This window comes from Bacillus sp. UNC437CL72CviS29 (assembly GCF_000482345.1).
GTDB classification, from domain to species: Bacteria; Bacillota; Bacilli; order Bacillales; family Bacillaceae_G; genus Bacillus_A; species Bacillus_A arachidis.
The window spans coordinates 1-91,401 of sequence record NZ_AXVB01000017.1 but is presented as its reverse complement, the minus strand read 5'-3'; the positions used below and the strand labels follow the sequence as shown (position 1 = coordinate 91,401).

At 35.5% G+C, this 91,401-nt stretch carries 82 protein-coding genes, 1 rRNA gene and 3 pseudogenes; 26 read left to right on the top strand and 60 right to left on the bottom strand.

The window, feature by feature from the left end; genetic code table 11:
* A 16S ribosomal RNA gene (locus M014_RS0115415) occupies positions 1-152 on the bottom strand; the annotation flags it as partial.
* Positions 153-495: 343 nt separating this feature from the next.
* Between M014_RS0115415 and M014_RS0115410 the strand changes: the two genes are divergently transcribed.
* On the top strand, positions 496-852 hold the full coding sequence (locus M014_RS0115410) for a YgzB family protein (protein ID WP_026592541.1): 357 nt from the start codon (positions 496-498) through the stop codon (positions 850-852).
* A gap of 62 nt (positions 853-914) precedes the next feature.
* Here the strand turns inward: M014_RS0115410 and perR are convergent, their stop codons facing one another.
* The 6 genes from perR to M014_RS0115380 form a co-directional block, all read right to left on the bottom strand.
* Positions 915-1,343: a peroxide-responsive transcriptional repressor PerR gene (gene perR, locus M014_RS0115405; protein ID WP_170833688.1), complete on the bottom strand. Its 429-nt coding sequence runs from the start codon at positions 1,341-1,343 to the stop codon at positions 915-917.
* Positions 1,344-1,659: 316 nt separating this feature from the next.
* On the bottom strand, positions 1,660-2,115 hold the full coding sequence (gene bcp / locus M014_RS0115400) for a thioredoxin-dependent thiol peroxidase (protein WP_026592539.1): 456 nt from the start codon (positions 2,113-2,115) through the stop codon (positions 1,660-1,662).
* Between the two features lie 45 nt (positions 2,116-2,160).
* Positions 2,161-2,565, bottom strand: a complete 405-nt coding sequence (locus M014_RS0115395) for a potassium channel family protein (protein WP_026592538.1) — start codon at positions 2,563-2,565, stop codon at positions 2,161-2,163.
* 70 nt (positions 2,566-2,635) lie between these two features.
* Complete coding sequence (locus M014_RS0115390) at positions 2,636-3,421, bottom strand: ABC transporter permease (RefSeq protein ID WP_026592537.1); 786 nt, start codon at positions 3,419-3,421, stop codon at positions 2,636-2,638.
* Between the two features lie 4 nt (positions 3,422-3,425).
* Complete coding sequence (locus M014_RS0115385) at positions 3,426-4,217, bottom strand: ABC transporter permease (RefSeq protein WP_026592536.1); 792 nt, start codon at positions 4,215-4,217, stop codon at positions 3,426-3,428.
* Positions 4,210-5,223, bottom strand: coding sequence for an ABC transporter ATP-binding protein (locus M014_RS0115380; protein ID WP_026592535.1), 1,014 nt, complete (start codon positions 5,221-5,223; stop codon positions 4,210-4,212). Before M014_RS0115380 ends, M014_RS0115385 begins: the two co-directional genes overlap by 8 nt.
* 127 nt (positions 5,224-5,350) lie before the next feature.
* Between M014_RS0115380 and hemL the strand changes: the two genes are divergently transcribed.
* The 3 genes from hemL to M014_RS0115365 all read left to right on the top strand — a co-directional run bounded on the left by hemL (position 5,351) and on the right by M014_RS0115365 (position 12,671).
* Positions 5,351-6,646 carry a glutamate-1-semialdehyde-2,1-aminomutase gene (hemL, locus tag M014_RS0115375; RefSeq protein WP_026592534.1) on the top strand — a complete coding sequence of 432 codons (1,296 nt, stop codon included), beginning with the start codon at positions 5,351-5,353 and terminating at the stop codon, positions 6,644-6,646.
* Positions 6,647-6,849: 203 nt separating this feature from the next.
* Positions 6,850-11,283, top strand: a complete 4,434-nt coding sequence (locus tag M014_RS0115370) for a glutamate synthase-related protein (RefSeq protein ID WP_026592533.1) — start codon at positions 6,850-6,852, stop codon at positions 11,281-11,283.
* Between the two features lie 299 nt (positions 11,284-11,582).
* Positions 11,583-12,671, top strand: a complete 1,089-nt coding sequence (locus M014_RS0115365) for an aromatic acid exporter family protein (RefSeq protein ID WP_026592532.1) — start codon at positions 11,583-11,585, stop codon at positions 12,669-12,671.
* A gap of 13 nt (positions 12,672-12,684) precedes the next feature.
* Here the strand turns inward: M014_RS0115365 and M014_RS0115360 are convergent, their stop codons facing one another.
* The 4 genes from M014_RS0115360 to M014_RS27055 all read right to left on the bottom strand — a co-directional run bounded on the left by M014_RS0115360 (position 12,685) and on the right by M014_RS27055 (position 16,212).
* The gene (locus M014_RS0115360) at positions 12,685-14,445 is read right to left on the bottom strand and encodes an ABC transporter ATP-binding protein (protein ID WP_026592531.1); all 1,761 of its coding nucleotides are present in this window, start codon (positions 14,443-14,445) and stop codon (positions 12,685-12,687) included.
* A gap of 53 nt (positions 14,446-14,498) precedes the next feature.
* Entirely contained in the window at positions 14,499-15,029 is a 531-nt protein-coding gene (gene ntdP / locus M014_RS0115355; RefSeq protein ID WP_026592530.1) for a nucleoside tri-diphosphate phosphatase, read from the bottom strand.
* Positions 15,030-15,290: 261 nt separating this feature from the next.
* Positions 15,291-15,545 carry a YgaB family protein gene (locus tag M014_RS0115350; protein WP_026592529.1) on the bottom strand — a complete coding sequence of 85 codons (255 nt, stop codon included), beginning with the start codon at positions 15,543-15,545 and terminating at the stop codon, positions 15,291-15,293.
* Between the two features lie 262 nt (positions 15,546-15,807).
* Complete coding sequence (locus M014_RS27055; protein ID WP_081811053.1) at positions 15,808-16,212, bottom strand: gamma-type small acid-soluble spore protein; 405 nt, start codon at positions 16,210-16,212, stop codon at positions 15,808-15,810.
* A gap of 123 nt (positions 16,213-16,335) precedes the next feature.
* Here M014_RS27055 and M014_RS0115340 point away from each other — a divergent pair, with 123 nt between their 5' ends.
* The gene (locus tag M014_RS0115340; protein WP_026592528.1) at positions 16,336-16,560 is read left to right on the top strand and encodes a hypothetical protein; all 225 of its coding nucleotides are present in this window, start codon (positions 16,336-16,338) and stop codon (positions 16,558-16,560) included.
* Positions 16,561-16,572: 12 nt separating this feature from the next.
* Here M014_RS0115340 and M014_RS0115335 read toward each other — a convergent pair whose 3' ends face one another.
* Both M014_RS0115335 and mutY read right to left on the bottom strand, forming a co-directional pair.
* Complete coding sequence (locus M014_RS0115335; protein WP_026592527.1) at positions 16,573-21,876, bottom strand: lamin tail domain-containing protein; 5,304 nt, start codon at positions 21,874-21,876, stop codon at positions 16,573-16,575.
* A 115-nt stretch (positions 21,877-21,991) separates the two neighbouring features.
* A complete protein-coding gene (gene mutY, locus M014_RS0115330; RefSeq protein WP_026592526.1) occupies positions 21,992-23,086 on the bottom strand; it encodes an A/G-specific adenine glycosylase in 1,095 nt (364 codons plus the stop codon).
* Between the two features lie 150 nt (positions 23,087-23,236).
* On the opposite strand from mutY, the gene M014_RS0115325 reads away from it, so the two are divergent.
* Positions 23,237-24,217, top strand: a complete 981-nt coding sequence (locus tag M014_RS0115325) for a metal-dependent hydrolase (protein WP_026592525.1) — start codon at positions 23,237-23,239, stop codon at positions 24,215-24,217.
* A 28-nt stretch (positions 24,218-24,245) separates the two neighbouring features.
* Here M014_RS0115325 and M014_RS0115320 read toward each other — a convergent pair whose 3' ends face one another.
* Positions 24,246-24,512: a YfhJ family protein gene (locus M014_RS0115320; protein ID WP_026592524.1), complete on the bottom strand. Its 267-nt coding sequence runs from the start codon at positions 24,510-24,512 to the stop codon at positions 24,246-24,248.
* Between the two features lie 209 nt (positions 24,513-24,721).
* Between M014_RS0115320 and M014_RS0115315 the strand changes: the two genes are divergently transcribed.
* Positions 24,722-24,880, top strand: coding sequence for a small, acid-soluble spore protein K (locus M014_RS0115315; RefSeq protein WP_018767248.1), 159 nt, complete (start codon positions 24,722-24,724; stop codon positions 24,878-24,880).
* A 58-nt stretch (positions 24,881-24,938) separates the two neighbouring features.
* Entirely contained in the window at positions 24,939-25,091 is a 153-nt protein-coding gene (locus tag M014_RS28465; protein WP_000122139.1) for a YpzG family protein, read from the top strand.
* Positions 25,092-25,153: 62 nt separating this feature from the next.
* Here M014_RS28465 and M014_RS0115305 read toward each other — a convergent pair whose 3' ends face one another.
* Together M014_RS0115305 and recX are read right to left on the bottom strand one after the other, a co-directional pair.
* Positions 25,154-25,471 carry a YfhH family protein gene (locus M014_RS0115305; RefSeq protein WP_026592523.1) on the bottom strand — a complete coding sequence of 106 codons (318 nt, stop codon included), beginning with the start codon at positions 25,469-25,471 and terminating at the stop codon, positions 25,154-25,156.
* 9 nt (positions 25,472-25,480) lie between these two features.
* Positions 25,481-26,293: a recombination regulator RecX gene (recX, locus tag M014_RS0115300; RefSeq protein ID WP_026592522.1), complete on the bottom strand. Its 813-nt coding sequence runs from the start codon at positions 26,291-26,293 to the stop codon at positions 25,481-25,483.
* A gap of 82 nt (positions 26,294-26,375) precedes the next feature.
* On the opposite strand from recX, the gene M014_RS0115295 reads away from it, so the two are divergent.
* From M014_RS0115295 to M014_RS28460, 4 genes are all read left to right on the top strand, one after another.
* Positions 26,376-27,287, top strand: coding sequence for a TIGR01777 family oxidoreductase (locus M014_RS0115295; protein WP_026592521.1), 912 nt, complete (start codon positions 26,376-26,378; stop codon positions 27,285-27,287).
* A 79-nt stretch (positions 27,288-27,366) separates the two neighbouring features.
* A complete protein-coding gene (locus M014_RS0115290; protein ID WP_026592520.1) occupies positions 27,367-28,497 on the top strand; it encodes an amidohydrolase in 1,131 nt (376 codons plus the stop codon).
* A gap of 240 nt (positions 28,498-28,737) precedes the next feature.
* Positions 28,738-29,295 carry a GNAT family N-acetyltransferase gene (locus M014_RS0115285; protein ID WP_026592519.1) on the top strand — a complete coding sequence of 186 codons (558 nt, stop codon included), beginning with the start codon at positions 28,738-28,740 and terminating at the stop codon, positions 29,293-29,295.
* 101 nt (positions 29,296-29,396) lie between these two features.
* The gene (locus tag M014_RS28460) at positions 29,397-29,516 is read left to right on the top strand and encodes a YfhE family protein (protein WP_003194890.1); all 120 of its coding nucleotides are present in this window, start codon (positions 29,397-29,399) and stop codon (positions 29,514-29,516) included.
* A gap of 566 nt (positions 29,517-30,082) precedes the next feature.
* Here the strand turns inward: M014_RS28460 and M014_RS0115275 are convergent.
* The 11 genes from M014_RS0115275 to nagE form a co-directional block, all read right to left on the bottom strand.
* On the bottom strand, positions 30,083-31,249 hold the full coding sequence (locus M014_RS0115275) for a diglucosyl diacylglycerol synthase (protein ID WP_026592518.1): 1,167 nt from the start codon (positions 31,247-31,249) through the stop codon (positions 30,083-30,085).
* 411 nt (positions 31,250-31,660) lie between these two features.
* Positions 31,661-32,392, bottom strand: coding sequence for a pyruvate formate-lyase-activating protein (pflA, locus tag M014_RS0115270; RefSeq protein ID WP_026592517.1), 732 nt, complete (start codon positions 32,390-32,392; stop codon positions 31,661-31,663).
* A 66-nt stretch (positions 32,393-32,458) separates the two neighbouring features.
* Complete coding sequence (pflB, locus tag M014_RS0115265; protein ID WP_026592516.1) at positions 32,459-34,708, bottom strand: formate C-acetyltransferase; 2,250 nt, start codon at positions 34,706-34,708, stop codon at positions 32,459-32,461.
* 447 nt (positions 34,709-35,155) lie between these two features.
* Complete coding sequence (locus M014_RS0115255) at positions 35,156-36,700, bottom strand: glycosyltransferase family 2 protein (protein ID WP_026592515.1); 1,545 nt, start codon at positions 36,698-36,700, stop codon at positions 35,156-35,158.
* Positions 36,693-37,658 (bottom strand): NAD-dependent epimerase/dehydratase family protein, encoded by a 966-nt coding sequence (locus tag M014_RS0115250; RefSeq protein WP_026592514.1) that lies wholly within the window; start codon positions 37,656-37,658, stop codon positions 36,693-36,695. Before M014_RS0115250 ends, M014_RS0115255 begins: the two co-directional genes overlap by 8 nt.
* Positions 37,655-38,899, bottom strand: a complete 1,245-nt coding sequence (locus tag M014_RS0115245) for a nucleotide sugar dehydrogenase (RefSeq protein WP_026592513.1) — start codon at positions 38,897-38,899, stop codon at positions 37,655-37,657. Before M014_RS0115245 ends, M014_RS0115250 begins: the two co-directional genes overlap by 4 nt.
* Complete coding sequence (locus M014_RS0115240; protein ID WP_026592512.1) at positions 38,892-40,436, bottom strand: glycosyltransferase family 2 protein; 1,545 nt, start codon at positions 40,434-40,436, stop codon at positions 38,892-38,894. Before M014_RS0115240 ends, M014_RS0115245 begins: the two co-directional genes overlap by 8 nt.
* A gap of 12 nt (positions 40,437-40,448) precedes the next feature.
* Complete coding sequence (locus tag M014_RS0115235; RefSeq protein ID WP_026592511.1) at positions 40,449-40,643, bottom strand: hypothetical protein; 195 nt, start codon at positions 40,641-40,643, stop codon at positions 40,449-40,451.
* 16 nt (positions 40,644-40,659) lie between these two features.
* Complete coding sequence (locus tag M014_RS0115230; protein ID WP_026592510.1) at positions 40,660-41,061, bottom strand: hypothetical protein; 402 nt, start codon at positions 41,059-41,061, stop codon at positions 40,660-40,662.
* Positions 41,062-41,256: 195 nt separating this feature from the next.
* The gene (locus tag M014_RS0115225) at positions 41,257-42,492 is read right to left on the bottom strand and encodes a serine hydrolase domain-containing protein (RefSeq protein WP_026592509.1); all 1,236 of its coding nucleotides are present in this window, start codon (positions 42,490-42,492) and stop codon (positions 41,257-41,259) included.
* A gap of 257 nt (positions 42,493-42,749) precedes the next feature.
* Positions 42,750-44,243 carry an N-acetylglucosamine-specific PTS transporter subunit IIBC gene (nagE, locus tag M014_RS0115220; RefSeq protein ID WP_026592508.1) on the bottom strand — a complete coding sequence of 498 codons (1,494 nt, stop codon included), beginning with the start codon at positions 44,241-44,243 and terminating at the stop codon, positions 42,750-42,752.
* A gap of 464 nt (positions 44,244-44,707) precedes the next feature.
* Here nagE and glsA point away from each other — a divergent pair, with 464 nt between their 5' ends.
* Together glsA and M014_RS0115210 are read left to right on the top strand one after the other, a co-directional pair.
* Entirely contained in the window at positions 44,708-45,637 is a 930-nt protein-coding gene (gene glsA, locus M014_RS0115215) for a glutaminase A (protein WP_026592507.1), read from the top strand.
* Between the two features lie 115 nt (positions 45,638-45,752).
* A complete protein-coding gene (locus tag M014_RS0115210) occupies positions 45,753-46,094 on the top strand; it encodes a DUF3969 family protein (RefSeq protein WP_026592506.1) in 342 nt (113 codons plus the stop codon).
* Positions 46,095-46,114: 20 nt separating this feature from the next.
* Here M014_RS0115210 and M014_RS29690 read toward each other — a convergent pair whose 3' ends face one another.
* Positions 46,115-46,273 (bottom strand): hypothetical protein, encoded by a 159-nt coding sequence (locus M014_RS29690; protein ID WP_000532411.1) that lies wholly within the window; start codon positions 46,271-46,273, stop codon positions 46,115-46,117.
* Between the two features lie 117 nt (positions 46,274-46,390).
* Positions 46,391-46,803 (bottom strand): annotated as a pseudogene (locus M014_RS27050) (manganese efflux pump); the annotation flags it as partial.
* Between the two features lie 79 nt (positions 46,804-46,882).
* Between M014_RS27050 and M014_RS30145 the strand changes: the two are divergent.
* A pseudogene (locus M014_RS30145) lies at positions 46,883-46,960 on the top strand (DNA-binding protein); the annotation flags it as partial.
* Between the two features lie 326 nt (positions 46,961-47,286).
* A complete protein-coding gene (locus M014_RS29685; RefSeq protein WP_026592505.1) occupies positions 47,287-47,490 on the top strand; it encodes a hypothetical protein in 204 nt (67 codons plus the stop codon).
* Between the two features lie 287 nt (positions 47,491-47,777).
* Here the strand turns inward: M014_RS29685 and M014_RS0115185 are convergent, their stop codons facing one another.
* Together M014_RS0115185 and M014_RS0115180 are read right to left on the bottom strand one after the other, a co-directional pair.
* Complete coding sequence (locus M014_RS0115185; RefSeq protein WP_026592504.1) at positions 47,778-49,199, bottom strand: amino acid permease; 1,422 nt, start codon at positions 49,197-49,199, stop codon at positions 47,778-47,780.
* 432 nt (positions 49,200-49,631) lie between these two features.
* Positions 49,632-49,886 (bottom strand): biotin/lipoyl-containing protein, encoded by a 255-nt coding sequence (locus M014_RS0115180; RefSeq protein ID WP_026592503.1) that lies wholly within the window; start codon positions 49,884-49,886, stop codon positions 49,632-49,634.
* 286 nt (positions 49,887-50,172) lie between these two features.
* On the opposite strand from M014_RS0115180, the gene M014_RS0115175 reads away from it, so the two are divergent.
* Entirely contained in the window at positions 50,173-51,579 is a 1,407-nt protein-coding gene (locus tag M014_RS0115175; protein ID WP_026592502.1) for a sigma-54 interaction domain-containing protein, read from the top strand.
* Positions 51,580-51,742: 163 nt separating this feature from the next.
* Here the strand turns inward: M014_RS0115175 and truA are convergent, their stop codons facing one another.
* Positions 51,743-52,480, bottom strand: a complete 738-nt coding sequence (gene truA / locus M014_RS0115170) for a tRNA pseudouridine(38-40) synthase TruA (RefSeq protein WP_026592501.1) — start codon at positions 52,478-52,480, stop codon at positions 51,743-51,745.
* A 508-nt stretch (positions 52,481-52,988) separates the two neighbouring features.
* On the opposite strand from truA, the gene M014_RS0115160 reads away from it, so the two are divergent.
* Positions 52,989-54,437 carry a L,D-transpeptidase family protein gene (locus tag M014_RS0115160; protein ID WP_026592500.1) on the top strand — a complete coding sequence of 483 codons (1,449 nt, stop codon included), beginning with the start codon at positions 52,989-52,991 and terminating at the stop codon, positions 54,435-54,437.
* A gap of 98 nt (positions 54,438-54,535) precedes the next feature.
* Here M014_RS0115160 and M014_RS0115155 read toward each other — a convergent pair whose 3' ends face one another.
* The 9 genes from M014_RS0115155 to M014_RS0115115 form a co-directional block, all read right to left on the bottom strand.
* Positions 54,536-56,017, bottom strand: a complete 1,482-nt coding sequence (locus M014_RS0115155) for a WD40/YVTN/BNR-like repeat-containing protein (protein ID WP_035415158.1) — start codon at positions 56,015-56,017, stop codon at positions 54,536-54,538.
* Between the two features lie 322 nt (positions 56,018-56,339).
* Positions 56,340-57,725, bottom strand: a complete 1,386-nt coding sequence (rlmD, locus tag M014_RS0115150) for a 23S rRNA (uracil(1939)-C(5))-methyltransferase RlmD (RefSeq protein WP_026592498.1) — start codon at positions 57,723-57,725, stop codon at positions 56,340-56,342.
* Positions 57,726-57,735: 10 nt separating this feature from the next.
* Positions 57,736-58,599: a DNA-3-methyladenine glycosylase family protein gene (locus M014_RS0115145; protein WP_026592497.1), complete on the bottom strand. Its 864-nt coding sequence runs from the start codon at positions 58,597-58,599 to the stop codon at positions 57,736-57,738.
* A gap of 59 nt (positions 58,600-58,658) precedes the next feature.
* Positions 58,659-59,441, bottom strand: coding sequence for a delta-lactam-biosynthetic de-N-acetylase (gene pdaA / locus M014_RS0115140; RefSeq protein WP_026592496.1), 783 nt, complete (start codon positions 59,439-59,441; stop codon positions 58,659-58,661).
* A 130-nt stretch (positions 59,442-59,571) separates the two neighbouring features.
* Positions 59,572-61,095, bottom strand: coding sequence for a class I fumarate hydratase (gene fumA / locus M014_RS0115135; protein WP_035415155.1), 1,524 nt, complete (start codon positions 61,093-61,095; stop codon positions 59,572-59,574).
* 110 nt (positions 61,096-61,205) lie between these two features.
* Positions 61,206-62,462, bottom strand: coding sequence for an ATP-binding protein (locus tag M014_RS0115130; protein WP_026592494.1), 1,257 nt, complete (start codon positions 62,460-62,462; stop codon positions 61,206-61,208).
* Between the two features lie 14 nt (positions 62,463-62,476).
* The gene (locus M014_RS0115125; protein ID WP_026592493.1) at positions 62,477-63,358 is read right to left on the bottom strand and encodes a tetratricopeptide repeat protein; all 882 of its coding nucleotides are present in this window, start codon (positions 63,356-63,358) and stop codon (positions 62,477-62,479) included.
* Positions 63,339-63,791, bottom strand: a complete 453-nt coding sequence (locus tag M014_RS0115120) for a hypothetical protein (protein ID WP_026592492.1) — start codon at positions 63,789-63,791, stop codon at positions 63,339-63,341. Before M014_RS0115120 ends, M014_RS0115125 begins: the two co-directional genes overlap by 20 nt.
* A 187-nt stretch (positions 63,792-63,978) precedes the next feature.
* Complete coding sequence (locus M014_RS0115115; protein ID WP_026592491.1) at positions 63,979-64,161, bottom strand: SE1561 family protein; 183 nt, start codon at positions 64,159-64,161, stop codon at positions 63,979-63,981.
* A 237-nt stretch (positions 64,162-64,398) separates the two neighbouring features.
* Between M014_RS0115115 and yfkAB the strand changes: the two genes are divergently transcribed.
* The gene (gene yfkAB / locus M014_RS0115110; protein WP_026592490.1) at positions 64,399-65,526 is read left to right on the top strand and encodes a radical SAM/CxCxxxxC motif protein YfkAB; all 1,128 of its coding nucleotides are present in this window, start codon (positions 64,399-64,401) and stop codon (positions 65,524-65,526) included.
* A 37-nt stretch (positions 65,527-65,563) separates the two neighbouring features.
* On the opposite strand, the gene M014_RS0115105 is transcribed toward yfkAB, so the two are convergent.
* Both M014_RS0115105 and cax read right to left on the bottom strand, forming a co-directional pair.
* Positions 65,564-66,361 carry a YfkD famly protein gene (locus M014_RS0115105; RefSeq protein WP_026592489.1) on the bottom strand — a complete coding sequence of 266 codons (798 nt, stop codon included), beginning with the start codon at positions 66,359-66,361 and terminating at the stop codon, positions 65,564-65,566.
* Between the two features lie 97 nt (positions 66,362-66,458).
* The gene (cax, locus tag M014_RS0115100) at positions 66,459-67,514 is read right to left on the bottom strand and encodes a calcium/proton exchanger (RefSeq protein ID WP_026592488.1); all 1,056 of its coding nucleotides are present in this window, start codon (positions 67,512-67,514) and stop codon (positions 66,459-66,461) included.
* Positions 67,515-67,701: 187 nt separating this feature from the next.
* Between cax and M014_RS0115095 the strand changes: the two genes are divergently transcribed.
* The 3 genes and pseudogenes from M014_RS0115095 to M014_RS27045 all read left to right on the top strand — a co-directional run bounded on the left by M014_RS0115095 (position 67,702) and on the right by M014_RS27045 (position 68,753).
* Entirely contained in the window at positions 67,702-68,118 is a 417-nt protein-coding gene (locus M014_RS0115095; RefSeq protein WP_026592487.1) for a pyridoxamine 5'-phosphate oxidase family protein, read from the top strand.
* 154 nt (positions 68,119-68,272) lie between these two features.
* A complete protein-coding gene (locus M014_RS0115090) occupies positions 68,273-68,419 on the top strand; it encodes a BH0509 family protein (protein WP_026592486.1) in 147 nt (48 codons plus the stop codon).
* Between the two features lie 3 nt (positions 68,420-68,422).
* A pseudogene (locus tag M014_RS27045) lies at positions 68,423-68,753 on the top strand (EamA family transporter).
* Between the two features lie 7 nt (positions 68,754-68,760).
* On the opposite strand, the gene M014_RS0115080 reads toward M014_RS27045, so the two are convergent.
* Both M014_RS0115080 and M014_RS29680 read right to left on the bottom strand, forming a co-directional pair.
* Positions 68,761-69,357 carry a DedA family protein gene (locus M014_RS0115080; RefSeq protein ID WP_026592485.1) on the bottom strand — a complete coding sequence of 199 codons (597 nt, stop codon included), beginning with the start codon at positions 69,355-69,357 and terminating at the stop codon, positions 68,761-68,763.
* A 149-nt stretch (positions 69,358-69,506) separates the two neighbouring features.
* Positions 69,507-69,773, bottom strand: a complete 267-nt coding sequence (locus M014_RS29680; protein ID WP_026592484.1) for a hypothetical protein — start codon at positions 69,771-69,773, stop codon at positions 69,507-69,509.
* Positions 69,774-69,912: 139 nt separating this feature from the next.
* Between M014_RS29680 and M014_RS0115070 the strand changes: the two genes are divergently transcribed.
* Positions 69,913-72,711 carry a GTP-binding protein gene (locus M014_RS0115070; protein ID WP_026592483.1) on the top strand — a complete coding sequence of 933 codons (2,799 nt, stop codon included), beginning with the start codon at positions 69,913-69,915 and terminating at the stop codon, positions 72,709-72,711.
* 48 nt (positions 72,712-72,759) lie between these two features.
* Here the strand turns inward: M014_RS0115070 and M014_RS27040 are convergent, their stop codons facing one another.
* The 4 genes from M014_RS27040 to M014_RS0115050 all read right to left on the bottom strand — a co-directional run bounded on the left by M014_RS27040 (position 72,760) and on the right by M014_RS0115050 (position 75,700).
* Positions 72,760-73,221 carry a hypothetical protein gene (locus M014_RS27040; RefSeq protein WP_051588586.1) on the bottom strand — a complete coding sequence of 154 codons (462 nt, stop codon included), beginning with the start codon at positions 73,219-73,221 and terminating at the stop codon, positions 72,760-72,762.
* Positions 73,222-73,235: 14 nt separating this feature from the next.
* Positions 73,236-73,769, bottom strand: a complete 534-nt coding sequence (gene lepB / locus M014_RS0115060; RefSeq protein ID WP_026592482.1) for a signal peptidase I — start codon at positions 73,767-73,769, stop codon at positions 73,236-73,238.
* A gap of 170 nt (positions 73,770-73,939) precedes the next feature.
* Positions 73,940-74,620, bottom strand: a complete 681-nt coding sequence (locus M014_RS0115055) for a lysoplasmalogenase (protein WP_026592481.1) — start codon at positions 74,618-74,620, stop codon at positions 73,940-73,942.
* Between the two features lie 129 nt (positions 74,621-74,749).
* Entirely contained in the window at positions 74,750-75,700 is a 951-nt protein-coding gene (locus M014_RS0115050; RefSeq protein WP_026592480.1) for a DMT family transporter, read from the bottom strand.
* Between the two features lie 274 nt (positions 75,701-75,974).
* On the opposite strand from M014_RS0115050, the gene M014_RS0115045 reads away from it, so the two are divergent.
* The gene (locus M014_RS0115045; protein WP_026592479.1) at positions 75,975-77,900 is read left to right on the top strand and encodes a heavy metal translocating P-type ATPase; all 1,926 of its coding nucleotides are present in this window, start codon (positions 75,975-75,977) and stop codon (positions 77,898-77,900) included.
* 208 nt (positions 77,901-78,108) lie between these two features.
* Here M014_RS0115045 and M014_RS0115035 read toward each other — a convergent pair whose 3' ends face one another.
* Genes M014_RS0115035 through M014_RS0115025 form a run of 3 tightly spaced genes read right to left on the bottom strand, consistent with a single transcriptional unit; the run spans position 78,109 to position 79,961 of the window.
* Positions 78,109-78,978 carry a YihY/virulence factor BrkB family protein gene (locus tag M014_RS0115035; protein WP_026592478.1) on the bottom strand — a complete coding sequence of 290 codons (870 nt, stop codon included), beginning with the start codon at positions 78,976-78,978 and terminating at the stop codon, positions 78,109-78,111.
* Between the two features lie 6 nt (positions 78,979-78,984).
* Positions 78,985-79,443, bottom strand: a complete 459-nt coding sequence (locus tag M014_RS0115030; RefSeq protein ID WP_026592477.1) for a DUF4075 domain-containing protein — start codon at positions 79,441-79,443, stop codon at positions 78,985-78,987.
* A 53-nt stretch (positions 79,444-79,496) separates the two neighbouring features.
* Positions 79,497-79,961, bottom strand: coding sequence for a low molecular weight protein-tyrosine-phosphatase (locus tag M014_RS0115025; RefSeq protein WP_026592476.1), 465 nt, complete (start codon positions 79,959-79,961; stop codon positions 79,497-79,499).
* Between the two features lie 170 nt (positions 79,962-80,131).
* Between M014_RS0115025 and M014_RS0115020 the strand changes: the two genes are divergently transcribed.
* Positions 80,132-80,356, top strand: coding sequence for a DUF1128 domain-containing protein (locus M014_RS0115020; protein ID WP_026592475.1), 225 nt, complete (start codon positions 80,132-80,134; stop codon positions 80,354-80,356).
* 177 nt (positions 80,357-80,533) lie between these two features.
* Positions 80,534-83,200 (top strand): cation-translocating P-type ATPase, encoded by a 2,667-nt coding sequence (locus M014_RS0115015; protein ID WP_026592474.1) that lies wholly within the window; start codon positions 80,534-80,536, stop codon positions 83,198-83,200.
* A gap of 33 nt (positions 83,201-83,233) precedes the next feature.
* Here the strand turns inward: M014_RS0115015 and M014_RS0115010 are convergent, their stop codons facing one another.
* The 8 genes from M014_RS0115010 to M014_RS0114975 form a co-directional block, all read right to left on the bottom strand.
* A complete protein-coding gene (locus M014_RS0115010; RefSeq protein WP_026592473.1) occupies positions 83,234-84,316 on the bottom strand; it encodes a toxic anion resistance protein in 1,083 nt (360 codons plus the stop codon).
* 18 nt (positions 84,317-84,334) lie between these two features.
* The gene (locus tag M014_RS0115005; RefSeq protein WP_026592472.1) at positions 84,335-85,966 is read right to left on the bottom strand and encodes a YceG family protein; all 1,632 of its coding nucleotides are present in this window, start codon (positions 85,964-85,966) and stop codon (positions 84,335-84,337) included.
* Positions 85,967-86,082: 116 nt separating this feature from the next.
* Positions 86,083-86,871, bottom strand: coding sequence for a TerC family protein (locus M014_RS0115000; protein ID WP_026592471.1), 789 nt, complete (start codon positions 86,869-86,871; stop codon positions 86,083-86,085).
* Positions 86,872-86,943: 72 nt separating this feature from the next.
* A complete protein-coding gene (locus M014_RS0114995) occupies positions 86,944-87,522 on the bottom strand; it encodes a TerD family protein (protein WP_026592470.1) in 579 nt (192 codons plus the stop codon).
* Positions 87,523-87,601: 79 nt separating this feature from the next.
* Positions 87,602-88,186, bottom strand: coding sequence for a TerD family protein (locus M014_RS0114990; protein ID WP_026592469.1), 585 nt, complete (start codon positions 88,184-88,186; stop codon positions 87,602-87,604).
* A 23-nt stretch (positions 88,187-88,209) separates the two neighbouring features.
* Complete coding sequence (locus M014_RS0114985) at positions 88,210-88,806, bottom strand: TerD family protein (RefSeq protein ID WP_026592468.1); 597 nt, start codon at positions 88,804-88,806, stop codon at positions 88,210-88,212.
* A 128-nt stretch (positions 88,807-88,934) separates the two neighbouring features.
* A complete protein-coding gene (locus M014_RS0114980) occupies positions 88,935-89,813 on the bottom strand; it encodes an ROK family protein (protein WP_026592467.1) in 879 nt (292 codons plus the stop codon).
* A gap of 70 nt (positions 89,814-89,883) precedes the next feature.
* On the bottom strand, positions 89,884-91,401 hold a 1,518-nt coding region (locus tag M014_RS0114975; RefSeq protein ID WP_231503949.1), incomplete at its 5' end, for an N-acetylglucosaminidase.

Sequence of the window (91,401 nt, the reverse complement as noted above, 5' to 3'; positions counted from 1 at the left end):
GTTATCCCAGTCTTATAGGCAGGTTACCCACGTGTTACTCACCCGTCCGCCGCTAACTTCATAAGAGCAAGCTCTTAATCCATTCGCTCGACTTGCATGTATTAGGCACGCCGCCAGCGTTCATCCTGAGCCAGGATCAAACTCTCCAATAAAGTTAGTTTGTCTAGCATCTAAAATAAAAATTGACGTTTCACGTTGTTTGTTTCGTTCAGTTTTCAAAGAACTCGTTTGTCGCTCATTTGCGACTTCCTCATGTTAACATCTTTGTATTTCGATGTCAACTAAGTTTTTCAATTTCTTTTTCGCTTCCTGCTGTTTCGCATCAGCGACGGTTATTAATATATCATGCAGGTTATATACGGTCAATACTTTTTATAAAAAAATTTCACATCCCGCTTATCTCTTTTCCTTTTCATCTTTTTACTGACCGCCACTTCTTTTAAACGAAAAATTCAAAATTGTATGTTATATTATTGCTATAGGAGCGTGATGGGAATGGGGATTAAATATTCGAACAAGATCAATAAAATTCGGACTTTCGCATTAAGTTTAGTATTTATTGGACTCTTCATTGCATACTTAGGTGTATTTTTCCGGGAAAATATTATTATTATGACCATTCTTATGATGGTTGGCTTTTTCGCAGTTATCGCTAGCACCGTCGTTTACTTTTGGATTGGTATGTTATCTACAAAAACTGTGCAAATCATGTGCCCAAGTTGTAACAAACCTACAAAAATGCTCGGACGAGTAGATGCATGTATGCACTGCAATCAACCCTTAACGCTTGATCGTACTCTAGAAGGAAAAGAGTTTGATGAGAAGTACAATAAAAAGAACTACAAGGCATAAAATGGGTGCATATAATGAAAAAAGAGGCCGACGTAACCGTCAGTCTCTTTTTTCATTATATATTACGCCTTATGACACTCTGGACATACGCCATAAATCTCTAGACGATGACTATTAATAACGAAGCCTGTTGCTTGTGCAGCTTCATCTTCAAGTTTTTCCAAACCTCCATAAGGAAAATCAACAATCTTACCACACTTTTCACAAATCACATGGTAATGCTGACTTGTAACATAATCAAATCTACTTGAAGCGTCTCCATAAGTTAGTTCCTTTACAAGCCCTACCTCTTTAAATACACGTAAATTATTATAGACAGTTGCAACACTCATATTCGGAAACTTACCTTCTAGCGCTTTATAAATTTCATCCGCTGTTGGGTGCGTCATAGATTCCACAAGGTACTCTAAAATAGCATGACGCTGTGGAGTAATGCGTACACCCGTATTTTTCAGCATTTCTAGCGCTTCTTTTAATTCTTCTTTGACCACCGTCATGCACCCCGATTCTATACGGATTATTATTTTATAATTCTTATAAAGAGTGTACTCCTTTTCTTGTCAATCGTCAATATTTCAACTGTAACTATGTGGTTTATTTTTCACCTAACCTTATTTTTATGTATGTTTGTCCATCCTTTATACATTCACATAGAAAAAAGTGCGAAATAATCGCACTTGGAATACTATCTTCTGAGGAGGTATGCCCTACTCTTTTAATGTATGAGGCATTAGCAAAAGTGTATAGACACATGCCTCACAACACTTACACCATAATAATTTTTTCAGTTCCTTCTTATACAAAACCTTAATTTAAATAAGAAAGGATGTCCTCAATATGCCCTTTCACTTTTACTTTGCGCCACTCTTTTACAAGTTCACCATTTTTATTGATAAGAAACGTAGATCTTTCGATTCCCATGTACTCTTTTCCAAAATTCTTTTTCAGCTTCCATACAGCATATAACTCTGCCACTTTATGATCTTCATCCACTAAAAGTAAGAATGGCAAATCATGTTTTTCAATAAATTTCAAATGTCTATTTGCTGGGTCTGGACTTACCCCCAGTATAATTGTATCTTTTTCTTGAAACAACCCGTATGCGTCACGGAAATCGCATGCCTCTGTTGTACATCCTGGTGTCATATCTTTCGGATAAAAATATAATACTACATTTTTGCCGTGAAAATCAGATAGTTTAATCTGTTCTCCATTACTTCCTTCTAGTGTAAAATCCGGTGCCATTTCTCCTACTGCGACCATCTTTATCACTCCTTGTCTTTTCCTTCTACTATAACAAATGTTATCTTATTTTTCATTGTCGATCACGGTTCGAACTACGAATGCAAACGGCAAAGTATATCCAATCAGCGCTTCAACAATTGCAATCCAGCGCCCAATTCCAATAGGGGTTACATCACCATATCCAACTGATAATAAAGTAACCGCACTAAAATATAAGCATACTTCTACCAGCTGGAAAGAATGAACATTTAAACTTTTCCCGTCTTCTCTTAAGACGGAAAATCCACTTTCCTCTAATACAACATAACTTAATCCAAATGCGATAAGTACTGTTGTATAAATTAGAAATAATACAGTCAGATTATACAAAGAAAAGAAACGCTTCGAATCTGGGTATGAGCTCCATAATATTTGAATACTTCTTAACACAGCCATTGCTGCAATGAATAAAATAAGTCCCCATAACATGTCCTCCACCTCATCTTATATGTATGAGGACAATACATAATTTATCCCATGGAAACCGATAATCCTCTATTTAGTTCCCGGCACCACGGTATCTTTTCACACCTTGATTCCAAAGTGTGATTGCAATCGCAAAACAAATCACACCAACAAATGGTGTCGCAAACGCATAACTATTCCATTCTGTCTTTCTAAGAAAATACGCCGCTGGATACACACCCACAAATGCAAATGGCAATACAAACGTTAACACAAATCGAATCACACGATTATAAATATTTACAGGATATCGCCCATAATTCCCAATGTTATACATAAGCGGCATAATAGAGCTTTTCGCATCTGACCAAAAGCCAATACTTGCAAGCGTTACAAATATCCCACCATACACAAGAGCACCTCCTGTTACCATGAACAAGAACAAAAAGTAATCATACCAATAAAAGGATAAATGCAGCTCTACTGCCGCATATCCCATTACAATGATCCCAGTAACTGCACCAATTAAAGACTCCAGTTCCATTCGCTCTAATATAATTTGGAATAAACTATGAATCGGTCTTGTTAAAACACGATCCATTTCTCCCTTAATAATGTAACGATCATTAAAATCCCATATATTAAAGAAAGCAGAAAAGATAGCAAACGGTACTAAGAAAAAGCCATAAATAAAGATAACTTCTTCTCGGTTCCATCCTTTTAACGCTTGTGTATGTCCGAAAACAACAAGAATAAAAATTAAATTAACAGCTTGTAATAGTAAATCAGATAATAATCCAACAATAAAATCACCACGATACTCGAGTTTCGTTTTTATATATTGGCTTGCATATTGCAAAAACAGTTTTATATACAGCATCCCATCATCCCCCTTGTACAATTAGGCGTTTTCTCGCCGTTTTCCACATCAGCACAATTGGAACAATAAGTACAACTGCCCAAATCATTTGAAATAATAAAGCCTGATACAACTTACTTCCCTGTATTCCCTCAGAGAAAATCATACTCGGAATATAACTGATTGCTTGAAATGGTAAAAATACCATTGCTTTTTGTGCCCATAAAGGATAAAAGCTAATGGGTAGTAATAAACCTGAAAATAAATCGATAACCACACGTTTTGCATACATAATCCCACTATTATTAAATAAGAAAAAAGTAAGCATGCCTGTCATTAAATTAATTTGCGTATTAATAATAAAGCTGAATATTAACGATAGGAAAAACCACAGCCAGGTTTGAAAATTCGTTGTAATTTGCAATGAGAATAACAGTGTAACAATAATCATGCCGGGAATAGAAAAGAAGGCAAAACGGAAGATTCCCTCTCCAAGACCTTGCATAACTTTCATTCCTAAATAATTGTATGGACGAATTAATTCAACAGCTACACGTCCCTCTTGAATTTCCATCGCAATTTCTCTGTCAATGTTATTAAAGTAAAAAGCTCGAGCCATCCATGCAATAGCAATATAGGTTGTCATCTGAGAAATTGATAAGCTTTCAATATTCTCTTTCCCACTGTAGATGGCTTGCCATAAAAAATAATATGCTCCGATATTAATTGTATAAATTAAAATTCCACTATAGTAATTCGTTCGGTAAGCAAGCATCATTAAAAAACGAATCCGAATCATTTCAATATACTTACCCATGAATCATACCCTCTTCATAAATATTACGGATAATTTCTTCTGTCGACACTTCATTAATTTTCAAATCTTTAATTTGAAAAGCTTGGACCACTTTGGAAATGAGCATAGAAATTACAACTTCTTCATTCGGTATTTTCGCAATCCATGTATATTCTTCTTTCCCCTGCGACCAAACTACATGATCATCAGGCATTAGCGCTGATAATTGTTGATATGAAACAGGTGCAGTAAATTGAAAATGTATCTCTTTTTCTGCTCCCCACTGCGAACGAAGTTTTTCTAATGATCCATCATACATAATGCTTCCTTCATCCAGCATAATCACACGTTCACATAAAGCTTCAATGTCAGTAATATCATGCGTCGTTAATAAAATTGTTGTTTTATAACGTTCATTCATTTCCTTTAAAAACTCACGGATTTTTAACTTTACAAGAACATCTAGTCCAATGGTTGGCTCGTCTAAAAATAAAAGCGGTGGATTATGAATTAATGCCGCTGCTAATTCACAACGCATTCTTTGACCAAGCGATAACTTTCTTACTGGCTTATCTAACAAAGGCCCAATATCCAACGTTTCAATAACGTGCTCCATATGTTCATTATATTGCGCGTCCGATACACCATACACTTTCTTTAATAAACGAAATGATTCTTGTACTGCAATATCCCACCAAAGTTGCGAACGTTGACCAAATACAACACCAATTGTTCTTACAAATTCTTCTCGCTGTTTATGTGGGTTCATACCATTTACTATAATCTGACCAGACGTCGGTGTTAAAATTCCAGTTAACATTTTAATAGTGGTAGATTTACCCGCGCCATTCTCACCGATATAACCAACCATTTCTCCTTGTTTTACAGTAAAGGAAACATCATTAACTGCTGGTACGATTTTATAATTACGATTTAATAAATCGCGAAATGCACCTTTTAAACCAGAACGACTTGAATACGCTGTAAATTCTTTGCGTAACCCTTGTACTTCAATTACCGATTTCATAATCGGCCCCCCTTCCTCGATACCACAACGAATAGTTTACCCAACTCCCATTCCTACCACAAACAATACGTCTTTTTGAAAAACATGTTAGAATAATACATAGATTTTTGTAAGGAGATGAATTGTAGTGAATTTCACAAAATCAGAAGCATTACATAAAGAAGCGTTAGAACATATCGTTGGTGGTGTTAACAGTCCTTCTCGTTCTTTTAAAGCAGTTGGTGGTGGGGCACCTGTTGCAATGGAACGCGGAAAGGGTGCTTATTTTTGGGATGTAGATGGTAACAAATATATCGATTATTTAGCAGCATACGGTCCGATCATTACAGGTCACGCTCATCCTCACGTAACAGAAGCAATCAAAATCGCAGCTGAAAATGGTGTATTATACGGAACACCAACAGCTCTAGAAGTAAAATTTGCGAAAATGTTAAAAGAAGCAATGCCAGCTTTAGATAAAGTTCGTTTCGTAAACTCTGGTACGGAATCTGTTATGACAACAATTCGCGTAGCTCGTGCTTATACAGGTCGTACAAAAATTATGAAATTTGCTGGTTGCTACCACGGTCATTCAGACTTAGTTCTTGTAGCAGCTGGTTCTGGCCCTTCTACTCTTGGTACTCCTGATTCTGCTGGTGTACCACAAAGCATTGCACAGGAAGTTATTACCGTTCCATTTAATAACGTGGAAACATTAAAAGAGGCACTAGATAAATGGGGACATGAAGTAGCAGCTATTCTTGTAGAACCAATCGTTGGGAATTTCGGAATTGTAGAGCCTAAACCTGGCTTCCTAGAAAAAGTAAATGAGCTTGTCCACGAAGCTGGCGCACTTGTTATTTATGATGAAGTAATCACAGCTTTCCGCTTTATGTACGGCGGTGCCCAAGATTTACTTGGCGTAACACCGGATTTAACAGCACTTGGTAAAGTAATCGGCGGCGGTCTTCCAATTGGCGCATATGGTGGTAAGAAGGAAATTATGGAACAAGTTGCACCGCTCGGTCCTGCTTACCAAGCTGGTACAATGGCTGGAAATCCAGCTTCTATGGCGGCTGGTATCGCATGCCTAGAAGTACTAAAACAAGAAGGTGTATACGAAAAACTAGATGAGCTTGGAGCAATGCTTGAAAAAGGTATTTTAGAACAAGCTACAAAACATAATATCGATATTACAGTAAACCGTCTAAAAGGCGCATTAACTGTTTACTTCACAACAGATACAATTGAAGACTATGATGCTGCTCAAAATACAGATGGAGAAATGTTCGGCAAATTCTTCAAACTTATGCTTAATGAAGGAATTAACTTAGCTCCATCTAAATATGAAGCATGGTTCTTAACAACAGAACATACAAAAGAGGATATCGAATATACAGTCGAAGCTGTCGGCAAGGCATTTGCTGCCTTAGCAAACGCATAAAAAATACACATTCAAAAGAAAAAAATAGAGGATGCCCTCTATTTTTTTCTTTTTTCTATTTCATAAATCGCACATCAATAGTATAATTATTCATAATTATCTGTTTTATTTCGAATTTTATATTCATTTGTTGCCTATAAGGCAATATATGCCTTTTAAAAATCAGATTATTCACAACTTCACAACAGAGGGGGGATTGACGGATGCCTAACAATACAAAATGGTCACCGTCTTTATTTCGAGATTACGTAAATGCAGAACACGATGCGTGTGGAATCGTTTCCGTTATGGAAAAACATAATGTGCCAACAAAAGAAAACATCGATCTGTGTATACAATCACTTGTAAAAATGAATCATCGCGCTGGCTTTATTAATGGTGAAGGCGATGGTATTGGCGTTCATATCGACCTACCGAAAGCCCTTTGGAAAGAAAAATTAAAAAATAGCGGATATAATCCAGCGATTGTGGATCATCCCCACTTTATCGTTGGACATTTTTTTCTAAACAAAAAAGAAGATCCTACACTCTTAAAAAACAGTATTCATAATAAATTAAACAAGAAAAATCTCACTGTTATTTTCGAAAGTGATGATGTGATAAACTCTGATGCCCTTGGTCCTCTTGGTAAACAAGAAGAGCCTTTATTTTGGCAAATTGCCATTCTTTCAGAAACACCAACTGAAGACATCAATCAAGTACTATTCGCTTTAACGATCGATATAGAGAAAAATACAGCAATTCATGTTGCATCGTTAAGTCACGACCATGTTGTGTATAAAGTTCTTGGTGCTGGCGATACACTTGTTGCCTATTATGACGATTTGCAACATCCACTTATTGCATCAACGATGACCCTTGGACATAATCGCTATTCTACAAATACATTATCTAATTTTTTTCGCGTACAACCATTTAGCATCCTTGGGCATAATGGTGAAATTAATACAATTTCCAAGTTACGTGATCAAGCCGAAATGATTGATGTACCACTTACTGCTGGAGGCAGTGATTCTCAAGATTTAAACCGCACCTTAGAAACTCTTCTCGTTCGCTACAACTACAGTCTATTTGAAGCAATGGATATATTATTTCCACCAATTATTAATGAGATTAAATTATACGAGCCACATATGCAAGATTTATATACGTATATTCGTGAAGCATGGGGACATTTCGCCCAAGGACCAGCCGGCATTATTTCACGTTATAAAGATGAAGCCGTTTTTAGTGTAGATTCACTTGGTTTAAGACCTGTTTGGAAAGTTGAAACAGAAAGTTCCTATGTCTTTTCTTCCGAACCAGGTGTTGTATCACCATCTGAATACGTAGCAGAACCAAAGTCACTTGCCCCTGGAGAAAAAGTAGGTTTAAAGTGGAACCCCCAAGGTGACCTTGTTCTCTACGAATATGAAACATATCAAGAAGAAGTATATAAACGAATGAAACAACACATTCATTTTTCAGATTATCATTTCAACTTATCTACTCCAGCTGTGGAAAAAATTGAAGGGTTATCTAACCTTTCTCAAGTTGAAACAGAGCAATATGTAGCTTTCGGATGGGATCGTGAACATATCCAACTTCTTGAGCAAATGGCAACAAAAGGCGTTGAACCAATTCGTTCACTCGGACATGATGCCCCTCTAGCTGCACTTGATCCAGACAGACGAAACATCGCTGATTTTATAAAAGAGAGTGTTGCTGTTGTTACAAACCCAGCGATCGACCGTGACAGGGAGGTTGAACACTTCTCTACACGTACAGTACTGGGGAAGCGGCCTAGCTTATTTAGCGGTGGACACCAAACCTTTGTTACTGAACTTTTGTCACCAATTATAATAGAAGGCGCTTTAGCACAATCTGTATCAGAAGATTTAGAAATCACCTCATATGAACAACTGATACATCTATTTGCAACTCATAGCACAGTCTACAAGTTATCCGTTACCTTTCCAGCATCGGAAACTTTACATGATGCATTAAATCGAATTAGCGCCGAAGCTACAGCTGCTATCAAAAAAGGAGCTTCACTATTATTACTTGATGATGCAAAAGCTCATCAAAATGAACAATTATGGATTGATCCACATTTAGTTACAGCTAAAGTACACCAAGAACTTACTGAACATAAATTACGACGCAAATGCTCCATTGTTGTAAGATCCGGTGCTCTTCGTTCTTTACATGACATTGTTACACTATATGGATTAGGTGCTGATGTTATTAATCCATATTTAATGTTTGCAACCGTAAACGATGGGACAACGATACCAATTTCTAATTTATATAAAGCGCTAAACAAAGGACTTGAAAAAGTGATTTCAACTATCGGCATTCATGAACTGCGCGGTTATGGCCGTCTCTTCTCTTCAATTGGTTTACACGAAGAAATTGCAAACATACTGCAGATTACAAACTTTTTAGGATCACGTACTGTAGCGTTTTCACTTGAATCTTTAGCAGAAGATGCGAAAGTCCGGGCACTTGATTATAACAATCCAAAAGTTAGAATGCGAAAAACATTTCATGTATTCCCTCGCATTTGGAAAGCAATTGGTGATGTCGCAAAAGGGAATGCTTACGATAATTATCGTGAGAAATTAGCGGAAGTAGAAGATAAGAACCCAATTGCAATTCGCCATCTTATCCAAATGAAAGCAGCAGAGCAACCAGTGTCAACTGAGCACGTTTCAATTAGCGTAAAAAATCATGACTTACCATTCATTATTAGTTCCATGTCATTTGGCTCTCAAAATGAAATTGCATTCCGCGCCTATGCAGAAGCAGCAGACCGTCTCAATATGATTAGTTTAAACGGTGAAGGCGGCGAAATTAAAGATATGATTGGTAAATATCCACATACACGTGGTCAACAAATTGCGTCAGGACGTTTTGGTGTGAATGCCGAACTGTTAAACTCATCAAATTTAATTGAGATTAAGATTGGGCAAGGAGCAAAACCTGGTGAAGGTGGACATTTGCCGGGTTCAAAAGTAACTTCCAAAATTGCAGAAGCACGTAACGCAACAATTGGCTCAGACTTAATTTCTCCGTCCAATAATCATGATATTTACTCAATTGAAGACTTGGCGCAAATTATTACGGAAATTAAGACAGCCAATCAACTTGCAAAAGTCGCTGTCAAAGTTCCAGTTGTCCCTAACATTGGAACAATCGCTGTAGGAATCGCAAAGGCTGGTGCTGATTTTATTAATATTAGCGGATTTGATGGCGGCACGGGTGCTGCACGTATTCATGCCCTTCAGCATGTAGGCCTTCCAGTTGAAATTGGAGTAAAAGCTGCTCATAACGCTCTATTAGAAGCAAATATGAGACAGAACGTAGAAATTTGGGCAGATGGTGGTATTCGGAGTGTAAACGATGCACTAAAAGTTATGCTTCTTGGTGCAAACCGTATTGGCTTCGGTACTTTATCCATGATTGCAATTGGCTGTACAACGTGCCGGGGCTGTCACTTAGATACTTGTCATGTTGGTATTGCAACACAAATTGAATCAGAAGCACAAGCAAAAGAACATGGACTACGCCGTTTTGTTCCACGTCAATTGGAAAAAGCTGTAGAAGGTTTATTACACCTATTTACTACTTTCGGAACAGAACTTAAACGTTTAACAAGTGAGCTCGGCTATACGAACTTACAAGAAATTGTTGGTCGTTCTGATTTACTAGAACAAACGCGAGGAATAGAACTATTAGACTTACAACATTTATTACAAACATTGGAAAGTACGTCTCACACGATAACAGACAGAGTACAGCAACAAGATTATGTAACAACTGACTCTTTCCAATCAAAAGAGCTAGTTGGTGTTGGGGTAGATCAACGCGTAATGGGTGGTCTGGAATCATGCTACCGCGTTCGAAGTAAATTATATGACAATCATACGCTTGAACCAATTACATTAAAATATACAAATGGCTCTGTTCCTGGAAACGGGTTAGGTGCCTACAATAGTGAAAACTTATTTATCCATGTAAATGGCGGGGCGCAAGATGGCATCGGAAAAACATCATTCGGTGGCGGCATTTATATTACAAAAGCAAAAGGAAAAGATGGAGCATATTATAACGGTTCTGTCGGAAAAGGATTTGGATACGGTGCACAAAAAGGAACTTTATATGTGCAAGGTAACGCCGATGCACGTGCTGGCATCCGCTTATCTGGAGCGGATATGATTATCGGTGGGAGAATCACAAAACCAATTCGAGAAAAAGAACATGGGAATCTTGGCGTTCATGCAAATATTAAAGGCTTCGCTTTTGAATATATGACAAATGGTCGCGCTCTCGTTCTTGGCGATCCTGGTCCATGGATTTGTGCAGGCATGACCGGTGGTGTCGTTTATTTACGCCATCAGCCTAAACTCGGTTTAACAGAATCTGCTTTGCGAAGAAGAATCGCAAAAGGAGCAAACGTAACATTACGTCCACTTAGCAAAAATGGAGAAACAGACATTACAGAATTATTATTAGACTACATTCGCGTATTAAATGAGCATGAACAATATGAAGAAGTTGCTCTCTTAACACCGTTATTAGATAACATTCAGCTTCACTTTTATGAAATCATTCCGAAAAAAGAACAAGCAGATCCATCTATTTCAACTGAATGATACAATTTCAATTACATTCGTTTAAAACCGATGAGGTGAGTATTCCGTAGTAATCTATAATCATTTAAAAGCCTGCTAAATTTCAGCGGGCTTTTTTCACTAAAGTGCAGATTCAAAAGGAAGGATACATAACTTACCCTACTAGCGAAGCAACGAAGAAATGCGAAGGCTATTTTTACTCAGATTTTTGAATATGACTAAAATATCACTAAAATATCACTTGCTAACATATTGTAATGAATGTATAGTATCATGTTGTACATTCATTATGACAAGAGAGAAAGGATATTAAGTAGGGTATGAAACTTGGTGCTCGCATTTTAAAAACGGGTATTGCCATTACATTAGCTTTATTTGCTTGTACTTTGCTCCAACTACCGAGTCCCGTATTCGCGGGAATTTCAGCAATTTTTGCTGTTCAACCATCTGTATACCGTTCGTATTTGACAGCACTGGAACAAATTCAAGCAAACGTAATTGGTGCAGTATTCGCTATCGGATTTGCATTTGCTTTTGGACACAATCCTTTTATCATTGGATTAACTTGTATATTAGTTATTGCGATTACACTACAATTACGTTTAGAAAATACAATATCCATTGCTTTAGTAACGGTTATTGCTATTATGGAATATCAAGGAGCAAACTTCTTTGATTTCGCCTTGCTTCGCTTTGCAACTATTATGGTCGGGATTATTGCAGCTTCACTTGTAAACTTAATCTTTATGCCACCAAAATACGAAACAAAACTATATCATCGCATCGTTGATGATACAGAAGAAATTGTAAAATGGATTCGTATGAATAGCAGGCAAGCTTCTGATTTTACAACACTAAAAACAGATATTGATCGTATGAAAGAAAAAATGATTAAATTAAATCATTACTACTTGCTTTACAAAGAAGAAAGAAGCTATACGAAAAAAGTACAATTTGCAAAAATTCGTAAGCTCGTTTTATTTAGACAAATGCTAGCAACAACCAGCCGTGCATTAAGTACACTAAAAGCATTACATCGCACGGAAAATGAATTGAGGTATATGCCTGAGTCATTTCAGGAATCCATTCAAAATGAATTAGATTCATTAACACACTATCATGAACAAGTTTTGTTAAAATTTATCGGTAAAGCAAAAAAACAACAGTCTGTTGAAATGCTTGATGAAGTAGAAACTGGTAAGCAAGAATTAATTGATATATTTATGGACTATCAAAATAAGGATGATGAAGAATCGTATAAAATATGGTTACATCTCTTCCCTCTTATTTCTTCCATTATCAATTACAGTGAAGAAGTTGAGCATCTTGATTTACTTGTAGATAGTTTTTATACGTATCACAAACCAGAGAATGAACTACAAATCGATGAAAAAAAAGATGATGAATAAAGAAACAGCCCATTTATTTCGAATGGGCTGTTTCTTCTATATGTTGAATTTGATATAAATTATAATAAAATCCTCGTTTTTGCATTAATTGTTCATGAGAACCTTTTTCTTTTATTTCACCATCTTCGATATATATAATTGTATCCACATGTGTAATGGTAGCTAACCTATGAGCAATAATAATTGTTGTACGATCCGCAGCTAATATTTGAAGCGCCTCTTGAATATACCTTTCATTCTCTAAGTCTAAAGCCGAAGTTGCTTCGTCTAATATAAGTAAAGAAGGATTCTTTAAAAACACACGCGCTATCGCTACACGCTGCCTTTGCCCACCAGACAATTTTACGCCTCTCTCTCCAACAACTGTATCGTAGCCGTCTGGTAATTTCATAATGAAATTGTGAATCTGTGCTGCTTTTGCAGCCGCAATGACTTCCTCTTTCGTTGCTTTTGGATTTCCATATAAAATATTAGATTGAATCGTATCACTAAATAACAAATTATCTTGTAAGACAATACCAATATGACTACGTAAATTTCTTACATTATAATCTTTCACATTCACACCATCTACATAAATTGCACCACTAGAAACATCATAAAATCTTGGAATTAAGCTAGCTAGGGATGACTTTCCACCTCCACTCGCTCCAACAAGAGCGATTTTTTCTCCAGGACGAATTGAGAAAGAAAGATGGTGTAGTACATCTTTTTCATCAGTATTATACCGAAACGAAACTTGATCAAATACAATTTCACCAAAAAGCTTTTTTTGTTCAAGCGCATTTGGCGTATTTACAATATCATACTTTTCGTCTAAAAGTTCAAATACCCGATCCATTGATGCAAATGATTGTGTGAGTGTTGTAGAAGAGTTAACAAGGCGGCGTAACGGACTATATAAGCTATCCATATAGCCAATAAAAGCAACCATCGTTCCAAGTGTTAAGGAACCTTGAATCACTTCATACGCCGCAAACGCAATAACAAGTAATGGTCCCAAATCCGTTAACGTATTCACCGCAGAAAATGTTCGCGCTGTCCAGCTTGTATGTGTTAATGCTTTAGTTAAAAAATCATTATTTTTCTTATCAAACTGTCCCTTTTCATACTCTTCTAACGCAAAACTACGCGTCACTTGCATCCCTTGAATACGCTCATGTAAGTAACCTTGCATCGTTGCCAATGCTTGTGAGCGCTCCCTCGTCAATTTACGAAGACGCCCAAAAAAACATTTCACCGCAACTGCATAAATTGGCAAAATTAACAATGCAACGAGCGTTAATTTTATATTCATAGAAAACATAACTACGATTGCAATAAAAATCGTAGCTGTATCAAGCCAGACGTTCATAAGCCCTGTAATAACAAAATCCTTCGTTTGCTCTACATCATGGATCACACGCGAAATAATTTCACCTGTTTTTGTATTTGAATAGTAACGTAAACTCAACTTTTGCAGATGCCCAAAAATATGTTTTCGTAAGTCATAAAGTACCGTATTACCAATACGTTGCGCAAAGTATTGACGATAATATTCAACAGGTGGTCTCAGTACACCAAAAATGAAAAAGGCAATCCCGATTGCCGTTATCAATTGGGATGTTTTTTCACTAAGTGATCCACCACCTTGAATGACATCATCAATAATATACTTTAATAACCACGGCATAATAAGCGGAATACCAAACTTAATGAGTCCAATAATAATTGTAATCGTAATAAGCCACCGATATGGTTTTACAAATTGTAAATATCTTTTTATTCCCTGCATGTAATCCCCCCTCAATAGGACAAACCTGCCGGGAAAATCCCTGCAGGTTTGTTCTAATCTCTATACATTAAATACCGCTCATACCACATGTCTACAAAATCTGGCGCAAAAGGTCCTTTTCTTTGATGAATCCACTGCGTTAAATACTCTACGTTTCTCTTTAGAATTGTATCAATGACTGGAGGATAGTTCATAATCTGACTATGTTTTTCATACTCATCTTCATCTAAAAGTGTATATGTCATATCTGGATACACCTTAATATCCAAATCATAATCAATATACTTTAATGCTTCAGAATCATATGCAAATGGAGAACTTAAATTACAATAGTAGTATACTCCCTCTTCTCTTAACATACCGATTACATTAAACCAATAATTTGAATGAAAATAACAGATTGCAGGTTCACGCGTAATCCATGTCCGACCATCTGATTCGGTTACTACAGTCCGATCATTTGCACCAATTACAAGACTTTGTGTACCTTTTAAAATTGTAGTCTCTTCCCACATTCTATGAATGGAGCCATTATGTTTATAACTATGTATTTGTACTTTTTCTCCTTCTTTGGGAAATCCCATACGTGCTCCCTTCTTTCACTGTGAACGCTCTTCTAAAGTTGTCTTAACTCGTATCGTTCCTATTAAAAACGTATTGAGCCGAATTCACTTTTTTTCTATTATAACTTTTTTGTCAAAATTTTAAAACTAAACCGATACAATCCAACTTTCGTAAGCGCCAATGAATTGCTCTTCATTGGCAAATCAGGATGTACCAAAAAGCCCTTTTTCATGAATTTAAAAAGGACTTCTCCATCTAAAATATTAGAACACGTCACTTCTTTAGTTAGAAATTATTTTTTCAGCTTCAAAAGAATGAATCACTTCATTTGTTTGTCGCTCAAATTTTTCATGCAAAAGCTTCAAAGCTTCTTCCGTTTTGTGTATTTCTTGACGAATAAAATGTAAATCTTTTTTATCATACGTATCCTGCTCATTTGTTTCGATCTGTTGGTACTTCTCTAAATGCGCTTGTAATTTCAATAACTCATCCATTGTCTGTAACTGCTCTCCTACTAACTTATCAAATGAATTCATTATTTCCCCCCTGTTTCAAATAAATTCTCACTATCTATTAATACGGGATACATCTCTATTAACTATTTTCTAATTTCCCAACTCCTTCTCCTTTGACTACATTTGTTGACTTATTAGAAGTTATGTCGCCTCTCTCAACAAAATTCTCAAAGCAATCGATTTGAATAGTATGAGACCTTCACTAGTAACAAAACTTTGTCTTTCGTCACTACACTGCAAATAAAGAAAACACTTCTCTTGAATCGAGAAGTGTTTTTCTTTGTTATTGATTCGTGCTAGAAGATTGTGATTTTTTCGCTGCTGATTTTGCGTTTTGTTGTTTTACTGCTTGTACATCCGTATCAGTAGCAAACTCTGTACCGTAGCTAGCATTTGCACTTTGAACGCCAGCACTAGAAGCCTGTGCTTTTTTTGCTTCTGATTGCGCATTTTGTTGCTTTACTGCTTGTACGTTTGTCTCAGTTGCAAACTCTGTACCATAGCTAGCATTTGCACTTTGAACGCCAGCACTAGAAGCCTGTGCTTTTTTTGCTTCTGATTGCGCATTTTGTTGCTTTACTGCTTGTACGTTTGTCTCAGTTGCAAACTCTGTACCATAGCTAGCATTTGTACTTTGAATACTAGCACCAGAAGTTGCTTTGTTATAACCTTGTTGTTTTTTACTCATCTTTCTCACCTCCACAATCAATAATGTAACCAACCCTTCTAAAAGATATCCGTAAAATTATTTTTTTATTGGCGCATATATCTTCCTTGGCTCATTCAAACTACATATGATGGAGGTGTACACATGTACGTTGGACGCGATATGACGGAACTATCTATGATTTCGAAAGAAGAATGGAAACAAGATGAATTGGCTTATTTTCACCATTCCTTGCAACAAATCATGCCTTATTTAAATGTAGAAGGCCAAACGATTTATAAAGAAATCATAAAAGAAATTGAATCACGAGGCGGTCTTCAAAAAAACGAGGCGGATTGGACACACGGTACAAAAATTTCTTATGATTAAAAAACGTGTTCCCTAACTCGGGAACACGCTCCATCTCCACCCCTTTTTACCTGTTGTAAAAGACCAAACGGGTGAAGTTACTCGACCGCCATATCGATCTTCAGCTTTTATATACCAGTGATACGTCGTATTTTCCTTTAAGTTCTCCCATTTTACTTTTGCGTTGCGCCAATTTGCCACAAAATCATCTTTACCAATTACTTCATTCGTGTACACGTTTACTTCTACATAGTCTGTTGCAACTTGTTTTATCGCAGGTTTTAAATCAACGTCTAATTCAAATTCATCTTTTCCTGGATACTCTTCTGGTTTATAAAAATTATATTCATTTAAATATGGAGAATACGTTTTGACATACATTTTGTTCGCAGTTGTATCAAATTGTAAAAGTCGCATATATCCTTGTCCACCCTCTGGTCCTCCTTGATAATCCGCCAGCATTTGATATACTTTACGATCTGCGATGCCGTCTCCATTATCATCAATTTCATCAACTAGTGTCTCACTATCATGATAATGTCCACTTAACACAGCTAACACATTTTTATTTGGTTTAACTACCTCATTATAAATTTCATCGCCGATTGGACTACGATTACCTGATACAAGTAAATATTCATGGAATGATAAAATCGCTTTTCGATTCGGATATTTCTGTAACACTTCCTTCATCCATTGAATATCTTCATCTGTGACGCCCCATCCCATATACAGCATAATAAAGTCGTTTCCCTTTGCTGAAATCAAATCATAGTGTCCACGGTTATTCTTATAACTTTCACCGTAAAATGACTTATCTTTAAAACGCCAGTCTCCAAAATATTTCGAGTATGCTGTATAGTCTTCGTCTTTATGATTTACATCATGATTTCCAGCCAACACACCATATGGTACTTTCGCATTCTCAAGCACTTTCATATATTCATCTGCACGCTGCCATTGAAATTCTTGATATGATTTATCAACAAGGTCTCCCGTATGGAATACATATTTAATATTTAATGGATCTTTTTGTGCAGCAATCCAGTCAACCTGACTTTTGTAAATATAGGGATAACTTTCAGAGTAATACTGTGTATCCGACATCCAGACAAATGTGTAATCAAACTTGTTTGGCGAACTTGGGATTTGGTCTTGCACAATTACACTTACTTTTTTATCTTTTACATATTCTTTCGCTATTACAGCACCTTTTAATTCAAAGTCCTTATCCTCAGCAATTTTCGATGTAAGTTCTGTCCACTTATTTGTCATGTAGTTCCAAGCATACATCGTAACTTTTCTTCCTTCTAGAGAATGTCCATACCATTTTACTTCTACCGTATCATCATTTTTCACATCATCTGCAACAGTTACGTCAAAGCGATGATATGGAAATTTCTCTGTTGATTCCGTTGTATAATATTCCCCATCTTTTTTACTAACTTTACTTAACTTCTCTTGATCGAAACTTTTCTCACCATTTACAGCAAAAGCTTGTGGTGGTTCTTGTTCTATCGAATTTTCGGTAATTTTCATATGTTCCGTATCATTCGGCTTATACGCATATCCCTTATAAAATGTTGCTTTCATTGCATCGTTTGTTGGATCGGTTACTTTTGCTTCAAGTGTCGGACTCGTACTCACATTTTCCTCTCCGTCTTTAGGTGCAATCGGAGTAGGGTCGGTTGGATTTTCTGCCCAAGTTTCAAACATAACTGTTTTTTCTTGACGATTTCCCACTTGATCCTCCGCCTCCATATGTAGCTCATGCTTTCCTGCTGCTAATTTCCCAGAGGACGTTTCATATGGAGTTTCAATCTCTTTCCCATCTAAAATTACTTTTTTACTCTTTATTCCTGCTATATCATCTGTAACTGTTACATCAATTGGAATTTTCCCTTTATATTTCTTATTCTGTATTGTAGTAGAAATCTGTGGCGGTGTATTATCAACTTTTACATTCGCAACAGTTTCTTTATTCACACCATCTTGCACTGCAATTCGATGTTTCCCGTCCTTCACTTGCTTTGTATCCCATAAGTACGCATTCGAAATAAATTTTTCTTCTGGAACTTTGAATTCAAACGTAAATACTGGTGTTGATGTATCTCCATCACCAACTGATAACTCCTGAGTTGGATTTGCAAAGTTCGGATCATATAAAGTCGTTCCATCTGCTAATACAAGGCGAACATTTTTTAAATAAAAATCATCTTTGTTCTCTTGAACTCGATCATCAAATGGAGACGTTTTTGTGCCAGAGCGAATATCAATTTTGAACGGTTCATTATATTTAATTTTTGATTGATCAATTTTTACAGTTAATGTGACATAATCACTATACGTATCGTCAAATACACGCAATACGTCCTTCCCAATCGTAACCGCGTTTTTAAAATACAAATCAGTTTGCTTTACATCGAAAGCAAAATAGGCAGGCTTCTCTAAAGCGCGATATGTATTCGTCTCTACTTTCTGTCCATCCACCAAAAGAGAAAGTTGTTCAGATCCAACCGACGATGAAGTTCCTTTTAATAAGACTTGCTTTGCAACTACCTCATCATCTTTTACATTAAGACGAAGAGGGCCTTTATCTTTCTCACCATCTATTTGCACTGAGTACATATCACTTTTTACCACATTTAAGCCATCAGAGGCTTCCAAGTAATATGTTATTTTCTCTTTTCCAATTAGTTCAGGTGAGTAAACGGTATAATGATATTGTTTATCTACATGATTCTCTACTAAATTTTCTACTTTATATTCTGCATTAGAATTCATTTTGTAATATAGTTTCACACTTTTTACTTGTTCGTTATCAAGAACAGAAAAACTCAATTTATGATCTTGAAATTCAGAAATTAGCCCTTCTGCCGGTTTATGTGAAATTGTCGGCGGAATTGCATCTGCCTTCAAAGCAACCCGCTCAGTCGGTACTTGCCCTTCGAATACAGTTCCAGGAGATGCATTATGCTCTGCACTACTAGTCTTTTGCATAATTTGTGAGCCATCTTGAGGATAGCGATATAAAATCCCCTTATTCGCTTTCACATCAGCTTGGTTTGCTTGATCATTGTAATAAGCAGCTGCTATTTCTTTCCCCGTCTTTGTTGCAACGACAATGCCACGGGCACTTCCATTCGCCATTCCATTTGAATATACTCTAACAATATTTTTATTTTCTACTAAGTTCGCTCCAAATTGTTTATTAAAATCGGCTACATTCTTCTCATTATTTTCACCATTTATAACCCAAAATACGAGAGACTGCCCCGATGGAATTACAACATCATCGGGAGTGGATCCCCAAATAAGATCCCCCTCTGGTCCTTCAGATGGATAACGATATCGAATTGTATAATCCTTAAAATTAAGATCCTGCTCGCTATTGTTATACACTTCAATAAATTCATATCCATCTGCTTTCCCAACATTCGTCGTGTCTGGCGTCACTTCGGTAATCAAAAATGGCGATGCGCTTTGCGGATCTATTTTTTTATGTTCTACTTTTGTTTCATAGGATTTTTCAATTGTTTCTTGATTCCCTTGCACGACAATTTTATAGAATAATGAGTTCCCCCATAGCTCTTTTTGAGGAATTGTCACCTTATAAATATCACTATTTCCTTCTTTGTTCATCTGCAATTTTTTGTGTGTTAATTTGCCATCTTGAGTATACAAAACAGCTACATTTTCCCCACCTTTAATCGTTGCAGTAATAGTTAAATCTTCCGCCTCTGTATGAGTAGGTGATGCCGTATGCTCAATCGTAACGCCAACTTGATCTGTTTGTTTTACTGGCTCTAACGGTACTTGAAATGGTATTTGCACACCAGGTGTTCCTTTTTCAAACAAACCTACTTTTTGCATTCCAACACTTTCGGGCTTGTATGTATAAGTAACACTCTGCCCAACCTTTACATCCGATTTCTCATATGTTGCAGATGATAAAACTGTTCCATACTGATCAGCCAATTGAATGGTTCTTCCAGCGCTATTAGACATTCCGTCTGATTCAATTTGAAGCACTTGTTCTTCCGTTATATTTCCACCGTATGCTTGAATAAAATCTTGTTTTGATAACTCTACATTTCCTTCATTTTTAATCCAAAACACTTTCGTTTCTTTTGATGGGATTGTCGCATTTTCTGTAAAATGCCAATCTTCACTTCCTGCTTCTGAGTACTTATAAATAAGTTTATAGTCTTTCAGTTGCATTGCCTCACTTGAATTATTGTATATCTCTATAAATTCATATCCATCTTTCCCATTCACATTTATCGTATCTGGCATGAGCTCAGTAATCATAACTGTCCCATTTTTGGTGTAATCTTCAGTTTGATGTTCAATAGTACTCTTAAATTGTTCTTTTTCTGGAAATGTGATCATTTTCCCATCCTGTTCAATCTCAAACCAATATGTAAACGTATCAGACCAAACATCTAGATTTGGAACAACAGTAGAATACAAATTATTCTCACCTTTGTTCATTTCCAGTTTTTTCATTAACAAACCGTTAGCACTACGATATACTAGGTTTACTTTTGTCGCATCGTATACACTTGCTAACTGAAGTTCAATCGGTAAATCTTCATGTGCATTAATTTTCGTTTTAGGTACATGCGCTGTTTCTTGTAACAGCTTTTCTTTTTGTGTGGGTTGCTTTTCTATCGTTTCTTTAGAGTTAGGTTCTGTAGGTGCAGCTTTCGGTGGTACTGGCTCTAGTTGTTTTGGATCTGACTGAACTGCCTTTTTTTGTGGAGATTCTGTAGATGCTGGTTCTTTTCCCTGCGATTGGAATGTAGTATAAGTTCCTGGCGATGGTATTTCATTTTTTATTTCTTTCTTTGTTTCATTCCAAAAAGAATGAATGGATATATCCTTATTCTCTTTTCTTGTCTCAATGACATCTACCGTTTTATTTTTCTCATTCGTTACTTCAATTCTAATTTGTTCATCACTTAAATCCTCAGTAGCAAACAAAACTTGATCTTCTTTTATTTCTGTCTTATAACGCTCATTAATCTTATTAACTGTATTATTTCCAAATAAGATTAACTTCGTTTCTTTTGGTTGTACAGATTGCTTTTCATTTTCATCTTTAAATTTTAGCACTTTTCCATTGACCTTCAGTTGAACATTCCTCATGTCCATAACTTTCTCTGATGAGTTATACAATTCGATATAGCGTAGATCATCTGTATAATGCACTTCTGAAATGAGAACTTGCTGATTTTGTTCCTTCTCCTCAGCAAAAGTGATATAGCCTGACCCAGCTACTGTTTGAAGCAAAAAGGTCGCTATAACTGCTGAACTGATTACTTTTTTTAGCATTTCCTATCCCCCTTTAAATTTTTTCATTACAACTTCCATTGTATTTGTCATTTGTTAAGGGGATATGAAATATTTGTAAGTAATTGTTATGTTTATGTCGAAAAAACTTCAACCATTAAGGTTGAAGTTTTTCCACACATTCTTCATAAATCGTACGATGCGATTTAGAAAAAGGTAATTTCTCAAATTCTTCTTTAGATACAACTTTTAATGTATCTGTTTCTTTAATAGTACTTGTTACTTTTCCATAAAATACAAATACATCCCATGTACGATGTGTGAACGTATGTTGGACATTCATTGCATATTCATCAATGGAAATAGATAAGGCAAATTGTTCCCTCATGTAATCAATGAGTTGTTGTTTTTGATTCCGAATCCCGCCATTGATTTCAACATTCGGAAATTCCCACATGTTCGCAAGTAATCCTGTACTTGGTCTTTTGTTAATTACATAATTTCCATCCTCTGTTTGCAATACCCCCGCAACAAGTGGTACCATTTTAGGAGCTTTCGCCTTACTTTTGACTGGCAACTCTTTCTGTACACCTTCTGCATAACCACGACAGTGTTCCCGAACTGGACAAAGTAAACAAGCTGGATTTTTTGGAATACAAATGAGCGCACCTAACTCCATTAATCCTTGATTAAAATAGGATGGATTTTCCTTCGAAATAATTTCACGTACAATTTCTTCAAATACTTTTCGTGTCTTAGGTTTCGCAATATCATCCCAAACCGATAATATACGGGATAAAACGCGCATTACATTCCCATCTACAGCTGGCTCTGGTATACCGTATGCAATACTTAAAATCGCACCTTTTGTGTATGGACCAACGCCTTTTAATTTTTCAATTTTCTTTACATCACTTGGTACTTTCCCGCCATATACTTCCTTTACTTCCTTAACTGCTGCATGTAAATTGCGAGCCCTAGAATAATAACCGAGGCCTTCCCATGCTTTTAATACCTTTTCATCCTCTGCCGATGCCAATGCTTCTAATGTCGGGAACTTTCTCATAAAATTTGCGTAATATGGTTTTACAGCTTCTACTCTTGTTTGTTGCAGCATAATCTCAGAAACCCAAACACGATACGGATCTTTATTTTTACGCCACGGTAAGTCACGCTGTTCTTTCTCAAACCAACTAATTAAATCATGTTGAAACTTCTCTATGTTAAAATCATCTAATATTTCAAGTGTCAAACTTGATCCCCCTCATTTTTTTGCATATACGTACTATTATAAAGATTTTAGGAAAAAATTTAAGTAAGATGATATAGGAAATTGAAGGCAAATGCCTTGAGATATCGAATAAAAAGAGTTACATTAATAAAAAAACGGAGGTGTGTTTTCATGGACACAGCCACTCACCTTGTTATGGGCGTCACATTAGGTGGTTTAGCAACGTTAGATCCGGCCATTAGCCAGAGTGATTTCGGACCACAAGCTGTTATGCTTGCAACGATTGCCGGTTCCAATATTCCTGATATTGATACCGTCTTAAAATTACGTAATAACGCAAAATATATACGAAACCATCGTGGAATTACTCATTCCATTCCTGCTGTTATTATTTGGTCTTTCCTTATAAGTGGAATTGCCTTTGCCTTCTTTACAGAAGCTCCATATATCCATCTACTACTTTGGTCATTTATTGCCGTCTTTCTTCATGTGTTTGTTGATATTTTTAATGCTTATGGTACACAAGCATTACGACCTTTCACAAAAAAGTGGGTTGCATTAGGTGTAATTAATACATTCGATGCCGTAATCTTCTTTATCCACATACTCGCTATCGCCTGCATGCTCGTCGGCTCACATAAAGGATATACTGCTTTAGCTGCATATGTTTTAATGTTTGTCTACTATATTGGTCGGATTGTAATGAGACAAAATATCAAAAGTGTCGTTTACAAACGATTTGAAAATGTAGAGGAAGTCATCATTTCTCCTTCCTATCGTTTTTATCATTATCATTTGGCAATTACTACAAGAGACAAATACTATGTCGCGCGTTGGCACCGCGGCCATATTATGGTACATGATAAATTTAATCGTATTCCACTTCCAGATAATAAAATTATGCAGGCTGCACAAAAAGATGAAAACATTTCTGCTTTTTTATCTTTTTCACCTGTATATCGCTGGGATATTTTTGATTACGACAACTATTATGAAGTGCGTTTTATCGATTTACGGTACCGTAGTAAAGACTATTACCCATTCGTTGCAATCGTCCAACTGGATCAAAATTTAAACATCATTAATTCCTACACTGGCTGGATTTTTAGTGAAGAAAAACTTCGTAAAAAATTAGAATTGATTCCGCATTAAAAAAAGCGACCAACTTCGGTCGCTTTTCTTAATGCTTTAAATGATCATCTTGATTAATCAAATGACTGTATTTCGGATTATTAGTACGAATTTCATGAAGACGTTCGCCATGATTATTAATCCATGCTCTTACAATTTGTTCCGTCATTTCTTCACCTTGATAACGACCAGACTTTGCATACGTGACTTGGAAGTCCTCCCACAATAGCTCAATCCATGCGCGTGCCTGAGAATAAGACAGAAAGCTATTTTTTTTAAGTAATTCTTTTGTTAATACTTCATATTTATCATTCATTATTTATTTCTCCTTTAATTAATTTCCTACTTTCCCCTGCAGCCTCACTGCCACAGCAAAATTATAAATAAAAGCATACACTCATTCATGAACTTCTCCCATCGCCAACAGAAGTTTCATTTTATGTTCAAGCATAATTTTCTCTATTTTGCACATTCTATTAACGATACTTCTTAACAAGTATCATTAATAATGAGGGGGCGTTCTTCTTGGGTAGACAAGCTGAATTTTGGTCTGAATCAAAAAACAACAGCAAAATCGATGGTCCAACGAAAGCAAAAGCTCGTTTTGCTTCGAAAAGACCTAATGGCACAATTAACACGCACCCACAAGAGCGTATGCGTGCCGCAAATCATCAGGAAGAGTAAAAACAATAGTAATTTCTAAAGAGTTATTGCAATTAACTTCCTATATGAGGTGATAAAGATGAGCTACCGTAATCATTTAGATCGTCGTTCTGAATTATTCAACCCTACCTGGGCGCGTCCGAAACATGCAAAAGCGCAAGTAAACGGACAAACGCAACAAACCCAGTCTCTCATTATTTTAGCGAATGAAATGAGAAAACGCCAAATTTAAATGCCTATCTCCTTTAACAACTACCAAAAATGAAAACCAGAGCAGCCAAGGCTCTCTGGTTTTTATTTCTCTTGTAATAGCGAAATAGGAATACCAATCTCCTCTATCTCATTTTGTTTACGTCCCCAAGCAAATACTCCATTGAAATACGTAATCGTAAATAATACACCCGGTTCCTCTATCAGTTCATACGTTTCGCCAATCTGAAATGCATTTATATCTAGCATGTAAGCACGAGCCATTGCTATTTTTCTCATTAATACATCAAACTCATTTACTATACCCAGTTGCTCTGCCTTCACAGCCTTTTCTTTTAAAATGCCAATTTCCTCTCTTAGCTCATGTTTTGTCATTTCACTATAGCGTTTTGGCACATTCATCATATTCTCTCATCCCTCTTCACGTTTCATTTGTAAAAATGTGTCTATCTCATCAATGGAAAAACCTTTTCGATATAATGCTTGTTTCATCTTATTTTCATATGTCCATCCATCATGTTTTTTATGCTTCTCATGATACTTATTCCCATGATACAACAACGCCTCTTGTTGCTGCGCGCTATCCTTTTCCTCTTTTAATTCTTCTAGACAAATTTGAATCACATCACGATTATATCCTTTACGGACTAACATTTCTTCTAGCTTCAGTTTCATTTGTAAAAAAGAATGCTTTTGATAGGACTTTTTCTTTTTCTCTACAAGCTCAAAGGCATTTTCAATTTGCTTCTCTTTCGGATATTCTTGTAAACTATGAGTAATAATTATATCTTGAATACCTTTACCAAGAAGTTCCCGTCTAATAGTAGTCGGTCCTTTTTGATTCACATTGCTATGAGTTCGTACATATGAAATGGCATACTCTTTATCGTTAATATAGCGATCATGTAATAACTTCGAAATAACTTCAGAGATGATGGCTTGTCCAATTTCTTTTTTTCGTAAGTATTCTTCTACTTCCTGTTTCGTCCGCATTTGATAGGATAAATAAGAAATTGCTTGTAAATATGCTTTTTGCACTTCTTCATTGTACAAAATATTTGCTAACTCTACTTCATCAATTTCTAACCCCTTTTGCAAACCATGCTTGATTAAGGTGACTTGATTCACACTAAATCCGTATTCTTCACCTTGACCTTTATCAATATAAATATTAAATCGTTCTTTCATTCGTTTTTGTACTTCTATTTTTGTAATGACAGCCATATTCTTCACCTCGCTACTATTTTAACATAGTTGTGGAACAATTTTGCTTTTCATGAATATATATAATGAGGAGGAAGTTCAGTTGAAAATCGCAATTTCTGGGGGAACTGGTTTTATCGGTAAAGCATTAGCTAATTTTTTAAGCCTAAAAGAAGGATACACAATTTACATTCTTACCCGAAAAAAAAGAGAGAATCCTCTCAATTCTAACATTCAATACATCCAATGGGATGCACATTCACATAAATTCCCTCTTTCTTCTATTGATGTGCTTGTGAATCTAGCTGGAGAATCCATTAATAACGGTCGATGGACAAAAAAGCAGAAAGAAAGCATTATAGCGAGTCGTCTTCATACAACAAATAGTCTCATTAAACAATTACAAACATTACAGAAGAAACCCCATACTTTTATTAACGCTAGCGCAATTGGTTATTACGGAACTTCTGAAACAAAAATTTTCACAGAACAGAACAAAGAAAATGGCAGTGATTTTTTAGCAGCCACAGTAAAACTATGGGAAGAAGCAGCCGCTCATGCAACCTCTCTCGGGATTCGAACCGTCTATACACGCTTTGGAATTGTTTTAGGAAAAGATGGTGGTGCCCTTCCAAAAATGTTGCTTCCCTATCAATTATTTATTGGTGGAACAATCGGCTCGGGCAATCAATGGCTATCTTGGATTCATCTAGATGATGCCATCCGCATGATTGATTTTGCAATAAATACAAAAGAAATAGAAGGACCTCTTAATATTACGTCTCCAAATCCTACAACAATGAAAGAGTTTGGAAAGGCACTTTCAATTGTCATGCATCGCCCACACTGGCTTCCCGTCCCAGCATTTGCACTACACGCTTTACTTGGAGAAATGAGTATGCTTGTTTTGCAAGGACAACATGTATTGCCTAACAAAGCAATACAGTATGGATATCAGTATTCTTTTCCTACATTAAACCATGCATTACAAAATATACTATCGCATACACTGTAGTACTTCTAAAATACGTCCATTAAAATTGTTCTATTTACTAATTATTTAAAGGTTATTAGCCAATGGAAAAGAGGTATCTATGAAAACCCTATTTAAGCAAGCCATTGTATATCCCATTACTTCTTCTAAATTTCAAGGAGATGTATTGGTTAAACACAATAAAATCGCTGCGATAAAGCCACATATTGAACCAACTCAAGATATGACCGTTATCGATGCAAGAGCCCTTCACCTCTTACCAGGATTTATCGATGTGCATACTCATCTTGGCCTATACGATGAAGGGACTGGATGGGCTGGAAATGATGCTAATGAAACATCCGAAGTATTAACACCACATATCCGTTCTTTAGATGGCATCCACCCTTTTGATATTGCTTTTCAAGATGCGGTTCAAAATGGTGTTACAACTGCCCACGTTATGCCTGGAAGCCAAAATATTATTGGCGGGACAACATGTGTAATTAAAACTGCCGGAACCTGTATCGATCATATGATCATTCAAGAACCTGCAGGGTTAAAAATTGCATTTGGAGAAAATCCAAAACGAGTTCATAGTAATGGCACAAAAGAATCGATTACCCGTATGGGGATTATGGGCTTGCTTCGAGAATCTTTCTACGAAGCACAACATTATGGAAACGAAGCCGATTTTCGAATGCTTCCTATTCTAAAAGCACTGCGCCGAGAAATCCCAGTACGTATGCACGCTCATCGGGCGGACGACATTCTTTCCGCTCTTCGCTTTGCAAAAGAATTCAATCTTGATTTACGCATTGAGCATTGTACGGAAGGACACTTCATTGTAAATGAGCTTGCCAACCAAAACTTAAAAATCTCTGTTGGTCCGACATTAACACGCCGCTCAAAAATTGAACTAAAAAATAAATCATGGGATACGTACCATACTTTATCAAAATATGGGATAGAAGTTTCCATTACAACAGACCATCCCTATACTCCCATTCAATATTTAAATGTTTGTGCAGCCATCGCTGTCAGGGAAGGGTTAGATGAAAAAATTGCATTAGAAGGCATTACAATCCTCCCTGCTCGAAATCTACGTTTAGAGGAAAGAATTGGAAGTATCGAAACTGGAAAAGATGCTGATCTTGTGTTATGGACACATCATCCATTTCATTATTTAGCCAAGCCCGTATTAACTATGATTGATGGAAAAATAATTTATAGAAAAAATAAAAAAAACTAGTTTATTTTTTTGACTAGATAAAGTATTATACGATTATAAACTGAATGAAACCATAATCAATTTGTGTCGTGATATTCATTTCAAATTGATGAATGGGGAAGGCAAATGGTGCGCCACCAGCGTTATAGACTGGTTCTAGTGGGTTCGATTCCCACCCCGAAATTTTTTAAAGTTTGATATAAAAATTTCGAGGGTGGGGTGTTTTTTCGTCATGCTACCCTCATGTGAGGAGGAGTTAGTATGTTAAAAAAACGCGACTTACACGACAGCCACGTTCTATACGATTTGATGGTGGATCCTGCTGTCTTCCCTTTTGTGCGTCAAAAAGCTTATTCATACGAAGAATTTTTATTTTTAACAAAGCAAACAATAGAAGCTGAAGAGCGTGGTGAATTAATTTCACGCACAATTTTAGATGAATGGGGAAACCCTATTGGCACGATTACTTTATTTGATGTGCAAGAAAAAGCTGGTTTTCTTGGCACATGGCTTGGGAAACCTTATCATGGACAGGGTTATAATAAATTAGCAAAAGATGCGTTTTTCAGCGAGCTGTTCTATGAATTGGATGTTGAAACAATTTTTATGCGCATTCGTAAAGTGAATATTCGTTCGATTAAAGCAGCTGAAAAATTACCATATATAAACCTAGCGAATGAAACTAGAAAAGCTGTTTATGATCAAATTAATGCAAATGAAGAAGTGTATAATTTATATGAAATTGTTAAAGATCAATATACACTTACTACAATGCGTGATACTGCATTTCAAGATACACATCATTTAAAAGAAGCGTAATATATAACGAATTATAAAATGAATATACTTGTTTATTATGTATATCTCCTTGTGTCATTGGAAACGATAGGTAATAACTTTATGACACGAGGTGATCTGTAATGGATAGAAAGAAACGTGAGAAAGCAAGAAATACATTAAATAGTACACAAGAGGTCCTTTATCAGCGAGAGTTTCGAAGAGCAGATCGTGCAGCTGGGTACCGTCCTAAAGGTGTATAATCATAAAGTGAAAATTGAGGAGATCTCCAACTCTCCCCTACCAATCCATACCATTTACTTTATGGATAACAAAGTAAAGATTTACTCCTTATACTATAAGGAGTATTTTTTGTGGAAAACTTTATCCACAGAATTAATGGAATTGTGCATAAATTAAGTAATTCTTTTGGATTACTATAACGTGAAACTTTAATCAGTGGGGGTTCTTCATCCCCCGCTGATTATTAGCCCTCACCAATCGGGCCTTTACGGGCAGTTGATCTCCCCCTATCTTTTTTATTTCTCTCTGAATCTTGAGACGTAGGGTCTTACTGCCTGTTAAGACGAGATAAAAGTAATCACATATATGATGTTTAATTTGTGGATATTTTTTCTGAAAATTGTGGATAATGTGGATATCATTGTTAATATTCCGACTTTACCGGCTATTAAAATCTTTTTCTTTTGTGGATAACATACAACTTTATTAACCATCAATGCATGGATACATTCTTACTAACTCTATTTACTATACGGAATTCACACAAAACAAAAACCCCCTTCCAAAATAAAAAGAGGGTTTCATTCTACGTAAAAGATTGAGCAAGAGCCGGTGACTTAATTGGTATATGATTAGGCTGCACATGATTTTCTTCTAAAATTGTATTTACAATGTGACAAGCCGGTTCTGGATGGTAGATACTTTTCATCGCTTCTTTCATTTGCAGGAGCTTCATATCATCTTCTAATAGTGCCCTTGTTTTCGCAAAAACATCCTCATCTTCGCGAATGACAAGTGCAGCTCCTTTTTTTTCAAAATACATTGCATTTTCATTTTCTTGTCCTGGTACTGGTTTATATAAAATGACAGGTACTTGTAAAGCTGCTGCTTCACTTAACGTAATGCCTCCTGGTTTTGTAATCATACAAGAGGTAATACGGAATAGTTCATCTATATTCTCTACATAGCCAAATACTTTTAATGCCTCAGGATTTTGTTCCTTAATTCCTAGTAACTCTTGTTTTAAAGTTTCATTTTTTCCACAAACAACAGCTACTTGAAGATTAGGGACTGTCATAAATGATTGACATAATTCTTTTACATTTCCTAATACACCGTGAGCACCTGCTACAATAAGTAAAATCTTTTTCTCACGAGATAACTGATATTTACTATATAGGATTTCTGGGTTAATGGTTAACTCAAAGTTTTTACGAATTGGAATCCCAGTTTCTACTATTTGCTCTGAAGGCACACCAATTTCAACCATCACTTTTTTCACCTGATCTGTCGCTACAAAATAACGATCTACTTCACGATGAATCCATATTTTGTGTAAACAAAAATCCGTTAACACATTATAAACAGGAATTGAAAAACCTGTTTGTTTTTTCAATTCTGGCACTGCAATAATTGGAAATGTATTAATAACGATGTCTGGTTTTTCTGCATGTAATAATGCTTTTAAACGTTTTCTTCCAAAATTCGCATACCACGATGCAATCTTCTTATCGTAAATCTTTTCTACACCATAATAAAATAAGCGATATAGCTCTTTTCCTATTGTATAGCTTTTTAAGTATAAATATTTTGTAATATCTGTTATGACCGGATGTGACTCTCCGAATAGATCACACACAATCACATCTTCAATTCCTTTTTGACGAAATGTTTGTGCTAATGTTTTTGCTACTTGCACATGACCATTACCGTAATGTGCAGTTAATATTAAAACCTTGGGGTTTTTTATCAAACAAATCCACTCCTAGCTTTTTCGCTTTCCCATATTGCATATACGACAATAGGAAAAACATTTTCCTAAAAAAAATTACATGTTTGGATTCCAACACTTTCATGTTAGCTATGTACCTGTCGTGGATATGCAAAGCATATAAGATTGACCCCTTAATCCTATCTGTGCTCATATCTTTATATTATACTTTCCTATAAGGGCTTTCGCAATAACTTACAAATGATCATATTTCATGATACTCGCCCTGCTACTTCTTAATTCTTGGTACTATTTGGTTTTCCCTTTACAATTATGTAAATTTATCCTCTTATTTCTTTACAAAAATATGGATATTCTACTTTCAGTATACTCTTTTCTTCAGATATACTCTAGATTTTATTAAAAGAAAGCAAAAAGTCTAATCCAAATGGATTAGACTGCTTCTAAAATATTTTTTGCATTTTGAACACTTTTTTCTGTTGGAGGTTCTACCCCTTCAAGAGGATACTTATGTCCAAGCGCTTCCCATTTATATACACCAAGTTTGTGATATGGTAAGACTTCTACTTTCTTTACGTTAGAAAGGCTTTGAATGAAATTAGATAATCTCTGCAAATCTTCTTCACTATCAGTAACACCTGGAACTAATACGTGTCTTACCCAAATTGGTTTTTGTTTATCAGATAAATAACGAGCAAATTGTAGAATGTGTTCATTCGTTTTACCAGTTAATTTACGGTGCTTTTTAGGATCGATATGTTTTAAATCTAATAATACTAAATCTGTATAGTCCATTAAAATATCTAATTTCCTTTGGAATTCTGGCTCTTCAGAGTAGCAACCACCCGAAGAATCAATTGTCGTATGAATGCCGATCTCTTTACATTTCTTAAACAGTTCAATCAAAAAGTCTAACTGTAATAGCGGCTCACCGCCACTTACAGTAATACCACCGCCGGAAGCTTCCATAAAAGGAATGTAACATGTAACATCCTGCATCACTTCTTCGACTGTTATTTCTTTCCCTTTACCAATTTCCCACGTATCCGCATTATGACAATATTGACAACGTAGTAAACACCCTTGCGTAAAGATGATATAACGAATCCCTGGGCCGTCAACAGTTCCACAAGACTCAACAGAATGAATTCTTCCTTTTACCATGTTACTTCCTCCTCTATTAAAACAGCTCCCCTCCGCCCTACGAAAAACAGAGGGAAACTTTTTTACTTACATGCTTTCATGCATTGTACGGTTAATTACATCAATTTGTTGTTCACGAGTTAATTTAATGAAGTTAACAGCGTAACCAGATACACGAATTGTTAATTGTGGATATTTTTCAGGATGTTCCATTGCATCCATTAATGTTTCACGGTTAAATACGTTAATATTTAAGTGATGTCCTTCTTTTACTGCATATCCATCTAACATAGATACTAAGTTGCGAACTTGTACATCTTCTTCTTTACCAAGTGCTTTTGGAATAATTGAGAATGTATTAGAAATACCATCTTGTGCATCTTCATATGGTAATTTCGCAACAGATAATAATGATGCTAGTGCACCTTTTGTATCACGTCCGTGCATTGGGTTTGCACCTGGTGCGAATGGTTCGCCAGCGCGGCGGCCATCTGGTGTGTTACCAGTTTTCTTACCGTATACAACGTTAGATGTGATTGTTAAGATTGACATTGTATGAACAGAGTTACGATATGTTTTATGTTTACGAAGCTTGTTCATAAATGTTTTTACAAGGCTTACTGCCATTTCATCTACAAGGTCATCGTTATTACCGTATTTAGGGAAATCGCCTTCGATTTCAAAATCAACAGCAATACCATTTTCATCACGAATTGGTTTTACTTTCGCATATTTAATTGCACTTAAAGAGTCAGCTACTACAGATAATCCTGCGATACCTGTTGCCATTGTACGAAGAACTTCTGTATCATGAAGTGCCATTTCGATACGCTCATAGCTGTATTTATCATGCATGTAATGAATTACATTTAAAGTATTTAAGTAAAGGCCTGCTAACCATTCCATTGTCACATCGAATTTACGCATAACTTCTTCATAATCTAATACTTCAGAAGTAATTGGTGCATATTCAGGTCCAACTTGTGCTTTTGTTTTTTCGTCTTTACCACCGTTGATCGCATATAATAATGCTTTCGCTAAGTTTGCACGTGCTCCGAAGAATTGCATTTGTTTACCAATTCTCATTGCAGATACACAGCAAGCAATACCGTAGTCATCACCATATTCTGGACGCATAATGTCATCATTTTCATATTGAATTGCAGATGTTTTGATAGACATTTTCGCACAGTAGTTTTTAAAGCCCTCTGGTAATTGTTTAGACCAAAGAACTGTTAAGTTTGGTTCTGGAGCTGGTCCTAAGTTGTCTAATGTATGCAAGAAGCGGAATGAGTTTTTCGTTACTAATGGACGACCATCAAGTGAAATACCACCGATAGATTCTGTTACCCAAGTTGGATCACCAGAGAATAATTCATTATAATCAGGTGTTCTTGCGAATTTCACAAGACGTAATTTCATAATGAAGTGGTCAACAATTTCTTGTACTTCTTCTTCTGTTAATGTACCGTTTGCTAAATCTCTTTCAACATAGATATCTAAGAAAGTAGATGTACGGCCAAGACTCATTGCTGCACCGTTTTGCTCTTTAATTGCTGCAAGGTAACCAAAATATAACCATTGGAATGCTTCTTGTGTATTTGTTGCTGGTTTAGAAATATCAAAACCATGAGAAGCTGCCATTTGTTTTAATTCTTGAAGGGCACGAATTTGCTCAGATAACTCCTCGCGTAAACGAATTGTCTCTTCGCTCATTACACTGCTTGTTAAGTTTAAATCTGCTTTTTTCATTTCGATTAAACGATCAATACCGTATAATGCAACACGGCGATAGTCACCAATAATACGACCACGGCCATATGCATCTGGAAGACCTGTAATAACGCCTGATTTACGAGCTGCTCTCATTTCTGGAGTATAAGCATCGAATACACCTTGGTTATGCGTTTTACGATAGTCTCTGAAAATACGGCTTAGTTCTTTGTCCATTTCATATCCGTAAGCTTCACAAGATAGTTCTGCCATACGAACACCACCGAATGGTTGTAATGAACGTTTGAATGGTTTGTCAGTTTGGAAACCAACTACTTTTTCAATATCTTTATTTAAATATCCTGGACCATGTGATGTAATAGTAGAAACAATTTCTGTATCCATGTCAAGGACGCCGCCATTGTCACGTTCTTGTTTCGTTAACTCCATTACTTGATCCCAAAGTTGTTTCGTCGCTTCTGTTGCTTCAGTTAAGAAGGAATCATCACCTTCATAAACGTTTATGTTATTTAAAATGAAGTCGCGAACATCAATCTCTGCTCTCCACTTTTCACCTTTAAAGTTTTCCCATGCATTTTTTACATTTTCTAATACTTCAGTCATCCTAATCTCCTCCATTTTTTGATTAGTACAGGACTAAGATTTTTTATATAACAGCTTATACATTTAGAATACTACTTTTTTTAAAAAGCGAACGGAATACTTGTGACACATTTGTGAAACATTGAGCATATTACTATGTACACAGTGTTAAGTACGATTTAAACTCTTTTAAATTAAGTCTTTCCTTAACTGTATTTTTTTGGTACTCTTATAAACGAATCCTATTCTGTAGTATAAAGAATCATACCCGTTTTAAACTGTAATACCCTTACCTCCTATTCTGTTATAGTTTTTTTAAAACAGAATAGAAAAAAGTGTACCTGTTTGGTACACTTTTTTTCGTAATAAATATGCATTACTTTTAATGCCTAATTTACAATAATAACAACATCAAGATGGAAAAGACTCTCTCCTACAATTTTTCTACCCGAAAAAGATGCCCCAAAATTATAGTACCTTTCTGTTTCTTCCTCCATCATGAAATCCTCCTCTAATACCTTTTACCTCCACCAATTGATCTATCCCTTCTATATGATCACCTATGATTCGTAATACAGCTGGAGGATGTCCTATTGATGAGAAATGTTGATTGGGACGAATACGATTCATTCCATCTACATCTATGCGGCTTACACATGAAATCTCAAAACCAGAGAGAATTACTTTTATTTGTGCTACACATGGGGATAATAAAGAATCATATCCAATACCTTCTAAACACTTACGACTAAATGCATTCGGAACAGCAATAAGAGAACCCACACCTAAATCCTTTCGATTACATGCAAGATTTATTGCATATTTAAATGCTGTTACAAGATGAAGTGGAATCCGTAAATCTAAATAATGATTTAAATCATTTAATGTAACATCTTTTCCATCTGCAATTGCTTTAGCAAAGGGATATAAATCACGTGCCGGGATAATAAAATCTCCATCTATAAATAGAACAATATCGCCCTTAGCAAAATATGCTCCCATCGAACGACCTACATCATTCCCAAGCGCCTCTTCATACACAATTGTCTTTGCACCATTTTTTCTAGCAATGTTTGCCGTCTCATCTGAAGATCCATTGACAACAACAATAATCTCTAATGGCTCAATTTTACGCACTTCCTCTATAACCTTACCTATCGTACTTTCCTCATTTTGTACAGGAATAACAATAGATAACTGTTTTCCTTTATATAATTTCGATTGTACTCCCCATCCCTGATAAAACTTTGCAAACTCTAAAGTATGATAAATGCTCTCTCTTCGTCTTTTCCCATCACAATACCCACCACGTTTATCTCGTGTTTCCATCCACTCTGCTATTGCCTCTATATGATCACCTATCATTCTTTGTTCTGAATGAGAAAGATTTGTTCCGTACGCATCATGCTCAACTGGCCGAAACTTATTTGGGGTAATTACATCTATTTGATGATGACGGCTAATCCTCCATTTGTTCTGCAATAAACGAACATGGGCTACAATCGGATTTACAAAAGCATCATACCCTATGCTCTGTGCTACCTCTCTTGTAAATGCATGAGGAACCGATAAAATGGAATCAATTTTTAAATCTTCTCTCTCCAACATTGCATTCAAGATTTGACGCCATACAGTAATAGAGTGTGGCCTTTGTTTTTTTGAAAATAATGCATCAAAATTATTTAACACCACATCTGCTTGATCATACAAAATTGGATTGAGAAATAATTGTAATTGGGAAGTTTTTATCACAAAATCCCCATCTAAAAATAATAAGACATCGCCCTTTGCACATTTCGCACCAATCGCACGTCCAACATCATTTCCAAGCGCTTCTTTATATACAAGAACTGTACACCCTAGGTTTTCAGCTATTTTATCCGTACCATCTGTACACCCATTCGCTACTACAATAATTTCTAATGGTTGTAAAAGTTGGACAGAATGAATAACATCAGTAATACTATCAATTTCATTATGAACCGGAATAATAACAGATAGTGATTTAGCCATGATATCCCTCACGAAACCACTCAATGGTTTTCTCCAATCCTTGTTCCCATGACACACTAGGTTGGAATTGTAATACTTCTTTTAATTTTGTTACATCCGGTTTTCTATTCGGGATCTCCTCAAAGCCATGTGGATATACTTTTTCAAATGGAACATGCAAGATTTTTGAAGAAGAATTCGTGAATCTTTGAACATCTTGTGCTACTTCCTGTATACTTTTTTCATTTTCGGAGCCGATATTAATGATTTCTCCATTTACTTTCTCATCCATTGCACAAATTGTTGCTTCTACCGCATCACTTACATACGTAAAACAGCGTGTCTGCTTTCCGTCCCCATAAACAAGAATATCCTCACCTTGCAATGCCGCACGAACAAATCGTGGAATTACTCCAGCATATGGGCCATCCTTTGCTCTTGGACCATAAATATTAAAATAGCGAACGATTGTGACAGGGAGCCCTTGTAACGCATACCCTAAACACAGCGTTTCTTCTAATGTTTTACAAAGTGCATAACTCCAACGTATTTTTGATGTTGAACCATATAAGCGATCACCTTCTTCTAAAAAAGGTGGTTGTCCTTTTCCGTATACTTCAGAAGTAGATGCAAAAATAACTTTCTTTTTTCCTTTTAATGCAGCTTGTAAAATATTACGCGTTCCATCAAAATTCGTTTCAATCAATTCTATACTTTTTTCCATTGTCGCTTTCACACCTAAAATGGCTGCTAAATGAAATACAACATCATGTTGACCTACCAATTCATAAATTTCACTTTTAGCTAAAATGCTAATTGGAATAATTGGAATAGACTTCATTAGCTCTATATGATATTTATTTTTTCCTTTATAAAAATTATCAACTATTGTTACTTGATGCCCTCTTTTAAGAAGTTCTTCTGCTAAATGAGATCCAATAAACCCTGCTCCACCTGTAATTAAACAACGCTTACTCATAAATTCACCTTCTTTACAGTACCTCGTGTGTCTACTACATGATGTAATCCTTCAAATAACTTCCAATCAATACTAGAATGATCTGTTAAAATTAAAACACAATCAGCTTCTTTTAATACTTTTTCTTCTAATGGAACAGACTGATAGATGATCTCTCCAATTTCTGCAGATGAAATATGAGGATCATAATATTGCACCTTATACCCCTCTTTTGTTAATAACTGGATAATCGGAAGTGCAGGAGATTCTCTTAAATCATTCACATCTTTCTTATAAGCAACGCCAACAACAAAAACTGTCGCAGGAGGCTCCGTCACATCTTTCACTTTTTTTACAATTTCTCCCGGCATCTCTTCATTAATAACATGGGCTGCTTCAATCAATTGACTTGATAATCCCAGTTGGTTTATTTTCCATTGAAAATATAACGGATCAATAGGAATACAATGTCCACCAATTCCTGGCCCAGGCCAATATGGTGTGAAACCGAACGGTTTTGTCGCAGCTGCTTCAAGTGCTTCACGAAAATCCACTTTCAAATTCCCACATAATATATCCAGTTCATTCACAAGCGAAATATTAACCAAACGTTGAATATTCTCAAATAACTTGCACATCTCCGCTACCTTTGGAGAACTAACTGGAATCACTGTATCAAATACGTGACTATACAAATTTTGTATTTTTTCTCTACACTTTTCTGTTTGACCACTAATTACTTTTGGAATTGTTTGTACTGTATATTGATCATTTGCTGGATCTATTCGCTCAGGAGAATAGCCAATATAATAATCTACGCCGACCTGTTTACCTGTTTGAGAGATAATAGGAATAATAACTTCTTCTAACGTACCTGGATATGTGGAGCTTTCAAAAATGAAGGTTTGTCCTGCTTGAAGATTTTCTTTTATATAATGTGAGGCAGCGATGAGGGCAGTCAAATCTGGTTCTTTATTTTCACTAATAGGTGTTGGTACAGTAACAATGACATAGGTACTGTTTTGAAAATCTTTTATACCGTTATTCGGTGTATATGCTACTAGTTGATTATTTTGTATTAAACTCTTTAACACACTTGAAGGGACGTCGGGAATATAACTTTCCCCTTTTGTAATTAATTCTATTTTTTGTTCATCTTTATCTAATCCGATTACCGTATATCCTCTTTCAGCAAAATGAATTGCCAAAGGAAGACCTACGTATCCTAAGCCAATGATTGTTACAATGCTACTATCATCCATTTGTATTTTCTTCTTCCTTTCTCAGTTGCTGTATAATCTTTCTATTTCTTTCTCCATCGGTAAAACTGCCTCGCTCATTTGTATTTTGTAATAAATAAGAAATCGCCTCCAACTGGTCACCAAAAATACGATCAAACGCCTGAATGCGACCGTTCACAATTTCATGCTGATCAGGACGAATACGGTTTGTTTTTATTACATCTACAAATTGCACTGCTTTCATAGTAAATCCCGCTAAAATTGCCTTCATTTGAGCCAACGGTGGAATAATTAAGGAATCATATCCAATCTCTTCTATTACCTTTTTATGCATAGCATGCGGTACTGCAGTTAGTGAACTATTCCACAAATCCGGACGCTTTGCGACCAAATTCACAAAATATTTCCCCATACTAATTGGGTCAGCTGGATAAAAGGTATCTAACAAGATTTGCAAATCATTTAATGCAACATCAGTACCAGCTTCAACAGCCTCTAAAAAAGGAACGAGTTTTTTTGCGGGAATAGCAAAGTCACCATCTACAAATAAACAAATATCAGCTGTAGCATGCATCGCCCCAATCGCTCGTGCAACATTATGCCCAAGCGCATTTGGAAATTGAATCACCGTAGCATGTTCCAATTCCGCTTGCCTAATCGTCTCCTGATCTGCTCCATTTGCAACAACAATAATTTCATCAACGCCGGCTTTTTTCACTTCTTTTATAACTGATCGTATCGTCATTTTTTCTTCTACGACGGGTATTATTGCACTATATTTTGCTTTCTTATTTTTTAATATCATAGGTTCATAGTTCTTTATAAAATCTCTATCCCGCTTTCCTTCAGAAAAACCTCCACGTGCACCATACATTTCAATTACATATTGTAATGCCCGTAAATGATCTCCCATAATACGACTTGTAGCTTTTGGAAAAGGAGAACTCGGAGAAGCCCCAGTATGAACAGGACGAATTTTATTTGTATGAATAACATCGACTGATGCAGTATCAACAATACAGATCCCTTTCGATACAACCATTGCTTGAAATAATGCTGGGTCCGCTAAATTCCACCATCCAATTTGTTCTATTACTTCTCGCTTCATTGCATGAGGGATTGCAATTAAAGAACCTATAACTAACTCTTTTCGATTTAAATAACGATTAAGCATATATTTTCCAACTGTTGTATAATGAGGACGCATCTTTAAATACACAGACCAGTTTAAATTGTTCACGATGATTTGATGTCCCTGCTTAATTCCTTTCACAAAACACTGTAAATCATAATTACTGATTACAATGTCACCATCTAAAAACAATACAATTTCTCCTATTGCTTCTCTAGCGCCAATTGCTCGTCCTACATCATTACCTAATGAATGTTTATAATGAATTACATGACATTCATAATCTAATGCAATTTCCTTCGTCCGATCTGTTGACCCATTATCTACGACAATAATCTCATATGGATGCAATTTCTTTACTTCTTCTAAAACTGCCCCAAGCGTTTCAGCTTCATTATGCGTAGGAATAATAACCGATATCCTCATAACTTGTCCTCCTTAGCTCTCCAAACGAACATACGCAATAACTGGAATCCGTACAAGCACATCTTCTGGTGGACCATAAGATGGAGACGTACGTACAATTACCACCCCATCTGTTACTGATAAAAGAATTCCCGCTACCACTTCTACAACTGTTACAACTTGCACAAGTTCTCCAACATGTTTACGTAACTCATTGACAAATAACATAAAGAGCTCTCCTTTCTTATATTTCATAAATTGAGATAATACTTGTAAATGGTAATAAAACTGTCGTCCCTATACTTTCTTGAAGCGTCAGGAAATCATCCCCTACTTCTATAATCACACCCGTTAACTGACCAACCGTTGTCACTATTTCTACCTCTTTTCCTAAGAGTTGTTCAGCGATTTCTTTAAAAGGTGAAGTCGCACATTCTTTTAAAATCGCGCAAATAATAGATTGAAATTTATTTGATTCTATTATTTCTTCCGTAGCTTGCTTAGAGCTTCTCTGAATAAATTCCGAAAATTTTCTCGAAAATAAAATCTTTTCAAGGGCAGGCACTAGCTTGCGATCTAAAAAGTAATCCAATTGTCTATTAAAAATCGTCTCTAACCTCTTCCAATATCCTGTAAATAGACACATATTTCTTTCCTCCTACTAATGTTAGATTTTATAGGTATTAAATATATACATTTCAATATATACAATTACAATTTTATTGTGATAGATAAATAGTACATTTTATAGAAAAAAGTAGATGAGGAATCATCTACTTTTTCTATAAATATCTTCTTTCTCGATTCACATGAAAAAAAGACCATCTCAAAAGATAGTCTTTTACACTTCAATATGCTGTAACATCGTATAAATATCATTATTCAAAGAGCCAAATGATTTAATGTTATTTTGAATATTAGATAATAAAATAACATATACAGTGCCACTTCTACTAAATCCATTTAAACAATTCCACCCTGGCATTACACCGTGATTAGAGTAGCTTCCAGGGTTTACATACCATCCAAATCCATAATCTTTTTTAAATGTTGTAAACATTTGATCATAGCTCTCTTTGGATATTAGCTTACCAGAAAATAGTGCTTCATTAAATAAATATAAATCATTTGCACTCGTATATATATCGCCATTCCCATATAATTGTGACATGCTAGGAATAGGAGGTACTGTCATATTATTATTTACAACCTTATAACCCGTAGAAGGATACTTTGTTTTCTCTAATTCAGTACCAAAGCCTGAATTTTTCATGCCCACAACATCAAAAATATGTTGTTTAATGTATTCTTCTAACGGTTGCCCACTAACTTTCTCAACGATGTAACCAAGTATTGAATAGTTTGAATCCGAATACTTCCATTTTTCACCTGGGTTAAACAAACGTTTTTGCTGTCCAATTCGCTTCAACAATTCCTCATGAGAAATATCATCTGTCCCTGTCTCATATTCAGGAATTCCAGATGTGTGTGTCAATAGATGAACCAGCTTGATTTCTCCACCTCTTGGAAAATCAGGAATATATTTCGCTACCGTATCCTCTGGTTGAATTTTCTTTTGATCTTTCAGCTGCATAATTGCTGTTGCTACAAATGCTTTTGAAATCGAACCGATGTAAAATGTTGTTTCTGCATTATTTGGTATATTTTTCTCTCGATTTGCCAACCCATACCCTTTATTCAGGAGTACTTTTCCATTTTTTACAACAACTGCTGTTCCACTAAAACCTTTGCTCTTTAAATACTCATCTAACTCAGCATTCTCATTAATTTCTTGTGGGGGGCCTTCGGCTGATTGTTCCGCCGCCTTAGCTTGCTCCGGCACTTTTGGAAGCTGTTCTGGCTGTTTTTGTACCGTTTCTTTCTTTACTTCTGTAGTTGCTTTTGAGGCATTCTCTTTCTTACTATGTGAAGTGATTTTTGTATACCCTAAATATACAAGTGAAAACAATACAAAGAAAATGGCTGTTCTTTTTATATATGTAATCGGTCCACGTCCACGTCTACGTCTACGTCTACGACGAGCCACCATACTGACACTATCCTTTTCTTCATTCATGGTTGTTTTCCCCTTATTTACCAATAATTTAATCAATTTATAAAAATATGCTCCCTAGTTTTCTCTAACTAATGGAAATTTCATTTTATATCATCCTTACTTTATCATGTGCCGAACGTATTACCAACCAATATGTACAAAAAAGAAAAAGAATATTTTCAAAGGTAAGATTCCGGATAAACTTCTCATAAAAAAAGAGGATGTCCTCAAAAAAATCAATTTTACCGATCTTTTTGAACATCCTCTTTCACAATCATTTATACGTGTTTTTTCATATCATCAGCTACAGACTCAACGTTTGTACCTACGATAACCTGTACGCTTGTATTACTTAACTTCATAACACCTTTTGCACCGGCACGTTTTAATGCTGGTTCATTTACTAAGTTTGCATCTTTTACTTGTAGGCGTAAACGAGTCGCACAGTTATCAATGACTGTTAAATTGTCTTTTCCACCTAAAGCTGCTACGTAAGTTTCACCAATCGATCCTGCAACTGGTGCATCATCTTCTGCCACTAACTCTTCATCGTCTTCACGACCTGGAGTTTTCAAATTAAATTTCTTGATTAGGAAATAGAATACCACGAAGTAAATTACTGCATAAATTAAACCAATTCCCGCTAATAATAACGGTTTTGTTGCAATACCTAAGTTTAAGAAATAATCAATCGCACCGGCGCTAAATGAGAAACCATCATGAATGCCAAGTGTTGTTGTAACAAATAAAGAAATACCCGTTAATATAGCATGGATACCATATAATACTGGTGATAAGAACATGAATGAAAATTCAATTGGTTCTGTAATACCAGTTAAGAATGAAGTTAATGCAAGTCCACCTAACATACCTGTAACCATTTTACGTTTTTCCGGTTTCGCAGCTGCAATCATTGCAAAACATGCTGCTGGTAAACCAAACATCATGATTGGGAAGAAACCAGTCATAAACATACCTGCTGATGGATCTTGCGCAAAGAAACGTGCAATATCACCATGAACAACATCACCTGCTGCATTTGTAAAGTCACCAAGTACAAACCAGAAATATGTGTTCATTACGTGGTGTAAACCAATTGGAATCAATAGACGGTTTAATAAACCGAATAGTCCAGCGCCAATCGCACCTAAGTTTACAATACCGTGTGCTACCGCATCAATACCACTTTGAATTGTTGGCCAAATTTGACCGAATACTAATCCTAAAAGAAGCATGACAACAGAAGTAATAATTGGTACAAAACGTTTTCCCGCAAAGAACCCTAACCATTCTGGCAATTTAATTTTATGGAATTTGTTATATAATAACCCGGCAACAACCCCAGCAATAATACCGCCAAGTATAGCCATATTTATCTTCGGCGTTAAAGTCGCTGCTTTTGAAACTTTTGTCATTGTATCCGCTAACTTACTTGGATCAACTGTTCCTAATAAATCTTGAACACTTTTTAATTTATCATTTAATTCTGCTGTTGAATAACCAATACTTAAAGTATTCGTTGTATTCTTCATAACTAGATAACCAATCGCACCTGCAAGACCTGCGGCACCACTACCATCAACAGACAAACCGATTGCAACACCAATTGCAAAAATAAGTGCTAAGTTATCAAAGATTGCTGCACCGGCCTGTGCCATAACAGGAATATCAAATACGTCTGGTTGACCTAAACGAAGCAACAGTCCTGCTGCTGGCAGTACTGCGATTGGAAGCATTAACGCTTTACCAATACGTTGTAAAAACTGCAACATTGTAATTCCCCCTATTCAATTTATGAAATCGTTATCATTAATAAGTATGATTTAGAAAACGCTTTCTATTACATAATCATGATAACATATAGTTGTATAGATGTGTAGTTTTTATTTTTGAGCTTTTTATAGATATCTTTTCTATTTCCAAACTGTTATATAAAGGGAAAATTCTCCGTTCTAATAACGAATATGATTAAAAACTAGGTAGCCGGAACCTATGTATCCATTTTGATTGTTTAATATATAAGCCGTTGCTATGTAGAACAAATGATGACCTGCACTCGTTCTCAGAGGCTCTAACTGCTTCTCTACCACCTAAAAAGAAAGATTTTATTCCTGTTTTGCAATTTTTATTAAAATGGAAGTTTCATTTTATCATTCCACTTTTTCATGTTATTATTTATTTCCAAGTCTATAGGGAACAGTAAACTTAGTGAAAAAGGAACAGGAGCGTTGGTATTATGCAGTGTATCGAGACAAATAACTTACAACAACTGTTAGATCAAGTAAAACCATATACAAAAAAAGGTAAACTTGCTACTTATATCCCCGAACTAGGAAATGCAAATCCAGATGATTTAGGGATTGCTATCTACCATAGAGAGACAGAATATATCCATGCTGGTAACTCACAAACACTTTTCACCCTTCAAAGTATTTCAAAAGTAATCACACTTGCTCTTGCTCTTCTAGATCGTGGTGAAGAATATGTATTCTCTAAAGTTGGGATGGAACCCACTGGGGATCCATTTAATTCTATTATTAAGCTAGAAACAACTAGCCCTTCTAAACCTCTTAATCCAATGATTAACGCGGGTGCATTAGCTATTACAAGTATGCTTACAGGAGATAGTAACGAAGAAAAGATGGAACGGATTCTCCGCTTTGTACGTGATATTACAGATAATCCTACAATTAATTACTCTTCAAGAGTAGCCATCTCTGAACTAGAAACAGCTTACTTAAATCGTTCTCTTTGCTACTACATGAAACAAAACGGCATCATTGATGGTAATATCGAAGAATTAATGGATTTATATACACGTCAATGTGCTATCCAGGTAAACTGTATTGATTTAGCACGTATTGGTTTAATCTTCGCAATGGATGGCTACGATCCATATAAGAAAAAACAAATTATTCCAAAACATATAACAAAGATTTGCAAAACATTTATGGTAACATGTGGCATGTATAACGAATCTGGTGAATTTGCAATTCGCGTTGGTATTCCTGCAAAAAGTGGTGTAGCTGGTGGTATTTTCGGCTGCGTAAAAGGCGAAATGGGAATCGGTATTTTTGGACCGGCTTTAGATGCAAATGGAAATAGTATCGCTGGTTTTAAAATTCTTGAGCTTCTTTCCGCTCAAGAAGGCTGGAGTATTTTTTAAATACGAAGTTATCCTGTTCGCTTTTGGCAGGATAACTTTTTTTATTATGCATATTTCTTCCCCCCTCCCGAATAATATAGTACAACCTAACGCTATTCGGTGGAGGTGTAAAAAAATGAAACTTATTTTTCAAATGGAGGACCAGCCTGTCCTAGAAAAAACCATTCTTCTTTTTATACTCAGTATTGTAGAAAGCTTAAAATTAAAAGTTGTTTCCCCCGATGAAGCTTATCGATACATATTCAATTTAGAAGTATTAGAATTACTAATGGATCGAAATATTGATGATCAAGTGCTAGAGCTTATTCATTTTGGAATGGGGCTTGAAGACATTCATCATGTCCTCCCGGAAGAACTTGAACCAAGTATTGAGGAATTAAAATGGCGTTGTATCCAAGTTCTAGGGGAATATGGCATGTATGAAGAATCAAAACAATTAATTGAGGACATACGCTAAAAAGCACCTATATAGGTGCTTTAATGTTTTTTCAAACTATTTTTGTACGTTTCAATATTAACTGGTAATTCTTCCTCTTCTAACGTATGCTCATTTACATCCTTATGAATAAATGCCCCTTTAGGCGGCTGATGATCATGACCTTTTTTCTTATGATCAAATGCTTTACCACGTCCCATACTTATCCCCCTTTCTTTAAAAGAAATCAATGTTAGTATGAAGAAAAACATATCGATATATGCAGTATTTTGTTGTATTTCCGAGGAAATATGCGAATATTGTTTTCCAATCTCCTCTCACATCAATTGATCAATTCCGATAAGAATGAGTAAAATGCCAGCAATAATCGTTGCCCATTTTCCTAAGTATTCCGCTAAAAACCTCTTCCCTACATATGAAAAACCACTAATACAAGCGAAGCTAAAAACTCCAGAAACAATTGCAGTCCACCAAAGATTCAAATTTGTTATTCCTGCATCAAATCCTCCTGCAATATTATTAATTGATAATGCGCCCCTAATACAAGTGCTTCGGAAAGGCTAATTGTTTTAGAACCATCGAAATCAGCATTCTCCGGATTACGCAGTACCCTCATAAACATATTCCCTTTCTTCTTATGCGTATCATCTTGTTTATTTAATACTGGCTGACATAAGGCAAATACTCCAATTACACTAAGTACAATTGCTCCAATTAGATTTGCATTGAACTACCCCCACCTACCGTTACACGCTTGAGGTAAGGGTCTTCTCGCTAAATATGATAAAATCTGAAATGAATAATGCAATCCAATTGGCTATTTAGACGATGCAATTGCATTGAATTTAGCAAAAGAAAAATTAGCTGATATAAAGACGAAAACTTAGATGGCTTTATTGAAGACAAAAGGGCTATTCCAAAATTTCTAGTTTCACTAGTATTTGAAATAGTTCTTTTCTAAAAAAAAAATCGTACAAACATCAAAGTTTGTACGATTCCACGACAGGTACTTTTTATATTACACGATGAATCTTATCTTTTTCTGATGAAAACCTTAATTTTTCTTATTTTTGTGTATGACGCCATTCGTATTTAAAAACAGTAATAACTTTCGTAAACTCAACTAACTGGCTAATTTTTAAATTAGTATATTACAAAAAATGGTAATTTTGTGCTGCAATAAGGGTATTAAATAATAGAGAGGGCTGAGTACATGATGAAAGATAAACGACTAAAGCGCCTATATTATCTATATCTTTTCCCTGCAATCCTATGCATAATGTTTTTTCTCAATAGCGACATGAATAGCCTTCCGTACGCTAAATTAATAGGTACAATTAGCTGCTGTATCGCAGCCATTATGCTTGCTGCTTTTTGGACGGTGAAACTAAAAATAAAAAGAGAGCAATCCTCTTAGCCAAGATGTATTTTTCAGAAAAAAACGAGCTATCTATTAGATTAGAGCTCGTTTTTTCTTTTGATTTTATCCTACCATTCTCTACATATATGACCTCGTATAACGCAATTACTCGCATACGTAAAGTAAAACGTTAATTAGTGAGGACTTTACTGATTATGAGCCCTCACTAATCAAGCTTTTACCGGTAGTTCATCCTCCGCCTACCTACTTTTCTTTCGCTGAATTTGGAGGTGGGCGTGTTACTGCCAGCGAATAGCAGGATAAAAATCATATCTAAATATTCATCATAAACTTTGTGCCCCTGTTGTGTTGGCCTTTTCGATATGTTCCATTTTACTCTTCTTATTTTTTGTAACACGGTAAAACAGTAAACAAACAAACATAAATGGAATCCCGCAATACAATGCCATGCGTTGTTCCGGAATAAACGCCATACCAACAATTACCGTTATATTTAATACCAAAGCAAGAAGAGGGACAAGCGGATACAATGGGGTTTTAAATTTCAGATCCTTAATATCCCCACCTTGCTTTAAGTATGTTCTTCTAAACAAGAAATTAGATAAAGCGATAGATGCCCAAACCAATATTGCACCGAATCCTGCAATGGAAAGAAGCCATAAATAAACTGTATCCTCTGCATATATACCACATAATAAAGAGAAACAACCAACAATAGTACTTGCAATCAATGCATAAATTGGAACACCATTTTTAGATAACTTACCAAAAATCGGACTAATCATCCCTTGATTAGACATAGACCATAACATACGAGAAGTTGCATATAATCCAGAATTCGCCACTGATAGTACCGCTGTAATAATAACGAAATTTATAATATCTGCCGCATAAGGGATACCAATTTTATCAAATACAACTACGAATGGACTTTCTATCACTCCAGCTTGTTGCCAAGGGAATAGCCCAGCAAGTATAAAAATGGAAAGTACAAAGAAAACAAGGATACGCCAAACTGTATTATTAATAGCTTTCGGAATAGTTTTCTCTGGATTTTCGCTCTCTCCAGCCGCAATACCAACTAGTTCTGTTCCCTGAAAGGAAAAATTAACTGCAATCATTGTAACTAAAATAGCTGTCAGCCCATTTGGAAACAGTCCTCCGTAATCAGTAAAACTAGAAAGCATTGGTGCTGGCTCATTCCCTTTCATATCAAGGAAACCAAACATAGCTGCCCCGCCTAAAATAATAAATGCAATAATCGTAATAACTTTAATGCTCGCAAACCAAAACTCGATCTCTGCAAAACTTCTTGAAGATAATGCATTAATAGCAAAAAGTAGAACAGCAAAAACTATGCACCAAATCCAAGAAGATACATCTGGAAACCAACGTTTCATTAAGATACTAACTGCAATCAACTCAATCCCTATCGTAGCCGACCAGTTTAACCATGACATCCATCCCACTACGTAGCCTACTGCAGGTGAAATCTGCTTTGTAGCATATGTTTGATAAGACCCTGCATCAGGCATGGCAACTGCTAGCTCTCCAAGACAGAGCATCGTTAAATACATAACAAATCCTCCAACAAGATAAGCTACAATCGCTCCTCCAGGTCCCGCCTCATGAATTGTATAACCTGATCCTAAGAAAAGTCCGGTACCAATAACTCCCCCAAGTGCAATCATAAATATGTGTCGACTTTTCAGCTCTCGTTTTAACTCCTGGTTTTGACTTGCCATATAAATCCCCCTTTTTGTTTGCAAATCCTCATGAATGTAAACGTTTTAAAAATAAGTTAAAAAAGAAAGTTAAACTATAAAAAGATAATAGCTTGTATTTTTATTAAAGATTCACAATAGGAGGGAGATCTTTCGAAAGTCAATCTCCCAATCCAAGAAAATAAGGTGAAACTTCCATCAGTGTGGCTTTTGTCTCCATTCTCACTGATGGTTGGTTGAACGAATCGGGCTTTTATGGGCAGTTGTCCCCACCTATCTTCCCTGTTGCTCTCTAAATCTTGAGGTGGTGGTCTTACTGCCCGTTAATGTGGGATAAACCATAACACGATAACCCACCCTTAACCTTTCCTATGACTTAATTGGCATTAGCATAAATAAACATGATTATTTAGAAGCACGCTAGAAAACGGTACATACTCCATACATTTTATATTAATCACTACCTGTTATTAACAGGTCATCCCTTACTGTTATTAATCGTGTTTTATCAGTGATAACTTGTCCCTCTTCCACTTCTAGCAATTCAATATATCCACTAATTCCCACTTTAATTTCTACTTTCTGTTTATCTATCGTTTCAATTAATGCTAATTTCTCCCACTCATATACATAAGAGCTTTCAGTAATAAATAATTTTTCTACTTTTCCATAGCAAGGACTGTACACGTCTTCTATAACTGCCTTCATTTTGTAACCTCCTCTTTTTTATTAAGAAAAGTTATACACCCTATAAAGTTTTCAACTCACCTCTAGTCTTTAAATTTAGAGCTTTCACTTACTATGAATGCAAAATGCATACCAACTTCAATTCCCCCTGTAAAATTAGAAATGCTTGCAAAAAAACTTAATAAGCGCAAAATTTTTTCTATCATTTTTAATCAAAAAAGCGCAAAAAGTTTTGCGGTTTTAAGAGAATTTTAATAAAATTAAAAAAAGTCAGTCTTCATAGGGTATAACAAGGAGAAGATGATACATGCATACAGAAGAAATCAATTTCAAAAAATTAATTGAAATGAATATGCTATATGAAACTTTGCTAAATGAACTTGATATTGGAATTCATATTATTAATGAAGAAAGTAAAACAATAATCTACAATCGTAAAATGATGGAAATTGAATCCATGGATCCTAAAGATATATTACATAAAAATCCTTTAGAGGTATTTGTATTTGAGGAAAACCGAAGTAGTACACTCATAGAGGCACTAAAACTAGGAAAAACAAAAAGAAACATAAAACAAACTTATTTTAATAATAAAGGAAAAGAGATTACAACAATTAATGATACCTTCCCTATAATAGAAAATGGAAAAATCAAAGGTGCGATTGAAATTTCAAAAGACATTACTCAATTAAAGCAAACGATTAAAACAAGTCTTCCTCGAAAACAAAATACTAAATTTACCTTTAATCATATAATAGGTAATTCTAGGGCGACCCAATCTATTATTACAGAAGCAAAAAAAGTAACACGTACATCGTCCTCCATACTTATCGTGGGAGAAACGGGAACTGGTAAAGAATTGTTTGCACAAAGCATTCATAATGAAAGTCACCGTTCCGCAAGGCCTTTTATTTCACAAAACTGCGCTGCTATACCAGAAACCCTAATGGAAAGCCTATTATTTGGAACGAACAAAGGGGCTTTTACAGGTGCAATAGATAAACCTGGTTTATTTGAAGAAGCGAATGGTGGGACTTTGTTATTAGACGAAATCAACTCATTAAATCCAGCTCTTCAAGCAAAATTATTGCGTGCTATCCAAGATAAAACAATACGAAGAGTTGGAGGCGCACAAGAAAAAGAAGTGGATGTCCGAATCATAGCAACCATTAATGAAGACCCTATTGAAGCCATAACACATAATCGATTAAGGAAAGACCTATATTATCGGTTAGGCGTTGTGACTTTATTTTTACCACCTTTAAGAGAGCGAAAAGAAGATATCTCCATTCTTGTTCATCACTTTATTGAAAAGTATAATATCCAATTTGACTTAAAAGTAAAAGGGATCGATTCTAGTGTAAAAGAATGTTTTTATAACTACGAATGGCCTGGTAATGTAAGGGAGTTAGAACATATGATTGAAGGCTCTATGAACTTAATAGAAGATGAAGAAATCATTACAACGTTCCATATACCTACACGCTTTTATGAACTAACTAAAAGAGAATATGACTTCCAACTACCGTTAACTATTCGGAATACAGATGATATCCCGAAACCTTTAAAGCACACAATAAAAGAAATGGAAAAAGAATACATCAATCAAATTCTTAAAGAAAATAAAGGTAATATCTCACAAACCGCAAAATTTTTAGGGCTGAGTAGACAAAACTTGCAATATCGACTTAAAAAATTTAATTTAAACCGTTGAAAAATCTATACATTATCTTGATTTCTTTTTCGTTTCTATTAGTACAATCAAAAGAGGAAGAATTATCAACTCTTCCCCTTTTGATTTATAGTTATATCAACTACACAATAATCCCCACATATCTCAAGTGTATAGGAACTAGTGAATTTACACATCCAGTTGCCTAAAAATCTACCTTCTCCAAATACAATCCACTTGCATCCGCGAGACAATTAATTTGGTTTCGTTGTTTTTCTTTTAAAATTTGTGGTATTACTTCAGAGTCTAACTGCCCTAATCCCACTTCGATTAACGCCCCAACAATCTTTCTTACCATATTATGAAGAAATCCATTTCCGCTCACTCTAATTTGAATAAAACCTTCACTTTCCACAATATCAAGCATATATAATTCTCGTACCATAGACTTTTTCTTAGATTTAGCGTTTGAAAAAGCTGTAAAATCATGTGAACCAATTAAGTATTGAGCTGCCTTTTTCATACTTTCAATATTTAACTTTTTCTGAACGTGCATGCTGTATTTACGCATAAAGGGATTCGTATGTTCTTCATTCCAAATCTTATATACATACGTCTTTGCTTTCGAATTGTAACGAGCATGGAAACGTTCAGAGACTAACTCCACATCCTTAATACTAATATCATTTGATAAGTATTGATTTAAATACTTTTTAATTTTCGGTTCTGCTAATTTTTCATCGACCTTGAAATTCGCTATTTGATTCAAAGCGTGTACACCGGCATCTGTCCTGCTACATCCGATGATTTCTATTTCATGTCCGACCATTTCTGATAATACACTTTCGATTTTCCCTTGAATCGTATTATCATTATTTCCAAGACGTTGCCAGCCTTTATAGCGGCCGCCGTCATATTGAATTGTTAATTTATAGTTGTTCATTGTTTTCTGCTATTAAAAACATAGACATTTGCCTATTCATGTTTTTATTAACAGACTCACCACCTTTCTTTTTCCGTTACATAAAACAAAAATTGTAAGCATTCTATGATATTTTTCGTAATCTTCTTCCCATAGTAACACAAGAGAGCCCATTTAGTGTCTACTTCTGCCAATAGACTATACATGTTAAACCAATCATTTACAATCCAGTTCACGTACGCCATCCATGTTCCTGCAGGAAATTCTGCAACTCTTCTTCAGGCTGTATATTTTTCTTCCACTCTTCGCACTCCTTTAGAAACTTCTCTATCTACTGGTTATTAACACGTTCATTCTATTGACACAAATCCAAATTTAACTGACTCAACACTGTAAAATTTGGTAAAAAAATAGTGAAAATTTAAGAATAATAAGGTAAACTAATCAATGGTTTTAGATACAAAAACATTAGTTTAAAGTCCGTTGTCGTTGATACTGGGGCTAGATTAGGTATGTGGAGGAAATATTTATGAATAACAACACAATAAATGAATCAGTTGAAGAAGTTGATAGAAAACGAGCACACTCAAGCAAACGTTTTAAAAATTGGAAGCTTATCACAGCGGGTGGCGGCGTTATAATTGCACTTCTAATTGGGGGAATGAGTTATTATCAGGCAACTCGTTTCAATTCACAGGTTACGATTAATGATACAAAGGTCGGCGGTCTGACTGCTGATCAGGCAATGCAGAAATTAAAAACATCTGGATTAGAAAATAAAGTCTATGTCGGCCAACAACAAATTTTAGATGAAGAAGATACACAAACTGAACTTACGGAAAAAGATTTGCCTCAAGTTAAAAAACTATTAAAAAGCCAGTGGACGTTTTTCCCTTCCTCAAAGGAAAAAAATTATTCATTGCTACCAGAAAAGGCGGATCAGTACCGAAGTGAAACAATGAAAAAACTTGTAGAAGAAAAGCTCATCTCTATGAATAAAGGTTTAAAAGCGCCTCAAGATGCTATGGCGAAGCTCGAACAGGGAAAAGTTGTTATCTCAAAAAGCATTGATGGAAAACAGTATGATGTTGCTAATCTATTAAAGGATTACGACAAGCAGAAGTATAAAAGTGAAATCCATCTGAAGCCTGTATACATACAGCCTATTAAAGAAAACAATCCGATTATAAAAAAAGAAGAGAAAGCACTACAGAATCTTCTCCAACAAACCATTGATTATAAGGTACAGAATGAAGTTTACTCTTTAAAAGCTAAAGATCTAATTAAAAACGCCTCTATGTCAAAAGATATGAAGGCTACAATCGACTCGAGCGACATTAAGAACAAGATTACTGAAATTAACAATTCTCAATCGACATTAAATAAAGACTTCACATTTAAAACCCATTCTGGTTCAGTTATATCAGTAAAAGGACAAGGCTATGGCTGGGCAATAAATGTTGAAAAAGAAACAAAACGAATCCAAGAAGCCTTCGAAAAAGGGGAAAAATCGCTTTCTGCTTCTAACATTTACGGAAATGGTTGGAATAACGAAGGCATCGGTTATGAAACAACAGCGAATAATGGCATTGGAGACACGTATGCGGAAGTGTCGATTGCGGAACAACAAATTTGGATTTACAAAGATGGAAAATTGGCAGTTTCAACGAATGTAGTAACAGGTAAACATAGCACGAGTGAAGATACATCACCAGGTGTGTGGTATATCCTCTATAAACGATCACCGTACACACTCAAAGGCAGCGCAGTAGGTAAACCTGATTATTCCGTTAAGGTAGATTACTGGGCTCCGTTCACAAATAGCGGACAAGGGTTCCATGATGCCGGCTGGCGGACAAACTGGGCCAATAATGCCTATTTAACTGGAGGTTCAGGCGGATGTGTTAACCTTCATCCTAGTGTTGCGAAAACTGTGTATGATAATCTCAGCACTTATGAACCGGTTATCGTGTACTAGCATATCAAGTATTTTCTTTATAAAAACAAAGAAGCAGGAAATCCCAAGTGATTTTCTGCTTCTTTGTTTTTATTATTTATTTAACTTTAGTACTAACTCTAACTTTTTTTAACCTCCTCTATAAATTCCCACGTCTCTCCTTGATCTTTTGACTGATAAAGTGCACTACTATCGCCATTGTAGTCTCCATCTGCCCCTTGTCCAACTAACATATTAAAGACTCCATCTTTCTCATAAGGCATACCAGGAGAATCAAAAGGACTTATGGTAGACTGTGTATGATCCAATTTCACTTCATGCGGGGGATAATTTACCTGTTTGAAAGATAAGCCCCCATCATCTGTACGATATAACTCTCCCTCATTACCAGAAGGTCTAATTGCTCCTAAAAACCCAAGTTTATCATTTAGAAAGGTTACTCCTGATACACTACCAATCCCTCTATTAAATGGGTCCGTATTGATAACCTCCCATGTTTTACCTCCATCACTAGTCTTGCTTAGTGAATAAAAAGCACTCCCTAATGCTTTTTCTGTCATATTTAGTTTATAACCAACTTCTTTTGATAGGAAAAACTGCTCCTTTTCATTCGTTGAATCTTGTCTCTTCTCTTTAAACTTATCTTTATTTGGAGGAGTCTTTGATTTACTCCAACTTGCGTCACATATTAAATTATATCTAGCAGGTACTAGCTCTTTCTCTTTTCCAGGAACAAATATAGATACAGTATATCCAATGATTTCAGAAGCTGCTTCTTTAAGATTTTGCTCCTTACCATCCTCAGTAATATTAATAATTCCCTCTGTATTGTATCCCCAATTCCTTTTCCCATAATAGATCAACCCATACTTACTTTCATTCCACTTACTAACCGTTCGCTTAACTGGAATAGCCTTAACCGTTTTAATTAGAGGTTCTACTAGTTTATCCTCATCATAATCGGGATTTGCATACCCATCTCGTATTACAGTAATATCTTCTGATTTCTTCTTATTATAAGATATTAAATAAGTTTCCTCTTTCCCATCAGCATTTTTCCCATAAACAAATGTATCAAACGCTGTGATTGTTCCATCTGAACGAAATGTAAGATCAAAATCAGTTGCCATATATAATTTCTTTGGCAAAGTATATTTTTTATTTATATCTTCAAAAATACCTTCTACTCCATATTCATATATGTTATTATGTTTAAATTTAACTGACCTTTCATGTTTTAACTTTTCTATAAACCATGCCAGTTTGCCATCATAATTTATTGCACTTTTATAAATCTTCACACCATAAAATGATGTGATTACAACAATAATGATAATAGAAATGTATTTCCATGCAGTTGAATTAATTAATTTTTTAGATTCATATTCTCTATCTTTTATCACTCTCATTGTAGTAAATGTAGTTATAGCTACAAAAAACACTACACATAATAATAAAATATAAATATTATAATTCATTCTTCCATACTTACAGTACAAAGCTAACTCATAGCAAAAAATCCAGTATCCGATTATTAATATTGGGTTTGTTAATAATAATATAAGTATCCTTTTTGCATTTTGCCTAAATATAAAAATCACTCCTAATTAAATTAATTATATTCATCTTTATTGAGTATACTTCGTTTCACCCAATATTTGTATAATTATTCCACTATTTAATTACATGCGAATTAAAAGTGATCGGAATTGATATAGCAATAAACAAGCACTCCATCATACAAAGATTAGTGCTAATTTCTTAATTCCAATTTTTATTTAAAATTATTTTGATAGACCTAAAATAAACAATTCATTTTTAAAATCAAATCACTATCGGTTTACTTATGACGCGGTTTAGGGTAATTCATCATAAAAATTAGGCCTTATCGATTTTTCGATAAGGCCTATCACTGTCACATCTTTACTTTACTTTTCTAACAAGCTTCACTACATTCTCCACATGCGCTGTATGCGGGAACATATCAACCGGTTGTACATACTCCACTTCATAACTCTTCATTAATGCTTTCACATCACGCGCTAATGATGAAGGGTTGCAAGAAACATAAACAACTTGCTTTGGTTGTACTTTTAAAATTGTTTCGAGTAACTTATCGTCACAACCTGTACGAGGCGGATCAACAACGATTACATCTGGACGCCAGCCTTCTTTCACCCATTTTGGCAGCCATTCTTCTGCTTTACCAGCTTCGTACTTCGTATTTGTAAATCCGTGGCGCTTCGCATTTTTTCTTGCATCTGCAATCGCTTCTGGAATGACATCCATACCGCGAACTTCATCGGCATCATTTGCAAGCCATAGTCCAATAGTACCAACACCGCAATAGGCATCAACGATTTTTTCTGTACCTGTTAACGCAGCTGCTTTTTTTGCTTCATTGTAAAGAACAACCGTCTGTTCTGGGTTCAGCTGGAAGAATGCACGTGCTGATAATTCAAATGATAAATCACCAAGTGTCTCTTGAATAACTTCTTTCCCAGCTAAGCGGAATGTTTTATCACCAAAGATAACTGATGTTTTACGCCAGTTCACGTTTTGCATAATCGATTTAACAGTTGGCATCTGTTTTTGTACTTCTGCGATAAATTGCTCTTTATTTGGTAACTCTTCTTTTGTTGTAATGAGTGTAACCTGTACTTCTCCTGTTTGGACCGCAGTACGTGTCACAATTGTACGTACTAAACCTTTTTGTTTTTTCTCATTGTAAATAGAAACATTTAGTTTTTCTAATATACGTTTTACAACCTTTGTCGCTTCATTTGTTGCCTTATGTTGAATCATACAATGGGAAATATCAATTAATTGATGTGAATTTTGTTTATATAATCCTGTAATAACTTTTTCGTCTTTACGCCCTACTTGTAATTGGCTTTTATTACGATAATGCCATGGATTTCCCATACCAAGTGTTGGACGAATATCAACTTCCATGCTTCCGTTCATATACTTTTCAAACGCTTGTACAACAATATCACGTTTTTGATTTAACTGTTCTTGATAATCTAAATGCTGCAGTTGACAGCCGCCGCATTCATCATATACCGGGCATGGTGGCTTTACGCGATGCTGCGATGCTTTACGAATTTTTTTCACTTTTGCTTCAGCGAAGCCACGCTTAATTTTCGTTGCTTCCGCAACAACTTCCTCTCCTGGTAATGCCCCTGGAATGAAAACAACTTGTCTCTTAAAATAACCAACGCCTTCTCCGTTAATCCCAAGACGCTTAATTGTCACAGGAAACGTTTGACCAACTTCCAACTTACTCTCATGTTGCTTTTGCATTATTGTTACACCTCTACTCTATACTTTTCCATAAATATAACGCTGCATAACTGCAGTATGGATCACATTCTTGTTTTACTTTTTCTAACAGCGCATCATCCGGTTTATTCTCTAGTTGAAATAACCCTTGAAGTGCACGCTGAATCCCAATATCTGCTTTCGGAAACATATTTTTCCGACCAAGTCCAAATAATAAAAAGTTTTGTACTGTCCATGCACCAATACCTCGCACTGGTAACAATTGTGCTGAAACTTCTTCATCTGTTTGTTTTTCTAGTTCCACTAAATCCAGCTTTCCTTCCACGATACGTTTTGCTAGTCCTATCATATATTCGGCCTTTCTTTGACTAAACTTCTGATTTCTGAGCTCTTCTATTGAAATATTTACCACTCTTTCTGGTGTTGGAAAAAAGAAAACGCTATTTTTCTCTGTTCCATACTGTTTTACAAATTGTTCTGTAAGTGCAGTAGCAAATTTCAAATGTACTTGTTGATGAATAATACAACGAAGAAGACACGCAAAATAATCGAACTCTAAAATAAGTGGTGTATAGGCATATGTTTCAAAAAGTGGACGTAATGATGTGTTTCTAAAATGAGTTTGTATATCTTGAAAAGATTCATTCCATTGAAAAATCGAATAGACGCGTTTCATAACTTTCTCTTGTTCACCAGTCTGGCTTGAAACCCAAAATTGTGGATTTTGAAGCGTACCAATCCCTTGTACCCGAACAACAATCTGTTCTTCATCTATGGAAAGTGGAACATAAACAATCTTTTCTTCTAACTGAACAACATTTAGCGGATCAAAAGATAAACGCCTTAATACTTCTTGAAAATGATACGGATACTTTAACGTAACATGTTCGCTCCACATACGTTTCCCCATCCTTTTTACACATCATTATAGCATGAGAAAACCGTAAGCATACATGCTTACGGCTGATTGCTTTTTACTAAATCATCTAGGCTTTTAAAATGATACCCTTTCTCGCGCAAATCATCAATGATTTTTGCAAGCGCCTCTGCATTATCTTTTGATATCGCATGAAGTAATAAAATAGATCCTGGATGAATCATCGTCATGACATTATTATGAGCGTATTGCCATCCTCTTTGCTGATCTACTTTCCAATCAAGAAATGCAAGGGACCAAAATACGTTATAATATCCCATTTCTTTCGCAAGTGCTAACGTTCTTTCACTAAACACCCCTCGCGGAGGACGTACATATTTTACTTCTTTTTGTCCAGTTACTTTTTTAATTTCTTCCGTTACACTCGTCAATTCTTCACGAAGTTTTGCATCATTTACCGCTGTAAAATCTGGATGACTCCAAGAATGATTTCCAATAATATGCCCTTCATTTTTCATCCTTAATAATAAATCTTTTTGCGTTTTTATATAATGCCCTGTCACAAAAAAGGTCGCTGGTACTTTCTTCTCTTTCAGTACATCTAAGATTTTCCCTGTATACCCATTTTCATATCCATTATCAAATGTTAAATAAATATCTTTCTTCTTCGTATCGCCTAAGTAAAAACCACCATTTTTTTGTAGTAATTCTGTATATAATTTCCCTGCATCTGGCGCCGTTTCATTTTTAGGTCGCGGAATTCCCCAGTTATGTGGTGTATTTGTATAAGCAAATGCTGAAACCGGAACAAGTGCCATCATAAGTGAAAAAATGAGACATATATATAACCATTTATATTTCATAAATAGTCTCCTTTCCATATATAATCGTACCTATAGTTTCTGTGCTCAATACTTGTTTCATGCTGAACATGTTTTTCCATATATACCAACAAAAAATGCATCTCAAATTATTTGAGATGCATTTTTCCTATTATTTAAATACCGGTTCTTTAAAGCTTGCTAATTTTTCAAGTGATGTTTTATCTACATCTGCATGTAGACTGTTTCCATGAGAATCCATTGTTACAACAGCTTTAAAACCATCAATACGTAAATGCCACATCGCTTCTGGAATACCAAATTGTAAGAAGTCAACATCTTTCACTTCTTTAATACATTCTGCATAATACTGCGCAGCACCACCGATTGCATTTAAATATACGCCGCCATGTTCAGCTAGTGCTGCTAATGTTTTCGCTCCCATACCGCCTTTACCGATGACAGCCCGAATACCAAATTTCTTCATAATGTCCCCTTGATATGGTTCTTCACGAATACTTGTCGTTGGGCCTGCCGCTTTAATTTCCCAATTTTCATTTTCATCCTTCACTACAACTGGTCCGCAATGATAAATGATTTGTCCATTTAAGTCTACTGGACAATCGTTATCCATTAAATGCTTGTGGATTGCATCACGACCTGTGTACATCATGCCATTAATTGTTACAACATCACCAACGCGAAGTTCACGAATTTGCTCTTCTGTAATTGGCGCCTGCAGTACAATTTCGCGTTGTTCACTTTTGTCTTGTTCCTCTTCTTGCTGAAGCGTATTTTCACCTTCTTGATATAACCAATCAATAATCTCACCCGTTTCAGGATGAATTGTTATACCAAGACGACGATATGCCCAGCAATTATATGCAACAGATACATAGAAACTCGCCGGCAGACGATTGTATACACCAACTTTACAACCAAGTAAAGTTGTTTCACCGCCAAATCCCATCGTACCAATACCAAGCTTGTTCGCATTCTCTAATACGTATTCTTCAAGCTTTTGTAATTCTGGAATTGGATTCACATCATCTAATGTACGAAATAGTTGATTTTTTGCCAATTCATAACCTGACGTACGGTCTCCCCCGATACCAACGCCGATTACTCCTGCACTACACCCTTGTCCTTGTGCTTGATATACCGCATGAAGAAGACATTTACGAATCCCTTCTAAATCACGGCCAGCTCGTCCAAGTCCTTCCAATTCACAAGGTAAGCTGTACTGAATATTTTTATTCTCACAGCCACCTCCTTTTAAAATTAAACGAGCATCAATATAATCTTTCTCCCACTGCTCAAACTTAATGACAGGCGTACCTGGTCCTAAGTTGTTACCACTATTGTCCCCGAAAAGAGAATCAACAGAGTTTGGACGAAGTTTTCCGTCCTTTGTCGCCCGCTCAAGCGCACTGTAAATTGCTTCTTTCATTTGTAATTGATTTACGCCAACTGGTGTATAGATTTTGAAAGTTGGCATTCCTGTATCTTGGCAAATTGGCGAGATGTTTTCATCTGCCATTTTAATGTTATTTGTAATCGTGCCAAGTGCCATTGCAGAACGAGTCCCTGCATTTTCTCGTTCCTTTGCTTGTTGAATAGCACGACGAACATCTTTCGGTAAATTCGTCGATGTTTCAACAATCAGTTGATACATACTTTCTTGAAGCTTTTCCATTGTTACTTCCCCCTCAATTGTGAACGCTACCAAAACGCTTTAAAATCTTTCATCAATTGATTATACTCTTTTTTTCTTATTCCTTCTATTTCAATAGCGTCTGAACGGGATTATATTTTTTTATATCTTTTTAAATATGCTTGTACATCATCGTATGCGCCGCTCTCATTTGCATATTTAATATAATTTTTAATCGTACGAAACCACTCCAACGTAGACGGCTTCGTTGCTGCTATAGCATCGGTTATGTCCTTCATTGTAACCGCTCGCTCCACACCTGTTGTCATAATTTCTCCTAAAACATTTTCTACGGCCAGCTCTACTACATTTTCAATGTCAGCACCCGAATACAGTTCTGTTTCTTTAGCTAACATATCGTAATCTATTGTTGAAATCGGTTTTCCTGCCAACTTAATTTGAAAAATACTTCTCCGTGCTTCTAAATCAGGTGGGGAAACGAAAATCATTTTATCAAAGCGCCCCGGTCTTTTAAATGCAGGATCAATGTCCCAAGGCATATTAGTCGCACCAATTAACAATAGTTTGTCTGTATTCGTATCAATACCTTCAATCTCTGTTAACAATTGATCTATAACTGTTCTTAGTGTCGGATTTCCCGACGCTTTGCTCCGATTAAATCCAAGCGCATCCATTTCATCTAAAAATAAAATACATGGCTTTTTGGAACGAGCATATCGAAAAATTTCCCGTACATTTTGTTCACTCACTCCAACATACGGATCAAGAATATCGGTAATGCTCATCGTTGCAAAATGTGCTCTGCACTCCCCTGCAGTTGCCTTGGCAATATATGTTTTTCCGCAGCCAGGAGGACCGTATAATAAAATGCCGCCGCCAACTTTTTTCTTAAAACGCTCAAATAATCCTGGTGAAGTAAACGGTTTGATAATTTTCATTTGAATCGCTTTTTTCACATCATGCAAACCGCCGACATCCTCAAATGTAATCTGCTCTTGTTCCCGTTTTTGCTTGCTTCTTCCGCCTTGAAGCACGTTCATCGAAACCACATTTTCTTCCATATTTTCATTTGCATAGACTGCATGTAGCTGTTTTTCCTTTTCTGGATCTTGCTCTATTACGTGATCCTCATTGTTTTCACACTGGCTTTCCTCTTCTGTTACATATATTGTTTCTTTCGGACTTGTAAGCACTTGTGATAAAGCTTCCAGTTCAGACGCAACTTTATTCTTCCATTCTTGATCACCATACTGAAGAGCTTTCGATAAAGCGTGCAGCGCATTTGCTATATCTCCCTGTTCTTTGTACTCGACTCCAATTAAATACCAAATTGATCCATTTTCTTCATCTTGTGCTAGCACTTGCTTTAATACATCTATTTTATTCACCGTATTCTCTCCCTTCATGATTTTTTTATTTTTTTATATAATTTGTACATCGGTGTAGATAGCCAGCTCCATATACAAATGATGAGATAAAATAAAATAGCAAAACTAGCCATATTTCCCCAGTCTAATGCAGAGAATAAACCTAATGTTCCAAAAGATATTGCCCAAAAGATAAGCGGACCACCCACTTTATTCACAAGAACATTCGGAAAGAAAATCGGATGAATCAGTTCTTCTGCTTCTTCTAAGATTTCAAGTAATTCTTTATTATTAGGTGCCAACAAAAACGCTTGTCGGTAATATTTGTATGCTTCCCTATACCTCTTCCTTGTTGCTGCATGGATTCCTAACTGTACTAAAAAGTGAACTTCGTTAGTTGATCCATAATAATTATCTTTTAAGGATTCCTCTATTTCTTGTTTCGTTCCTGTTGCAAGTAATAAAACAAATTGATAATGAAGAACGGTAGGATGATTGGGGTTAATTTCTACTGCCTTTTGCATGAGTTGCTTAGCTTTTTCAATATAACCTGTTTTTAATAAAATAAATGCATATTTCGCCATTGCTTGCGCATGGGAAGGATCTGAATACAGAACGCTCAAAAAGCTTTGCTCCGCTTTTTCAAGTTCATTCGTATATGTATATATATGTCCAAGTGTATAATACACTTCTTCTGGCTCAAAACCATGCTGCAACGCTGATATGCAAAGCTCTTTTGCTTCATCATATTGTTCTGAATCTGCATAGCAGCATCCTAAACTGTACAATGCTTCAGCATGCTGTGGATTATAAGAAAGCAGTGTTTCTAATTTCTGCTGTGCTGTTTCAATATGACCAATCCCGTAATAATGCAGTGCCTCTTGTAACAACATCGTTTCACTCTGTGAAGTTGACATACAGCATCTCCCCTCCTACCAACAATGCCGTTTGGGCCATGATCCCAACTATTCCAATGATTAAACCTATCCACCGTAATGACTCCGTACTTTCATTTACTAAATTATGAATTCGAAACCGTTCCCGCAGCGCATATATATACACACCTGTTACAACTGCAGCAGCTATTCGAGAAGCAATCTTTAGCACATATATATTACCAATTAGAGCGGCACAGATGAACATTGCTAATAAAGCCATTATTCCTATCATAAGAAGTATGTATATTTTCTTTTTGGGCTCTTTTAACCAAATCGCATTGCAAGTTCCTAAAATCATAATTGGAATAATTCCAAAAATAAGTCCGATTATGAAAAAATTATAAATATTGTACGTTTTTGTTTCTCTTGCTTTTTTTCCTTGTAATACAGGCTTCACCAAATGAGATTCCATATAATTCCTCCTCCCTACTTTCATATTATAAACTATATTTTCTGTCTATTCATACTGTAAAGTAGCAAACTGAAACAGGCTTTCTTGAAGATTATCCCAAAAGATTGTTTGTAGCGCTCTTTTAGGATAGTTTGGCCATATAAAAAGCGGCTACCAAGACAGGATTGGCAGCCGCTTTAAAAATATATTATTGATCTTTTTTAAATTGCTCACATTTTAATTCTAACTCATCTAGCATTGAAAGAAGACGATCTACATCTTCTAATTCCACTTCTTCCGGTTCAATTGTATCAATCACTTCGATGAACATATTTAAACGTTCTTTTAAATATACTAGTTGTGAATCTTTATCTTGAATTGCTTTTCCCACGAAGGCACTCTCCTTTTTATTCGAGTTACTTTTATTATACCGCAAAAATGAGCATCACGAACATGAATTTTTAGCAAATTTATCATACCTTTTATCTTGAAGCAATTACTACTCCCTACCACATTTTATAGATAGAGAAATCTTTGTTACAAAAAGTTTCACTTTATAAATAGCCTATATTCTTCTATTATAGAGAATGGACAAATTGTTATTTCAATAGTCAAAGGAGTATTTCATATGAGTATATCACAAACAATGAAGCCGATTACTCCTTCTTACGATCCATGGGAAGCGTATATGGACCTTGAAGAGTACGGCAAATTACTATTAACAAACGTTGAGTTTACAACGACAACGTTATGCAATATGCGCTGCGAGCATTGTGCTGTTGGTTATACATTACAGCCGAAAGATCCAAATCCGCTTCCGATGGAACTTTTATTAAAACGATTAGATGAGATTCCTCATTTACGTTCTTTAAGTATTACTGGCGGAGAACCAATGCTCTCAAAAAAATCCGTCGACAACTATGTAACACCACTCTTAAAATATGCCCATGAACGAGGCGTTCGCACTCAAATTAATTCAAACCTAACTATAGATTTAGCCCGCTATGAACAAATTGTTCCGTATCTAGACGTGCTACATATTTCACATAACTGGGGAACAATTGATGATTTCGTTGAGGGTGGCTTTGCAATGATGGAGCGCAAACCTACTTATGAACAGCGCGCAAAACTATTTGAACGGATGATTACAAATAGTAAAGCTTTATCAGAAGCTGGTGTTCTCGTATCAGCAGAAACCATGCTAAACAAACGTACATTACCACATATTGAACACATTCACCGCCAAATTGTAGAAGAAATGGGTTGTAAGCGTCATGAGGTACATCCGATGTACCCAAGTGATTTTGCTAGCAACCTTGAAATTTTAACAAAAGATGAAATTCGCAGTGCAATTGAGCACTTATTAGAGATTCGTGATGAAAATGTGTGGATGTTATTTGGTACGTTACCATTTTACGCATGCAGTAATGATGAACGTGATTTAGTTACATTAAAAAAACTACACGAAAGTAAAAACGTAACTGTACGTAATGATCCAGATGGACGTTCTCGCCTAAATGTAAATATTTTTGATGGTAACATTATCGTAACAGACTTTGGTGATATTCCACTGCTTGGCAACATTCAAACAAATACATTGCAAGAAGCATATGACAAATGGTGCAACTCGAAAACAGCGAAATCATTAAGCTGTCACTGTCCTGCTGTAAAATGCCTTGGACCAAATATTCTTGTGAAAAACAGCTATTATCCAACTGAGGACTTCTTAACAAAAGAATCGAATATCACACTGTAACAAAAAACGTCAGCATATTTAGCTGACGTTTTTTATGTTATCGCGGATAAGGTGATGAAATAAATTTAAAGGATACATAATCTTGTACAGGAATAGATGCTCCAATTCCTTGGGAAGTAATATTTTTAATTACAAGCCTCTTTTGATTCCCTTTTAAAACAAGATATACTTCTCCAAATGTAACTTTTCCTTTTTCATTTACCGCTGGTGTATATGCATATAAATACCCAAGTTGTTTCGGGCTGATATTATATATACGTTCATTCCCGGTACCATAACCAATTGTTGTTTTAAAAGACAGGGGTAGCTGTACTTTCTCCATCGCCTTTAAAAGAATCATCTTTTTCACATCATCTGCATCTTTAATATAAGCTGTTAAACCACCTTCTATCGTTTTTTGTGATTCTTGTTTGTACCGAAGCGGATACAACCTCTCCACACCGCGGTTATCATACACATTACGATTTACTTGCTTATATTCCCAATTTATTGTTGTATCTGTTGATTCATAATTCAACGGCCATTGACCTAAATAAATTTTCGCCCTATATCCGACTGCAAGAGGCGCATTTGAAATCGAAGTTTCGTTAAACATCCGAATTAAATCTGGGTTTTCTATTCGAGTCGTTGACGTTTTCAGTAGTTCTTTCGCAAATTCACTTGGCTGCAAACGCGGTAAATCTTGCGTTGCATTCGGATACGTATTGTCTTTTGAAATGTTCAAAACAGATGACGGCATCTTTACGTTGATTGTTGTCTTTGCAAAACTACTATAAGGAAATAATAAAATAAACGAGACCATAGTTGAAAAACATATGCTGCACACTCGTTTCATCTGCTTTACCCCTTCCTAATTTAAAAGTGTATAAACCATTTAAATAGCAATTAACTATCCCTATTGTTTTCCCTCCATGACATTGTTATCCCATTTTTTATAACAAGTAAAAGCCAATTCCCATAATGAAATAGGCAGCTAATAATGTTCCTCCCTCAAACCAGTTCGTATCTCCGTCATTTGAAATTGCAATTGTTAAAAATACCGCCGTAATCATCGACACAAGTTCCGGCATTGTAAATACAAGGGGCATCTTCACTGTAAAAAACATCGAAAGTATGATGAGAACAGGGGCAACAAACATAGCAACCTGCAATGTTGAACCGACTGCAATTTCAACTGCAATATTCACTTTATTTTTATAAGCCATAATAATTGCAGAGGCATGCTCCGCGGCATTACCAACGATCGCAACAATGATAACCCCGATAAATAGTTCCGACCATCCAAATGATTTCGCTACCGTTTCAAATGTATGAACAAGCGCCTCAGATACGTAAGCAACAGCCGCTGTTGCAATCGCTAAAATAAGTAGCGCTTTTCTCTTTGACCATTCAGGTTCCTCCTCATGTTCTACTTCATCACTTTTATGCTGATATACACCGCGATGTGTAACCAGTTTGAAAAATAGTGCTGCTAAATACATGACAATCATGATGATTGAAACCCCAATGCTTAATTGATATGTCTTCTCTATACCCATCTTCATTGAAAAAACTTCTGGAATAACAAATGCTACAACAACTGCAAATATTAGAAGAGCAGAGTTATGTCTTGCATCGTACACATTGAAACTTTGTCTTTTATACTTAAGCCCTCCTACAAAAAAGGAAAGACCCCCAACTAATAATAAGTTTCCAAGAACAGAACCAGTTAATGAAGCAAGTACAACTTCAGTTAACCCTGCTTGCAATGCAAAAATTGAAATAATAAGTTCAACCGCATTCCCGAAGGTTGCATTTAATAACCCACCAATTCTTGGCCCAGAAACAATAGCTAAACTTTCTGTCGCTCTTCCCATAAAAGCAGCGAGAGCAATAATTGTAATGCAATATACAGCAAACATGATTGTTTGTGGCCAATGTAGCGTATTTCCAAGAATCGAAAGCGGCACTCCAACCAGTGCAAGTATTAAGAAAATTTTATTAAACATATTTTCCATCCTTCCATCGTATGTATTTCTCTCCACTACTATTATTATTCTTCTCCTAACTTGTCCCATTTCATCACAAATACGTTTAAAAAGTGGGATTGAAGAAAAAAGTATAAAAGATCGTAAAAAATTTTAAGGGCAAGTTTTTACAAGGTGAAATTACGGATAACTGAAAGGAGCATCAAAAATGCATTTAAAAGAAAAAATTGCAACTATTATTCAAGGACAAAGAACAGGTGTATTAGCTACCGTTCGTGAGAATAAGCCACATAGCTGTTTTATGATGTTTTTTCATGAAGATTTTGTATTATACGCACCAACAGATCGTAATTCAAAAAAGGTAGCAGATATTGAACAAAATTCAAACGTGCACGTACTACTTGGAAGAGAAGGAAAGAAATGGGATGAAGATTATATTGAAGTAGAAGGCATCGCTTCAATTGAAGAAGATCAAACATTAAAAAATAAATTTTGGAGCAACAACTTAAAACGCTGGTTACTCGGTCCCGAAGATCCTAACTATATACTTATAAAAATCAATCCCAATACAATTTACTACATTGATAGTGCTGGTACGACTCAGCCAGAGTTTTTACGACTGTAATCCAAAAACAAGCCCCTTCAAAAGGGCTTGTTTTGTCGAAAAGTTCTCATCAAAAAAAACACAAAAAAGGTGGAACATTCTAAAGATTCTGTTATATAATAGTATCAACTTAAATAAACTGTATTAAAACAGAATGGGAGGAGAAATAACAATGATGAAAAGAGAAGAACGGAAGAATATGATCGAGTTTATTGAAAAGAAAAAAGGAATGGAGCGTGAAGAACTTTTATTTATGACAGATGATGAAGTTGAACATATTTATAATGTAACGTACTTTTTATATGAAGAAATTGCAGAATAATAGATGAAAGGCCCACCTGTCAGGTGGGCCTTTCATCTATTATTATCAGCAATCGCTGCAGCACTTGTGTTCATTTTCGGGAAAGTTGGATTGGAAGGGATCGATACCAATGTAGCGGCAACTACCCGTTCCATCATCACGGCACTATTCATGATAGGTGTAATTATGATACAAAGAAAGTTTCAAAATATTAGTGACGTTCTATTAAATAAAAAAGCACCAGCTATTTTATTCTCTCTCCTTAAAAACAGGAAATGTTTCACAAGTTGCTCCTGTAGATAAATTAAGTGTTATATGTATTACCTCAGATGTTTTCTTCATTGCTTTCAGCTAAAAAACCGCTAAATAGCGGTTTTTTTTCTTCTTATGTAGACCCATACAATAAGTATGACTATTACTGAGATAATTAAAATCAACATTCCATAATGATGCAGGCTATATTCAACAAAACGCCACTTCTCTCCAAGTTTCCATCCAAGCCCAATAAAAACGCTAATCCAAATGAAAGCACCACCGTATGCGTATAAGCAAAATCTCCATAACGTTAAATTAGACATACCAGCAAAATACGCAGTTAAATGACGAACTCCTGGTATAAAGTATCCGATCATTAATAAAAAGGGGCCATATTTTTCAAATAAAACATGCGTTTTATCAATTTGCTGTTCTTTAATTCCTATCTTTGGACCATACTTTCTTAATACAGGTAGTCCAAGTTTTAACCCAAGTATGTAACTTAAAGTAATTCCAAGTACCGAACCACCCATTCCACTTAGAAAAGCAGCTGTCCCTGACATAGTTCCTTTCGAAATATTATAACCAACAAACGTCAGCAAAAACTCATCTGGTATTGGTAGACCAACTATTCCGCCTGCAAGAGCTATAATAATTCCTAAATATCCATAATGTGCGATTAACTCACCAATATGCTGTTCCATTCGGATGACACATCCTATGCACGATCGTTATTCCATATTGTGCCCTCTCTATCCTTTAAGCAAACATGGTATACATATTCACTATACATCGTTTTTATAATGAACTCTACTCCTATTCATCTGATCTGTAATGAAACTTTTCACTGCTTTTAATCTTCACTTTTCAGAACCTTGAGATGTGGATACATATTGTTCATACAAAGCGGAATAACGTAAAACTTCCATAAATATTTTTTCTTCATCCTCCACTTATATAAAACCCTCACCTCTCTTCCTTGCTTCTCACTGAATCTTGAAGTTGGAGTCTTACTGCCCGTAAATAGTGGGATGAATCCATACTTTGCCTCATAATTATAAGAAAATCCGCCTTCACAAGCAGGTTTTTTGTTACAATAAAGAAAAGTTACATTTAGCATCGGTTTGACTCTCAAGAAAAATGATATAAGTAGGAAAAAATATAATTTAAAACAATAATATGCATCTTCTATCCATGTAGAGTACTATGCACCCTTTTACATAATAATCATTTTTCTAAATCATACAGGGGGAAAAAACATGACCATAGAAAAACAATTGATTCAAAAGGTATATTACGAAACATTCTTAACTGAACAGGGTTCTGTTCAAGCTCCTCAAACGCTCGGGGAAGCATATGTAAATGAAGCTGAAAATGAATTTTCCAATATCGCTAATATTCGTTTCGCACAAGGAGAAGTTTACTATCATCATAAAGATTTTGAAACAGCTATCTTCAAGTGGGAGAAAGTAAACAATGACCTCTCTCTATGGGCAAAAAAAAATATAGCAGATGCTTATTTTGAATTAGGATTGCTTTCAATCGCAGAAGAAATCTATACATCAATTCAAACGGACGATATAACACTGACAATGGAAGTGTCATTACAACTTCTTTCTCTGTACATTGAACAAAATCGTTTAGGACTTGCCTTTAAGGTCATTAGTGAAGCAGTTGCATTCCAACCAGACTATCCAAATATTACTGCCATTGCCCGCTCCTTTTATGAAAAACAGCAGGATTGGAACAACGCTATTGATCTTGCTATTCACGAAGGAATTCGAACAAAATCATTACATTGGTTTGAAATTTTAACAAGTTATGTGAACCAAGGATTCACAAAACAAATGAAACCAAAATATTTTTATGAGGCACTAAAAGTTTTATATACAATCGATTCAGACCAATTTAAGCAACTTATCTCATCATTTTGGAAAATCTATCAAGATGAGTCAACCAACTTAGTATGGATTCAAACAATCAATCACCTATTTTTACATATCGAGGTAGATTCTTACGACTCATGGGATGAAATCGTTACTCTTTATCAAGAAACATACTGTGAATTAATTACAGGAAAATACTTGATGCATGAACTACAGGAACTTATTCCAGACTTGTTAACGAATTGGTTTAGCTTAACAAAAGCAGAACATTCTCTATTTGTTTCCGCTGCGACATTAGCATGGAATGAGATTTCACCTAAGAGCCTTGATACATTACTTGTAAAAAGCGCTGAAACGCTACTTTCTAGCTCAACAATATATAACACAGTTGAACTAGAAAAGACTGCAAATCTTTTTGAAACTATTGTTGTATGGGCAGAAAAGAATGATGTAGACTTAGGTCATTCTTACACATGGCTTGTTCGAGAACTTTCCGATATAAACGTACAACAAATTCTCGTTACGGGTACGAATGATGATAGTAAATCAGCCTTTATCAATTCTATATTAGGGGAAAGGATACTAAAAAATACTTCTAGAGCTGCTATCGCTTTTAAGGATAATGCACAGACAGAAATTACGGAACTCACAGATTTAACAATAAGAAATACTTCTAATTTAGATGAATTTTATGAGATGATAGCTGTCCCTCCAAAATCAGAATCTGAACAGAAATGTATTGAATTTAAACTACCAAGTAGATTTTTACGGAAAAACAAATTCTCATTTATCGTTACACCAGGTTTTGATGGAAATGACAATAAAGAAACTACAAATCTTGAATACTTACATGTATCCGATAATCTATTATATATTCTTAATGTCTCCTCACCTTTACTTGATGAAGAAATCAATACACTATTGTACATACGTGAACAAATACCGACTTTACAAGTTCATTTTGTTTTAAATACAATCGATACAATTCTTACTGATGAAACAGCAAATAAAAAGCTAACTGAAACTGAGTCTAAAATACGTGTACATTTCCCAAATGCACGAGTATTCCCTTACTCATCTTTAGATGAGAACAACGGGCAACTAAGTGATTTAACAGAATCTATTACTTCAAGCTTTACGAATAGAGATATAAAAACAGAGCGCATAGAAAAACTATTATGGTTTATTCAAAAGACCATTACATATCTCTTAAATGAACGCGTACAATTAGAAAATACATTAGTAAAGTCAATCCGTTGGAACAAACACATTTTAGTGAAACTAAATGGCTTTATTAATAACCTGACTGCTATTGAAAAAGATAAGACTCGTTCTATCACAGACTCATATCGTTTAACAAAAGATGAAATTATACATGATCTTCATAATCAAATTCCTGAATTATTGCAGAGCTGTTCTGATTTAATTCAGGAAGATAGTGACTTTAAACAAGTTCATGAAGAACTAAATGCAGCAATGAATGAAAGAATCCAAAAGCATTTACAACAAATGATATTACCTAAGTTTACGCATTCTATTCAGGAATGGATTGAAAAAGCACATAATGAATTTATTCAAAGTCAATCTTATTTAGATGGAATGAGTGAAACATTTAATAACTTATACGAAGAAGAGCGAATGAAACTGCCGTGTGATTTTCAATTACTTGATGATTGGCGCCGAGATGTTGCAAGAATGACAAACCGAATCAACGTTGGTGACGTAAATATTTTACTACGCTTTACACCAACACAATTTCTATTAAAAAGTGCTGGGAAATTATTCGGTAACATGCAGAAGAATCAATCTATGCTCTATAACAAATATAAAAATTATATTGAGACCGAAGACTATACAGAGGTAACAACAACTATTTCTGAACAGTTCTTCCTTCAATTTGAATTATTCGAAAGTGCATTAGAACGTGATATTATGATGTTCTTTAAAGAACCTCTTCGTATCTTAAAACAAACTGTAGAAGCAGCACATTTAGAGATAGAGCAGGACGAAAGTACATTAACAAAACTAAGAACAAACCCAGAAACGTATCAAGATCCTTTAACACTATTTAAATTACAGTTATTACAATACAAATTCATGTTAAATAAAAATAGTAACAATGACTCAACTTCCTCATCAAGATTAATAATTGACGAAACACCAATAGTTTAAACAAAATGCATGCCATTAAGACGAGTTACAAGCAAAAAACCAAGCAACTTAATCATTGCTTGGTTTTTTCCCTCTCTTCTCTTTCACACACATATCCCAAATAACATCATCAACCTTCGCATCAATTCTCACACGCTTAATGAAGTTCTTTCTCTCTGCTTCATTATGAATTAACTTATGAACATATCGGCGCTTACTTAATAACTTCCTACATGCTTCATTATAATTTAAAACTTCCTGGCAGCTCTTATTCTCATGTAAAACTTTAAACCATGTATACTGTTTCAGTTTTTCTATATGCCGCTGTATCCTTTTCTTTTTCCGTTCTTCTCGCTCAGCTAATCTTTCTAACGCTCCCTCTACTACTTCATCTAACATAAAGTCCCCAGCTACTTTTACAATACTGACTGTTCCTCTAACAATTCCTTTCCCTGCATCAGCACATAGTTCACCTAATGCAATTGCTCCGCGACTAACTCCTACTAGAATATGTCCGATAATATCCTCCATATTGTCCCTTCTTTCTAGTTTATAATTTTCATATGATCAAACGGATAATAAATTGCTTTTAGCGTTCCAAGCACTTCTGTTTTATCGATAAGTCCTAAGCCATTACGACTATCTTTACTTACTAACCGATTATCACCCATAACAAAAATCTTATCCTTTGGAATTGTAATAGGACCAAAGTCTTCAGTTAAATTAATAAGAAGTTGTTTTGCATGCCCTCTATTCTTATCCAGGTAAGGTTCACTTTTCACTTGATGATTTACATATAATTGATCATTCTTCATCTCAATTACATCTCCAGGTAACCCAATAATTCTCTTCACATAAAAATTATCAGTCTTTACTACAATTATATCTTCACGCTCATACGTCTCAAATCTCTTTGCTAACTTATTAATAATTACTTTATCCCCATCTTGCAATGTTGGCCTCATAGATGCTCCCTGCACAGTTGTTGGAAAAAACACAAAAATCTTCACTAAAAAAAACAACAAACACGCAATAGCTAGTATTTCAAAAAGCTCACGAAAGCGATTTTTCTTTTTCATTTATTTCCCCTTTCTCTCTTGTCCTTCTATTATAGAACTCATTTGTAAATAAATTCTATATTATCTGTCAATTGTTTGTATTATTTATCGTACATTAACAAGTGGTAATAGCAAACTCAATGTCCAGTATGAATAAAAAAGAACCGCCCTCACAAGCGGTTCTTCATTTCCTATATTTCAGCATAAATAATACACATCTGTGCAGCAACATACGTTACCCAGATCCAAAGTGGATCATACTTTACTTTGCGACCACCAATATCCGTTATACCAATAATAAAATCAGAAATTACAAATAACAATCCACCAACTGCCGGAATCCACCACATTCCGTTGTGTGCATAGTATAATGCAAAGGCAAAGCACGCCATTCCCCCAACCCATAAACCATATACGAGCGCACCAATTGTAAATAGCCTATCTTGTTTTTGATTCCGAATAAAAAAGAACCAGCCAATTATTAAAAATAAACCGTATGCTGCTACCCCAATCCAGAATCCGCTCCATGAAATACCTGTTTGCAAAAATGCTGTTACATAAAAACAATGCGCAATTGCAAAGGCAACCATACCGCCGATTAACCGATGCCCAAATGGAATGAGCCCCGCCATAAATAAATCACCAAGCGTAGATAAAGTCATACCAATTGCAGCCCACTGACGATACTCTACAGATGGATCTTGTAACCAAATCCAGATTGCACCACCTGTTAAAGAAAAACTAAGGATAAGACGGATGAACAACGGTAATGGCTCATTTTTCATAGTTTGCTTTGTCTTTTTCATGGCAAAAAGCGCACCAACAATAAATAAAATAATCTGTCCAATTAATAATATGTAAATTTCATTCATAACATATACTCCTTAATGAATAGATAATAATGTTTCTTCGTGATATAACTTGCTTTTTCCTGTTTTTATCTTACCAAATAAAAAAAAAAAGAAGAACACTTCTTTTTTAAAAGGAATAATTCGTTTCCTTTAAGCTACTTTTTTCTCTTGTTCCGTTTTTTTCACATTTGGTGTTCGATTTACTACGATAATACCAGCTGCTACACATGCTAATCCAAATAAAACGAATGAATGGATTGCTTCTCCTAAAATCAGGCTAGATAACATGACACCAAATACCGGTATAAAGAACATATACATCGATACTTTTCCAACCTTGTTATATTTCATAACTGTATTCCAAATACAGAAACCTGCCGCTGATAAGAAGGATAAGTACAGTAACATAAATAGTGCTTTCGTATTAAATACAAAAGGCATAAATCTAACTTGAAAAATACCAATACATAATAATCCGATAGATCCAAAAATCATCTGGTACGCTGTCATATACCCAACATCTAATGTTTTACTTCCTTCTTTCGCTAATATATTTCCATATGAATACATCATCGCGGCCACCAAAAGTAATAATTCACCAATTCCAAAATGAAACGCCATACTCCCATCACTTGGAACATTCACAAGAATCACACCACAGAAACCGATAGATACACCGATCACTTTGCGAATATTTAATGAATCGTCTTTATACAAAAAATGTGCGAGTATGATTTGGAAAAAAGATGATGTCCCAGAAATAATAGCACCTTCAATTCCTGAACTGTAACTCATACCAATATAAAAACACACATATTGTAGGAATGTTTGAAACAAACCAATTTGCACTAATTGCTTTCCTGTTTCTTTTTTGAAGTGCATATCTTTTCCTATTGCTTTAAAAAAGAATAAGAGCATTACACCTGATAAGAAGAAGCGATAGCCAGCAAATAAGATTTGCTCGCCAACTTCATGTGGCTGAATTCCAAGTTCAACATAACTTAATTTAATAAAAGGAAATGCGCTTCCCCATAGAAATGTCGCTGCTAGTGCTGCAACAAATACACCAATCGGATGAGTAAAAAATTTCTCTGTTTTCACTTGCTGTCTTCCTTTCCGACCTTTTTATGAACAAGATTCATATATACCAAAGGAAGAGCAAAAAAACAAGTTTTTCAATTTTTCATATACGTAAAAACATATCCTCAAGTAGCAACATATGATATGATATAATATGTAATAATTACAAGATAATAACTGATAAAATTTTTCAATAGAAATGCTGCTATCCTTACGGATGGCAGCTTTCGTCGTTTTATAGGGGTTTCGATTTTGATTCTTTTTCTCAATAAGAAATTGGAAGGAGCGAGTAATAATGAACTCAGAAGTAAAAACATTACCATCAAAAAATAATATGTCTAGCCCATCTTGGAGTCAGTCATTTCAAAAACATTATGAACTAATCTTTGCAATCCTATCGGGGATTTTCATTTTATCCGGCTGGTTACTCACAAAAAACGAAGCAACAACTGCTGGAGTAGTTTTTTATATCCTCGCCTATATAATTGGTGGATATGCAAAAGCCAAAGAAGGCATCCAAGATACGATCGAAGAAAAGGAATTGAATGTGGAAATGTTAATGCTCTTCGCTGCCATCGGTGCCGCTATTATCGGCTACTGGGCAGAGGGTGCAATCTTAATATTTATCTTTGCACTAAGCGGCGCAATGGAATCTTATACGTTAAGTAAAAGCCAAAAGGAAATTTCAGCATTGCTGGATTTACAGCCTGAAGAAGCTTTACGCATTTCACATGGAACAGAAGAACGCATTCCGGTAGGTCAGTTAGAAATTGATGACATCATTTTAATTAAACCAGGTGAACGCGTACCTGCGGATGGTACAATTCATAGCGGTGAAACGAATATCGATGAAGCAGCTATCACTGGGGAACCTATCCCAAATGAGAAAAGATTGGGTAATGAAGTATTCGCTGGAACCGTAAACTTACGTGGAGCCATTGAAGTTAAAATTACAAAACGCAGTGATCAAACACTGTTCCAAAAAATCATTCGTCTCGTTCAAAATGCGCAAAGTGAAAAGTCACCATCACAACTTTTTATTGAAAGATTTGAAGGAACATATGTAAAAGGTGTACTTATTATTGTTGCTCTAATGTTGTTTGTTCCTCACTTTATACTAGACTGGAGCTGGAACGAAACATTTTATCGCGCTATGATTTTACTCGTTGTTGCTTCTCCTTGTGCACTCGTTGCTTCGATTACACCAGCAATATTATCTGCCATCTCTAACGGTGCGCGAAGCGGTATTTTATTTAAAGGTGGTATCCATCTAGAACGTCTTGCCTCAGTGAAAGCAATTGCCTTTGATAAAACAGGAACATTAACACAAGGAAAGCCGACTGTAACAGATGTTTACGTACGTGATGAAATATCAGAAAAACAGGTGTTGTATATTACAGCCTCTATCGAAAGTCACTCCACACACCCGCTTGCAGAAGCTATCGTCAAGTACGCAAAACATGCATACGACATTACATTAACGAAACCAGAAAGTGTAGAAGATGTCACTGGATTCGGCTTAAAAGGAATTTTAGAAAATACATCTTATAAAATTGGAAAGGCCGATTTTATTGGTGAAGAAGCGAAAGTATTTCATAATGGTATCGCTAATACACTTGAACAAGAAGGAAAAACTGTTGTCTATATCAGTGATGAAGAAGGAATTCTTGGGATTATCGCTTTAAAAGATACGTTACGCCAAGAAACAATTGCTGCCATTCGCGATTTACAAAGCATTGGTGTCGAAGCCATCATGATTACTGGTGATAATGAACAGACAGCTAAAGCAATTGCAAATGAAAGCAACATCAAAGAATACTACGCATCATGCTTGCCGGAAACAAAAGTAGAAACAGTGAAACAACTAAAAGAAAAATACGGAACAGTAGCAATGGTGGGCGACGGTATTAACGATGCTCCTGCACTCGCTACAGCAAGTATTGGCGTTGCTATGGGTGAGGGGACAGACGTTGCCTTAGAAACAGCAGATGTTGTTTTAATGAAAAATGAACTCTCTCGTCTTGCACAGGCCATTCGTTTATCAAAACGAATGAATCGTATTGTGAAACAAAACATTATCTTTTCTTTAACAGTAATTGCAATGCTTATTTGTTCTAACTTTTTACAATTTTTAGCACTTCCATTTGGTGTTATCGGCCATGAGGGAAGTACAATCCTTGTTATACTAAATGGATTACGATTATTAAAAGGAAATAACTAACGGGTTCCCAAAGGGAACCCGTTTTTTAATATCTAGTTTCAGCAGCTTGCACTTTTAATGGTAGCCATTATGCCCATTCGCACTGCTGCTCGTTTTATGTTTTGGATGCGAACTACTATTTTTTTTACCTTGGTTTTTATTATTGTGATTTTTTTTATTGTTGCTCATATCAAATCCCCCCTGTTCCTTTTTATTATGGAACAGAACGCTATTTTCCATCACGGGAATTATTGTCACTTGCTCGATAAGAATACAAGAGACCGTTAATTTCACCACCAAGTAAAATAACCCAGGCCGTTAAATAGAACCATAACATTAAAATGATAATACCACCGAGACCACCATATGTATTTGCATAATTTGCAAATTTGTCTACGTAATAAGCAAATGAGTACGATACCACAATCCATCCAATTGTTGCAAATAATGCTCCTGATACAACCTCTTTTCTCTTTAACTTTCGGTCAGGCGCAAATGTATATAAGAAACTAAATAAGGCAAATAACACTAAAAAGCTGGCTACTAATCGTGTAATACTCCATACAAAAGAAAAGCTTTCTGACAAACCGAGCGCTTTAAAAACAGCTGCTCCAATTACCTGTCCAAAAACAGGGACAATTAACGCAAAGACAATCATAAAAATTATTGCTAGTGTAAGTACAATAGATAACGCTCTCGTTGTAATGTAAGAGCGTGTTTCTTTTACGTCATAAGCACGATTAAAAGCATTCATCACTGCATTTACACCATTTGATGCAAACCATAGCATAGATAATAAACCAAATGATAACAGACCACCATTTTGTTTGTTTACAACGCTATCAACGTTCACTTCAATTAAATTCATTGCATCTTCTGGCACATAATTCTCTAATAAACTGAGCACATCCTCTGTATGAATGGGAATAAATCCAAGAAGCGTAATTAAAAAAACAAGCCCAGGAAAAATAGCAAGCAAGAAGAAATAAGCGAGCTGTGCTGCTAAGCCCGCTACATCATCTCGCATCGTTCGGTCGTATAAATCCTTCCCAAACGAAAAGACACGATTTCCCCTTGCTTTCTCTAGAAATTTTTTCATATGTCTCTAAACACTTTGCTTCTCTTCTTTATCTTGCTTCAACTCAATATATGCTTCTGTTTTTTTTTCCTCAGCAATCACTGGTTCTTCTCCCGTTACCTCTTCTAATGTTGGAGAAATTGTTTGAATTTCAATTGTTTCTGTTTTTCCTTCTGGCTCAGCTTTTTTCTTACTAAAAATTTCTTTCGTTTCTTTTAGTGTTTCAACAACAGCTGGTGTTAATTTTTTAATTTCCGCTACCTTCGCCTTTACTACATTAAAATCTGCAAGTTCGCGCCCTTTATCTGTAACAGTTTGCACCTTTTCTTTTATCTTTGCATTCTCGCCAATTTCAATCATTTTTGATTTTGCTTTTTCTGCTGTATTTTTTACTTTCTCGCGATTTTCTTTCTTAAGCATGGAAACAGCTACACCTGCTGCTACCCCAATTGCAATATTTCGAGCTATCTTATTCTTCTTTGCCATATTCCTTCACCCTTCCGTTTCTTATGTTAGAAAGTATTTCTTTCTAAGCTTTCTCAGATTCCTTGCTCATTTCGAATGAATGCTAACAATTTTGTACACCCTTCTGTTACAAGGTCATATACTTCTTGAAAGTTCCCTGTAAAATAAGGGTCAGGAACATCTGTCCAGCCACCTTCTGGAACAAAATCGGACAGTCTACCAATATAGCCTCCAGCTTTACCTAAACTTTCTAAATCCGCTATATTCTTGTTGTCCATGGCAATAATATAATCAAACTTTGTTAAATCTTCTTTTTCTACTTGACGTGCTTTAATTCCTTCAAAAGAAACTTCATTTTCTTTTAAAATTTTTTGTGTTCCTTCATGAGGTCGATGACCAATATGCCAATCGCCTGTCCCAGCGGAATCAATTTGAATTTTATCTTCTAATCCCTCTTGCACGACAAGATCACGAAAAATTGCTTCTGCCATCGGAGAACGACAAATGTTCCCAAGACAAACAAACAATACTTGAATCATATTTGTTTCTTCCTTTCTTGCGCATTTCTTATATATACGTATAGTATAAACAACCAATTATTAATTATAAAGGAAATCCCTACTAATTTAATTGGATTGAAAAGTTACATTAACGAAAATGATAAAAAATGTTAAGATATCCTTATGTTATTTCAAAGGGGGACACTTCGGTGGATTTATCCGTAAAATCGCAAGAAAATGTTGAATATATGGTAGAAGCCATTAAGGAAAAGTTACGCATGGTAAATGCAGGAGCAATGCGCGCTGAAAGCTTTAATGCAGAAATGTACGAAGATCTACGTGACATTTATGATCATGTAATGAAGCGTGAAACATTTAGCATTAGTGAAATGCAAGCTATTACAGAAGAATTAGGTACATTAATCAAAAAATAAAGAGGAGTCCCTTATACAAAGGGACTTTTTTATTTCCAACAAATTCATGACATCCTTTCGCTTTCCAACATTTATTTTCCAAATACTGTACAATAAAAATAGAACCTCACCATAGACTCCACATCTAATACTCGCCACATTACCATTGCCAGCTGTGTTTACCGGAGGTGTTTATCTATGAGCAATTGGTACAGTAAAACGAAAGATCACACAATACTTGAACTTGAAACAAATGAACAGCATGGTTTAACAGAAGATATGGTACAAATTCGGTTAAAAAAATATGGCCGAAATGAACTTACCACCAAACAAAGACGGACTTTATGGCAACGTATTTTCGCCCAAATTAATGATGTTCTCGTCTATGTTCTTTTAATTGCCGCTCTTATCTCTGCCTTTGTAGGTGAATGGGCCGATGCTAGCATTATTGCTCTTGTTGTTGTTTTAAACGCTGTAATTGGCGTCATTCAAGAATCGAAAGCAGAACAAGCTTTAGAAGCATTAAAAAAGATGGCAACACCAAAGGCAATTGTTAAGCGTGATGGTGAACAAAAAGAAATTCCATCAGAAGATGTTGTTCCAGGGGATATTGTTATGCTTGATGCAGGGCGCTATATTCCTTGTGACTTACGACTTATTGAAACTGCAAATTTAAAAATTGAAGAATCAGCGTTAACAGGTGAGTCCGTTCCTGTTGATAAAGATTCACTTTATCATCCTTCTCTTCAAAATGGAGAGCAGGTACCACTAGGTGATCAAAAAAATATGGCATTTATGTCAACACTCGTTACTTATGGCCGAGGCGTTGGTGTTGCTGTTGAAACAGGAATGAACTCACAGATTGGAAAAATTGCAACTCTCTTACATGAAGCCGATGATGATGCAACACCACTTCAAAAAAGCTTAGCACAAGTCGGAAAATATTTAGGTTTTGTAGCAGTTGCAATTTGTATCATTATGTTCCTCATTGGATATTTCCAAGGTCGAGATACGTTAGAAATGTTTATGACTGCTATTAGCTTAGCTGTAGCTGCGATTCCAGAAGGATTACCAGCAATAGTTTCCATCGTTCTCGCAATTGGTGTACAGCGTATGATTAAACAAAACGTTATCATTCGCAAACTTCCAGCCGTAGAAGCACTGGGTTCTGTTACGATTATTTGTTCAGATAAAACTGGTACATTAACACAAAATAAAATGACAGTGACTCATTTCTATAGTGACCGTACATATGACAAATTAGAAAAGTTAGACGTAAACAATGATGCTCAACGCTTATTATTAGAAAATATGATGTTATGTAACGACGCATCTTACACAGCTGACTCACAGACTGGTGATCCAACAGAAATTGCCCTTCTTGTTGCCGGTAGCAACTTTGACTTTCAAAAAGCTGCTGTAGAAGCTCAACATAGACGTGTGAACGAATTATCATTTGACTCCGAACGCAAAATGATGTCAACACTACATGAATATGGTGAAAACTATTACAGTATGACAAAAGGAGCAATTGATAAACTCTTACCTCGCTGTACCCATATCTTTATAAATGGTAGAGCAGAAATCTTAACCGAGGCAGAAAAAGAACAAATATTAGAAGCTGCCCAAATGATGTCTCAAAAAGCTTTGCGTGTACTATCTTTCGCTTTCAAACAGTATGATACACAAAACGTTAACACCGATCACATGGAAGAAAATCTTATATTTATAGGGCTTGTTGGTATGATAGATCCACCTCGAACAGAAGTAAAAACATCTATTGCAGAATGTAAGAGCGCGGGGATTCGTACTATTATGATTACAGGTGATCATAAAGATACCGCTTTTGCCATTGCAAAAGAACTTGGTATTGCTGAAAAAGAATCCGAAGTTATGATTGGAACAGAATTAGATCGTATTTCAGACGAAAAACTAGCAAATGAAATGGATCATTTAAATGTTTTTGCGCGTGTTTCTCCTGAACATAAAGTGAAAATTGTAGGAGCATTACGTGCCAAAGGAAATATTGTTTCGATGACTGGGGATGGTGTCAATGATGCTCCATCTTTGAAACAAGCAGATATTGGAGTTGCAATGGGGATTACCGGAACAGATGTGGCTAAAGGAGCCGCTGACATGGTTTTAACAGACGATAACTTCTCATCTATTGTAAAAGCGGTTGAAGAAGGCAGAAACATTTATCGCAACATAAAAAAATCAATTCTGTTCTTACTTTCTTGCAACTTTGGAGAAATTATTGCACTATTCTTAGCTATTTTACTCGGCTGGGCTACACCACTTCGTCCTATTCATATTTTATGGGTAAATTTGATCACAGATACACTCCCAGCTCTATCGCTAGGTGTTGATCCAGAAGACCCAGATGTGATGAAAGACAAGCCACGTGGTGCAAAAGAAAGCTTGTTTAAAGGTAGTGTTTCTTTTCTTATTCTAAACGGGATTGTAATAGGACTCATCACTTTAATCGCCTTTATCTTTGGAGCAAAGCTCTATACAGGAGATACAAATATCTTCCCACTGTTCCCGTCGCAAATTGATGATGATGCTTTATTACACGCTCAAACGATGGCGTTTGTTGTACTCAGTTTTTCACAGCTCGTTCATTCATTCAACTTACGATCAAATACGAAATCAATCTTTTCAATTGGAATATTCACAAATAAATACTTAGTTTTCTCCCTACTTATCGGTGTACTTATGCAAATATGTATTATCTCAATACCGCCAATTGCCAACATATTTGGGGTACATGCCTTAACATTAAAAGATTGGGGATTTGTTATAGTACTAAGTATTATTCCACTTGTTGTAAATGAGATTATAAAAGTGTTTAAAAGAAATTAAAAGGCAATGAGGAATCTCCTCATTGCCTTTTAGTTACCCTTGTAATTCTTTTTTAATATTCTCTGTTAGTTCTGCCATACGTTTACGACTTTCTTCACGTTCACGTTTGTTTTGCTCTTCAATTTGCTGCGTTTCTTGCATACCTCTTGAAATAATATTCCATGTTTCTTCAAGTGTTTCCATTTTAATACTAGAAGAGCCAGAAAGTCTTGCTACCTCTACACTTTGCGTTGCGATATTTTGTGCGTTTTTCTTAAGTAACTCATTTGTACGACGATCAAGCTCAGCCATAGAATCAGCAACGAGCTTTTGACGTTTTGCATTCACAGCTTGAATAATTCCATTTTTAAAGATAGGAATCGTTGTAATAAACGCTGTATTAATTTTACCGATTAATTTGTTATTACCACGCTGTATCATACGAATTTGTGGTGCTGTTAATAATGCAACCATACGAGCCTTTTCTAGGTCATCAATGCGTTGCTCTAAAATTTCAACAGAGTTTCTCAAAGATTCTAATTCAATACCTGCCAATTGATCATTATTACGAACACGTTCCTCATACATTGGAACTAATTCTGTATTTAGACGTTCTAGTAACATTTCTCCCGCTACTACATATTTCTCTAAGTCTAAATAATATTTTAAGTTTTGTTCATATAAGCCATCTAACGTACCAATTGATTTTTTCATTTCATCTTGGTATTTCGTAATTTCCACGTACACTTTGTCCATTTCACGGCCCATCGTTTGATACTTACTAAAGATTTGTTCAATCATTTTATCTGCTTTTTTAAACATACGAGAGAAAAATCCGCTTTTCTCTTCCGCGAAATCTTTACTATCAAATCTGTCCATAATTTTACCAAGTTGCTTTAATAATTCACCAGAATCCTCTATCTTGGATAAGGACATCGTATGTAAAATCTGATCTGCAAAACGTGAAATCTCCATAGAAGGCTCTTTACCAAGTTCGATTAATTCTAACTGGTCTTTAATATCAACAGCATTATAAATACGCTGAACTTCGGCATCTTGTCTTAGCTGCAAACGAACATCTTGCGCAGTTTGCTCATTCAATTCTGTTTTCGAATCTAGTACAACTGGATTATTCATATGTGTTTCTCCCTTTCCTTATAAAAATGGACGAAATAGTCCTTTAATTGTTTGTGATAAATTTTTATAGGCTGACGGCCCCTGAAATTCAAGATCAAAATTCACTTCCTCGAGCCAATGTGAATCAAATGCTGCCCCTTCAATATATGGTTCAATATCATTTCTTCCTGTTGGATTAAAGTGTAGTACATCAATTCCAATTTGATTTAAAAATAATAATAAAACAGCATCAGAACGATTTAATTCCCCACTCTTTTCATTATTAAATATAACAATTTTTGGCACTTCTTGCGAATAATCAAATTTCTCAAGTAACTCTAAAATATGTGGTGGAATTTGGGAAAGTTGTGCAAAAACATACAAAGCTACCTCTTGTTTTGTTTCTTTCCCAACTGGTTTACAAAGTTCACTTTCGCATGTGTGAATAATCGCTTCTGCAATTCCATGTTGCAAGCCTTCTGGCAAGCGTTTATGCGGCCACCAATGACTATTCATAATTAAATCTGGATGAAGGTTCCCCCCGCGGTCTAATGCATCACGATAATGAAATTGAAAATTTGCTTTTTGTTCTTTTGTAAATGGGAATGTATTAATTAATAAACTATTATCAAATGATGTCACAGCCTTCAGTCGCTGAAAATATTCTTTATCGTTTTTGGAAACACCTGACACTTTCGCAAATAAAGATGGAATATAAATATGTTTATTTTCTACAAAGAACGTAGGACGAACAAATGCCTTTTCTTTCGTAATTAAAAAGAGTTCATCGTATGTTGTTTTCAGCGTGCGTGCTACGGGTGTGTACGTACGGAATTGCCACGGTTTATATAATAAGGAATTGTCATGATGAAGTACTTGTTCAATTTCTTTAGACGCTTGATAAGCTACTGTTGCAACTCGCTCCCGGCGTCTATCTGGAAATGGTTCTAATGAAATACGACCTGGATGTGAAATAACAAAGGTCTTCTCTTCATTATCAATGCTTTCAAAGCCATCTTTTCCTTCCGGATGATAATATAACACATCACACCCGAGCATAATAAGGAAATATAAGAAATATATACGACTCTCCTTCGCATCCCCATACCAAATGATGCGAGGCATTTGTTTCTTATAATTAATTGTCGAAAACCATTGTGCTACATAATTTTCGCTTAATTTAATTATATCAATTAAGAAACGACGAAAACCTTCTGTTTTTAAAGATTGATTATGTTGTTTCTCATACAAGGTTAATATAGCAATAAATGTTGTATGTATATAGTGTTGTAAATCAGGATTATCAACTTTAGGCAACAACTGTTTTCCTGATAAATGCGCAACAAGACGATTTACTGTAAGACCATTCGTAGCTTCCTGATGCAGTGTGAATACTTCTTGAATATGACGGAGCTTCTCAGAATCGATCACTTTATTTAAATTTTGTTCGTGTAGTACAGTAATTCCTTTTGCTTCACTATAATCAAATAATTCATTAAAATATTCATCTACATCGTTTGGGACACCAAGAATACGACAAGCTATATAGCTAAATTTCATCTCATTCTCTGTTAATTCATACTGCGGGCGCTTTTCTAAAATCGTTTCAAATTGTTTTAAATCCGCTTCGTCTTTTAATGCATGTGGATGAAGTGTAAAACGCGAAAACACGACAGTTCACCTCCAAAAAACATTTACTTTTTAAGAATTAATATCTTATCTCTTTATTATAAACTATTTTAGGTTATAAAAAATGGGCGCTCGTATAATGAGCAAACCCATTTCAATTATTTATCTTCTTTCTTAGTAGCTGCAATCTCTTCTCTGGCTTGTCCTTGTCGCATATAATGCAAAATAAATGTTACGCCAAATGCGATAACTAAAATCATAAAGAATAACCAGTGTGGCACTTCAATGTGAATAACAGATAACAACATCTTCGCTGCAATAATTAAAATTAAAATATATGCCGTTGATTCAAGCTCTGGAATACGTTCTAGTAATCTTAAGAATACACCTGCAATACCACGCATCATTAAAATACCAAGCATTCCACCTAATAGTAGAATCCAAACTTCATTGGAAACACCAAATGCTGCAAGAACGCTATCTACTGAAAATGCAATATCCATTAGCTCAACCATTACAACTGTTCCCCAGAATACGCCAAACATTCTAAAGAGAATACCGTTTTGGTTCAAGCCATGCTCTTCTTCTTCTTCATCATTTTCTTTTCGTTTATCAATGAAGTATTTAACAGAAAGCCATGCAAGGTACAATGCTCCTAATACTTTTACCCACCATAATTTAATTAAGAACATACCGATTCCAATCGCAATAAAACGGAATACATATGCACCGATTAACCCATAAAACAATGCCTTTTTACGCTTTTCTTCTGGTAAATGTTTTACCATTACGGCTAACACAAGAGCGTTATCGGCAGATAATAATCCTTCAAGTACAACAAGTGTACCAATTAATCCCCAAGATACAGGATCTTGTAATACTTTAATCCACATGTCCAAGTCAAAAAATTGGGCATACGTATCAAGGATTCCCTGTAAAATACTCATCTTACTGTTTTCCCCTATTCTTTGCTAGATTTATAGAAAGGTCAAAAAAAGGAAACGAAGTTCGTTTCCTTCTTATGCATCCAAGCCATACGCTCTTACAAGCGCACCTAATCCACCTTGGAATCCACTTCCTACTGCATTAAACTTCCACTGTCCATTATGACGGTATAACTCACAAAAGACAACTGCTGTTTCAATTGAGAAATCTTCCCCTAAATCAAAACGAAGAACTTCTTCATTCGTCTCTTCATTTGCTAAACGAACAAATGCATTTGCAACTTGTCCAAAGTTTTGATTACGCCCTTCTGCATCATAAATCGTAACTGTAATTGCAATTTTGTGCACATCTGCTGGAACTTTAGTTAAATCCACAACAAGTTGCTCATCGTCGCCGTCGCCTTCACCCGTGCGGTTATCACCTGTATGTAAAACCGATTCACATGGAGATTGTAAGTTGTTATAGAAAATGAAATTTGTTTCTTTCGTACATTTTCCATTTGCATCTAATAAAAAGGCAGATGCATCTAAATCATAATCGGATCCACCATCATATGATTTAATATCCCAGCCAAGACCGATAACTGCTTTTGTAAGACCTGGACTTGTCTTACCTAGATCAATTTTCTGTCCTTTTTGTAATTGAATAACCATATATATTCACCTCTTATGCTATGATTCTAAAAATACATACATGAGTGAAGCACATGTCCACTCATGTATATCTGTCTTATTACTCTACATCTAAACCAAAGTTATTACATAAAGCACCTAATCCACCTTGGAATCCACTTCCAATTGCATTAAACTTCCATTCACCAGCATGACGATATAATTCACCGACAACTACTGCTGTTTCAATTGAGAAGTCCTCACCAAGATCATAACGAATTAGCTCTGCGCCATTTTCTTCATCTATAATACGTACGAAAGAATTAGATACTTGTCCAAAGTTTTGGCTGCGACTTTCTCCATCATAAATTGTAATTGTGAAACAAATACGCTCAATATGTGCTGGAACATTCTTTAAGTCCACCTTAATTGTTTCATCATCGCCTTCACCTTCACCAGTACGATTATCTCCTAAATGCTCTACAGAACCGTTTGCACCCTTTGGATTATTATAGAAAACAAAATCTTCTGGACCTGATACTTTACCGTTTGCACCTACTAAGAAAATACTTACATCTAAATCAAAATCATTTTGCCCATCATAACGATTTGTATCCCAACCAAGGCCTACAAGAGCTTTAGAAAGACCTGGATTTGTTTTTGTTAAATCTACCTTCTGTCCTTTTTTTAACGAGATCGATGCCATATATTATTCCTCCTTAAATTGTATTACTGATAACGCGATACAATTTCACTTAAATTTTTATCTTGTGTACCTTCTCCAACTGCAGAAAACTTCCACTCACTGTCTTGACAATACATTTCACCTGCAACTAACGTTGTTTTCCCGCCGTAATTTTCCGATAAATTATAACGTGCTAATTCTTCACGTGTTTGTGGATTTTGAATACGAATATATGCATTTTGAATCATTCCAAAGTCTTGACGACGATTCACACAATCATAAATATTTACAACAAATACTAAACGATTAATACGGCTCGGAACTTTATGTAATTCTACGAAAATCGTTTCGTCATCACCAGCACCTTCACCAGTTAAATTATCACCTGAATGAATAACGCTTCCACAAGCAGATAGCTTATTCCCAAAGTAAACAAGATCACTTTTATTTAAAAAACGATCCTTTTCTAACATAATAACAGATGCATCACAATCGACGCTTGGTTTGCTTCCAAATAACGAAGATAGAAATCCACCCGATTGTCCAATTGGATCCCATCCTAAGCCGACCTGTAATTTTGCTACTCTTGGTTGTCCCTTCGTTAAATCAATCTTCTGTCCTTTTTCTAAAATAATAGGCATGAAGTTTCTTCCTTTCTACAAGGTATTTTCCAAATGGGAAAATATTGTATTCTTCTCTTATATTGTAGCACTATTTGTCAATTGAAAAAAAGAATAAATTTTCAATTATACGAAAACATTTACGTCACTTATTCATGACGATGTAATAAGTGGTAAATTGCTCCAATCATTCCGGCATGATTGCGATTTTGTGCCAGACTAATTTCACATGTATTATAAAATTCTGGCTGCAAATACTTTCTTACCTCTTCTTTCACTTCCTCTAAAAACTTAGTACCTCTCGCTGTGATACCGCCACCAATAATAATTGTTTGCGGGTTAAAAATATAGGCAAGATTGCTAATTCCAATTGCCAAATGTTTCAAGAACACTTGAACTGCTTGTATAACCTCTGTATCCTTTTTATCGTATAACTCAAAAATTGTTTTTCCATTCCAATTGCCCTCACCTTTATATTGCTTCACAAGATGAACTAACCCTGAAATAGATGCGATTTCTTCAAAGCGTTTCCCTTCAACTAACATGTTTCCCCATTCACCAGCACTAAACGAATGTCCTCGATATAATTCCTCTTTGATAACAATAGCCCCACCAAGTCCCGTTCCAAGAGTAAGCATAATACAATTTTCCTTTTGTCTTCCCACTCCTTGCCACGTCTCTCCTAATGCTGCACAATTCACATCATTCTCAATTGAGGCGGGGACCGTTAACGTAGTTTGCAATCTATCAATAATAGGAATTCCGGCATAGCGTGGAATATGATCCACGCCGCCAGTTATCATTCCTTTATGAATATCAACTATTCCTGCTGTACTAATACCAATTCCAGAAATGGCATGTTGATTCATTAGCTCTTGAGACAAGCAAATTAGCTTTTGAACAATTTGTTCACCGCCTAAATGCGACTCTGTAGAAACCGTTTGGTGCTCTAGTAATGTTCCTATTTCTGAAACAATTCCATACTTAATTTCTGTGCCACCAATATCAAATGCAATATATTGTTTCATTCTGTCACTTCCTCTAACATTATGACTTTTATTCCCTTGCATTGAAATGATGAAATCTTAAGGTCTATGTTTAATAAGAGTTTATAAGATTTACTGATTCTGCTTTTACATAAACACTGCTATAGGCTTTATTATCTGAAACAATTTCATAGTAAGTTCCTTGTGCAGTATGAACCGTATTTTTAATAGCTACCATAATATTGCGAGATGTCGATCCAGTTTGTCCGCTTCCTAAGTTTTTGAACACTTCAGAACCTGCTTTCAATGTTCCAAGACGATATTTATTTAAATCTTTGCTACCATTCATTGAATCTATTCTATACATAAGCGATGCAATTTGTTGTCCCCAGTTCTCATCACTCGCATACATGACATTCATACCTTGTGCCTTATCTCCTAAGTTTCCACCGTTATACGTGTTTCCACTTGGCGTCAAGTAATGCTTGTCAATATATGCTGCACAAAAATCAATGCCTTCTTCCCATGTTTTAAATGCCGTTGCTCCGTTATACGGATCCGAATCTACTGCTCTAAATCCAAATAAATTTTTCTTTTCTTGTGCAATGCGACTCGTACCCCAACCAGATTCTAAAATTGCATGTGATACCAAGTATCCTGCATTCATCTTATATTTCTCTGCCGCACTTACAAAATACTTGCCTAATCCAATCAGAGGACTATTAGCATTAGATTCGCGTAAGAAATTATCAATTTCTTCACCTGTATACGTAGAAGTTACACGTAACGGTACATATTCAAAGTATTGATAGCTATCTTGTCCACCGATTTTTGTTTTATCGAATGCCTCATAGCGTTCGCCTTCTTTTAAATGCTTTGGCGCATTTCCAATTTGATACGTTGCATATTTACCAGTAGAAGAATTATACACATAATGATACAATTTTCCATTTTTTGCTGAATAATACGAAGTTGCTGCCCCTGTCATTTTCGGATGTAATGTTACATCATCTATATTCACATATCCTGTCAATCCATCAATTTTCACATGAATACGATTACCTACTGCTTTTACAAACTCTAAGTCTGCTCCACCTTTTACATATGTAACTTTCTTCCCTGTTGCAATATCATAAATATTAATGACACCATTTGCTCGAACAAACCCTTGCTTCATATTCACAATTTTGCCACCGCTTGTAATGTAAGCATCTTCTTTCATATTTTTCATAATTTGCTCAGCTTCTACTTCATTTGGCTTTTGGATCTTTTGAGATGAAGTAACAATTTCATACGAAGAAGAACCTTGTGTCATTTTTAAGAATTGTAATGAAACATAACCTTCTCCTCCACTAAAACGAACTTTTGCCCAGCCATTCTCTTTAGCAACAATAGTAACGGTCTCGCCATTTTTCAAATGACCAATGATTGTGGTTCCTGTAGATGGACCTTTACGAACATTTAATAAAGAAGCATTTACAACTGCTCGTTCCTCTATAACTTGTCCAGGATCAGTTGGGTTTGTAGGATTCATTCCAATTTGAACAAACTCTAGTGATATGTACCCTTCTCTTCCTTTGTAATTAATCTTTGCCCATCCATTTGCTTTTCCTAGGATTGTTACTTTCTC

Coding starts and splice junctions, on each gene's coding strand:
- M014_RS0115410 (WP_026592541.1), top strand. CDS start 496: ATGGGGATTAAATATTCGAACAAGATCAATAAAATTCGGACTTTCGCA.
- bcp (WP_026592539.1), bottom strand. CDS start 2,115: ATGGTCGCAGTAGGAGAAATGGCACCGGATTTTACACTAGAAGGAAGT.
- M014_RS0115395 (WP_026592538.1), bottom strand. CDS start 2,565: ATGTTATGGGGACTTATTTTATTCATTGCAGCAATGGCTGTGTTAAGA.
- M014_RS0115390 (WP_026592537.1), bottom strand. CDS start 3,421: ATGCTGTATATAAAACTGTTTTTGCAATATGCAAGCCAATATATAAAA.
- M014_RS0115385 (WP_026592536.1), bottom strand. CDS start 4,217: ATGGGTAAGTATATTGAAATGATTCGGATTCGTTTTTTAATGATGCTT.
- M014_RS0115380 (WP_026592535.1), bottom strand. CDS start 5,223: ATGAAATCGGTAATTGAAGTACAAGGGTTACGCAAAGAATTTACAGCG.
- M014_RS0115370 (WP_026592533.1), top strand. CDS start 6,850: ATGCCTAACAATACAAAATGGTCACCGTCTTTATTTCGAGATTACGTA.
- M014_RS0115365 (WP_026592532.1), top strand. CDS start 11,583: ATGAAACTTGGTGCTCGCATTTTAAAAACGGGTATTGCCATTACATTA.
- M014_RS0115360 (WP_026592531.1), bottom strand. CDS start 14,445: ATGCAGGGAATAAAAAGATATTTACAATTTGTAAAACCATATCGGTGG.
- ntdP (WP_026592530.1), bottom strand. CDS start 15,029: ATGGGATTTCCCAAAGAAGGAGAAAAAGTACAAATACATAGTTATAAA.
- M014_RS0115350 (WP_026592529.1), bottom strand. CDS start 15,545: ATGAATTCATTTGATAAGTTAGTAGGAGAGCAGTTACAGACAATGGAT.
- M014_RS27055 (WP_081811053.1), bottom strand. CDS start 16,212: ATGAGTAAAAAACAACAAGGTTATAACAAAGCAACTTCTGGTGCTAGT.
- M014_RS0115340 (WP_026592528.1), top strand. CDS start 16,336: ATGTACGTTGGACGCGATATGACGGAACTATCTATGATTTCGAAAGAA.
- M014_RS0115335 (WP_026592527.1), bottom strand. CDS start 21,876: ATGCTAAAAAAAGTAATCAGTTCAGCAGTTATAGCGACCTTTTTGCTT.
- M014_RS0115325 (WP_026592525.1), top strand. CDS start 23,237: ATGGACACAGCCACTCACCTTGTTATGGGCGTCACATTAGGTGGTTTA.
- M014_RS0115320 (WP_026592524.1), bottom strand. CDS start 24,512: ATGAATGATAAATATGAAGTATTAACAAAAGAATTACTTAAAAAAAAT.
- M014_RS28465 (WP_000122139.1), top strand. CDS start 24,939: ATGAGCTACCGTAATCATTTAGATCGTCGTTCTGAATTATTCAACCCT.
- M014_RS0115305 (WP_026592523.1), bottom strand. CDS start 25,471: ATGAATGTGCCAAAACGCTATAGTGAAATGACAAAACATGAGCTAAGA.
- recX (WP_026592522.1), bottom strand. CDS start 26,293: ATGGCTGTCATTACAAAAATAGAAGTACAAAAACGAATGAAAGAACGA.
- M014_RS0115290 (WP_026592520.1), top strand. CDS start 27,367: ATGAAAACCCTATTTAAGCAAGCCATTGTATATCCCATTACTTCTTCT.
- M014_RS0115285 (WP_026592519.1), top strand. CDS start 28,738: ATGTTAAAAAAACGCGACTTACACGACAGCCACGTTCTATACGATTTG.
- M014_RS28460 (WP_003194890.1), top strand. CDS start 29,397: ATGGATAGAAAGAAACGTGAGAAAGCAAGAAATACATTAAATAGTACA.
- pflA (WP_026592517.1), bottom strand. CDS start 32,392: ATGGTAAAAGGAAGAATTCATTCTGTTGAGTCTTGTGGAACTGTTGAC.
- pflB (WP_026592516.1), bottom strand. CDS start 34,708: ATGACTGAAGTATTAGAAAATGTAAAAAATGCATGGGAAAACTTTAAA.
- M014_RS0115255 (WP_026592515.1), bottom strand. CDS start 36,700: ATGGCTAAATCACTATCTGTTATTATTCCGGTTCATAATGAAATTGAT.
- M014_RS0115250 (WP_026592514.1), bottom strand. CDS start 37,658: ATGAGTAAGCGTTGTTTAATTACAGGTGGAGCAGGGTTTATTGGATCT.
- M014_RS0115245 (WP_026592513.1), bottom strand. CDS start 38,899: ATGGATGATAGTAGCATTGTAACAATCATTGGCTTAGGATACGTAGGT.
- M014_RS0115240 (WP_026592512.1), bottom strand. CDS start 40,436: ATGAGGATATCGGTTATTATTCCTACGCATAATGAAGCTGAAACGCTT.
- M014_RS0115235 (WP_026592511.1), bottom strand. CDS start 40,643: ATGTTATTTGTCAATGAGTTACGTAAACATGTTGGAGAACTTGTGCAA.
- M014_RS0115230 (WP_026592510.1), bottom strand. CDS start 41,061: ATGTGTCTATTTACAGGATATTGGAAGAGGTTAGAGACGATTTTTAAT.
- M014_RS0115225 (WP_026592509.1), bottom strand. CDS start 42,492: ATGAATGAAGAAAAGGATAGTGTCAGTATGGTGGCTCGTCGTAGACGT.
- nagE (WP_026592508.1), bottom strand. CDS start 44,243: ATGTTGCAGTTTTTACAACGTATTGGTAAAGCGTTAATGCTTCCAATC.
- glsA (WP_026592507.1), top strand. CDS start 44,708: ATGCAGTGTATCGAGACAAATAACTTACAACAACTGTTAGATCAAGTA.
- M014_RS0115210 (WP_026592506.1), top strand. CDS start 45,753: ATGAAACTTATTTTTCAAATGGAGGACCAGCCTGTCCTAGAAAAAACC.
- M014_RS29690 (WP_000532411.1), bottom strand. CDS start 46,273: ATGGGACGTGGTAAAGCATTTGATCATAAGAAAAAAGGTCATGATCAT.
- M014_RS29685 (WP_026592505.1), top strand. CDS start 47,287: ATGATGAAAGATAAACGACTAAAGCGCCTATATTATCTATATCTTTTC.
- M014_RS0115185 (WP_026592504.1), bottom strand. CDS start 49,199: ATGGCAAGTCAAAACCAGGAGTTAAAACGAGAGCTGAAAAGTCGACAC.
- M014_RS0115180 (WP_026592503.1), bottom strand. CDS start 49,886: ATGAAGGCAGTTATAGAAGACGTGTACAGTCCTTGCTATGGAAAAGTA.
- M014_RS0115175 (WP_026592502.1), top strand. CDS start 50,173: ATGCATACAGAAGAAATCAATTTCAAAAAATTAATTGAAATGAATATG.
- truA (WP_026592501.1), bottom strand. CDS start 52,480: ATGAACAACTATAAATTAACAATTCAATATGACGGCGGCCGCTATAAA.
- M014_RS0115160 (WP_026592500.1), top strand. CDS start 52,989: ATGAATAACAACACAATAAATGAATCAGTTGAAGAAGTTGATAGAAAA.
- M014_RS0115145 (WP_026592497.1), bottom strand. CDS start 58,599: ATGTGGAGCGAACATGTTACGTTAAAGTATCCGTATCATTTTCAAGAA.
- pdaA (WP_026592496.1), bottom strand. CDS start 59,441: ATGAAATATAAATGGTTATATATATGTCTCATTTTTTCACTTATGATG.
- fumA (WP_035415155.1), bottom strand. CDS start 61,095: ATGGAAAAGCTTCAAGAAAGTATGTATCAACTGATTGTTGAAACATCG.
- M014_RS0115125 (WP_026592493.1), bottom strand. CDS start 63,358: ATGTCAACTTCACAGAGTGAAACGATGTTGTTACAAGAGGCACTGCAT.
- M014_RS0115120 (WP_026592492.1), bottom strand. CDS start 63,791: ATGGAATCTCATTTGGTGAAGCCTGTATTACAAGGAAAAAAAGCAAGA.
- yfkAB (WP_026592490.1), top strand. CDS start 64,399: ATGAGTATATCACAAACAATGAAGCCGATTACTCCTTCTTACGATCCA.
- M014_RS0115105 (WP_026592489.1), bottom strand. CDS start 66,361: ATGAAACGAGTGTGCAGCATATGTTTTTCAACTATGGTCTCGTTTATT.
- cax (WP_026592488.1), bottom strand. CDS start 67,514: ATGTTTAATAAAATTTTCTTAATACTTGCACTGGTTGGAGTGCCGCTT.
- M014_RS0115095 (WP_026592487.1), top strand. CDS start 67,702: ATGCATTTAAAAGAAAAAATTGCAACTATTATTCAAGGACAAAGAACA.
- M014_RS0115090 (WP_026592486.1), top strand. CDS start 68,273: ATGAAAAGAGAAGAACGGAAGAATATGATCGAGTTTATTGAAAAGAAA.
- M014_RS0115080 (WP_026592485.1), bottom strand. CDS start 69,357: ATGGAACAGCATATTGGTGAGTTAATCGCACATTATGGATATTTAGGA.
- M014_RS29680 (WP_026592484.1), bottom strand. CDS start 69,773: ATGCTAAATGTAACTTTTCTTTATTGTAACAAAAAACCTGCTTGTGAA.
- M014_RS0115070 (WP_026592483.1), top strand. CDS start 69,913: ATGACCATAGAAAAACAATTGATTCAAAAGGTATATTACGAAACATTC.
- M014_RS27040 (WP_051588586.1), bottom strand. CDS start 73,221: ATGGAGGATATTATCGGACATATTCTAGTAGGAGTTAGTCGCGGAGCA.
- lepB (WP_026592482.1), bottom strand. CDS start 73,769: ATGAAAAAGAAAAATCGCTTTCGTGAGCTTTTTGAAATACTAGCTATT.
- M014_RS0115055 (WP_026592481.1), bottom strand. CDS start 74,620: ATGAATGAAATTTACATATTATTAATTGGACAGATTATTTTATTTATT.
- M014_RS0115045 (WP_026592479.1), top strand. CDS start 75,975: ATGAACTCAGAAGTAAAAACATTACCATCAAAAAATAATATGTCTAGC.
- M014_RS0115035 (WP_026592478.1), bottom strand. CDS start 78,978: ATGAAAAAATTTCTAGAGAAAGCAAGGGGAAATCGTGTCTTTTCGTTT.
- M014_RS0115030 (WP_026592477.1), bottom strand. CDS start 79,443: ATGGCAAAGAAGAATAAGATAGCTCGAAATATTGCAATTGGGGTAGCA.
- M014_RS0115025 (WP_026592476.1), bottom strand. CDS start 79,961: ATGATTCAAGTATTGTTTGTTTGTCTTGGGAACATTTGTCGTTCTCCG.
- M014_RS0115015 (WP_026592474.1), top strand. CDS start 80,534: ATGAGCAATTGGTACAGTAAAACGAAAGATCACACAATACTTGAACTT.
- M014_RS0115010 (WP_026592473.1), bottom strand. CDS start 84,316: ATGAATAATCCAGTTGTACTAGATTCGAAAACAGAATTGAATGAGCAA.
- M014_RS0115000 (WP_026592471.1), bottom strand. CDS start 86,871: ATGAGTATTTTACAGGGAATCCTTGATACGTATGCCCAATTTTTTGAC.
- M014_RS0114995 (WP_026592470.1), bottom strand. CDS start 87,522: ATGGTTATTCAATTACAAAAAGGACAGAAAATTGATCTAGGTAAGACA.
- M014_RS0114990 (WP_026592469.1), bottom strand. CDS start 88,186: ATGGCATCGATCTCGTTAAAAAAAGGACAGAAGGTAGATTTAACAAAA.
- M014_RS0114985 (WP_026592468.1), bottom strand. CDS start 88,806: ATGCCTATTATTTTAGAAAAAGGACAGAAGATTGATTTAACGAAGGGA.
- M014_RS0114980 (WP_026592467.1), bottom strand. CDS start 89,813: ATGAAACAATATATTGCATTTGATATTGGTGGCACAGAAATTAAGTAT.